The sequence below is a fragment of the Ottowia flava genome, assembly GCF_008017535.1.
Taxonomy (GTDB): domain Bacteria; phylum Pseudomonadota; class Gammaproteobacteria; order Burkholderiales; family Burkholderiaceae_C; genus Ottowia; species Ottowia flava.
Map to the genome: position 1 here is coordinate 57,081 of NZ_VRUA01000003.1, position 109,162 is coordinate 166,242.

The window sequence follows — 109,162 nt, forward strand, 5'->3', positions numbered from 1 at the left end:
CTGTCATCGATGCACGGCAGTCGGCGCGTTCCGTGGCGCTTGGGCTTCACATGGGCCGCCGTGGGGGGCGCCAGTGTTCAAAGCGACCTGTCGAATGACGGGTTCGCCGGTTCTGCACGTCGAGTCGGCTGGCGGTGGTCTGTGCTTGAAGGCGTCTGAGCCGATAGGCTTCAACCGAACCGATGGGGGTCGACGTTTTTGGTGATGGGACTACGCCAACAACGCAGATCGCCGGAGTGCCTTGCATCGCACAAAACTGCAACACGAATTTCGTGTTGCACTGAGTTCGTGTAAGATTTCGATCATGAAAAACGTCACCATCACCGTGGACGACGCCGTGCTCGAATGGGCGCGGGTGGAGGCGGCCAAGCGCGGCAGCAGCGTGTCGCGCATGGTGGGTGAAATGCTGGCCGAAAAAATGCGCCAGGAAGATGCCTACGCGCAGGCCATGCGTGGAGCCCTTCGGTTCGAGAGCTGGGGCGAGAGCGCCGGCGCTTACCTCGACCGGGACACCATGTATGAGCGCGCTCGTTTTCGTTGACACGCCGGTGCTGCTGCGCACCGTGGACGCGCGCGACATCGCCCTGCAGGCGCGCGCGCGCGAATGGGTGCGCTGGTGCTGGCAGCAGCGCACGGGGCGCATCAGCACGCAGGTGCTCAACGAGCTCTACCAGAACGCCGTGACCTGCTTTGGCCCGCCCGCCCCGCTGCAACAGGCGCGTGCCCTGGTGCGCCAGCTGCGCCAGTGGCAGCCGCCGCACCTCGACACCTACACCATCGACGGCGCATGGTCGCTGCAGGATCGGTACGCGCTGGGCTACTGGGATGCGCTGGCCGTGTCGTCCGCCCAGCAGCAGGGGTGTCGCTACCTGCTGAGCGATGAACTGCCGAATGCGCAGCGCTTCGACACCGTCCAGGTGCTCAACCCCTTCCTGATCGCGCCGGCCGAATTGCCGACCGATGCCTTGCTGATGACCGACGATGAAAGCTGATTCCACCTTCCAGTCCGATGTTTCCCTGTCTGCGCTGGCGCGCATCCGCCACGACGTGCAGGGCATGCACGCCTACGCCGTGCAGGACGCCACTGGCCTGCTCAAGCTCGATGCGATGGAGAACTCGCACCGTTTGCCGCCCCAGTTGCGGGCCGAGCTGGGCCGCCGGCTGGGCGAGGTGGCGATCAACCGCTACCCCGGTCCGAGCGTTGATGCGCTGAAAGCCGCGCTGCACGCCTACGCGGCGCCGCCCGAGGGCTGGTCGCTGATGCTGGGCAATGGTTCGGACGAGCTGATCAGCCTGCTGGCCATGGCCTGCGACATCCCGGGCGCATCGATCGTGGCGCCAGTGCCTGGCTTCGTCATGTACGCCATGAGCGCGCAACTGCAAGGCCTGGCCTTCCATGGCGTGCCCTTGAGCGCCGACTTCGAGCTGAACGAGGCCGCCATGCTGGCCGCCATCGCCCAGCACCGGCCCGCCATCGTCTACCTGGCCTACCCCAACAACCCCACCGCCAACCTGTGGGACGCCGGCGCGATTGAACGCATCATCGATGCGCAGGGCGCCCAAGGCGGTCTGGTGGTGATGGACGAGGCTTACCAGCCCTTTGCTGCCGCCAGCTGGATTGACCGCGCCCGTGCCGAGCCGGCGCGCCACGCGCACGTGCTGATCATGCGCACGCTCAGCAAGTTCGGCCTGGCCGGCGTGCGCCTGGGCTACTTGCTGGGCGATGCGCGGCTGATCGGCGAGCTGGACAAGGTGCGCCCGCCCTACAACGTCAGTGTGCTGAACGCTGAATGCGCGCTGTTCGCACTCGAGCATGAAAGCGTCTTTGCCGCGCAGGCCCAGGACATTCGTGCGGCGCGTGCTGCGCTTTTGGAAGCGCTGGCGCAAACGCCCGGGGTGCGCGCCTACCCCAGCGAAGGCAACATGATTCTCGTGCGCGTGCTGGGCCAGGGTACCCATGATGAAGGCGCCGCCGCGCGCGTGTTCGAAGGCATGAAGACCCGTGGCGTGCTGGTCAAGAACGTTTCTAAAATGCACCCATCCCTGGCCAATTGCCTGCGCCTGACGGTCGGCACCGCCGACGAGAACGCGCGCCAGCTGGCCGCCCTTCAAGCCTCGCTATGAACGCCCCCATTTCCCTCGCCGCCGCGCACGAACCGCGCACCGCCGAAGTCGCGCGCGACACCGCCGAAACCAAGATCAAGGTCCGCCTGAACCTGGACGGCAGCGGCCAGTCCCAGCTGGCCAGCGGCATCGGCTTTTTTGACCACATGCTGGAGCAGATCGCGCGGCACGGCCTGATCGATCTGGACGTGCAATGCGACGGCGACCTGCACATCGACGGCCACCACACGGTGGAAGACGTGGGCATCACCATCGGCCAGGCGGTGCGCCAGGCGGTGGGCGACAAGCGCGGCATCACGCGCTACGGCCACAGCTACGTGCCGCTCGACGAGGCGCTGTCGCGCGTGGTGATCGACTTTTCCGGCCGTCCCGGCCTGGTGCTTCAAGCTCAGTTCACCAGCGGCATGATCGGCGGCTTTGACACGCAGCTGGTGCACGAATTCTTCCAGGGCTTTGCCAACCACGCGCTGGTGTCGATGCACATCGACAACCTCAAGGGCGTGAACGCGCACCACCAGGTCGAAACCATCTTCAAGGCCTTCGGCCGCGCGCTGCGCATGGCGCTGGAGCGCGACGCGCGCGCCGCCGGGCAGATCCCGTCGACCAAGGGCTCGCTCTGATCCTTCGCGTCGGTTTTTAGATCAAATCGGGCTCTGGCCCTAGTCCCACCTGCGCAGGCAGCTATGCAATCAGGAGTAAATCAAACCGTGGCCGTGGTGGACTACGGCATGGGCAACCTGCGCTCGGTGGCGCAGGCGGTGATCCATGCCACGACCGACACGCACGTCAACGCCGTCATCACGGCCGACCCGCAGGTGGTGCGAAACGCCCACCGCGTGGTGCTGCCGGGGCAAGGCGCCATGGCCGACTGCATGCGCGAATTGCGCGAATCGGGCCTGCTCGAATCGGTGCTGGAAGCCGCCGTGACCAAGCCGCTCTTCGGTGTGTGCGTGGGCATGCAGATGCTGCTCGACCACAGCGCCGAAGGCCGCACTGCCGCCGGCACGCCGGGCCTCGGCCTGATCGCGGGCGAAGTGGTCAAGTTCGATCTGGCTGGGCAAACCGCGCCGGACGGCAGCCGCTACAAGGTGCCGCAGATGGGCTGGAACCGCGTGCACCAAGCGCGCCCGCACCCGGTGTGGGGCAGCATTGCCGACGGCGAATGGTTCTACTTCGTGCACAGCTTCTACGCCCGCCCGGCGGATGCGGCGCACAGCGTCGGGGAAACCGATTACGGCGCACGCTTCACGTCGGCCGTCGCACGCGATAATATTTTTGCGACCCAGTTCCATCCCGAGAAAAGCGCTGACCAAGGCCTCGCCATGTACCGCAATTTCCTGTACTGGAACCCCTGAGGTCCGGCTTTTCGCTTTCTTTTCAGTAGCGCTCTGCGCAGATCCACGGCCGATTTCAGGCTGATTTCTTTTCTAAACGTCATCATGCTGCTCATCCCCGCCATCGACCTCAAGGACGGCCACTGCGTGCGCCTGAAACAGGGTGACATGGACCAGGCCACCACCTTCAGCGAAGACCCTGCCGCTATGGCCGGGCGCTGGCTCGATGCCGGCGCGCGCCGCCTGCACCTGGTGGACCTGAACGGCGCCTTTGCCGGCAAGCCGCAAAACTTGACGGCGATCAAGTCCATCCTGAAGGCCGTGGGCGACGATATCCCGGTGCAACTGGGCGGCGGCATCCGTGACCTTGACACGATCGAAAAGTACATCGACGCCGGCCTGGCCTACGTCATCATCGGCACCGCCGCGGTCAAGAACCCTGGCTTCCTGAAGGACGCGTGCAGCGCCTTCGGCGGCCACATCATCGTGGGACTGGACGCCAAGGACGGCAAGGTCGCCACCGATGGCTGGAGCAAGCTCACGGGCCACGAAGTGGTGGACCTGGCCAAGAAGTTCCAGGACTGGGGCGTCGAAAGCATCATCTACACCGACATTGGCCGCGACGGCATGCTGAGCGGCATCAACATCGACGCCACGGTCAAGCTGGCGCAGTCGCTCACCATTCCTGTGATCGCGTCGGGCGGCCTGTCGAACATGACCGACATCGAGCAGCTCTGCGCCGTCGAATCGGAAGGCGTGGAAGGCGTGATCTGCGGGCGCGCCATCTACTCGGGCGACCTCGACTTCACCGCGGCGCAGGCGCGCGCGGACGACCTGGCGGCGTGACGCGCAGCGGGCGCCGCATGGCACGGCGCCTGCCGTGGGCGACGGGCTGAGCCGCATGTTGTCTGCCCTGGCGGTGGCCAACTACCGGTCCTTGCGCCGCCTCACGGTGCCGCTCGGGGCGCTCACGGTCGTCACCGGGCCCAACGGCAGCGGCAAATCCAGCCTGTACCGCGCGCTGCGCCTGCTGGCCGACGTGGCGCAGGGCGGCGTGGTGCGTTCGCTGGCGCGCGAAGGCGGGCTGCCCTCCACGCTGTGGGCGGGGCCCGAGCAGATCAGCGCGGCCATGCGGCGCGCAGAGGTGCCCGTCCAGGGCACGGTACGGCGAGAGCGCATACGTCTCAAACTGGGTTTTGCCAGCGCCGACCCCCAAGGCTTTGGCTATGCCATCGAGATCGGGCTGCCCACAGCGTCCTCGTCCGCCTTCGCGCTCGATCCGGAGATCAAGGCCGAAGCGGTCTTTCACGGCCCCGTGGCCCGTGTCGGCGCCCAACTCGTGCGGCGCACGGGGGCGGTGGTGCAAGTGCGCGCAAACGGCCGCAGTTGGGACGCGCTGGAGCGTGCCGTGCCGGCCTGGGCGAGCATGGTCACGGAACTGAGCGATCCGCAACGCACGCCGGAGTTGCTGGAAGTGCGCGAGCAGGTGCGCGCGTGGCGCTTCTACGACCATTTCCGCACCGATGCCGACAGCCCGGTGCGCCAGCCGCAATTGGGCACGCGCACGCCCGTGCTGGCGGCCGACGGCAGCGATCTGGCGGCCGCCGTTCAGACCATTCTGGAGATCGGCGATGCGGCCGCACTGCAGGCGGCGGTGGAAGACGCCTTTCCCGGCGCGCGACTCGCGGTGCAGGGCGACGCCGGGGCACGTCTGGCGCTGCACATGCACCAGCCGGGCCTGTTGCGGGCGCTGTCGGTGGCCGAGCTGTCCGACGGCACCTTGCGCTACCTGCTCTGGATCGCGGCACTGCTGTCGCCGCGCCCGCCGCCGTTGCTGGTGCTGAACGAGCCCGAAGCCAGCCTCCACCCCGACCTGCTGCCCGCCTTGGGGCGCTTGATCGCAGGCGTGGCCGAACGCGCGCAGGTGATCGTCGTCACGCATTCGACCCGGCTGGTGGCCGCCCTCGAAGCGGCGGCCGAGCCGGGTGCGCTGGTGCGCATCGAACTGGAAAAAAACCTGGGCGAGACCCTGGTGCGCGGCCTCGCCATGGACGAAATACCGCCCTGGTCGTGGCCGGGCGACTGAAGCGGCGAGAATCGCGGGCGCCGCGCCGCACACCCTGATGAATCGGAGAACCCTGCCATGCTGGCCAAACGCATCATTCCCTGCCTCGACGTGACCGGTGGCCGCGTCGTCAAAGGCGTCAACTTCGTCGAACTGCGCGACGCCGGCGACCCGGTGGAGATCGCCGCGCGCTACAACGAGCAGGGCGCGGACGAACTCACTTTCCTGGACATCACCGCGACCAGCGACGGGCGCGACGTGATCCTGCACATCATCGAAGCGGTGGCCTCGCAGGTGTTCATCCCGCTCACCGTGGGGGGCGGCGTGCGCACGGTGGACGACGTGCGCCGGCTGCTGAACGCGGGGGCGGACAAGACCAGCTTCAACTCGGCCGCCATCGCCAACCCCCAGGTGATCCGCGACGCGTCGGGCAAGTACGGCTCGCAGTGCATCGTGGTGGCCATCGACGCCAAGCGGCGCGTGGGCGACGAAGTGGCGGCGCGCGGCGAGGGCTGGGACGTCTACAGCCACGGCGGGCGCAAGAACACCGGGCTGGACGCCGTCGCCTGGGCGCGCCAGATGGCCGAGCATGGCGCGGGCGAGATCCTGCTGACCAGCATGGACAAGGACGGTACCAAGAGCGGGTTCGACCTGGCGCTCACGCGCGCCGTGGCCGATGCCGTGCCGGTGCCGGTGATCGCCTCGGGTGGCGTCGGCAATCTGGACCATCTGGCGGATGGCGTGCAGCAGGGCGGCGCCGATGCGGTGCTGGCTGCCAGCATCTTCCACTACGGAGAATTCACCGTGGCGCAGGCCAAGGCGCACATGGCAGCGCGAGGCATCACGGTGCGACAGTGATCTGGCACGAGCTGGGCCGCCCCTCGGACTTGACTCGCGCTCCTTAGGGTTGACGCGGTTGTGCGCTCGATTGGGGCTGACCGCTGGCGTGGCCGGGGGTGTATCTGGCGGGGAAAGTTCGCCGATTCAGAATGTTGTCTGCTGACGGACAGTTTGACGTCAACTCACCCCGTAAAATAAACAGGTTTGGCGTGACCAGTGGCGCGCCGTCCGCGCCGTGGTCTGCAGGGCGCTGGTGGCCGATCGGTGCGCGCGCCATGCTTGTCGATGAGGTGTTGGGTGGCGGACAGGGCGCGGGCGCGCCGCCGCCCGGACGGTAAGGCGGATTGCGCCGGCGCTCGGGCCCCACATCGCGCGCGCATCTGCCATGGCCCCCGGGCCAACCACGAAAGAGGAACAATATCTTGTCTGCTGCTGCCCCTAGTCTCGAAGATTTCCTGGCCGGCGTTGCCAAACGCGACCCGCAACAGCCCGAGTTCCTGCAGGCCGTGCGCGAGGTGATGGTCAGCCTGTGGCCGTTCCTGGAGAAGCACCCGCACTACCGCGACTACGCCCTGCTCGAGCGCATCGTCGAGCCAGACCGCGTGATCCAGTTCCGCGTGAGCTGGGTGGACGACAAGGGCCGCACCCAGGTCAACCGCGCCTTCCGCGTGCAGCACAGCATGGCCATCGGCCCGTACAAGGGCGGCATGCGATTTCACCCCAGCGTGAACCTGTCGATCCTGAAGTTCCTGGCGTTCGAGCAGTGCTTCAAGAATGCGCTGACCACGCTGCCCATGGGTGGCGGCAAGGGCGGCTCCGATTTCGACCCCAAGGGCAAGAGCGACGGCGAGGTGATGCGCTTCTGCCAGGCGCTGATGAGCGAGCTGTACCGCCACCTGGGCGCCGACACCGACGTGCCGGCCGGCGACATCGGCGTGGGCGCGCGCGAGGTCGGTTTCATGGCCGGCATGATGAAAAAACTCAGCAACAATTCGAGCAGCGTCTTCACCGGCAAGGGCATGGCCTACGGCGGCAGCCTGATGCGCCCCGAAGCCACCGGCTACGGCACGGTGTATTTCGCGCAAGAAATGCTGCGCCGCAAGCAGATGGGCTTTGAGGGCCGCTCGGTCAGCATCTCGGGTTCCGGCAACGTGGCGCAGTACGCCGCCGACAAGGCGCTGGAACTGGGCGCCAAGGTCGTGACGCTGTCCGATTCGGACGGTACGCTGGTGGTCGATGCCGGCATGTCGGCCGGCATGCTGCAGGACGTCATGGAATTCAAGAACGTCCAGCGCGGCCGCCTGAAGGACTTCGCCAAGCAGCACAAGCTGGAGTTCGAAGCCGGCAAGAACCCCTGGCACGTGCCGGCAGACATCGCCTTGCCGTGCGCCACGCAAAATGAGTTGGACGCCAATGACGCCAAGCACCTGATCGCCAACGGCGTCATCTGTGTGGCCGAAGGTGCCAACATGCCCAGCACGCTGGACGCGGTGGACGCTTTCCTGGCCGCCGGCACGCTGTACGCACCGGGCAAGGCCAGCAACGCCGGCGGCGTGGCCACCTCGGGCCTGGAGATGAGCCAGAACGCCATGCGCCTGTCCTGGTCGCACAGCGAAGTGGACCTGCGCCTGCACGAAATCATGAAGGACATCCACGGCAACTGCGTGCGCTATGGCGAGCGCTCGGACGGCAGCGTGAATTACGTCGAAGGCGCCAACATCGCCGGCTTCGTGAAGCTGGCCGACGCCATGTTGGCGCAAGGTGTGCAATAAGGCGTCTCTGACCATTCTTCAAGTCAAATGTGCCTCTGGCCCTAGAGCCATCTGCGCAGCCAGCTACTGAATAAGTAGCAAATCAGCGCCCCGGACCTGTGGTGATCGCGCCGCGGGTCCGGGGCGTTGCGCTGTCGGGGCGCATGCTGCCGGTGTGCGCCGCGTGGCCGAATGTGCTGTCACACGCAATCACGGACAATGAGCGCATGGACTGGCTGGAACAAGTGAAATGGGACGCGCAGGGCCTGGTGCCCGTGATCGCGCAGGAGCAAGGCACGGGCGACGTGCTGATGTTCGCCTGGATGAACCGCGAGGCGCTGGCCAAGACGGCCGAACTGGGCCGCGCGGTGTACTTCAGCCGCTCGCGCGCCAAGCTCTGGTTCAAGGGTGAAGAATCGGGCCACGTGCAGACCGTGCACGAAATCCGCATCGACTGCGACAACGACGTGGTGTTGCTCAAGGTCACGCAGTTGGGCCACGACCCCGGCATCGCCTGCCACACCGGGCGCCACAGCTGTTTCTACAGCGTGCTGAAGGACGGGCAGTGGCAGAGCGTCGAGCCTGTATTGAAAAACCCGGAATCGATCTACAAATAAGCACCGTATGTCCTCTGACGACACCCTGGCACGCCTGACGGCCGTGATCGAAAGCCGCCGGCCTGAAGCGGGCGGCGACCCCGAGAAAAGCTACGTCGCCCGCCTGCTGCACAAGGGGCCGGACGCCTTTCTGAAGAAGATCGGCGAAGAAGCCACCGAGGTGGTGATGGCCGCCAAGGACGCTGACCACGGCGGCCCGCGCGACAAGGTGGTGGCCGAGATGGCCGACCTGTGGTTCCACGGCATGGTGGCGCTGGCGCACTACGGCTGCAGCGCCGCCGACGTGGTGGCGGAACTTGCGCGCCGCGAGGGACTCAGTGGCATCGAAGAGAAAGCGCTGCGCAAGGTGCGCGAGCGTGAAGCCAATGGCGGTTGATCCCGCACCCGAAGAAGGAGTGCCTGCATGACCAACAAAGACATCATCGACGTGGAGCCCGTGCGCAGCGTGAGCGACGCGAAGGCCGATTCCCTTAAAACCTGGGGCTGGGTCAGCTACATCCTGCACTTGATCGTGGCCGTGGCCGCCGTGGTGCCTGGCGCGCAGGTCAGCATCGCGCTGCTGATCATTGCCCTGGTGATGGACCTGGTGAAGAAGGACGACGCTGCCGGCACCTGGCAGGAAAGCCACTTCAAGTGGCGCATCAGCACCGTCATCTGGGCTGGCGTGTTGTACGTGCTGACCTTCCCGCTGTTCCTGCTGTTGTATCTGCCGGGCGCGATCGCCTGGGCCATCATCTCGATCTGGTTCCTCTACCGCATCGTCAAAGGCATGGTGCGCATGAACGCCAACCGCCCGGTCGATGCCTGAAGCGAGCGAGGCGGCGACGCCGGACGCCGCGCGCGTCGTCAACCTGGCGCTGCAGGGCGGGGGCTCCCACGGCGCCTTCACCTGGGGCGTGCTGGACGCGCTGCTGGAGGACGGGCGCATCGACTTTGAAGGCGCCAGCGGCGCCAGCGCCGGCGCGATGAACGCCGCCGTGCTGGCCCACGGCTTGGCGCGCGCACAAGCCGACGGCCTGCGCGGGCACGACAAGAAAGAGGCGGCACGGCTCGCGTTGTCGCGCTTCTGGGGCGGTGTGGGCCTGATGGGCGGTTTCATGGCGGGCGTGCCTTTGCCGGCGGCGCAGGCCATTGGCAACTGGTTCAGCCAATGGCTGTCGCCCTACCAGACCAACCCGCTTGGCCTGAATCCTCTGCGCAACCTGCTGGAGCGCGAGATCGATTTCGAGTTGCTGGCGCGCCAGCGTCAGCTCAAGGTGTTTGTCGCCGCTACCAACGTGCGCACCGGGCGCGGCGAAGTGTTCAGCGGCAAGCGCCTGTCCTGCTCCGCGCTGATGGCGTCGGCCTGCCTGCCCACGCTGTTCCAGGCGGTCGAGATCGATGGCGAGTACTACTGGGACGGCGGCTATTCCGGCAACCCGGCGATCTACCCGCTGATCTACGAGACCGCCAGCGCCGACGTGATCCTGGTGCAGATCAACCCGATCGAGACACCTTTCAAGCCAGGCGTCAGCGCCGGCGAGATCATGGAGCGCGTCAACGAAATCACGTTCAACGCGCCTTTGCTCGCCGAGATGCGCGCCATCGAATTCGTGTCGCGCCTGCTGGCTGAAGGCAAGCTCGACGACGATCGCTACAAGGACGTGCGCTTGCACCGCGTCGACGGCGGCGCGGCCTTGGCTGAGTTTGGCGCGACCAGCAAGGCGCGCGCCGACACTTCGTTTTTGCGACGCCTGTTCGACCTGGGTCGTACCGCAGGTCAGGACTGGCTGGCGCAGCACTTCAAGGACCTGGGCGTGCGCGCCAGCGTCGAAAAAGTTGGTCATACTCAGGGCAAGCCCAAACCCGTTGCCGAACCATGAACACCGCAGTTGCCCCGGCGCACGACGCGCAGCACAACGACCCGAATTGCATCTTCTGCAAGATCATTGCGGGCCAAATCCCGTCCAAGAAGGTGTACGAAGACGACGAACTGTTCGCGTTCCACGACATCGCGCCCTGGGCGCCGGTGCATTTTCTGATCGTGCCCAAGCGGCACATCCCATCGATGGCGCAGGTTGGCCCGGAGCAGGAGCGCCTTTTGGGGCGCATCATGACGCTGGCGCCCAGACTTGCCGTCGAACAGGGTTGCAACCCGTATCCCGATGGCGGCTTCCGGATCGTGGTCAACACGGGCGCCGAAGGCGGGCAGGAAGTGCACCACCTGCATGTTCACGTCATGGGCGGCCCCCGCCCTTGGCTCAAGGGCTGATCCGGCGCGCGGTGAGGGGCGGCGAGGGAACCGCTGCGGCGCCCGGCCGTCTAAAATCAAGGTTATCGCGCCGAGCGTGGCGCAAGGAGAAGCATCATGGGTTCGTTTTCCATCTGGCATTGGCTGATCGTTCTGCTCATCGTGGTCATGATTTTTGGCACGAAGAAGCTCAAGAACATGGGCACCGACCTGGGCGGCGCCGTCAAGGGTTTCAAGGACGGCATGAAGGATGGCGCTTCTGACGCCGAGACGCCTGCTGGTCAGGTGGCCAACAACCCTTCGGCCAGCAAGGAAACCATCGACGTCCAGGCCAAGGAAAAGAGCTGAAAGACCTGCTCTTTCGACAGCGTGATCGGCGTGCTCCTGGGCGCGCCGTTGCACTTTCGTTCTGCGGCTGCGCCAAATGATTGACCTGGGTATTTCCAAGATGGCCTTGATCGGCGCCGTGGCGCTGATCGTCATCGGCCCCGAAAAGCTGCCGCGCGTGGCCCGCACAGTGGGCACCTTGCTGGGCAAGGCGCAGCGCTACGTGTCCGACGTCAAGGCCGAGGTCAACCGGGCGATGGACCTGGACGAGCTCAAGAAGATGAAGGAATCGGTGGAAGAGGCTGGCCGCGAGGTCGAAAAAGGCATCTACACCACCAAGGCCGACTTCGAGAAAGACTGGAGCGACGCCACGGCCGGGTTGGACGGGAGCGGGAGTTCTTCCGCCGACAGCGCCAACAGCATCGGCAATGGCTGGACGCCGCCCCCGCCCGAATACCGCCACCCGGCCAAGAACTGGCGCCTCAAGCGTGGCGCCACGCCCCAGTGGTACAAGGCGCGCCAGGGCGTGCGCCGGCAAGTGCAGTCGGGCGCGGCGCGTGTCGCCCGCTACCGCCCGCGCAAGCCGGGCGCGTGACGCCCTCGCGACCAGCCGCCAGTCCCCCGGACACCGGGCGGCCTGCAACTGAGGATCCGGCGCGCCCCCGTCGGCGACAATCGCACTTCCCATGACCGATCCGAATTCCAAGCCCGCCCCCGAAGACGAACTGGCCGGCACCGAGCAGCCCTTCGTCGCGCACCTCATGGAGCTGCGCGACCGCCTGATCAAGGCGCTGGTCGCCGTCGGCGTGGTGGCGGGCGTGCTGGCGCTGTACCCCGGACCGGGCCAGCTGTACGACCTGCTGGCCGCCCCGTTGGTGGCGCACCTGCCGGCAGGCGCCACGATGATCGCCACCTCGGTCATCTCGCCTTTCATGGTTCCGCTGAAGATCCTGCTGATGGCGGCGTTTCTGATCGCGCTGCCCGTCGTGCTGTACCAGGTGTGGGCCTTCGTCGCGCCGGGCCTGTATTCGCACGAAAAGAAGATGGTGCTGCCGCTGGTCGTGTCCAGCACGCTGCTGTTCTTCGCAGGGGTCGCGTTCTGCTATTTCCTGGTGTTCGGCAAGGTGTTTGCCTTCATCCAGAGCTTTGCGCCCAAGAGCATCACGGCGGCACCTGACATCGAGGCCTACCTGGGCTTCGTGATGACCATGTTCCTGGCTTTCGGCTTGGCGTTTGAGGTGCCGATCGCGGTGGTCGTGCTGGCGCGCATCGGCGTGGTCACCATCGACCAGCTCAAGCAGTTCCGCGGCTACTTCATCGTCCTGGCCTTTGTCATCGCCGCCATCGTCACCCCGCCCGACGTGGTGTCGCAACTGGCCCTGGCCATCCCGATGTGCCTGCTGTACGAGGTGGGCATCTGGGCGGCCAAACTCTTCATCAAGCACACCAAGGCGCCGGATGAAGAGGGCGAGTCCACCGAAGTGGCCAAGTCCTGAGCGGACGCGACGCGGCGCGACCGCATTGAGGGTGGTTTCTGGCGTGGGCCATACAACCACCTGCGCGATCAGCTATTAAAAATAGAGCGTTCAGGCGTCTTGGCGCGCCACACGTTTCGCGGCCGACCGTTCGAACCTGCGCGGCTTCTGCCATCCAACGCGGTTCAAGACCCACCCATCCCTCAAGAAGAATCGGCTGCCAGCCGTTAGCTCATGGGCGCTGGCTGCTCCTGAAAGCGCAGCGCGCGTGTGCCCAGCGCGCGGGTCGGGTCAGCGCTGCTGCATGCGCGGCGGCCGCGGCCGCTGGTTCGGCGTGATCTGCAGTTCCAGTTGCTCGCCACGGCGCTGGATCTGGAAGGGCGCAGCGACGCCGGGGGCCAGGCCGGCGATGCGCGTCAGCAGCTCGGACACGGTGCGCACCGGCTCGCCCTGGACCTGCGTGATGACGTCGCCCGGACGCATGCCGCCACCGGCCGCCGGGCCGCTGTTGAGCACACCGGTGACGATGACGCCTTGTTCCGTGGTGATGCCGAAAGTCTGCGCCAGCTCGGGCGTCAGCTCGTTGGGCTCCACCCCGATCCAGCCGCGCACGACCTGGCCGTTCTTGACGATGCTTTCCATCACCTGCTTGGCCGTGCTGACGGGAATGGCGAAGCCGATGCCCATGCTGCCGCCCGAGCGCGAATAGATGGCGGTGTTGATGCCCATCAGGTTGCCGGTGATGTCGGTCAGCGCGCCGCCCGAATTGCCGGGGTTGATGGCGGCGTCGGTCTGGATGAAGTTCTCGAACGTGTTGATGCCCAACTGGTTGCGCCCGAGCGCGCTGACGATGCCGCTGGTGACCGTCTGGCCGACGCCAAAGGGGTTGCCGATGGCCAGCACCTGATCGCCGACCTGCAGCGCGTCCGAGTTGCCCAGCGTCATGACCGGCAGCTTGTCCAAGTTGATCTTGAGCACGGCCAGATCGCTCTCCGGGTCGGTGCCGATCACCTTGCCGGTGGTGCGGCGCGCGTCTTGCAGCACGACTTCAATCGCATCGGCGCCTTCGACCACGTGGTTGTTGGTCAGCACGTAGCCTTCGGGGCTCATGATCACGCCGGAGCCCAGGCCGGACTGCTGCTGCTCGGCCTGATCGCCGAAGAAGAAGCGAAACCACGGGTCGTTGCTGCGCGGCCCGCGCGCGCTGGTGCTGGTGTTGATGCTGACCACCGCCGGTGCGGCCTTGCGCACCGCGCCGCTCAGGCTGCCGGGGGCGAGGGCGCCTGCCGGGGTGCTGGGCGCCTCGACGATGGACACGGTGCCGGTGGTCCCGGGCACTGCGGCGCCCTTGCTCAGCCACTGCGGCTTGAGAGTGGTGACGACGAAATAGGCGGCCAGCAGCACGGTCACCACTTGCGCGAACAAAAGCCAGAGTCTTCTCATGGAGCGAATTGTGCGGTATCCACAAAAAAGCCAGCCGCAGGGGCTGGCTTTCAGGCAGCGCCGCACGCAGCAGCGCTGGCTGGGCGATCGCGGTTTAGCGGAAGCCAGTCGTGTTGATCAACTGCTGGTCGAGCTGCACAACGCCCTTGGCGTCCACGTTCAAGCGGCGCAGGAGCATGCCTGTGCCGTGCTGCACCCAGTCGTGCTGCACCGTGCCGTCGCCGGGATAGCGCGAGAATTTGCAGGCCAGCAGGTTGCCGGCCGGCACCGCGATCGTCTCCTGGCCGACGTAGGTGTGGCGCGTACTGCCGTTCAGGATGATCGGCTTGGTCACTTCGTTCTCGGTCACCAGAGCCTTGCCGTTGATCGGCGAGTCGTACTGCTGGCCGGGCACCAGCGGCGTGTAGTCCTTGTCGACCATGGCAGGCGAGAAGTCCGCGACGAAGCGGTACTGAGGCGGCTGGTCGGCGTCTGTGCCGTATTTCTCGGAGCTGGCGGTGCCGTGGTAGCTGCGGCTGTTGTCGCTGTTCCAGTCGTAATACTCTTCCATCGCGTCGTACGAGATGTCGCCCTGCACGTTGACCGGCGCGCTGTAGGTGCTGCGGCCGGCGGCGCGCGAGCGCACCACGGTCTTGCCTTCGTACTGCGTCACTTCGTTGATCGTCAGCACCTCGTGGCGCACCGCGGCCGTGCCATTCGCCCAGTTCACCTGGTAATTGCTCGTGGCTGTGGCCAGCGTAGTCGGCGGCACGCATTCAGACGACAGCGGGACATGCGGCTTTTCATCGTCGCCGCCGCCACAGGCGACAAGGGTGGCGGCGCACAGCGCGGTCAGGGTCAGCTTGGCAAGGCTGCTGAAGTGAAGGCTCATGGAATTTTTCTCTCGAAAGTGTGTGAAAAGCTGAGAACGTCTTCGTGGCGGGCGGGTGCATTCACCCATCAGCCCGGGCCGGGCCCTCCCCGTGGCCGACCGCAGCGAAGCTGCTCGCGCTAAGCACCATAGCGCCGCTGGCAACGTTTGTCACGGCTGTTCACAGTTTGGTTGTATGGACCGGACACTTCTCACACAGTTCGCTTCGGTCAGAATCGGACGCTGGTCGGCAAGCGCCGGCGCGGTTATGGATATACAGGTAAACGTTTTTTATGACGACGCAACGCGAGGCCCTGCTGGCCGCCTTCACTACCGAAATGCAGCCCGAGCGGTTCAAGGACTACGGGCCCAACGGGCTGCAGGTGGAGGGTAAGGATGACATCGCCAAACTGGTGAGCGGCGTGACGGCCAGCCGCGCGCTGATCGATGCGGCCATTGAGACAAAAGCCGACGCCATCTTCGTGCACCACGGCTTGTTCTGGCGCGGCCAGGATGGCACGGTTACGGGCTGGATGAAGGAACGCATCAAGCGCCTGCTGGCGCACGATATCAACCTTTTCGCCTACCACCTGCCGCTGGACGCGCACCCCACGCTGGGCAACAACGCGCAATTGGGCCAACGCCTGGGCCTGACGGCGGTGCGTCGCTTCGGCGACCAGGACCTGGGCTTTCTCGGCCAGCGCATCGACGGCGAGGTGTTTGCCGACGCCGATGTGCTGCAGTGGCAGCTGGAGCACGTGCTGAACAAGCCCGTGGTGAAGGTGGGGCAAGCGCGAGCAGCTATCGAAAAGGTAGCTTGGTGCACCGGCGGTGCACAGGGCTTCTTTGAGGGCGCCATCGCGGCCGGGGCGCAGGCTTTCATCACCGGGGAGATTTCCGAGCCGCAGGCGCACCTGGCGCGCGAGTGCGGCGTGGTGTTCTACGCCTGCGGCCACCACGCGACCGAGCGCTACGGCGCGCCGGCCATGGCGGCGCATGTTGCGGACAAGCTGGGCATCGCGCACGAATTCATCGAGATTGACAACCCGGCCTAAGGTGGTCGCCGTTCACATCCCCACCCCCCAACCCACGCCATGGGCACCCAAATCCACCTGAGCGATACCGGCGCGCCGCTGCGCTGGCCCCGTGAATGCGCGCAATGCGGCGCCAAGGATGAGCGGCTGGTCGGCGTGCCGGTTGGCATTGCGCGTGAGAAGACGCACCTGAAAGACCTGGCGCTGCAACGGCTGGTCTTCGAGTCGGCGACGCTGACCTACCCCGTGTGCGAGCGCCACGCAGGCGGCGTGCGCCTGGCGAGTTGGCTGACGCGCAAGTCGCCGCTGCCAGCCTTGCTGCGTGGTGTGGCGTGGGTATTTGGGCCGCTGGCGCTGCTGACGGGCGCCATGGCGGTAGGCTTGGGCGTGCTGCGGCTGCTGGGGCGGGTGCCCGCGCCGGCTGGGGTGTCGCCCGACTTGCCGCTGTTCTTTGTTGCCTGGTCGGTTTTGGCGGCAGCGCTGCTGATTGGGGTACTGTGGGCCCGGCGCCATGTGCCGTTGCGGCTGGTGCGCTTCAAGGACGACGGGCTGACGCTGCGCTTTTCCAGCGCTGCCTACGCGCGGCGCTTTGTTCGGGCCAACCCTGACGTCGCACGCAGCGCTGAATCAGATTGCCTGGACCGGACGCGTAACGTCAGTAGGTGTTGATTGCAATGATATTGATAGCTGCTCGCGCAGATACTTATAGGGCTGGAGCCTGATTTGCCTTCAAATCCCCCTATCGCCATCACCCTGGGCGACCCGGCAGGCATCGGGCCGGAAATCATCGCCAAGGCCTTTCGCGACGCGCCGGACGTGCTGCGCGGCTGCTTCGTCGCGGGCGATGTGGCCAGCGTGCGGCGCGGCGCCCAGGCGCTGCAGGTAGACGGCCGCCCGGCGCTGCCGGTGGCCGAACTGAAAGCGCCCAATGAGGCGTGGACGGCACCCCCGCGCTGCGTGCCCGTGCTGCAGGTCGTGCCGGCGCAGGCGCTGGTGCCGGTGGGCCGGGTCAGCGCGCAGGCCGGGCGCATCGCGGGTGACTGCGTGTTGTGGGCGGCGCGCGCGGCCTTGCGCGGCGAGGTGGGCGCCCTCGTCACCGCGCCCCTGCACAAGGAAGCGCTGACGGCGGCCGGCGCGCCCTACGGCGCCTTTCCCGGTCACACCGAACTGCTGCAGGCCGAGGCGGCGGGGCAGCGCGGTGTGCCGGTGGCCGAAATGCCGGTGCGCATGATGCTGGCCAACGATGAGTTGCGCACGGTGCTGGTGAGCATCCATGTGTCGCTGCGCGGGGCGCTTGAAAGCGTGACCGCGCGCAACATCCTGCAAACCCTGCGGATCACCCACGAAAGTGTTGGTGCAGCGCTACGGAAACCGCCGCGCATCGCGGTCGCAGGGCTGAATCCGCATGCTGGCGAAGGGGGCCTGTTCGGGCGCGAGGAGATCGAGCAGATCGCTCCCGCCATTGCCGCAGCGCGCGCCGAAGGCATCGACGCGCACGGCCCGTTCGCGCCCGACACGGTCTTCATGCGCGCACGCAGTACGCCTGAGCGCCCTGGTGAATTCGACGTGGTCGTCGCGATGTACCACGACCAGGGCTTGATCCCGGTCAAGTATTTGGGGGTGGAGCAGGGCGTGAACGTGACGCTGGGCTTGCCCTTCGTGCGCACCAGCCCCGACCACGGCACCGCATTCGATATCGCGGGCTCTGGCCGCGCCAGCGCGGAAAGCCTGCTTGCAGCGGTGCGCATGGCCCGCACGCTTTCGGAATGAAAAACGCCCGCGGCGCGAACCCGGCGGGCGCAAGAAGCTACCAAATCGGTAGCTAATACGATAGGCGGTATCAGCGCTTCAGGCTATCGCGGATCTCGCGCAGCAGTTGAACTTCTTCCGGTGGCGCTTCGGGTGCGGGCGCCGGCTCTTCCTTCTTCAGGCGGTTGATCTGCTTGACCATCATGAAGATGATGAAGGCGAGCAGGATGAAGTTCACCAGGATGGTGATGAAGTTGCCGTAAGCGAAGACCGCACCTGCCTTCTTCGCCTCTTCCAGGCTCAGGCCAGCCGCCTGACCGGCCAGAGGAATGTAGTAGCTGGAGAAGTCCAAGCCACCGATCAGTTTGCCGACGATTGGCATGACCAGATCGCCGACGATCGAGTCGACGATCTTGCCGAACGCGCCGCCGATGATCACGCCGATCGCCAAGTCCATGGCATTGCCCTTGACGGCGAACTCTCGAAACTCTTGCATCATGCCCATGTGTATACCCCTCCGTGGGTGGTTGTTGACGGTCGCCAGTATTGCCATGCGTTGATCCCTGTCAACCGGCGAGCATGCCCGTCGGTACCCCTGTTTCGCTCCGCTACAATCCTTGGTTGATTCGAGCACAAGAAACACCCGCAGAGGACCGCCATGAGCGACGCAACGTCCAGCACCTTCACTCCCGCGCCCCTAGACAGCAGTAAGCGTACTTGGTTGATCGCCTCGAGTTGCGCCGGCGCTGCCGGCGCCGTGGCATTGGCCACGCCCTTCGTGAGCAGCTTCAGCCCTTCCGAGAAAGCCAAGGCCGCCGGTGCGGCCGTTGAGGTCGACATTGCCGCGCTCAAGCCCGGCGAGAAGATGACCGTCGAATGGCGGGGCAAGCCGGTGTGGATCCTGCGCCGCACGCCCGAGCAGATGGCCACGCTGAAGAAGACCGACTCCGAAGTCGCCGACCCGAATTCGGACCGCACGGCCTTCCCGACGCCGGAATACGCCAAGAACGAAGCCCGCTCGCGCACCGACCATCCCGAATTGCTGGTGGTGGTGGGGATCTGCACGCACCTGGGTTGCTCGCCGGTGGACAAGTTCCAGACCGGTGCGCAGCCCTCGCTGCCCGACAACTGGGAAGGCGGCTTCTTCTGCCCCTGCCACGGCTCCACCTTTGACCTGGCGGGCCGCGTGTTCAAGAACAAGCCGGCGCCGGACAATCTGGAAGTGCCGCCTTACATGTATCTCGCAGACACCAAGCTGCTGATCGGCGAAGACAAGAAGGCATAAGAGGCGGTCATGGCTGAATTCAAGGAAATCTCCCCGAACGCGCCGCTCGGCGCGAAGCTGCACAACTGGTTCGACAACCGGTTCCCGACGGCGTTTGCGGAATACCGCAAGCATATGTCGGAGTACTACGCACCGAAGAACTTCAACTTCTGGTACTTCTTTGGCTCGCTGGCGCTGCTCGTGCTGGTGATCCAGATCGTGACCGGCATCTTCCTGGTGATGCACTACAAGCCGGACGCCGCCAAGGCCTTCGAGTCGGTCGAGTACATCATGCGCGACGTGCCGGGCGGCTGGTTCATCCGCTACATGCACTCGACGGGCGCATCGGCGTTCTTCATCGTCGTGTACCTGCACATGTTCCGCGGGCTGTTGTACGGCAGCTACCGCAAGCCGCGCGAGCTGGTCTGGGTCTTTGGCTGCGCCATCTTCCTGTGCCTGATGGCCGAAGCCTTCATGGGCTACCTGCTGCCCTGGGGCCAGATGTCGTACTGGGGCGCCCAGGTGATCGTGAACCTGTTCTCTGCCATCCCGTTCGTGGGGCCCGATTTGGCGCTGCTGATCCGCGGCGACTACGTGGTGGGCGACGCGACGTTGAACCGCTTCTTTAGCTTCCACGTGATCGCCGTGCCGCTGGTGCTGATCGGCTTGGTGGTGGCGCACTTGCTGGCGCTGCACGATGTGGGTTCGAACAACCCCGATGGCATCGAGATCAAGAAAGGCCCGAAGGGCAACCGCTGGTCGCCCGATGCGCCGGCCGATGGCATTCCGTTCCACCCCTACTACTCGGTGCACGACATCGTGGGCGTCAGCGTCTTCCTGATGCTGTTCTTCGCAGTGGTGTTCTTCGGCCCCGAGATGGGCGGCTACTTCCTTGAGTACAACAACTTCATTCCAGCCGACCCGCTGGTGACGCCGCCGCACATCGCGCCGGTCTGGTACTTCACGCCGTTCTACTCGATGCTGCGCGCGACGACCGACACCATGGTCAACGTGCTGTGCGTGATCATCGCTGCCGCCGTGATCTTCGGCTTCCTGAAGTGCAAGTGCTCGATGGCGCTGAAGGTCGCCGCCGCCGTGGCCGGTCTGGTTGCGATTTTCCTGCTTAAGACCTTCGACGCCAAGTTCTGGGGCGTGGTCGTGATGGGTGGCGCCGTGATCATCCTGTTCTTCCTGCCCTGGCTGGACCGCAGCCCCGCGCGCTCGATCCGCTACCGTCCGGATTGGCACAAGACGCTGTACGGCATCTTCGTGGTGTGGTTCATCGTGCTGATGGTGTTGGGCATCATGGTGCCCGGCCCGATCTTCAGCCACGCCTCGCTGGCCTGGTTGACCAACGAACTGGTGGCGATGATCGGCACGCTGTTCTACTTCGGGTTCTTCCTGCTCATGCCGTGGTGGAGCCAGTTGGGTGAGCCCAAGCCGGTGCCGGACCGTGTGACGTTCAAGCCGCACTGAAGAGCCACGAGAGAACCACTATGACAATCTGGAAAAAACTGGTCCTGGGCGTTGCGCTCGGCATGGGTGTGCTGGTTGGCTCGCACGCGGCGACCGGCGGTATCGCGTGGGACAAGGCGCCCGTCAAGACCAACGACCTGAGCTCGCTGCAAAACGGTGCCAAGCTGTTCGTCAACTACTGTCTGAACTGCCATTCGGCCGCGTTCATGCGCTTCAATCGGCTGCAGGACATCGGGCTGACCGAGCAGCAGATCAAGGACAACCTGCTGTTCACCACCGAGAAGGTGGGTGACACCATGCGCTCGGCCATCGACCCGCACCAAGCCAAGGCGTGGTTTGGAGCCAATCCGCCGGACCTGACGCTGATCGCCCGTTCACGCGCGGGGGCGGGTGGCAGCGGCGCGGACTACATCTACACGCTGCTGCGCAGCTACTACCGCGATCCGTCCAAACCGACCGGCTGGAACAACCTTGCATTCCCCAACATTGGCATGCCCAACCCGTTGTGGCAGTTGCAGGGTGATCGCAAGCCGATCTTCGAGACGCGCGAGGAGCATGGCCATGAGGTGCATGCCTTTACCGGTCGTTGGGAGCAGGTGACGCCGGGCACCATGACGCCGCTGCAGTTCGACCAGAACGTCGGCGACTTGGTGAACTATCTGCAGTGGATGGGCGAGCCGGCGCAGAACAAGCGTGTCAAGATCGGCGTGTGGGTCATGCTGTTCCTGCTGGTCTTCACGTTCATCGCCTGGCGCCTGAACGCCGCCTACTGGAAAGACGTCAAGTAAGCTGACGCAAAGACGACCGGCGTTTTTTGGCCGGGTGCATACGGAGTGGGGGTTTGCCGTCGATGGCGACCTGCCCACTCCGTTGGTTTTAAGGAGTCTCCAACATGATGGTGCTGTATTCAGGAACGACTTGCCCGTTTTCGCATCGTTGCCGCTTCGTGCTGTTCGAAAAAGGCATGGATTTCGAGATCCGTGATGTCGACCTCTACAACAAGCCCGAAGACATCGCGGTGATGAACCCCTATGGTCAGGTGCCTATCCTGGTCGAGCGAGACCTCATTCTGTACGAGTCGAACATCATCAATGAATACATTGACGAGCGCTTCCCGCATCCGCAACTGATGCCTGGGGATCCAGTCGACCGCGCGCGCGTGCGCCTGTTTCTGCTCAACTTCGAAAAAGAGCTGTTCACGCACGTCAGCACGCTGGAAAACCGCGCGACCAAGTCGAACGAGAAAGCGCTGGAAAAAGCCCGCAGCAACATCCGCGATCGCCTGACCCAGATGGCTCCGGTGTTCCTGAAGAACAAGTTCATCCTGGGTGACAATTTCTCGATGCTGGACGTCGCGCTCGCTCCGTTGCTGTGGCGCCTGGACTATTACGGCATCGACCTGTCGCGCAATGCGGCGCCGCTGTTGAAGTACGCTGAGCGCATCTTCTCGCGCCCTGCCTACATCGAAGCGCTGACACCCTCTGAAAAGGTGATGCGCAAGTAAGTCTTGCCTGTTTCGCCCATGATGAATGCGTTGGAATCGACCTCGACCCGCCCCTATCTGATTCGGGCGCTGTACGAATGGTGCTCGGACAACGGTCTGACGCCCTACATTGCGGTGCGCGCCGACGATGGTGTTCAGGTGCCACGAGAGTATGTGCAGAACGGCGAGATCGTGCTGAACATCAGTCCCGATGCCACCAGCGGGTTGACGATTGGCAATGAGTTCATCGATTTCAAGGCGCGCTTTGGCGGTGTCCCGCGTGAGATCATGGTCCCGATTGACCGTGTGCTGGCCATCTACGCGCGCGAGAACGGCCAGGGCATGGCTTTTCCCGTCACCGCTGCTGGACTTTCCGAGGCGGAGGGCGACGATGTGCCGCAGGACCAGGCGGAGACCGCGGGCGCCAGCGCACCTGCTGCTCGCTCGGGTATTCAGTTGGTCAGCGAAACAACGACGGATTCGGATGACAACGATCCGCCCCCACCGAAGCGCAAGAAGCCAGCGCTCAAGCGGATCAAATAGCGTGCCGTATTGCAGGCGGCGCGCATCCGCCGTTTAGAATCTCAATCCATGCCGGTTTAGCTCAGTTGGTAGAGCACCCGCCTTGTAAGCGGTAGGTCGTCAGTTCGAATCCGACAACCGGCACCAATTCCTCATTCCGCTGTGGCTCATGGCCCGGGCTGCATCACTTTGATGCGGATGCTCTGAACAGGCTCTCCTCCATCTTCCAGCGCGCGCACCATGCGGGGAACGAGTTGGCGCAGCTTAGTCGCAGCGGCAGCATGAGGTACCAGGAGGCACCAGGCGTCTGGCTCGGGGACGCCCGGGCGAACCAGGGCTCGAAGCGTCGCTGGAAGCACGGGACGAATCAGTGCAAGCCGCTCGGACGACTGACGCGCCAGACGGCTCAGCTGCGCCAGGGTCGGTGATTCTTCCAAGGCCTGCAGCACGGGGACGGAGGTGTTTCGGGTCTTGTTCACGACATGTTGGCTGGTAGCCGCGGTGATCGGCTGAGGGCATGGCCGCGGAAGGTAAAATGCTACGTTGTCTTGAGAGTGCACGATCGGTCGATGGCGCTTGCAGTTCTGCGTGTCGGCCTCATCTGGACCCTCAGTCCATTATCAACTTCATATCGACGTCATTGCCGTCGCACTGCAAGGTGCTCGCGGGTTGACGTGCCCTCATGGCCACCAATTTCCTCACCAAGCTCTTTGGCAGTCGCAATGACCGCCTGCTCAAGCAATACCGGAAGTCCGCAGCGCGCATCAACGCGATGGAGCCGGACTTCGAGAAGCTCAGTGATGAGGCGCTGACGGCCAAGACACAGGAATTCAGGGACCGGCTGGAAAAGGGCGAGGCACTCGACCAACTGCTGCCAGAAGCGTTTGCCACCGTGCGCGAAGCCTCCAAGCGCGTGATGAAGATGCGCCATTTCGATGTGCAGTTGATGGGCGGCATGGCGCTGCATGAAGGCAAAATTGCCGAGATGCGCACGGGTGAAGGCAAGACGTTGACAGCGACTTTGCCGGTGTACCTGAATGCGCTGGCTGGGAAGGGCGTACACGTGGTCACCGTGAACGACTATCTGGCCAATCGCGACGCACAATGGATGGCGCGTCTCTACAACTTCCTTGGTTTGTCGGTAGGTGTCAACCTGCCGCAGATGGCGCGCGAGGAAAAGCAGGCGGCCTATCAGTCCGACATCACGTACGGTACCAACAACGAATTCGGCTTCGACTACCTGCGCGACAACATGGTCTACGAAACGCAGGACCGCGTACAGCGCAAGCTGAACTACGCGATCGTGGACGAGGTGGACTCGATCCTGATCGATGAGGCACGCACGCCGCTGATCATCAGCGGCCAGGCCGAGGACCACACTGCGCTGTATGTGGCGATGAACCAGGTCGTGCCACTGCTGACCCGTCAGGAAGGCGAAGCCGATCCGCGCACCGGTCTGGGTATCACCAAGCCGGGCGACTTCACCGTCGACGAAAAGGCTCACCAGATCTACCTGACCGAGCAAGGCCACGAGAACGCTGAGCGTATTCTGGCCGAGCGCGGCATGATTGCCCAAGGCGCCAGTCTCTACGACCCGGCCAACATCTCGCTGATGCACCACCTGTACGCAGCGCTGCGGGCGAATCACCTCTACCACCGCGACCAGCACTACGTGGTCCAGCAAGGCGAGCAGGGCGCCGAGATCGTCATCGTCGACGAGTTTACCGGCCGACTGATGAGCGGGCGCCGCTGGAGCGACGGTCTGCATCAGGCCGTCGAAGCCAAGGAAGGTGTGGGCATCCAAGCCGAGAACCAGACCCTCGCGTCGATCACCTTCCAGAACTATTTCCGCCTCTACAACAAGCTGGCCGGCATGACCGGAACGGCGGACACTGAGGCGTACGAATTCCAGGAGATCTATGGCCTGGAAACCGTGGTGATTCCTCCGAACAAGCCGAGCAAGCGCGACGACCAGCTGGACCGGGTCTACAAGACAACCCAGGAAAAATACGACGCAGCCATCGCGGACATTCGGGAGTGCTACACGCGCGGTCAACCCGTTCTGGTAGGTACGACATCGATTGAGAACTCCGAAATCATCGCGGAATTGCTGCAGAAGGAAAAACTGCCGCACCAAGTGCTGAACGCCAAGCAGCATGCGCGCGAAGCCGACATCGTCGCCCAGGCGGGCAGTGCCAAGATGATCACCATCGCTACCAACATGGCCGGTCGAGGCACCGACATCGTGCTCGGCGGCAACGTGGAAAAGGCGGTCCAGGCGATTGACGCGGACCCGTCGCTGGACGACGCCAGCAAACAGGCGCGCATCGCCGACCTGCGGGCCAAATGGCAGCAGGATCACGATGCCATCAAGGCGCTGGGGGGCTTGCGCATCATCGCGACCGAGCGACATGAGAGCCGTCGCATCGACAACCAGTTGCGCGGCCGCTCGGGCCGGCAGGGTGACCCGGGTTCTTCGCGTTTCTACCTGAGCCTGGACGACACGCTGATGCGCATCTTCGCGGGCGATCGCGTGCGCGCCATCATGGACCGCCTGAAGATGCCCGAAGGCGAGGCGATTGAAGCCGGCATCGTCACCCGCAGCATCGAAAGCGCGCAGCGCAAGGTCGAGGCGCGTAACTTCGACATCCGCAAGCAGTTGCTGGAGTACGACGACGTATCGAACGATCAGCGCAAGGTAATCTACCAGCAGCGCAACGACATTCTTGACGCAGAAGACCTGTCGGCCCAGATCGCCGGGCTGCGCCAAAGCAGCTTTACCGATCTGGTCCACCAGTACGTTCCGCCCGAATCGGTGGAAGAGCAGTGGGATATTCCAGGGCTGGAAAAGGTGCTTGAGGAGGAATGGCAGATTTCCTTACCACTCCAGAAGGAGGTGGAATCTTCCTCTGCCATCACGGACGAGGACATCGTCGAGAAAGTGCAGGAGCTCGCCAACCGCACCTATAACGAACGTGTGAACATGGTGGGGGCCGAGAATTTCCGTGGCTTCGAACGCGCGGTGCTGTTGCAGAACATCGACACGCATTGGCGAGAGCACCTGTCAGCGTTGGATTACCTGCGCCAGGGCATTCACCTGCGCGGCTACGCCCAGAAGCAGCCGAAGCAGGAGTACAAGCGCGAAGCCTTTGAGTTGTTTGGGCAACTGCTCGACGTGATCAAGAACGACGTCACCCGCACGTTGATGACCGTGCGCATCCAGTCGCCCGAGCAATTGGATGAAGCGGCAGAGCTGATCGAGCAACGCGGTGAGCAACTGACCAATGTGACCTACACGCAACCCAGCGAGACCGGTGAAGCAGAGACTGTGCCGGAAGCCGCGGCGCGCGCGATCACGGTCGGCGGTGCGGCAGCAGCTGCGGGTGCCGCTATCCCACGCGTAGGCCGCAACGACCCCTGCCCGTGCGGTAGTGGCAAGAAGTACAAGCAGTGTCATGGCGCATTGAGCTGATCGCCCCCGTGCTGCACGGCGTGGTTTCTGGCGACGGGCTTCGGCCCGTTTGCCTTTTGGGGCGACCAACGGCGCTTGCCGATAATCAACGTTTTTCCCCTTTGCCTGAGGACCTTTCGCATGCCGGTGAATCTGTCTGCCCCTGATCCGTCCCGCTTGTTTCCCGTGCCCGGTGTGCGCATTGGCGTCGCTGAGGCAGGTGTGCGCAAGGTCGGCCGCAAGGATCTGACCGTTTTTCTGCTGGACGAGGGGGCGAGCGTGGGCGGCGTATTCACCCGCAACCGTTTTTGCGCCGCACCGGTGCAGATCTGCCGCGATCGCCTGCAGGCGGGCGAGCCGATCCGCGCCATGGTCATCAACACCGGCAACGCCAACGCCGGGACGGGCGAAGACGGCCTGGCGCGCGCGCGTCAGGTCAGCGACGCGCTGGCCGACTTGCTGAAGCTGCAGCCGGGCCAGGTCCTCCCGTTTTCCACCGGCGTGATCATGGAGCCGCTGCCGGTTGACCGCATCGTGGCCGGCCTGCCGGCCGCGGTGGCCGACGCCCAGCCCAACCATTGGGCGCGCGCGGCCGAAGGCATCATGACCACCGACACCGTGCCCAAGGCCTTCAGCGCCAAGGCGCGTGTGGGCGGTGTGGAAGTCACCATCACCGGCATCAGCAAAGGCGCGGGCATGATCCGCCCCAACATGGCGACGATGCTCGGTTTTCTGGCCACCGACGCCTGCGTGGCGCCGGCGCTGATGAAGCCTTTGGCGCAGGCGCTGGCCGATGCGTCGTTCAACCGCGTCACCATCGACGGCGATACCTCTACCAACGATTCCTTCGTCGTCGTGGCCACCAACAAGGCAGCCAACAAGCCTGTCTCATCGCTGGACAGCGACGACGGCCGCGCGCTGCTGTCGGCCATGCAGGACGTGGCGCGCCAGCTGGCGCAGGCCATCGTTCGGGACGGAGAGGGCGCCACCAAGTTCATCGCCATCCAGGTCGATGGCGGCAAGACCGCCGACGAATGCCGTCAGGTGGCCTACGCCATCGCGCATTCGCCGCTGGTCAAGACCGCGTTCTTTGCCAGCGACCCCAACCTGGGGCGCATCCTGGCGGCGGTGGGTTACGCGGGCATCGACGACCTGGACCAGGCCAAGATCGACCTGCACCTCGACGACGTGTGCGTGGCCGTCAACGGCGGCCGCAACCCCGCCTACCGCGAGGAAGATGGCCAGCGCGTGATGAAACAGGCCGAGATCACGGTGCGTGTGAACCTGGGCCGCGGCAAGGCCAGCGAAACGGTCTGGACCTGCGATCTGAGCCACGACTACGTCAGCATCAACGCCGACTACCGTTCCTGAATATTCCTGTTTTGATAGCTGCCTGCGCAGTCTGGGCGCGGGCTAGAGGCTGAAATGACTGAAGAATTGGTGCGATTGATCGCACGGGCCGAACAGCTGATGGCCCGCATCGAATCCGCGCTGCCGCAACCGCTGGGCGCGCCCGACTGGGGCCAGGCGGTGGCGTGGCGCTACCGCAAGCGCGCGTCCGGTCACGGCGTGCTGGAACCGGTGCGCCACATCGGCGGCATCTCGCTAACCGATCTGAAAGAGATCGATGCGCAAAAGGAGAAGATCGAGCGCAACACGCGCCAGTTTGTCGAAGGGCGCCCGGCCAACAACGTGCTGCTGACCGGCGCGCGCGGCACGGGCAAGTCCTCACTGATTAAGGCCTGCCTGAACGCCTACGCGCCCCAAGGCCTGCGCCTGATCGAGGTCGACAAGGCCGACCTGACGGACCTGCCCGACATTGTGGAAGTGGTGGCCAGCCAGCCCGAGAAGTTCATCGTCTACTGCGACGACCTGAGCTTTGAAGAAGGCGAGCCGGGCTACAAGGCGCTCAAGAGCATCCTCGATGGCTCGGTCGCGGCCAGCACGCCCAACGTGCTGGTCTACGCCACCAGCAACCGGCGCCACCTGCTGCCCGAGTACATGAAGGAAAACCTCAGCTACACCCACACCGACGATGGCGAGGTGCACCCGGGCGAAGTGGTTGAGGAGAAGATCTCGCTGTCGGAGCGCTTCGGCCTGTGGGTCAGCTTCTACCCGTTCACGCAAGAGGAATACCTGACCATCACCGCGCAATGGCTGAGCGCACTGGGCGCGACGCCCGCGCAGATCGAGGCGTCACTTCCCGAAGCGCTGGTGTGGGCCCTGGAGCGCGGCTCGCGCTCGGGCCGCGTGGCCTACCAGTTCGCCCGCGATTTCATGGGGCGCGACGGCGGTGGTGAGGGCTGAGCCTCGATGACCGAGCCGCTGCTGACCGCCGACGCGCACCTGCGCCGCGAAGGCGTCACCGAGGGCGCACCTCGGCCGGTTGTGGACGTCGCGGTCGGTGTGTTGATCGGCGCGGACGGGCGCTTTCTGTTGGCGTCCCGGCCTGAAGGCAAGGTCTACGCAGGCTATTGGGAGTTTCCAGGCGGCAAGCTGGAAGCAGGCGAGAGCGTCGAAACGGCGTTGGCGCGTGAGCTGCACGAGGAGCTGGGCATCCGTGTTGACCCGGCGCAGGTCCTGCGCTGGCGCGAGCAACTGGTGGACTACCCGCACGCGCTGGTGCGGCTGCATTTCTGCAAGCTGACCCAATGGCAGGGTGAGCTGCAGACACGAGAGGGCCAGGCGCTGGCATGGGCCTCACTGCCCGTCACGGTATCGCCGGTGTTGCCGGGGGCGGTGCCGGTGCTGCGTTGGCTCGAAGAAGAGGCCGCTTTAGGCTGAGGCTGGCGATAATCGCATCCCGCTTGCTATTTAATGCATAGCTGCTTGCGCAGGTGACTGTAGGGCTAGGGGCGGATATTTCTTGATTTTGCCTACGGGTGCGGCGGCTCGGACAGTGAGCCATCGTCCTCATCGTGCGACGCTTCCACACGAAAGCTTTCGTTCGCCCATGCGCCCAAGTCGAACATCTTGCAGCGCTCGCTGCAGAACGGGCGGTAGGCGTTGTCCGGGGCGTAGCGGCTGGGACCGCCGCAGGCCGGACACCGCACGGTGCGGGCCTTGGCAAGCGGCGGCTTGGTGGAATCGCTCATGCGCACAGGGCAAGTTCAAACGGCACGTCTTCCCGCGCCGGATGCAGCTTGCCATCGGCTTCGTGCCGCACCAGACGCACCGACACCATCAGGCGGTTGCCGCTGATCTCGGGAATCAGGTGCATGGACGGATCGATGCGCAGACGCAGCAACTGGAAGGTGCGGCCCTGAGGCAGCGTCTGCTGGAAGTGACCGTTGCGCGTCATCACCTTTTGCGGCTGGCCCGAGTCGCGCAGCAGTTGCAGCAGCAAGGTCACCGCGTTCGCCATGGGCGCCAGCGAACTGGCCCACTGGTTCAGGTCGGCGCGGCGGCTGGCGGCCTGGCCTTGCTGCCAGGCGTGGTAGGCCGGGAGATCAAATTCGCAGGTGCCGCCCGGAATGACCGCACGGCTGCGGATGCTCATCAGCCACTCGTTGTCTTGAAGATCGTGACCGGGTTTGCCCATCTGCCCGCTCAGCTGGGCGAAGGCGTATTCCAGGCGCGACAGAACCGCTTCCAGCGAGGCTTCGGAGATCGCGGGGTTGCCGCGAAAGGCCGCGAAATGGGCCTTTTGTCGCTCCAAGTCTTTGAGCACGTCCGATTTCAGGTCGGCGCGGCTGGTGACATCCATCACCTCGAAGATGGCGATCAGCGCGTAGTGGTGATCAAGGGCACTGTCGCGCGGCAAGAGCTGACCGAGTCGGCCAATCAGGTGCTCGAGGCGCAGGTAGGTGCGAATGCGTTCGTTGAAAGGGTATTCGTACAGGATCACGCGGAAGAGACCTTCCCTGAGACGCCCGCATCATAGCCCGAAGCGGCTCGCCCAGATCTCCACTTGCGCGCCAAGCTGTGCCAGATCGGTGCCGGCACCGTTGTAGATGACCACGTCCGCGCAGGCCAGACGCTGGGCGCGGCTGGCTTGCGCGGCCAGGATGCCCTCGACCTGATCGCGTGGCAGTTGGTTGCGGGCGATGACGCGCTCAATCTGCGTTTCGACATCGCAGTCCACCACCATGACGCGGTCGACGCGCGCACGCCAGCGCGGGCCACTTTCCACCAGCAGAGGCACATCGAATACTATCAGCGGCGCACCCGCAGCGTGGGCTGCAGCGGCCTGACGATCTGTTTCGTCGCTGACCAGGGGGTGGATGATGGCTTCAAGGCGCTGACGTGCGCTGGGGTCGGTAAAGACCAGATCGCGCATGGCCGCGCGGTCCAGCGCACCGTCGGTGTTGATCAAATGCGCACCGAACGCCTCGGCTATGGCAGATAGAGCGCTGCCGCGGGCGGCCGTGGTGCTGCGGGATATGGCGTCCGCATCGACGATGGCGGCGCCATGCGCCTTGGCAAGAAGGCCGGCGACGGTGCTCTTGCCGCTGCCAATGCCGCCCGTCAGACCCAGCAGAAGAGGCGCGGCCACGCGCAGACCTAGAGGCCAACGGCGCGCAGAATGGCCTGCGGACCGAGGACCATGGCGGTGATACCGCCCAGGGCGAGGAACGGACCGAAGGGGACGACGCCGCCTTCACGCAAGGAGCTCATCAGCTTCATGCCAATGCCGACGATCGCGCCGATTACCGACGCCATCAGGATGATGGGTACCAGCGCTTGCCAGCCAAACCAAGCGCCCAGTGCGGCGAACAGCTTGAAGTCACCAAAGCCCATGCCCTCCTTGCCGGTCGCCAGCTTGAAACCCCAGTACACCAGCCAGAGCGACATGTAGCCGCCCACCGCGCCCCAAACCGCATCCGCCAGCGGAGCCTGGGTCCAGTGCAGCGCTGAGGCGATCAGCCCGGCCCACAGCAAGGGCAGCGTCAGGACGTCAGGCAAAAGGGTGGTGTCCCAGTCAATCAATGTCATGGCTACCAACAGGGCGGTAAAAAGGCACCAGGTAGCGGCGGTCGGCGTCAAACCCCAGCGCCAGCCACACCACGCGAAGAGCAGACCGGTGGCCAGTTCAACCATCGGGTAGCGCAGGCTGATCGGCGTACCGCAGGCTGAGCACTTGCCGCGCAGGAACACGTAGCTCAGCACCGGGATGTTTTCGTACCAGCGGATCTGGTGGCCGCATTTCTGGCAGCGGGAGCGGGGAACGAGGATGTTGAACGGTTCGGAGTCGGGGGCTTCTTGACCCATCGCCTCAGCGCATTCCGCTGCCCACTGCCGTTCCAGCATCTTGGGAAGCCGGTAAATCACGACGTTGAGGAAGCTCCCGATCAGCAAGCCCAACACGCCGGTGACCAGCACCGGCATCCACGCTTCAAGCCACATCAAACTACTTGGCCCAGCTTGAAGATAGGCAGGTACATCGAAACAACAATGCCGCCGATGACCGTCCCTAGTACCACGATGATGATGGGTTCCATCAGGCTGGAGAGGCCAGCAACCATTTCATCCACTTCGGCTTCGTAGAAGTCGGCCGCCTTGCCAAGCATATGGTCCAGTGCGCCGGACTCCTCTCCAATGGCAGTCATCTGCAGCACCATGCTCGGGAAGATGTTGGCGTTGGTCATGGCCATCGTCAGACTGGTGCCGGTCGCGACCTCCTGCTGAATCTTGTCGGTTGCCAACTTGTACATGGAATTGCCAGATGCGCCACCTACCGAATCAAGCGACTCGACCAAAGGCACGCCCGCTGCAAACATCGTCGAGAGCGTCCGGGTCCAGCGCGCAATCACGGATTTTTCAATGAGTTCACCAAAGATTGGCAGTTTGAGCAGCAGCCGATCCATGAACATCTGCATCTTCTCGTTGCGGCGCCATGCCTGCATGAAGAAGTAGACGCCTCCGAAAAGACCGCCGAAGATAAGCCACCACCATTTGACGAAGAATTCGCTCATGGCAATCACGAACAGAGTCGGTGCTGGCAAATCGGCTCCAAAGTTGGAGAACACCTCTTTAAACGCAGGAATCACGAAGATCATGATGATCGAGACCACGACAAAGGCCACGACCAAGACCGCAATCGGATACATCAAAGCGGATTTGATCTTGGACTTGATCGCCTCCGTTTTTTCCATGTACGTGGCCAAACGGTCCAGCAGGCTTTCCAGAATGCCTGCTGCCTCACCGGCCTCCACAAGGTTGCAATACAGCGAGTCGAAGTAAATCGGGTACTTTCGGAAGGCGGCTGACAGTGAGGTGCCGGTTTCGATATCGGCACGGATATCGTTGAGCAACTTGGTTACGCTGGGATTGGGGTTGCCCCGCCCCACGATGTCGAACGATTGAAGCAGGGGCACCCCAGCTTTCATCATCGTGGCCAACTGCCGCGTGAAGATCGCGATGTCCTTCGGTTTGATTTTCTTGCCTGCACGCATCCGGCGTTTTTTGACCTTCGTGGTCAGAATGCCTTGGCGGCGCAGTGTGGCCTGAACTTGGTTTTCGCCAGCAGCGCGGGTCTCACCGCGAACCGGCTTGCCATTGCGATCCTTGCCTTCCCATTCGAAGACAAACTCTTTGACCGTTCTAGTGCCTGCGACTCGGGTTGCCATTCGGGATACTCTCGTAAGGGCTCGTGTCTCCGAGCGGGTTACTGATTGGTGACGGCTAGGACTTCTTCGAGTGAAGTTACCCCAATCCTAACCTTATGCAGTGCAGATTCGCGCAGCGAACGGACGCCCTCCTCGCGCGCCTGCTCAGCAATTTCCAAAGCGCTGCCATCGGCGAGAATGATGCGTTGCATTTCTTCGCTGATCGGCATGACCTCGTAAATGCCGACACGTCCCTTGTAGCCGTTGTTACAAGCGGTGCAACCCACCGGCTTATACGGTGTCCAGCTGCCGTCCAAATCTTCTTCGCCAAATCCTGCTTCAATGAGCGTCTCGCGAGGTACGTCCATCGGGGCCTTGCATTGTGGGCACAAGCGACGTGCCAACCGTTGGGCCGTGATCAGAATCACGCTGGATGCAATATTGAACGGGGCAATGCCCATGTTGCGCATGCGTGTCAGGGTCGTCGGCGCGTCGTTGGTGTGCAGCGTTGACAGCACAAGGTGCCCGGTTTGAGCCGCCTTGATGGCGATGTCAGCCGTTTCAAGGTCGCGGATCTCGCCGACCATGATGATGTCGGGATCCTGGCGCAGAAAGGCCTTGAGTGCGACGGCGAAAGTCAGGCCAGCCTTCTCATTCACGTTGACCTGGTTGACGCCCGGCAGGTTGATTTCGGATGGGTCCTCGGCCGTCGCGATGTTCACCCCGGGTCGGTTCAACAGGTTCAGGCAGGTGTATAGCGAAACCGTTTTACCGGACCCGGTTGGACCGGTCACCAAAATCATGCCGTACGGACGCTCAATGGCAGTAAGAAGTCTGACTTTTTCCTCGGGCTCATAACCGAGGGCATCAATGCCCAATTTGGCGCTGCTCGGGTCAAGGATACGAATGACGATCTTTTCGCCAAACAATGTTGGCAACGTGCTGACACGGAAGTCGATCACACGATCAGCACCAATCTTCAGCTTCATGCGACCGTCTTGCGGGACTCGCTTTTCAGAGATGTCGAGGCGTGACAGCACCTTGATCCGTGAGGCCAACTTTTCCTTGATCAACACGGGAGGGGAAACTATCTCGCGTAACTCCCCGTCGATCCTGAAGCGGACCCGGTATTGATGTTCGTACGGCTCGAAATGCAAATCCGAAGCACGCATATTGAACGCGTCGACAAGCATCTTGTGCAAGAACTTGACGACTGGAGCATCCTCGACGTCGGTCTGAGTTTCTGCCTCTTCAGCTGGCGCCGACACGCCCAATGCAGCCTCATCAAACTCGAAGTCACCGGTAACGATGTTGTCCATCGTCTCGGTTGCCGATTTCGTGAAAATCTCCACCAGACGAGTGAGTTTGTCGAACTCGGCGATCACCCATTCAACGCCCATCTGCGTTGAGAACTTCACTCGCTCGGCAGCCTCGTGATCGGAGGGGTCGGCGGTAGCAATGATCAATCGACCATTGCGTTTGCTGAGCGCCAGGATTCGGTAGTTCAGTGAAAGTTTTGGGTCGATCAGATCCTTGGGGAGACGCAGCGGATCCAGCGCGCCAACATCCAGCAGGGGGGCTGAGAACGCTTGAGACAGCGTTTGAGCCAAATCCGCGGCAGCAATCGCGCCTGACTCAATTAGCTCTGAAACGAAATTCTTCTGACCGGACTGGGCCTTTCGGAACGTGTCTTCCGCGACCTTCTGGCTCAACTTTCCGGCGAGCACCAGCGCGCGTCCTACGCCAGGCAAGGCGGCGGAAGGGGCATCTCGGGAAGCAGACTCGGCAACAGCCATGGACATACACTCGGAAGGGCAAAATACAGCCTTCCGATCATCGCCGATCGGTGAATAGATGTAAATCTTGCACACCATGCTGTGTGTGCATCAGTTGACACATCACGCATTCAGATGGCTTGCGGGCCGCGACCTGTTGTGTGTGGACAGGCCGATTTCGTGATGGTCGGGGTGAGAGGATTCGAACCTCCGGCCTCTACGTCCCGAACGTATCGATTTTTTACATTTTTCACTGGCATATGTGTCCATGATAGCATTTGTTGGGCCATTCTTGGGCCATTGGCGACGATGTGAGGCAAATGCGACATGGGGCAAATTACAAAGCGTGGGGAGTATCAGTGGCGGGCCAAGGTGAGGCGCAAGGGCTTCCCGGAACAGTCCCGCACCTTCACGTACAAGGAAGATGCCGAGAAGTGGGTTCGCACGGTTGAGAGCGAACTGGAAACCAAGGGGTTCATTGATCGGCGGGAGGCTGAGAAGAACACGCTTGCTGCGATTCTCAAACGCTATCAGCAGGAGATAACGCCGGGGAAGAAGTCTGCTGCCATCGAGTCCGTGAAGATCGATGTGCTCTTGCGCGATGCGGCGCTGGTGGGTCTGAAGATGACGGCCATCACTAGTACGGAGGTCGCCAGGTGGCGTGACCGTCGGCTCAAGGAGGTGACTGGAGGCACCGTCAATCGGGAAATCGACGTGCTTTCCACAGTGTTCAACCATGCGCGACGAGAGTGGGGCATCCATGTCGAGAACCCGATTCCGTTGGTGAAGCGGCCGGAAAAGGCGCGAGCGCGGGATCGGCGGCTTTCGCATGAAGAGGAAAGCTACTTGTTGGCAGCGCTGACGGGCGGAGTGCGCCAACAGGATGGAACCTTCACCAAGGGGGCGCGTAATCCGTGGTTGCTGCCGCTGGTGCGGCTGGCGTTGGAAACTGCAATGCGCAGGGGCGAGTTGCTGGCCCTTCAGTGGGAGAACGTCGATCTCAAACGACGCACCGCGCACCTGCCGGACACGAAGAATGGTGATGCGCGCTCCGTGCCGCTGTCCACGACGGCGGTCAGTATTCTGAAGGGGCTGCCTTCGCGCCCGAAGACAGAACGCGGAAAGCCTGTTGAACGGGTGGCTGGGGCGGTATTTCCGACGACTGCGATGGCGTTGCGCAAGGGGTTTGCGCGGGCGATTGAGCGAGCGCAGCAGGACTACCTGGCTGACTGCAAAGCTGCCCGTAGAAAGCCGCAATCAGGCTTTCTGAGCGACGTTCATTTTCACGATACCCGCCATGAAGCGGCTTCGAGGCTGGCAGAAAAGTTGTCCAACGTGCTGGAATTGTCTGCGGTGACTGGACACCGGGATTTACGCATGCTCAAGCGTTACTACCACCCACGAGCGGAAGATTTGGCCAAGAAGCTGGGTTGACCAAATCCGGATTTCACAACTGGTGGCTGCAGGTGTTTATCTCGTTTTTGGTTTCGCAGAAACGAGTAGGGCACTGTGCAAAGCACAGTGCTATCCACCAAAAATCCTTGCGCTTGCGAGGACTTGTTCGTGCACAAGGCGACTTTCGCAAAAATTCACACGCCTGCAAGGATTGATGATGAATGCTATGAGTGGCTGGGGTGGGCTCGACACTAACACCGCAGATGTGCACCTTCACCATCGCTACAAACTGTCCAAAAACTCATCCGCCACCGCCACGCAGTGGTCGAAACTCGGCGTGTATTCCAGCGTGGCGATGGCGTCGAACGCGGCCCGCAGGCTGGGATGCGGCTGCCGAATCTGAGCCAGAAAAGCACTGCGGTGGCGCAGCAAAAACGGCTTCGCTGTCAGCAACTGCACAGGCTCGCGCTCGCTCACAAGCGCCAAGTCAAACAAATCACGCGCCGTGACACGGTCGCCACGGTGATACATCTTCTTGGCAATGATCTCGGCAGCCGTCTCCACTTTGACAGCACGGCCTTGGATATCCCAAACTTCCCAGGCGCTCTCCAGCAGGTTGGGGGCAGATACAAAGTCCACCTCGCCCTCATCAAACTGAAGCTTGACGAACATGCCCGGCTGTTCCGTGTAGTCCTCGGTCAAGTCTGCAGCCGTATCGCTCAGCCGTGGCGTGACAAAGCCCAGGTACTGTGGATCGGGCACAAAAATATCGATGTCCTTGCTCAGCCTGTGGCGGTAGCGGAACATCAACACGGTTCCACCGCCAAAAGTCCAAAACGGGTCGACTATGCCTCCGTACTTGCTGATGTCGTCGATCAACATTAACGCACGCGGGAACAAACTCTCCCAGGCTCCGCTGGGCAGCGCATCGGCCTTCATGCCCACAGCGCCCGGCGATGCACAGACAGCGCCTCTGCGAGTTTTGCGACGTTGCGCCAGACTTTCCGAGGTGGCAGCTGCGCTTGCGCAGCAGCCTCTTCCACGGCCATCACGACGGTGGGCACGGGGGCCTCGTCCAGTAAATGGGTGAGATGCGGAGCAAACGAAGGCGGCACCTCGCCGCTGGCCAGGGCCTGCTCCAACATCTCCGGCGCCAGTTCACGCGAGTAACTGACACTGGCCGTCTTGGCCGCCATCCACAAGCCGCGCTTCTTGCGCCGCGCCTGGGTATCTGGCGCGGTGCTGTCCAAGCCCAGCACCGCCAGCACCTGTCCAACGCGGTTGACACCCAGATCACTCAGGGTGCCGTTTTCCAGGCCGACCAAGGTCTGGCGCGACAGGCCACTCAGGTGCGCCAGCTGCGCCTGGGTCAGGCCCAGCTCGGCACGCCGGGCGCCAACGATGTGGCCAATATCAATCAAGTTCATGGTCGGGGTAGGGTCAAAAATGTCTTAAATATTTGACATATTAAACCTTGCCGTGCAGTCAGGCAATCGAGATTTCGAGTCGAGTCGGTCAAAAGAAATGTTCACAGCGTAAACACGCGGTGGTTCCGTGCTGATCTTTGAGTAGCGGACTCGTCGCTGACTGATACCAGGATTGTGAAAGAAGATATTCATCTATATTATAGTATGTTGTATAGCTCTACTATCTACATGCGAGAATTCTATGGCCATCAGCATCGATGATGTTTTTTCCGCTGCCGATCGGCTCTCGGAGTCCGGGCAGCAGCCAACACTGGCCGCCGTGCGCTCGGCGCTGGGAGGAGGAAGCTTCACCACCATCAGCGAGGCAATGAAGTCGTGGCGGGCAATGCAGCAGGCAGCGGCCACGCCGGTTCGTGAGGCGGCGCCCGCCGCCGTCATGGAGCGATTCCATCAGCTGGGCACCGATGTATGGGCCGTAGCGATCAGCATGGCCAATGATCGCCTAGCCAAAGAACGGGAGGTCTTCGAGAGCGCGAAGGCCGAGGCGGAGCAGGCGCAGAAGGAAGCCACCGAATGGGCTGATCAATTGGCGGCTGAGTTGGAGTCCACACGCAAGCGGCTTGAACAACAGGAGGTGTTGCTGCACACAGCACGGGCCGCCACCGATACGGCGCAGGCGGCATTGGCTGAGGCGCAAAAACGCGCCGATAGCCTGACCGAGCTTTTGGAGCGCGAGCGGGTGTTAAGCGCCGAGATGCAGTCCAAGGCCGAGAAAGCCATTGCCGACGCAGCCAGACTGTCTGGAAAGCTGGAGGTCTTGCAGGCTCAGGAGCGTCAGAGTCGATGATGTCTCCCGCCCGCGCACCAAGGCTAAGGTCTGGACGCTGCCTCCGATAGCCAGCTTTCCTTGGTGTAGCGGTAGTTTGCAAACTCCCGCTCCAGCGTGGTCTGTCCCAGCAGCAGGCGGCGAGCCAGGTCGGCCACGACCGTAAGCTCTTGTTCGTTGCGCACCTTCAGTGGCGCCACCAAATCCAGCCCGGTTGCCCAGGACAAACGCTTGCGTTTGCTGCTGGGGCGCACATCGCAGTCAATGCCTTGAGCGGAAAGCTCTTCCTCCAGAGTTTGTAGGCGCTGAAAATATTCGCGCGACGCCTGCGATGGTGGGCGGCAAGTGTAGCTGACGATTTTTTTGCGCGATCGACCTACCTTGCGGTAGTTCGGAATCGCGCCTTTCGTCAGCCAGTCATCGAACGGGAACTCGCCAGCCTGCTCGCTTGCCAGCTCTTCAAGGGCGTCGTGGTACACGCAACGTGGGTGACGCCACCAGACGATGACGCGCCTGCCGTTAAGGATGAAGCCTACGTCATCCCACCAGGACAGCGCATCCGGCTTGACCTCCGCATAGCTGTGGGGCACAAACAAACCGCCAGGCCCGAGCCGCCATGGGTGGTGACGGTGGTATTCACGCTGCAGGCGGCCAAGGCGCTCTTGACGGGGGTCTTTCATACATTCCTTTTACCGCAGGCGTCCTGCCCGCGCATAGTCAAACTTTCCGGGCCGAATGCAGCCGCCGTTCATGTCGGTCACCCCGCAAAACCCCACGCCAAAGGCCGCAAACCCCAGCCGCGCGTGATCGCGGCTGTAGTCCAGGCAGTCATGGTGGTGGCCGTGGAACGCCTTGCCAACCCGCATACTGCGCGCCAGTTCATCAACGGCATCAAAGCCATGCGGATGCGCGCTGGGTGCCTCGTGTGTCACCAGAATATCGGCACGTTGCGATACCAGGCGAAAGTAATCCTCCGGAAAGATAGAGCTGCGGTGCTTGCGCGGCAGGCCATCTCGCCAACGATTGCCCTTGCCGCAACGCGCTGTGAATTCCTTGGAGCTCTCGTACAGCCAGTCAGCCGGTGGCGCCCACACCTGCCCACGGAACACACCACCCAGCCCGGCAATGCGCACGCCATCGACCACGACCACGCGGCCGTGCAGGTTTCGATCTGCCAGCGCCGAGCCAAATAGATGGTCGTAGTCAGCATCGGAGTCGGTGTCGTGGTTGCCATGGATGAACCAGATCTCGGTCATCTCCAGGATGAATTCGAGTTCCGCTTCCAGCGGGCGCTGCGCTTGCAAATCACCCAGCAACACGATGGCGGCCGGGCGATCTCTGGCGACGACCTCCAGCACATGGTCGAAATGGCCGTGGACATCTCCAAAAAAGTAAATCATTGCGCCCCCGCAGCCTGCAATTTGCGCTCTAACCGATCGCGCAGGCGCGGCAAATTCAAAACCCAGCCGCGTCGGACAACCTCGGCTGTCTCCACTTTCGCGTCTGCATGCACCTCGAAATATCTCGTCGCAGCGTCCATCAGGCGTTTTTGTGAAACAGGAAAACCGTTGCCGATAACCATCGCCGCGACGCACATCACATTGGCCTCCTTCGCCGTGCAAGGCATGTTGCGAAGGCTGCGGGCAATCTCCAGGCACGCCATAAGCAAGGCCTCTTCGACCTCGCGTGCGCTGGCCAGAAATTCCTGCTGAGTCAATGCCCGTGGCAGCGCCTGCCCCGCCTGCAGCAGCAGGGCAGTGATTTCATCCTGGCGCGCCATTTTTTGCGCTGGCGTCCATTGGCTGGCGTAGCCCAGTTTGAGCAGCAACGCCCACTCCTGACGCAGGGCGTCGGCCTGTTTCTGGCTCATGGGCTGGTCATTGTTGGTTGTCACGCGCGTCTCCCGCAAAAGATTGTGGTCACAGGCACGGGCTTGCATGGAACGGCAATTTCATGGATATTTAGTTTAACTAGTGTTGTTAAATAATCAAGCATATGGCACGACCACGCACCGGCAGGCAGACCTCCGCCGAATACCAACGCCGCTACCGCGAGCGCAAAAAGGCCCAGGGCGCCATGGCGCAAACCAACTGGATGCTGGACGTGCGCCTGACGGACGCCATCCGGCACGAAGCCAAGGCCCGAGGCTTGCGTGAGTCCGAGCTCGCCACCGATATCCTGGGCGACTGGTACGAGGCCCGGTTTGGTGGGCGCTTGCCACCGGCGCAGCCCGAGGCACCACCGGATACCAGTGTTCCACCTCCACAGCCTGCGTCCATCAACGCTACGGTGGAGATGCTGCTGGCCAAGCTGGAAGAGCTGGGCTTCATCATTCCCCTGCAAGGCATGGCCGCGCAGTGCCTGCATGGCGACGAGCACAATGGCCTGTGGGCCACGGTCACTCTCAATGGCTTGGACACCATCGAGTTCGGTCTGGTGGAGCACACCGACGGGTTGGCGCAGAACATCTTGCACTGCGTAGTGGACACGGTGGTGCGTCGTGCCTGGCTGACCAGCGACGCCTATAGCGAGCTGAATGAGAACAGGGACATTGGCGCCAGGATCAGCTCCCGGGGCCTGCGGGCGCTTGACGACGTGTTTGAGCGGTTGCGCGAATTCATCATGGCCAAGCGCAAGCCGTTGCACTATGACGAAGCTCTGGCCGCGCTGCCGCACTACCTTGACCAGGAACCGTCACGCTCCCTGCTGGTGCTGGCGTTTCAGCGCATGGGCCTGGAGCTGGTGCATGTGCCGCCCACCGATCTGGTGATTTCTGCGGCAGAGGTGCCGCAAAACGTTGCCCTGCACGACCTGGAGGCACTGGCCCAATACGTGCGCCAAGAATTCTTGCGCACGGGCCTGACGGTCTGCACCTTGTCTTTGTGGGATGGCGGGGAGCTCATCGCCTACGCCCCAGAGGTTCGTGCTTTCGTTTATGCCGGGCTGCGGATACAGCCACTAGATGCGCCCGATACAGAGGAAGGCAAGCCATGAACACCATTGAAGCCGATGCGCTGGCAGCCGATCTGCGCAAGGCCGCGCAAGACCTGCTGCTGTGTGTCAACGCCATCATGGGGCAGGAGCAATCCGTCGCTGCCGACCTGTTGCGGAATTTTCCGAAGCGGTTGGAGTTGTTGGCCTTGCGCGTGGCGCCGCGCCCTCAGCCCGGTATGCCGCCTGACTGGCCGCCGAGGAGTGCGCCCAGCGAAACCCATTTGCAGGCTCTGTTGGAACGCCAGCAGTGGTGGTTGCAACGTCGTTCAGAAAGGAACGCATCATGAATCAGAACCTGCGCACTTTGCGTCGCTGGACTGCGTGCGGCCTGGTCGCATTCGGCATCGGCAAAGTTGGGGCGCAAATGCCAGTACCCCTGCTCGATTCCCCTGACCTGCCCCCCATCCGGGGTGCCACGTGAAGGTTAGTAGAGTCCGTTTTCCAAGGAAGAACGGACATGAAGAAGAGCAGATTCACCGACGAGCAGATCATCGGATTCCTCAAGCAGGCTGAAGCCGGCATGCCGGTCAAGGAGCTGTGCCGCCTGGGCGGCTTCAGCGATGCGACCTTCTACAAGTGGCGCGCCAAGTTTGGCGGCATGCAGGCCAGCGAGGCCACACGGCTGCGCGAAGTTGAGTCGGAGAACGCCAAGCTCAAGAAACTGCTGGCCGAGGCTCATCTGCACATCGAAGCGCTGAAGGTGGGCTTCGGGGTAAAGCGCTGACCCCGCAGGCCAGGCGCGAAGCGGTCGCCAGGATGGTCGAGCAACTGGCCATCAGCGAACGCCGCGCCTGTCGCTATGTAATAGTCCGCCGTAGGCCGTCATTGACAGCCTGCGGTTTTCAAGCGTCGACGATATGTCGAAGCAGACTGAATGCCACGCGCCAGCTCTGCCCGTCGCAATCGAGAGTGGCCGTCTGCTGATTGATGCGCACGATCAGTCCGATGCGATGCTGCAGATCGCGATCGATGAAGCTCACGCGCTGACCTACGCGGAAGTCCTCGCGCCGACCGACCTCGGGCGGCGGTGCGAGTTCGGAGGCCTCATGCGCCGTGTCGCCCGCGTTTGCCGTGGCGGCAACCTCCACCGAGATCGCCGCGTAGGGCAAGCTCACGTGGCGCCCGCTCGCTTCATCCTGCACCGTCACGCGATGGTGCTTGACCGACACCACGCGCGCCGCACGCTGCTTGCCGTCGTCCCAGTTGAAGTACTGCACCTGCTGGCCCAGATGCAAGTGGCTTCGGGCCTGCACGATGCGCCGCGGATCGGCCAGCAACTGCTCGATGACCCAACTGAGCTGGTACAGCTCGGCGCTGGTGGCCATCGGCAAGTCCTTCAGAGTCAGGTGCAGGCGCATGGACACCGATTTTGCCCGCGCGGGCGCTGTGCTGTCAGGCGGCCAATGGCAGAGCGCGCTCGGTGTTCATTCGATCGGCCACGGCCCAAGGCAGCAGTTCATCGACACGATTGATCGGATGCTCGCCGATGCGCTCAAGGACATAGCGCAGATACGCCTGCGGCTCGATCGCATTGAGCTTGGCGGTGCCGATCAGCGTGTAGAACACCGCCGCGCTCGCACCTCCCGCATCGGAGCCAAGATGCAGATAGTTCTTGCGACCGATCGCTACCGCGCGCAGCGCCCGCTCGGCGGCATTGTTGTGCGCCTCTATGCGCCCATCGCCCACGAAACGCGTGAGCGCGCGCCAGTTCGTCAGCGTGTAGCCAATCGCGCCGGCCAAGGCCGATTTGGCCGATAGCTGCGACAGCGCCTGATCGAGCCAGGCTTTGAGCGCATCGAGTTCGATGCGCGTGCGCTCTTGCCTGACGGCATATCGTTCATCGGGTGGGCGCCCCCGGATGTCGGCCTCGATCGCAAACAGCCGCCCGATGCGCTCGAGCGCCTGGTGCGCCAGTGTTCCGGGCAGTAGGTGCTGCCGCTCGTGGATGTCCCAGAACTTGCGGCGCGCGTGGCTCCAGCAGGCCGCCTCGATGATGCCGCCATCCTCGTACAGAGCGTTGTAGCCGGCGAAGGCGTCGGCCTGCAGGATGCCGCGCCAGTGGCGCAGGTGCCGCTGCGGATGCTCGCCTTTGCGGTTGGCCGAGTATTGCAGCCACACGGCTGCCCTCCTTATGCAAGTAGGCGGCGAGGTGAGCCAAGGCGTCCGCGAGCCGACCAAGCGCCGCCGGATTCCTGAGGTTGTCCTCAAGAAACTCGCCCAGCGTCGTTCCACTCGCCCAAGCCATCTTGACCACCGGGTAGGCGGCGCCATCGACTCGGATGCCTTGAGGCTGGAACTGGAAGTCTAGGAAGTACGGCGAGCGCAGGCTCGCGAGCTTCTTGGATATGGCCGCGTAGCGCCGCTCGAGACCCTTTGACTCACGATGAAAGCAGCGGACACCGTGGACAGCAGCGTCGGCCGCTCCTTGAACCTGTCAGGGTGGTCCAGCGGCCACGCGCGCACGACTTCCAGGCCCACAAGGAGCACAGCAACCGAGTCGCCGACCCCAAAGAGAACCAGGCGGTGATTGACGGTGTCGTGTTCGACAGCGAGCAACGTGGCGAAGCAGCCGCGCTCGAACGCGAGCTGTTGCGACCAGCTCATCGCGGCGAAGTCATGCTCGGCCTGATAAGCCGTCATTGCGCTCTCGACCCACGCCTGGTCGAAGCGCGGATCGTCTGCGAACTTTCTAGCGAGCAACCGCGCCCAGAAGTGAACAGCCTCGCAAGTTGAATGGTGGTGGGCGGCTTCCTGGCGTCAGACCCCTCGCGCTGCGAGCGCATCGTGGGCGTCGGCTTCGGCATCGCGGCTGCCTTTGCGCTGGTGATGGCGCTGGCCGACTTCCCGCCGGTGGTGGTGCCGGTGCTCTTCGGCGCCATGGGCTTCGCCTCCGGCATCGCGGGGCCCTCGCGCGACCTGCTGGTCAAGCGCTCGACGCCGGCCAATGCCAGCGGGCGCGTGTACGGCGTGGTCTATGCGGGCCTGGACATCGGGCAAGCGGTGGCGCCGCTGATCTTCGGCCGCCTGATGGACGCGGGCCAGTACACCAGTGTGATCGTCGGCCTGGCGCTGGTGCAGGGCGTGCTGATCGCGAGCGCCTTCAATGTGCGCCGCGCCCGGCGCGAGGCGCTGCCGGCGGTGCCGGCCTGATGCGCCGCGGCGGTCGCGACGCGCATCGCTTCCAAGCCAAAAGTGGGCCCAGCGCCCGCTGCTCCTGCGCGAGCCGCTATCTTTTTCGTAGCGTTTACGGGCGTGCGCAGCCGGACCGCTGCGCACCGGCGCGTTGACGCATGGCCGACGGCGCGTCGCTCTACCTCCTCGTGGCGCTCGGTGCCGGCGTGGCCGGCTTCGTGCAGGGACTGTCGGGCTTCGCCTTCGGGCTGGTCGCGATGTCCTTCTGGGGCTGGGGGCCGGAGCCGCAGCTCGCCGCCGTGCTTTCCACCTTCGGCGCGCTCACCGGGCAGTTGATCGCTGCCGCCACCGTGCGCCGCGGCTTCGACTGGCGGGTGCTGCGGCCCTTCGTGGCCGGCGGGCTGCTCGGCGTCCCGCTGGGCGTGTGGCTGCTGCCCCGGCTGGACATCGTGATCTTCAAGGCCTGCCTGGGCGGGCTGCTCGTGCCCTGGTGCCTGGCGATGCTGTTCGCGCGCAACCTGCCGCAGGTGCGCTGGGGCGGGCGGCTGGCCGACGCGGTGTCGGGCCTGCTGGGCGGCATCTGCGGCGGCGTGGGCGGCTTCACCGGGCCCATCCCCACGCTGTGGTGCACCCTGCGCGGCATGGCGCGCGACGCGCAGCGCTCGGTGATCCAGAACTTCAACCTGGCCATGCTGGCCGTCGCCTTCACGCTGCAGGTCAGCGCGGGCAACGTCACGGTGCGCATGCTGCCGCTGCTCGCGGTGGTCGCGGTGTGCGTGCTGGTGCCGGTGCTGCTGGGCGCGCGCCTGTACATCGGGCTGAGCGAGCTGGCCTTCCGCCGCATCGTGCTGGGGCTGCTCACGGTGTCGGGGCTGGCGCTGCTGGTGTCGTCGGTGCCCGTGCTGCTGCATCGCGGCTGAACCGGAACGCACAATCCGCCCATGACCGCGACCCAACAGTACTGGCTGATGAAGTCCGAGCCCGACGAGTGCTCGATCGACGACGCGCTGGCGGCGCCGCAGCGCACCGTGCCCTGGACCGGCGTGCGCAACTACCAGGCGAGCAACTTCATGCGCGACGCCATGCACATCGGCGACGGCGTGCTGTTCTATCACTCGAGCTGTCCCGAGCCGGGCATCGCCGGCATCGCGCGCGTCGCGTCGGGTGTGAAGCCGGATCCGACCCAGTTCGAGCCGGACTCGCCTTACTTCGACCCGAAGTCGAAAGCCGACGATCCACGCTGGCTGCTGCTCGACGTGCAGGCCCTGCGCAAGACGCGCCTGCTGGGCCTGCCCGAATTGCGCACCGTGCCCGCGCTGGCCGGCATGCGGCTGCTGCAGCGGGGCAACCGGCTGTCGATCACGCCGGTGACGGCCGAGGAATGGGCCGTGATCGAGGGCCTGCTGCGCTGATCTGGATGCGCCGCTGAAGAAGGGCCGCGGCGCACTGGTGTTTCAGCGGCCGCGGCCTGCCACCAGTTTCATCCCGGGCATCAGCTCGGCCGCCAGTTCGGGGCGTTCGAGCGCGTAGTCGAGGTTCATACGGGCGATCTCGACGTGCTCCTCGCCCAGGGCCTGTGCCCGCGAGCCCTGGCCGCGCTCGATCGCCTGCACCAGCGCGTGGTGGGTGCGGTGGGCCTGCTGCATCCATTGCTGGCCCTCGCGCATCGACGACTGCATGGGCAGCATGGCGCTGGGTGCCGCGAAGGGCTGGCTGTCGAGCATCTCCATGATGCGCCGCACCGACGCGTTGCCGCAGCCCTGGATGATGATGGCGTGGAAGCGGTCGTTCATCTCCACATAGCCGGCGTAATCGTCCAGCTCCATGGTGGGCTTGTTCACGACCTTGTCGCCCGCGTCCAGGCACTCGTGCAACTCGCGCAGCAACTGTCGGGGCGCGCCGTCCTCGGCGAGCAGGCGGGCCGCGAAGCCCTCGATGACACCCCGAACGCGGATCGCATCCGCGATTTCCTGCGAGGTGAAGCGCCGCATCTGGTAGCCACCGGCGGGGGAGGGCTCGATCAGGCCCTCGTGTTCCAGGCTGGCGAGCGCGAGGCGCACCGGCGTGCGTGAGGCGCCCAGCTTTTCGGCCAGGGGGATCTCTGCGAGCCGCTCGCCAGGGCCGAACTCACCCTTGAGGATCAGGTCGCGCAGTTGAACCAGGACACGTGACTGTTGGGAATCCATGGCTCTTGTATGGATGCCTCCCGGCAATGAGTAGTAACCCGCATCGCTGTGTGAAGAAGTCGGCTGCTGCCTTGTATCCGGCCTGTGGTATGGGTGCTGGGTTGCCCCTGCGGCCCACTGGCCCCGATGTAATCCGCTGACGAGCGCCTCATCTCCTTGACGGACTGTTGAAGTCCTGCAAGCCATTCAGGTTTGGCTCGTCCCGGTCTGACCTGTTTCACATCACTTCGCGTGTCGCTGCCTCATCGCCTTCAAAGGCTCACATACCCTTTCTTGGGTTGGGTTGATATTCAGCTACCTGCATCACGCCGCTTGCCGCCTGATGCTCTGGTAGCCCCGTTGGTAGTCCTGTTGCCGGGCCGTCACGGCCCAGATCGTTCGGGCCATCTTGGCCGCCTGCGCCACGATCACGACGTTGGCCGGCCTCCTGCCCTTGAGTTGCTCCAGCCACGGCCCAGGCTCCTTGGCATGCGTGAGCACCGAGCGCGCGCCGTGGATGAGCAAGGTGCGCAAGTAGGTGTCGCCCCGTTTGGAGATGCCCAGCAGATTGACCCGCCCGCCCGTGCCGCGCTGTTTGGGCACCAGGCCCAGCCAGGCGCAGAACTCGCGCGCCGACTTGAATGCCTTGGCCTGTCCCATCGTGGCGATCGCCGCGGTGGCCGTCAGCAGACCCACGCCCGGTATTTGCGCCACGCGCCTCATGTCCGTGTCAGTGCGCAGGACTGCGGTAAGCCGCACTTCCACGGCCTTGATGTCCGCGCCCAGTTGCTTGATGCGCTGCACCTGCTCGCGCAGGCTGTCGGCGACGTACTGCGGCATGGAATTGGCCAACGATTCCAAGGTGGCCTCGATCTCGCTGAACAGCGCATTCCTGCCTCGCGCGAACGTCGCACCAAACTCGTAGAGCAGGCCGCGCAGCGCATTGATCTGCATGACTTTCATCTTCATGAGCATCTCGCGCTGGCGGTGCAAGGTCAGCGTGGCCTGCTGCGCCAGGGTTTTCATGCCCACGAACTTGGTGCCCGGCTGCTGTACCGCCAGCCAGATGGCCCGTGCGTCGGTGGCGTCGGTCTTGTTGCCACTCACGAAGGGGCGCACGGCCTTGGCGTGGATCAGCCGCACGGTGTGGCCTTGCGCCGTCAGCTCTCGCGCCCAGTGGTGCGCGCCGCCGCAGGCTTCGATGCCGATGACACACGGCGCACGGTTGGCAAAGTGCTCCAGCACCTTGGCCCGCTTGAGCTGCAGGTTGACGATCTCGCCCGTGGCCATGTCCACGCTGTGGAGCTGGAACACGCTCTTGGCGATGTCCAGGCCGATGACTTGCAGCCCACCCATCTGGCCGATGATTTGTCCTGCGCCTTGTGCTGAATTACGATGCATGACGGAGCCTTGCTGGTGTTTGTGAAGACCTCGGTCTATCACGCCATGGGCACTTTGATGCCGTATCCAGTCGAGGCTCCACCTTGTCCTGCGGACAAACCAGCTTCCCGCAACGGCTACGCTGATCATCTCCGAGCTCCTGCTGCGATCGACTTCCCCGTGGGGAGGGAGGCATCCATTACATCTCCTTGTATGCAGTAATCGAAGCAAATTCTAGGCGGGTCGTCTGGTGTACGCATGAATCGATCTCTGGCGCGGATCATGCATGCATCAGCAAGCGAAAGACGCACCGAGCGGCGACTTTTTCCTCATTTAGTGCAGCATGTTCCGAATCAGTGCATTGATTCTCCACAAAAAATTGTTGACCCGATGCCATATTTCACGACAATGCATCCCAATGCATCCCAATGCATACAACTGAATGCATTGACTGAAAGGCTTGGAGCTTCACGATGATCAGCGCCGAACAAAACGACCTCATCACCCGCGCTGGACGCGGCACGCCCGCCGGCACCCTGCTGCGCTGCTACTGGCAGCCCGTGGCCCTGTCCGAGGAGTTGCGCGGCCCGCGCCCGCTGCGGCCGGTGCAGCTCATGGGCCAGCATTTCGTGCTGTTCCGCGACGAGTCCGGCCGGGTCGGCCTGCTCGATCGTGACTGCCCCCACCGCGGCGCCGACCTGGCCTACGGCCGGCTCGAAAACGGCGGCCTGCGCTGCGCCTTCCACGGCTGGCTGTTCGATGCCACCGGCCAATGCCTCGAGACGCCGGCCGAGCCGGCGGGCAGCAAGCTGTGCACGCGCATCCGCCAGGGCGCCTACCCGGTGGTGGAGAAGAGCGGCATCGTCTTTGCGTACATCGGCGAGGGCGAGCCCCCCGCCTTTCCCGAGTTCGACTGCTTCGTCGCGCCCGACAGCCACACTTTCGCGTTCAAGGGACTGTGGGAGTGCAATTGGCTGCAGGCGCTCGAGGTGGGCATGGACCCGGCGCATGCCTCCTTCCTGCACCGCTTCTACGAGGACGAGGACACCTCCGAGAGCTACGGCAAGCAGTTCCGCGGTGCCTCGGCCGACTCCGAACTGGCCATCACGCAGGTGCTGCGCGAATACGACCGGCCCGACATCGCCGCGGAGCCGGCGCCGTACGGCATGAAGCTGACCACGCTGCGCAAGCTCTCCGAGCAGCAGACGCACGTGCGCGTGACCAACGTCGTCTTTCCGCAGGCCTTCGTGATCCCGATGAGTTCGGAGATGACGATTTCGCAGTGGCACGTGCCGGTCGACGACACGCATTGCTACTGGTACGCGATCTTCACCAGCTTCTCCGGCCCGGTGGACAAGGAACAGATGCGCGAGCAGCGCCTGCAGACCATCGAGCTGCCGCTGTACACCTCGCGCAAGAACAAGCGCAACGAGTACGGCTACAGCGTCGAGGAGCAGCTGACCCAGACCTACACCGGCATGGGCCAGGACATCAACGTGCACGACCAGTGGGCCTGCGAATCGATGGGGCCGATCCAGGACCGCACCCGCGAGCACCTCGGCACGACCGATAAGGGCATCATGCTGTACCGCCGGATGCTGGTGAAAGCCATCGAGGCGGCGCAGGCGGGCGAAGCCGTGCCGATGCAACCCACGGCCGAGGACGCCGGCACCCTGACCGGTCCGCCGTCGATCGACGGCGTGGCGGCCGCCGACAGGGCGGCCAGCTACTGCGAAGAGGCCGACCGGGCCCGGCGGCAGGCTTCGGACTGGGCCTCGGCCCGCCTGGCGGCCTGAGATGAGCGCCTTTGCCGAACGCTTCGGTCTCTGGAGCGACGAACAACAGGCCCAGGCGAGCGAGATCGTCGGGCGCATCGACGCCGGCGAGCTCGACGTCCTTCGCTTCGCCTGGGCCGACCAGCACGGCGTGCTGCGCGGCAAGACCCTGGTGGCGGAAGCGGCGCGCGGGGCGCTGGCGCGTGGCGTGAACCTCACGACCACGCTGCTGGCCAAGGACACGTCGCACCGCTCGGTGTTCCCGGTCTTCTCGGCCGGCGGCGGCTTCGCGCTCGAAGGGCTGCAGGGCGGCGCCGACTTCACGGTCCTGGCCGACCCGTCCACCTTCCGCATGCTGCCCTGGGCGCCCCGCACGGGCTGGGTCCTGTGCGATGCGTTCATGAAGAACGGCCGGCGCTGCCCCTTCGACACCCGGCAGATCCTGCGGCGCGCGATCGACCGGCTCGCGTCGCGCGGCCTGGAATTCGTGGCAGGGCTGGAGGTCGAGTTCCACGTGTTCAAGCTCGACGATGCGCAGATGCGCCTGGCCGATGCGGGACAGCCGGGCACGCCGCCGGCCGTGTCGCTGCTCACGCACGGCCACCAGTACCTGACCGAGCTGCGCTACGACCGCGTGGATGGGCTCATGGAGCTGCTGCGCACCCAACTGCAGGCGCTGGGCCTGCCGCTGCACTCGCTGGAGATCGAGTTCGGCCCCAGCCAGTTCGAGCTGGTGTTCGGCCCCACGGTGGGCATGGCGCCTGCCGACACGATGGTGCTGCTGCGCAGCGCGATCAAGCAAATCTGCCAGCGCCACGGCTACCACGCCACCTTCATGTGCCGTCCACGCATTCCCAGCGTCATGTCCAGCGGCTGGCACCTGCACCAGTCGCTGCGCCATGCGAAGGGCGGCGACAACGCGTTCATGCCCGACGCGAACGGTGACGCTGCACTCCCGCTGAGTCCGCTCGGCATGCAGTACCTCGCGGGCCTGAAGGCCCATGCTCGCGGTGCCGCGGCGCTGGCGAGCCCGACGTTGAACGGCTATCGCCGCTACCGGCCGTTCTCGCTCGCGCCCGATCGCGCCATCTGGGCGCAGGACAACCGTGGCGCCATGCTGCGCGTGCTCGGCGCGCCGGGCGACAGCGCTTCGCGCATCGAGAACCGCATCGGCGAGCCGACCGCCAATCCCTACCTGTACCTCGCCTCGCAGATCTTCTCGGGGCTGGATGGCGTCGAGCGCGGGCTGGACCCCGGGCCGTCGGCCGACGCGCCCTACGAAACCCCGGCGGAGGAGCTTCCACGGACGCTCGACGCCGCGCTGGCGGCCTTGCAGGCGGATGCCGAACTGGTGGAGGGGCTGGGACGGCACTTCGTCGACTACTACTGCCACATCAAGCAGGCCGAGATCGCGCGCTTCAACCTCGAAGTCACCGAGTGGGAGCACCGCGAGTACTTCGACATGTTCTGAGTGAATGATGAATCCCCCAGTCTCCGCGCTGCGCGCTCCGCCAACCCCCTTCCGCTGCGCGAAGGGGGCGCACCCAGCGGCCTGGCAGAGCCAGTTCCGCGGGTGCCCTGGCATGGCCTGCTCCGCGGCCTTCGGCACCGCGCCATGCGAGGCGACGCCGAGCCTGCGCAAGCGACATCCCTCAACATAAATGCCCACGATCCACTACATCCTCAAGGACGGCAGCACGCGCAGCGTCGAGGCCAAGCTCGGCGCCAGCGTGATGGAGACCGCCATCCAGCACAACATCCGCGGCATCGACGCCGAGTGCGGCGGCAGTTGCTCGTGCGCGACCTGCCACGTCTATGTCGACGAGGCCTTCGTCGACCGGCTGACGCCGCCGGACGAGATGGAAGACGAACTGCTGGACGGCACGGCCAGCGAGCGCGCGCCCAACAGCAGGCTCAGCTGCCAGATCCCGTTGACAGCGGAACTCGACGGCCTCACCGTGCGCGTGCCGGAGACGCAGGTCTGATGGCCGATGCGCTGGTCATCGTCGGTGCGTCCTATGCCGGGGTGCAGCTCGCGGCCTCTGCGCGAGAGCTGGGCTTCGAGGCGCCGATCGTGCTGCTCGGCGACGAGCGCCACGCGCCGTACCAGCGGCCGCCGCTGTCCAAGGGCCTGCTCGCCGGCAAGACCGCCGCCGACCAGCTCGCACTGCGCGGCCCGGACTTCTATGCCCAGCAGGCGATCGAGCTGCGCCTGGGCACAAGGGCCACGGGCGTCGATCTCTCGTCGCAGCGTGTGCACCTGGCCGACGGCAGCGAACTGGACTACGGCTGGCTCGCCTTCGCCACCGGTGCGCGTTGCCGGCCGCTGGCCGTGCCCGGCGCCGATCTCCAGGGCGTGCACGAGTTGCGAACGCTGGACGACGCCATCGCCGTGCAGGCTGCGCTGGGCCGCAGCCGGCGGGCCTGCGTGATCGGCGGCGGATTCATCGGGCTGGAAGTTGCGGCGGCGCTGACGGCGGCGGGCGCGAGCGTCACCGTGGTCGAGGGTCAGCCGCGCCTCCTCGCACGCAGCTTAGAGGCAGCGCCTCAAGCGCAAATCAACGCTGGGGAGCGGAAGAAGAAACATGGAACTGATTGACAACATCACCCGTTTGCTGGGTGACGACATCAAAGCGACGCTGAAGCCCAAGTCACGGCTCAAGATCGCCGCCTCGTGCTTCTCGATGTACGCCTTCGAGGCCTTGAAGGCCGAGCTGGAGAAGATCGACGAACTCAGCTTCATCTTCACCTCGCCCACTTTTACGGTCAGCGAGGTCACCGACAAGATTCGCAAAGAGCGCAAGGAATTCCACATCCCCAAGCTCGACCGCGAGCGCAGCCTGTACGGCAGCGAATTCGAGATTCAACTGCGCAATAAGCTGACCCAACGCGCCATCGCCAAGGAGTGCGCTGACTGGATGCGCCGCAAGGCCCGATTCAAGAGCAACCGCATCAAGGCCCCCATGCAGCCTTTCGCCGTTGTGCAGGCCAACGGGACAGATACCGCCTACATGCCGCTCCACGGCTTCACGGCAGTGGACTTGGGCTATCAGCAAGGCAACGCGGTGTCCAACCTCGTCAACAAGATGGACGAGCCCGCCTTTGCCGCCACCTACCTCAGCCTGTTCGACCAGATTTGGAACGACCCCGAGAAGCTAGAGGACGTGACTGCGCAGATTTGCGAACACATCGCCTCGGTGTACCAGGAGAACTCGCCCGAGAGCATCTACTTCTTGATGCTCTACAACATCTTCAACGAGTTCCTGGACGAGATCGACGAAGACGTACTACCCAACGACTGCACCGGCTACCAAGACACGCTGAGCTGGAACAAGCTCTTCAACTGTAGGCGGCCCCCTTATGGGGAGGCGACATAAAGAGCTTGCATGGCGGATGCAGCTCCAGTCTGGGTATCGGCGCGCGGCTCCCGGCGTATTGCTCCGCACTGGGGCGGGTACGGCTAGTCCGGTTGGTCCGGCGCCTCTTCGTCCGCAGACTTTCGCAGGGGGGACGCCAACCGTCGCACCGGCGTCTTTGCACGGTCGTCGAACACCACACTGAACGGCTTTGGCCAGTAGTGCCCCGTCGACTCATGGATGAAGTACTTGGGAATTGCCGCGGCCAGGTCGATGTCCGCGTACACGATGCCTTCCTCGTCCCAGGCCAGCGGTTCCGTCAACAGTTTTCCGCTACCCGCTTCGATGATCGCCGTCCAGGCGTTCACCGGCTGCTGCTCGCGCGTCAGCCCCAGCCGATCCAGCACGTCCTGCCCAACCACCAGTTGGCTGCAAAGAACGTAGCTGTTGTGAGCGATGGCGTGATAACGGGAGCAGATCTCGGCGAGCGAGCGGTCCGCCAGCGTGAACCCCAGCCACGCGGCCACATGGACCTGTTCACCCATGGCGGCCAAGGTGTATGCGGGCAGCGACATCGTATGTTCGCCGCAGATCAGCCCGCCGAGCTTGCCGACGGCAGTGTCATACACCTCGTGGGTGCTCCCGTCGCCGTCACCCCAGACCAGTTTTTCGGGCCCGGTCGGTCTGAACTTGCGGTGCTTGCCGAGAAGCTCCCCGCCGGGACTGAAATACAGCAGCGTGTTGTAGAGCGTCTTGCCTTCACGCTCATTGACACCGATGACCACATAGGCCTCGGCCTCGCGAGCTGCTTGTCCGAGCATGGCGACCACGGGTCCAGGCACCTCCACCGCGTTGCGGAACAACTCGGCCGAGAAGGCACCGCCCCGGCCCATGGGAAGGTGCCATGCCCAGTACGGCCCACCGGCAAGGAAGACCTCGGGCAACGCGATCAGCTTCGCGCCCTGCGATGCAGCTTGGCGGATGAGGGCGCAGGCCTTGTCCACGCTGGCGTCGAGGTCCAGGAACACCGGGGCGGCCTGGACGGCTGCTGCCTTGTACTTGGGGGGAATGTCCAGTTTCAGCATCTCTTGATTCCTTACTTTGCTAGGCCGAGCTTCTTGCCGATGTCATTCACCACGGCGGTCTCCTCGCGCATCATGGTGATCACACGCGCGGGCGGCTGGTAGTCGTTCAGGATCCCCAGCGGCAGGATGCGCGCGTTCACCGCCGGATCCCGGAGTGACCTGGCGAATGCCTCCTCGAGCGTCTTGCGCGTGCTCTCCGGCACGCCCGCCGGCACGACGAAGGCCGTCCAGACGCCGATCAGGTCCTGTGGGTATCCAAGTTCCTTCAACGTGGGAACCGACTCGTAGCCGGGAAACTTGTCGGACAGCGCGATGGCTTTCGCCGCGCCTGCCTTCAGCGTGCCGCTGACCGACCCGAGCGAGACGATCACGCCCTCCACATGCCCGCCGCGCATGGCGGTGATGGCGGGCCCCGAGCCCTTGAAGGGCACCGAGAGGATGCCGGCCTTCGTCAGGCCGTTCAGGATTTCGACGTCGAAGTCGCCGATGGAACCCTGGCCGGCGGTGCCGAGCCGCACCTTGCCCGGATTGTTCCTGGCGAATTCGACCAGGCCCTTGAGGTCAGTGAACGGAAGTCCGTTCACGATCACGAGCACACTGGGCGTGCGCTCGGCCAGGCTGACGGGCTGCAAGTCCTTGAACGGATCGTAGTTCGTGCTGGCTGCCTGCAGCACGGGCCTGAAGGTGAGCGATGCGTTGATGGCCATCAGCACCTTCTGCCCATCCCTTGGCCCGCGGAGCAATTCGGCCACCGACAGGGCTCCGCCGGCACCGGGCCGGTTGTCGACCAGGACCGGGGTGCGCAGGTGCGTCGCCAGGTTCTCCGCCAGGATACGGGCGGCGGAGTCGAAGCCGTCACCTGCGGCAACGGGAACGATGATGGTGATCGGGCCGGTTGGAAACTCCGGCGTCCGGGCGGCGGCCGGGCCGGCGAGCAGCGGAGTGAGGGCAACCATCACGGAGAGCAGAAGATTCTTCATCGTATTTCCAGGGTGAGAACGCCGGAGTTCACGCGTGCAGCGCGGGATGCGGCGAAATTCTGTGGGCGGCGGGTGCGCCGGCAAAGCCAAAATGGCGCTATGCGCCAAATCCCTCCTGCCCCGTTGGCCGCCAGCGTCCATCCGCACGACAGGAACATCGTGGTCGCCCTCAAAAAGGGCCTGGAGATCCTCACGTGCTTCGGGCGTGAAGCAAGCAGGCTCACCCCCTCGGAAGTGGCCCGTCGCACGGGGAGCACGCCGGCATCGGCACGCCGGGCGCTGCACACCCTGCTCGCATCGGGGTTCCTGGAATCGGACGGGAAGCGCTACTGGATGGCCCCGCGCACGCTTCTGATCGCGCATGCCTATTTCACCTCCCGGCCCACGGCGCAGCTTGCCCAGCCTGTCATGGAGGCCCTGGCGGAGCGTACGAAGGAGTCCTCTTCCCTGGGCAAGCTGCTGGACGACGATGTCATCATCCTCTCGCGCTCGATCACCCGAAGCACCCTCGCGACCGGGCTGGGCATCGGCGCGCGCCTGCCCGCGTACTGCTCCGCGCTCGGGCGAGTGCTGCTGGCGGGTATGCCGCGCGACGAAGCAGCACGCAAGCTGCAGAGCATGGAGCGCATCCCGCTGACGGCCCGAACGACGTACGACCTGGACGAACTCCTCGTGTTGCTGGAGAAGTGCCGCGAGCAGGGCTGGGCTTCCAGCGACGAAGAGCTGGAGCTGGGCGTGCGTTCCATTGCCGTGCCCGTCACCGACCGGAGCGGAAAGACCATCGCCGGATTGAGCATTTCCGTTCGAGCGGACCGGATGCGCTTCTCGGAATTCCGGGCCCAGATGCTGCCGCACCTTCACCGGGCGGGTGCAAGCCTGTCCGCTCGCCTCCCCCCGGAATAGTCTCCTTCCATGCGGACCTGGCACCCGCGCGGAGCGCCGCAATGGCGGTCGCTTGCGCGGGCCGCGCTCAGAGCAGCGAGGCGAAGTTGCGCCGTGCGGTTTCCATCTCCGGGAGCAGTTCCTCGACCACCTGCTCGCGCGTCATGCGGCTGGTCGCCACCGAGAGGCTCATCGCCGCGATCAGTTCGCCGCGGCCGTTGCGTATGGGCACGGCGATCGAGCGCAGTCCGATTTCCAGCTCCTGGTCGCTCAGCGCGTAACCGTTGGCGCGCACCAGGGCCACCTGTTTCATGATCTCGCGCACGTCCGTGCAGGTGTGCGGCGTGAAGGCGGGACGCGCCATCCGGTTCAACATGAACTCGACATCCGCGGGCGGCAGTTCCGACAGCAGCACGCGTCCTGTCGCACTGCAGTAGGCGGGCAGCCGGGCGCCGACGCCCAGGCCGCTGGACAGGCTGCGCCTGTGGGTGGAGCGGGCCACGAACACCGCATCCTGCGAGTCCAGCACCGCCATGGATGCCGACTCGCGCGTGAGTTCGCTTGTCATCTCGAGGATGGGCTGGGCGACCTTCGTCAGGGGGTCGGACGCGACGTACGCATGCCCGAGGCGCAGCGAGCGCGGCGCCAGCCTGAAATGCCGGCCGTCCTGCTGCGCATATCCCAGCTTGCACAGCGTCAACAGGCTGCGCCGCACTGCGGCCTTCGTGTGTCCGGTGATCTCTGCCGCGTGCGTCAGGGTCAGCGGACCCTTGCTGATGCCGAAGGCCTCAATGATGGCCAGGCCCTTCTCGAGCCCCATCACGTATTCCTTTTCTTCCTTCTTTTCTTCCAGCGTTGCGCCGAGAACCGCCGCCATTTTCCGCTCCAAAGGTTCGATATGCGAACAATATAGCCGAAATCATTGACTCTGATCAAAGCTGGAACGAGACTTCACTACGCCTTTCGCCAACCAGGGTGTTGCTGATGAGACAAGGAATAAACGAATGACCAGCGCTCAGACGCTCGAACGCCGCGAGGTGAATGCCCCCGTCACCGACTTCGATCCCTACTCGGACGCAGTCCTCGACAACCCCTATCCGCACTACGAGATGCTGCGCGAGCTGGGGCCGGTGTTCTACCTGAGCCGCTACGACGCCTACGGCATCGCGCGTCATTCCGAGATCGATGCGGTGCTGCGCGATCCGGTGACGTTCTGCTCGAGCGCAGGCGTCGGCCTGGCCAACTTCCACACCACGGAGCCGTGGCGCAAGCCGAGCATCATCCTGGAGGTCGATCCTCCCATGCACGCGCGCACCCGCAAGGTCGTGGGCGGCCTGCTGGCGCCGGCCAACATCAACAAGCTGCGCCCCACCTTCGAGCGCCAGGCCGAACTGCTGGTGGACCAGATCCTGGAGAAGGGGCGCTTCGACGCCGTCGAGGACCTGTGCGAAGCCTATCCTCTCAAGGTGTTCGCCGACGCGGTCGGCATCCCCACCGAAGGACGCGAGCAGTACCTGCTGCCGTACGGCGACATGGTGTTCAACGCGTTCGGCCCGGTGAACGAGCGCTTCGAGGCGTGCTTCGCCAGGCTGCAGGGCGGCGCATCGGACTGGATCGCCGAGGTCTGCAAGCGCGAGAACCTCACTCCGGACGGCTTCGGCGCGCAGCTGTACAAGGCCGCCGACGAAGGCCTGCTGGCGCCGGAAGAAGCACCGATGCTGGTGCGCACCTTGCTCTCCGCCGGCCTCGACACGACGGTGTTCACGCTGTGCAACGCCATCCTGTCCTTCTCGCGCCATCCCGATCAATGGGCGCTGGTCCACGCGAACCCCGCCCTGGCGCGGCAGGCGCTCGAGGAAGTGCTGCGCTACGAAAGTACCTTCCACTCCTTCTACCGCACCACCACCCGGGCCGTCGAAGTGGCCGGCGTGCCCATGGGGAACGAGCAGAAGATCTGCGTCTTCATCGGCTCCGCGAACCGCGATCCGCGCCGCTGGGGCGAGACCGCTGACCGGTTCGACGTGAGCCGCCGGGCGGCCGGCAACCTCGCCTTCGGCACCGGCATCCATGGCTGCGCCGGCCAGATGATCGCGCGCCTGGAGGGCGAGATCGTCCTGACCGCGCTGGCCAGGCGGGTCAGGCAGATCCACCTCGAGGGCCCGCCGGTCATCCACTACAACAACTCGGTCCGCGGCTACACCAGCATGCCCGTCAGCGTCACCGCCGCCTGAGCCGGCGGCAGCGCCAGGCTGTCCGGCCCTTTCCCCTTCCACCCATCGTCAAGAGGCGTCCATGCCCCAGATCACGTACGTCCAGCCGGACGGCGCCCGCCGCTCCATTGCCGCCGCTCCCGGCGCCACGGTCATGCTGACCGCCGTTTCCAACAACATCCCGGGCATCGTCGCCGAGTGCGGCGGCGCCGCGATGTGCGCGACCTGCCACGTGTACCTCGACGAGGCCAGCCAAGCCGTCGTGGCGCCCGTCAGCGAGGTCGAGAACGAGATGCTGGACAGCGCCGCCAGCGGCCGCCGCGAAAACAGCCGCCTGAGCTGCCAGCTGGTGCTGGAGCCCGGGGTGGAAGAGATCGTGGTCCACATCCCCTCGCACCAGGTCTGAACGGCATGGTCCAGGCAGGCGTCATCGTGGTCGGCGGCGGACAGGGCGGCTTCCAGGTCGCCGCCTCGCTGCGCGAGGAAGGGTACCAGGGCAGCATCACGCTCATTGGCGATGAGCCGGGCCTGCCGTACCAGCGCCCGCCGCTGTCCAAGGGCTTCCTGGCTGGAAAAGCGCAAGCGCAACAGATCGAACTGCGCCCGCCGGCCTTCTACGCGGAGCAAGGCATTGCCTTGCTGGCGCCGGAGCGCGTCACCAGCGTCGATCGCGCGGCGCGCCGTGTCGGCCTGGCCTCCGGTGCCTCGCTCGCCTATGAGCACCTGGTGCTGGCCACCGGAGCGCGGGCGCGCATTCCCACCGTACCGGGCGCAGATCTTCCCGGCATCCTGCCCCTGCGCAGTCGCGCCGACGCCGAAGCCATGCTGGCCCTGCTGCCGCAGGTGCGTCGCCTGGTGGTCGTGGGCGGCGGCTTCATCGGGCTGGAAGTGGCCGCCGTGGGCACGGACATGGGCCTGGACGTGCGCGTGATCGAATTCGCTGACCGCGTCCTCAAGCGCTGCGTATCGGCCGGCGTCTCCGCCTACCTCGCCGACGCCCAGGCCAAGCGCGGGGTGCAATTCAGCTTCGAAACCGGCGTCATCGCGTTCAGCGGCAGTGAAGGCAGGGTCGCCCGCGTGCAGACCAGCCGCGACGACGACTTCGAGGCCGACCTGGTGGTGGTCGGCGTCGGCGTCGAGCCCAATGTGGAACTGGCACGCCAGGCCGGCCTGCCGGTCCAGGACGGGATCGTGGTCGACGCGCACCTGCTGACCGCTGACCCCGCCATCTCCGCCATCGGAGACTGTGCCCGCTACCCCACTACGTGGCTCGCGGCGCCGGTGCGGCTGGAATCCGTGCAGAACGCGGTCGACCAGGCCCGTTGCGTCGCCGCCCGCCTTGCCGGCCGGGGCACGCCCTACTCAAAGGTGCCCTGGTTCTGGAGTGACCAGGGCGACAACCGCCTGCAGATCGCGGGAGTGTCCGAGGCCGGCGACAGCGCGGTGCTGCGGGGTGACCGCGCCTGCGGCAAGTTCTCCGTCTTCCGTTTCCGCGCCGGGCGGCTCGCCGCCGTGGAATCGATCAACAGCCCCGCGGACCACATGGCCGCTCGCAAGCTCCTGGCCGCCGGCACCCCTGTCACTCCCGAGCAGGCCGCGGACGCCAGCCTGAAGCTGGCCACCCTGCTCGCCCCCTGAACCGAACGAGGACTTCCATGATCTCCGAACAGCCCAAGACCATTGTCATCACCGGCGGCGCGAGCGGCATCGGCTATGCCTTCAGCGAGCACCTCGCGCAGCTGGGCCACCGCATCGTGATCGCCGACCTGCGCGGTGCCGACGAGGCGGCTGGCCGCCTCCGCGAGGCCGGGTACAAGGCCATCGGCACCCAGGCCGACGTGACCAGCGAGCGGGACGTCGCCGGGATGGCCGCTGCCGCACACGCCGAATTCGGCGGGATCGACTGCCTCGTCAACAACGCGGGACTGTTCACCACGCTGGCGCTCAAACCCTTCGACCAGATCAGCAACCAGGAATGGATGCGGGTGATGGAGGTGAACACCCTCGGGCCCTTCAACTGCGCCAAGGCGGTGCTGCCGGCGCTGCGGGCCAGCGGCCGGGGCCGACTGGTGAACATCGCCTCCACCGTGCCGATCAAGGGGCCGCCCAACATGGCCCACTACGTCGCCAGCAAGGGCGCGGTGATCGCCTTCACCCGTTCGCTGGCGCGCGAACTGGCCAAGGACCACATCACGGTGAATGCCATCGCCCCCGGCTTCACGCTGAGCGACGGCGTGCTGCAGTCGGACCTGCAGAACCGGATCGGGGACAACGCCCGCACCACCGGCCGCTGCATACAGCGCGACCAGATACCGGCGGACCTCGTGGGTGCCCTGGCCTACCTCGTCAGCGACGGCGCCAGCTTCGTCACCGGCCAGACCCTCGCCGTCGACGGCGGCGGCGTGTTTCTCTGATCGCGAGGGTTTCCATGGACGCCCACAGTCCCACCACGCCGGCCTACGAGCAGCTGGCCCTCTACATCGACGGCGAGTTCATCGAGGCCGCCGGCCGCCGCGGGCAGGACGTCGTCAATCCGGCCACGGGGGTCGCCTTTGCGCGACTGCCGCATGCCACCACGGAGGACCTGGACCGCGCCCTGGCTGCCGCCAGCAAGGCCTTCCAGGGCTGGCGTTTCAGCTCGCCCCTGGAACGTTCGAAGATCCTGCGCCGCGTGGCAGAACTGATCCGCGAGCGCGCTCCGGCGATCGCCCGCAACATCACCCTGGACCAGGGCAAGCCGCTGGCGGAGGCGTTGCAGGAAGTGACCACGTGCGCCGAGCACGCCGAGTGGCACGCCGAGGAATGCCGCCGCATCTACGGCCGCGTGATTCCGCCCCGGGCCGAAGCCGTGCGCCAGCTCGTGATCCGCGAGCCGGTCGGAGTCTGCGCCGCCTTCACGCCGTGGAACTTCCCGTTCAACCAGGCGCTGCGCAAGGCGGTGGCGGCTCTCGGCGCGGGATGCACGCTGGTCCTGAAGGGTCCGGAGGATTCGCCCAGCGCGGTGGTGGCGCTGGCCCGCATCTTCCACGACGCCGGCCTGCCCGCCGGCTGCTTCAACGTGGTCTGGGGCGTCCCGGCGGAAATCTCGCGCCACCTGATCGCCTCGCCCATCGTGCGCAAGATCTCCTTCACCGGCTCCACGGCGGTCGGCAAGAGCCTGGCCGCGCTGGCCGGCGCCCAGATGAAGCGCATGACCCTGGAGCTGGGCGGCCACTCGCCGGTGCTGGTCTTCGAGGACGCCGAGGTCGAAGCTGCTGCGCGCTTCCTGGCCCGGACCAAGACCCGCAACGCCGGCCAGGTGTGCATGGCGCCCAGCCGGTTCTTCGTGCACGAGAAGGCCTACGACCGTTTCATCGATGCCTTCGCCGGCATCTATGCCGGACTAACGGTGGGCGACGGACTGGCGCAGGACACGCAGATGGGCCCGCTGGCGCACCTGCGCCGCGTGGACGCGATGGAATCGCTGGTGGCCGATGCGCGCGCGCGCGGCGCCGCGGTCCTGTGCGGCGGCGAACGGCTGGCGAGCGGGGGCTATTTCTTCCCGCCGACCATCGTCACCGGGATGCCCGACGACGCCCGCCTGATGACGGAAGAGCCCTTCGGCCCCGTGGTGCCGGTCACCCGGTTCAGGAGCACGGAGGAAGCGCTGGCCCGGGCCAATGCGCTGCCCTATGGCCTGGCTTCCTACGTGTTCACGAACTCGCTGGCCACGGCCCATCACGTGAGCAATCGGCTCGAGGCCGGCATGGTCAGCATCAATCACTTCGGCCTGGCGCTGGCTGAAACACCGCTGGGCGGCGTGAAGGAAAGCGGCATGGGCAGCGAAGGCGGCACCGAGACCTTCGACGGCTACCTCGCCACCAAGTTCGTTTCGCAATCCACGCTCGTTCCCTGAGTCGGCTTTCCCGGGAAGTGCCCCCTTGGCACTGCTTGCTTTTCGCCAATGAAATCAAAGGAGACATCGATGTCCACACGCTTTTCTTCCACCACCTGGACGCGCGTCGCCGCGGCACTGACGCTGGTCGCCGCGGGCGCGGCTGCTCATGCGGCCGAACCCGTCAAGGTCGGCCTGATGCTGCCCAGCTCCGGCACGTTTGCCGACCTGGGCAAGTGGACCGTCGATGGCTTCAAGCTGTACGTGCAGCAACAGGGTGGAAAGCTGGGCGGACGCCCAGTGCAGTACATCACCCTGGATGACGAGTCCGACCCGTCCAAGGCCAACGAGAACGCCAACAAACTCGTCAAGCGCGACAAGGTCGACGTGCTGGTCGGCACCATCCACTCGGGCGTGGCCCTGACCATGGCCAAGGTGGCACGCGAAACCAGGACCATCCTGATCGTGCCGAACGCCGGCGCCGGGGAGATCACCGGCGCCATGTGCTCGCCCTACGTGTTCCGCACCTCGTTCAGCAACTGGCAGCCAGGGTACGCCACGGGGCTGCTCGCGGCCAAGAAGCACAAGACGGCCGTGACCATCAGCTGGAAGTACGCCGCGGGCGACGAGTCGGTCCAGGGCTTCCGCCAGGGCTTCGAGAAGGGCGGCGGCAAGGTGCTCAAGGACCTGAGCCTGCCCTTCCCCGGCGTGGAGTTCCAGCCGCTGCTGACCGAGCTTGCGACCATCAAGCCGGAAGCCGCCTACGTCTTCGTCGCCGGCGCCGGCCAGGTCAAATTCGTCAAGGACTACGCTGCTGCCGGCCTGAAGGACCGCATCCCCCTGTACGGCGCCTTCATCACCGAAGGCACTCTGGCTGCGCAAGGGGACGCCGCACAGGGCCTCGCGACGGCGCTGCACTACGCGGACGGCCTGAAGATCCCCAGGAACGAAGCCTTCATCGCAGCACACGTCAAGGCCTACGGCACGACGCCGAACCTGTTCGCGGTGCAGGGCTACGACTCCGCGCAGCTGTACGACGTCGGCCTGAAGGCCGTGAACGGCGACACGAAGAAGAAGGCCGAATTGATCAAGGCCATGCAGAACGCGAAGCTGGACAGCCCGCGCGGCCCGCTGACCTTCTCCAAGTCGCACAACCCGGTGCAGAACTTCTACGCGCGCGTGGCCCGCGGCACCGAGAACGTCGTGACGGACGTGGTCGCGCAGAACCTGGCCGATCCCGCCCCGGATTGCAAGCCGTAAGGCCCCGCCCCGGCAACTCCTGAACGCACGATGGACCCCGCCCTCATCCTGATCCAGACCCTGAATGCCGCGCAGTACGGCCTCCTGCTGTTCCTGGTGGCCAGCGGACTCACCCTGATCTTCGGGGTGATGGGCGTGATCAACCTGGCGCACGGCAGTTTCTACATGATGGGCGCCTATCTCGCGTTCAGCCTGTCCGCGCTCACCGGGAACCTGCTCCTCACCATCCTGATCGGCGTCGCCCTGAGCGTCGTGCTCGGGGCGGTGCTGGAGTGGGCGCTGATCTCGCACCTGTACCGCCGCAATCACCTGCAACAGGTGCTGCTGACGTACGGCCTCATCCTGGTGTTCGACGACCTGCGCAGCATGCTGGTGGGCGACGAGGTGTACTCCGTGCCGGTCCCGGCCTGGCTCGATTTCCCCGTGCCCCTGGGCGACGTGATGACCTACCCGGCCTATCGCCTGTTCATGTCCGGAGTCTGCCTGCTGATCGCAGTGGGCCTCTACCTGCTGATCCAGCGCACGCTGGTCGGCGCCCGCATCCGCGCGGGCGCATCCAATCGAGACATGGTGCAGTTGCTGGGCATCAACATCAACTTGCTGTACCGGCTGGTGTTCGCCGTGGGAGTCGGCTTGGCGTCCTTCGCCGGAATGATCAACGCGCCGGCGTCCACCGTGTCGCCCGGGATGGGATCCCAGGTGCTGATCGTGAGCTTCGTTGTCGTCATCGTCGGCGGCATCGGTTCGGTCTGGGGTGCGTTGCTCGCGTCACTGCTGATCGCCTTCGCCGACACGTTCGGCAAGGTCTTCATCCCCGATTACGCGGGCATCTCCATCTATGTCGTCATGGCCGCCATCCTGCTGTGGCGCCCCGAAGGGCTGTTCAAGGCATGAGATCGCTGATCACCTCCCCCACGCGCGCCGTCATCGCCACCTTGTTCCTGCTGGTGCTGGCCGCCTTCCCGTTCTTCGAGGAGGAGTTCTACACGGAGATGGTCACGCGCGTGATGATCCTGTCGATCTTCGCCGTCAGCCTCGACCTGCTGCTGGGCTATACGGGCTTGATCAGCTTCGGCCATGCCGCCTGGTTCGGCCTCGGCGGCTACGTCCTCGCCCTGCTGGGAACCAAATACCGCCTGACCGAAAGCCTCTGGCTCACCATGCCGGCCGCCATGGCCGTCACGGCGGCGGCTTCGTTCCTGGTCGGCCTGCTCGTGCTGCGCACGCGGGGCATGTTCTTCATCATGGTCACGCTGGCCTTCGCCCAGATCTTCTATTTCTTCTTCCATGACGTCGAGGCGCTGGGCGGCAGCTCCGACGGCCTCCACCTGCGCGGGAAGCCGTCGGCCAGCATCGGCGAGTGGGTGCCGTTCGACCTGAGCGACACCAACACGCTGTACTACTTCGTGCTGGTGGTGCTGGTGGCGCTGCTGTTGTTCATGGTGTTGCTGCTGCGCTCCCCGCTGGGCCGGGCGCTCCAGGGCATCCGCGAGAACGAGCACCGCATGGAGGCGATCGGCTTTCCCGTGTTCCGCTACAAGCTGGCTGCCTTCACCATTTCGGGGGCGTTCGCCGGCCTGGCGGGCTATCTGTTCGCCGTGTTGAACGGCAGCGTCAACCCCGAGATGCTGTCCTGGCACCAGTCCGCCGACGGGCTGCTGATCCTGATCCTGGGCGGGATGGGCCAGTTGTGGGGCGGCGTGATCGGAGCTTTCACCTTCGTGCTGCTCCAGCAAGTGCTCTCCGGCGTCGCCGACAAGTGGCACCTGTGGATGGGGATCATCATCATCCTGCTGGTGCTGTTCCTGCCCGGGGGAATGATCTCGTTGCTGGACCGGCTCAAGGGCCTGTGGCAAGGGAGGGCCGCATGAGCGAGGTCCTGCTCAAGACCGCGAACCTGCGCCGTACCTTCGGCGGCCTGGCTGCCAACGACAACATTTCGCTGGAGCTGCGGCGGGGCGAGGTGCACGCCGTGCTGGGACCCAACGGCGCCGGCAAATCGACGCTGATCAACCTGCTGTCGGGCGACATCGCGGCCACTTCGGGCGAAATCTTCTACCGGGATCGCGACATCACCCGACTGACGCCGCACGAGCGCTCGTTGATCGGCATCGGCCGCAGCTACCAGAAGACCAACATCTTCCCGGGATTCACGGTGCGGGAAAACTGCCGGCTCGCCGCGCAGTCGCGCGAACCGCGTGGCGCCCGCATCTTCAGCGACGCCGCTGCCTGGGGACCGTACCGCACGGTGGTGGATGCGGCCCTGCGCGACGCCGGCCTGGTCGACGTGGCCGAACGTCGCGCCAGCGACCTGAGCCACGGCCAGCAGCGCCAGCTGGAACTGGCGATCGTGCTGGCCACCCGGCCGGAGGTGTTGCTGCTGGACGAGCCCCTGGCTGGCATGGGACACGAGGAGTCGCTGCGCATGATCCAGCTGCTGCGCGGCCTGGTGGCCTCGCACGCGATCCTGCTCGTGGAGCACGACATGGAGGCGGTGTTCTCGATCGCCGACGTGCTCACGGTGATGGTCAACGGCGTGATCCTGATGACGGGTGCACCCGAACAGATCCGCTCCAGCGCCGAAGTGCAGCAGGCCTACCTGGGTTCCGAGGAGGCAGACCATGCCTGAGATCGCACTGCAGGCGCGAGGCCTGCATTCCTACTACGGCAGCAGCCACATCCTGCACGGCATCGATTTCACGCTGAACCGCGGCGAGGCGGTGGGCCTGATGGGCCGCAACGGCATGGGAAAGTCGACGTTGCTGAAGTCCCTGATCGGGCTGGTGAGCCCGCGCGAGGGCGCAGTCGAGGTGTTCGGCCGCCCCGCCCGCGGCATGCGGATCCACGACATCGCGAGAATGGGCGTTGCCTACGTGCCCGAAGGCCGCGGCATCTTCGGCAACCTGAGCGTGCGGGAGAACCTGCTGTTGGCGGCGCGGCCCGGTGTCGACGGCCGCCGCGAGTGGCACTACGACCGCGTGCTGCAGACCTTTCCAAGGGTGGGCGAACGCCTGGCGCACGGCGGCCAGCAACTCTCCGGCGGAGAGCAGCAGATGCTGACGATAGGCCGGGCGTTGATGACCAACCCCCAGGTGCTGATTCTCGACGAGGCCACCGAAGGCCTGGCGCCGCTGATCGCCCGCGAGATCTGGCATACCATCCGCGTGATCCGCGAATCCGGCATCGCCACCATCCTGGTCGACAAGAACTGGAAGGCCGTCACCGACCTCACCGACCGCAACGTGATCCTGGTGAAGGGGCGCGTGGCCTTCGAGGGGACGGGGGAGGCGCTGCGCGCCCAGCCGGAACTGTTGGCCGAATACCTGGGGGTGTGAGGCAAGCAGGATTGCTCCAGCGGCGCCGCCCATTCATCCACTCCTCCACTTTGCAGAAAACCCATCGCATGTCCCCACCCATCACGAGGCGCCTCGCCCTGACCCTGGCTGCTGCCACCTTCGCCGGCGCCGGCACCCTTGCGTGCGCGCAGCAACCGTCCAGCACCGTCAAGCTGATCGTGCCGTTCCCGGCCGGCGGCACCGCAGACGTGCTGCCGCGCATCTTGGTGGAGAAGGTGCGTTCAGCCTACCCGGCCGGCATTGTGGTGGAGAACAAGTCCGGTGCCGGCGGCAACATCGGCGCGGAGTCCGTCTCCCGTGCCGATCCCGACGGCACGACCTTCCTGGTCTCGCCTCCCGGCCCCATCGCAATCAACCACCACCTGTACAAGTCGCTGCCCTTCGACGCCACGAAGTGGGTGCCCGTGACCGTCCTGGCCACCGTACCCAACGTGCTGGCCGTCAGCAACAAGCTGCCAGTGAAGAACGTCGAGGAGTTTGTGGCCTACCTGAAGGCCAACCCCCGCAAGGTCAGCTACGCCTCGCAGGGCAACGGCTCCACTTCGCACCTGACGGCCGCCATGTTCATGCAGCTGACCGGCACCGAGATGATCCACATCCCGTACAAGGGCACGGCGCCGGCCCTGGTCGATATCGTCGGCGCCAACGTGGACGTGTTCTTCGACAACATCAGCTCCTCGGCCCAGTTTCACACGGGCGGCAAGCTCAAGATCCTGGCCGTGTCCGACGAGAAGCGCTCGCAGTTGTTGCCGCAGGTGCCCACTTTCGTGGAATCCGGTATCCCCGGCATGGTCGCCGTGACCTTCTTCAGCATGGTCGCGCCGCCCGGCACGCCGAAGGCGGCCGTCGACTACGCGCACAAGCAGTTTTCCGCCGAGCTGCTGACGCCGGACGTGCAGCAGAAATTCGCTCTCCAGGGGGCCACGCCGGCCGGCTGGACGCCGGCGCGCAGCGGTGAATTCATTCGTGCCGAGTCCGCGAAGTGGAGCCGCGTGATCAAGTCAGCAAACGTCACATTGGAGTAAGCCATGCAGGAACAGACCATTCACTGGCGCGGCCCGAGCTTGACCCGGGTGCCCTACGACCTCTACACCGACCCCGCCACCTCGCAGCGGGAGCAGGAACGCATCTATCGCGGCGCGACATGGAACTACCTCTGCCTGGAGGCCGAACTGCCTGAAGCTGGCAGCTACCGGACCACCCACGTGGGCGACACGCCGGTGGTGGTGGTGAAGGACGCGGACGGCGAGATCTACGCCTTCGAAAACCGCTGCGCACACCGCGGCGCGCTGATCGCGCTGGAGAAAGCCGGCACGGCGCAGAACTTCCAGTGCGTGTACCACGCCTGGAGTTACAACCTGCAGGGCAGCCTGACGGGCGTGGCTTTCGAGAAGGGCGTCAAGGGCAAGGGCGGCATGCCCGAAGGTTTCTGCAAGGAAGACCACGGGCCGCGCAAGCTGCGCGTCGCGGTCTACTGCGGCCTGGTGTTCGGCAGCTTCAGCGAGGACGTCCCGTCCATCGAGGAGTACCTGGGCGACGAGATCTGTGCGCGCATCGAGCGCGTGCTGCACAAGCCGGTGGAGGTGATAGGCCGCTTCACCCAGGCCCTGCCGAACAACTGGAAGCTGTACTTCGAGAACGTCAAGGACAGCTACCACGCCAGCCTGCTGCACCTGTTCTTCACCACCTTCGAGCTGAACCGCCTGTCGCAGAAGGGCGGCGTGATCGTCGACGAATCGGGCGGCCACCACGTGAGCTATTCAATGATCGACCCGGCGGCGGCCGACTCCTCGTACAAGGAACAGGGTCTGCGCTCGGACCATTCCAGGTACCGGCTCAAGGACACCACGGTGCTACAGGGATTCCATGAGTGGGACGACGGCATCACGCTGCAGATCCTGTCGGTGTTCCCGGGCTTCGTACTGCAGCAGATCCAGAACTGCCTCGCGGTGCGCCAGGTGCTGCCCAAGGGCCAGCATCACTCCGAACTGAACTGGACGTACATCGGCTTCACCGACGACACGCCGGAGCAGCGCAGGGTGCGCTTGAAGCAGCTGAACCTGGTGGGACCCGCCGGTTTCATTTCGATGGAAGACGGCGCCGTGGGGGGCTTCGTGCAGCGCGGCATCGCCGGCGCGCAGGGGCTCGAGGCGGTGGTGGAGATGGGCGGCGAGACCACCGGCTCCAGCGACGGCCGAGCCACCGAAACCTCGGTGCGCGGCTTCTGGAAAGCCTATCGCCAGCACATGGAAGCCTGACCGTGATCGACCTTCTCTCCCTGTGCGCGTTCAACGCGGCCTACGCGCAGGCCATCGACTCAGACAAGCTGGAGGAGTGGCCGGCCTTCTTCACGGAAGACTGCCACTACCGCATCACCAATGTCGACAACGAGCGCGAGGGCCTGCCCGCCGGCATCGTCTTCGCCGATTCGCGGGCCATGCTGGAAGACCGCATCGCCGCGCTGCGCGAAGCCAACATCTACGAGCGACACCGCTACCGCCATCTGCTGAGCGTTCCGATGCTGGAGTCGGCCGACGACACCGTCACGGTGGCCCGCACCACCTTCATGGTGGCGCGCATCATGCACACCGGCGAAACCATGCTGTACGCCACTGGTGAATATCGCGACCGTTTCGTGCGGGCCGGTGGCAAGCTGCTGCTGGCCGAGCGGATGGCGGTGTGCGACAGCACGGTCATCGATACGCTGCTGGCCCTGCCGTTGTGAGCTCCCCCACGCGTCGCATTGCGCTCTCCGTCGGCGACCCGAACGGGATCGGGCCCGAGATCGTGCTCAAGGCGCTGGATGAACTGGCCGGCGAGCAGCGCCTGCACGTGGCCGTGTTCGGCCCGCCGGCGGTGCTGGAGCGCGCGGCCACCGTCACCGGCTTGCATCGGTTGCTTGCTTCGCTCGACTTGCGCGCGGCGGGCGAGCTGCCGGCCGCAGCGGCGCGGCCCGGCCAGGTGAATGCGGAGGCCGGTGCCAGCGCCGTGGCCTGCGCCACCGCGGCCATCCAAGCGTGCCGCGCCGGCGAGTTCGACGCGGTCGTGGCCGGCCCGCACCACGAGACCGCGATCGCCCAGGCCGGCATCCCCTTCAGCGGCTATCCCTCGCTGCTGGCGCGCGCCTGCGGCCAGCCGGAGGACCAGGTGTTCCTGCTGCTCATGGGCGGCGGCCTGCGCATCGTGCACGTGACGCTGCACGAGAGCGTGGCCACGGCCCTGGGCCGTATCACGCCCGACCTGGTGGTCGCCGCCACGCGGGCCGGCGTGCGGGCCTGCCGCATGCTGGGGCTGGCGCAGCCGCGGGTGGCGCTGTTCGGCATCAATCCGCACGCGTCCGAGGGCACCCTGTTCGGGCGCGAGGACGCCGAGCGCGTCGCGCCGGCGGCGCGGCAGCTGCTCGCCGAGGGCCTGGACCTCACCGGACCGCATGGAGCCGATGTGCTGCTGGCGGACCGCGATCACGACCTGTACGTGGCCATGTTCCACGACCAGGGCCACATCCCCGTCAAGCTGCTGGCGCCGCAGGCGGCCAGCGCCATCTCCATAGGTGCCGACGTGCTGCTGGCCAGCACCGGGCACGGCAGCGCGATGGACATCGCCGGCCAGGGCATCGCCCGGCCCGACGCCCTGCTGCGCAGCCTGCGCCTGCTCGGCGGCCTTTCCTGAAAAGCGCACCCCATGGCCCACCACATCCGCATTTCCGGAACCGACCTGCATTTCGCCTGCGAGCACGGCGAAAACATCCTGGACGCCGCGCTCAAGGCGGGGATCGAGATGCCCTATTCCTGCCGCAAGGGGGTGTGCGGCAATTGCGCCGGCGGGGTGGTGGCCGGAGAAGTCCTGAGCCCACCCAGCGAAGCCAAGCCGGCCGGCAAGCACTTGTACTGCCAGTGCCAGCCGCTGTCGGACGTGGAACTGGCACCGACCGCGTGGCACCGCATCGACCCGTCCGCGCGCAAGACCTTCACAGTCAAGGTGTTCCGCAACGCGCTGGCCAGCGAAGATGTCAGCGTGCTTCAGCTGCGGTTGCCGGCGGGGCAGCGGGCCAGGTTCAAGGCCGGCCAGTACCTGCAGGTGACGCTGCCCGATGGAAGCCGCCGATCGTATTCCATGGCAAATCCGCCGCACGAGAGCGACGCGCTCCAGCTGCATATTCGGCACGTTCCGGGTGGGCAGTTCACGCAGATCGTGCCGAACCTGAAGGTCGGCGACACTCTGCAGGTGGAACTGCCCTTTGGCAACTTCGAACTCCGCGAGGACTCCACCGCTCCCATGTTGTGCGTTGTGGGGGGCACGGGCTTTGCACCCGTCAAGTCGCTTCTTGACGATATTGTGAAGAAGCGCGTGCAGCGACCGGTGATGCTGTTGTGGGGCGGCCGCAACCGCAGGGGACTCTACCTGCTGCCCGCCGTGGAACGGTGGCGGAAGCTGCTGCCCGGGTTCACCTTTCTGCCGGTGATTGAAGAGGGACTTGACGCGGAAGCGCTTGGCGCATTCCATGGCAGGGTAGACGATGCTGTGCGTGCACAGTGCCCCGACCTCACCGCCTATGAAGTTTATTGTTGCGGCGCACCGCCGATGGTAAGCGCCGTGCGTAAGGCAGCGGAGGAACGAGGCCTTGATTCGCAGCACTTCTTCAGTGACGTCTTCGTGCCGGGGCCCGCAGCAGAGCTTTAGGTGCCTGGTCCGCACGAAGGCATTGTCAACCCGTGGTCCACCTATGAACCTGCTCGTGCTGACAACCCCGGACTTCCTACCTTTGACTGGTACGGAGGAAGGATGCAGGTCACTCCAGCCAAGTGAGAGCTGGCGCGAAGTCGTTATAGAAAACTCGGTAGTTCGCCTCTCCTGCGTGTCCGAACGCGATGCGTGCTAGGTACGCGATGCGGGTGTTGGAGCCCAGGATGGCGGTGCGCAAGGACGCGGAGCCGAGACCTGGGGCCGCCAGCTCGGCGGCGGCGGTGAGCCGGTCAGGAATCCGGGGCGGCTGCTGGGCACCGAAACCGAGGCCTTTGAGAGAGCGCTGTCCGCCGCGCGCTGCCCTGCAGGAGCGCCGCACGTTAGTCACGTGGCTGCAAGCGGCGCGATGCCGCCGGCACACAACCGTGTATATGTCGAAGGGGCCTTCCTCACCGTGGGCTCGGCCGGGACCCGCCTCCGATGCGGATGGGTCGGAGTAGGAGGCCGCCGCATCACACAGCTAACTCCAAGCAGGCACTCGGCTTCAGCAATTACGCTGCAAGCAGGACCCGAAAAGTACCCTCTTCGAGCCGCGCCTGCTCGTGTCTTCCGGAGCCGTTGGCGGGCTAGCGTACAGATCAGTTGGGGCGGCGCCCTTGGCATGGGATTGCGACTCCGACTTCGTCATGTTCTGGGAGGCGCATCAACTCGGGATTGAGAGGTCGTTCTTGAAGAAGTGCAAGGCAAGCTTTGCGCAATCTTCAGGAGCTCTGAGGCCGCGCGCACAGACGGGTACGCTAGCGGCCAACGCGTCGCGCATTTCCTTCCGCATACCGTACGGCATGGGCGTGCCGAAAATGCCCGTTGCTCATGCTGCGACGCCCGCTGCGCGCCAGTTTGCGCGCGATCGTTCGTCGAACACGGCAACGTCCTGGAGGCACTCATCCCGTGCGACCTGCCATGCGGGCCAGCCATCCGTCAGTCGCAGTTGCCGCCGGCCGATGGCAATACCGTTCCAAGCGCTCGCCGATACAGGGTTGAAGGGTAGTCCCGCCTTCGCCGCTGCCGCGGCGAGCGCCTCCCCGGCAGCACCCGCACCATGGATTTCCGTCCTGGCGTCTGTGCTCGGACGAGCGTACTCCTGGCACTTCAAGGCTGGGACGCCGGCGGGATAGGTGTAAAAAAGCCCCTCCCGGACTTGCACCCGAACAGACCGCCGTCCACAAGTTCGCGCTGCACCAGGCTCGGCGTGAAGCGCCGGGGGAGGTTCAGCGGACAGGTGGCACCGTCGATCCTGTCGGCCAGCTCCGGCGCCTGCAGGGGATAGATGTCTGCCTCCATGGACACGGTGAACACATCCTCTGGCCGGGGCACCGCGCCCAGGATGGACTGGCTGCCGACGATGACGAACTCGTACTGGTCGGTGATGTCACCGCTGGCACGGATGATGTGCTCCAGCTCCTCCCGCGTCACGGCTGTCCCTCAGGTGCATCGTCCAGCTCGCCGCCCATTGCAACGCCCTTCTTGAGTTCGCCCACCTGCTGCAAGATGGCCTGCCGGGTCTCGGGCGGCAGGATCGTGACCAGCGGCGATGCCTGGCGCAGCTGCTGCGCACGACGGGTGCGGGCCAGCACCTTGCGCCAGGCGCCCGCCTTCAGAATGTCCTCCCACTCACGCCACAAGGCGGCAGAGCGAATATCTCCGGTGGCCAGCCAGCGCTGGAGCGTGTCCTGCGCCTGCTGCACCTGAGCAGGGTCGGTCTTGGCCAGGCGCACGGCTTCTTCGTGCAGAGCCAGGCTTTGCAAATCCTGCAACTGATGCCTGGTTGGATCGGCACGCACGTGCACTTGTACGACGGGCGCCAGATGCCTGGAGCGCGCAGCCGCAGAGCCGGCAGGCGCCGGTTGCAAGACATCGCCCGCCAGCAATGCCAGATCACCACCCACGCCGAGGATGGACATGACGCGCAGGTAGGTTCCGATGGACGGCGCGGGGTCGCCCGACTCGACCGCGCGCAGGGTGTTGCGCGTCATGCCTGCGCGTGCTGCAAGCTCTACCGTGCCCAGACGCTGCGCCTTTCGCAGGCGCTTGAGGCGGTCGCCGAGTTGCAGCAACAGCTGGCGCTCAAGGAGAAGGCTTGATCTCTCAATCGTCATTTGGTCATTATTTTAACCAAACAACGAATTTTGGTCATAACAGGAGCCATTCTTCAGTGTCATGGAGCGTGCTCATGGGACACCAAAAAACCAAGGGTGTCAGCCCAATGCCGGCGACGGCTCCCCGCGCGGAGGTTTCGGGCGCACAGCAACCGTGCTGCGAACAGCCCAGATTGACTCAGGAGCGGGGCGCATAGTCCTTCCTGAATAACCAGCGATTTTCTTACCATAGTGTCTACGGGCTGTGTTGGTACTGCTATGCCCAAATAGGGCAGCGATTTCTTTCTCAGTAAGTCCATCGGCGCGGGCATTGGCAACTGCTTGATGGCGAGTACTGTATAGCGTCGGTTTTTGCCCTTGCCACCCAGCCTTAATCAATACTCTACGGATAGTGCGCTGCATGCTGCCGTATATCTTCTTGTAAATTTCTTCTTCGGATAATGACATCAGACGATCAGTTTTCAATTTGCTGATCAAACCAATCCATTGCTGGATATATCGAATGCCTTCGTCATCAATGCTATCAAGAAGTATGATCCGCATATGACCATTGCCACGTACAGTGGAGTGCTTGGCGTTCAGGACTTCAAGAGCAGGCGAAATTTTTGCTGATCCATCGGGCTGAAATATGTGCTCGCCCAACGCATTTCTGTGCTGATAATTTATGATCCGAGCATTCAACCATTCGACGGGGCGAAGTCCCAAAAATAGATTTACCCGAATAAATATCAGAGAATCAAGAAGGGATTCGGATCCTGAAGTGAAGGCTTCGTTCATCAGCATATCAAATGCTTCATCGGGAAATGCCTTCGCTTTTTTTGATGATGTATTTTTTGAATTTACCGATAATTCACCAATAGGTGTTGAAATAATATCATTGTATGCGCATTCAAACCGCCAAAGCTCGCTGGAATTTGAGTCATAAGCTGATCGACCTTCCGCAGCAATCCAAAACAAGGCCACCGCCTTTTCCAGGCGCGCTGTCGCCTGCGTAATTGCCTTTGATTCAACGCGTTTAGTAAAATCACGCACAATTATTTCTGGTGTCAACTTCCAATATCCGCCGATAGATGGTCTCTTTGCAATTTGCTCCAATTTTCTCAGGTATAAATTTACAGTACTTTTAGCCAGCGATTCTCCTACCATCTCCTCCTCAAGAATGCGATTTGCAAATGCTTTTGCGCGAAAGGCGCCATCAGATGATTTTTCGTCCATATATGCCCAGCCAATAATTAACACAGAATGACTCAGAGCTGAATTCAGGACGCCAAGTGGGCGCAAAAAAATCAAGCTCTGAAATCAAAAATATCAGTGGATCGGGGCCAAAAATTCTTGGCGACGCCACCATCAACACTGAAAATTATGGCGGCAAGGGAAGGTTTCAGGCGTAAGTGTTTCGGTGGCAAGTGTGTCGTAGCCAGTTTGCAGGTGATGTTTTCTTGGTCACAGTGCAGCATTACTCCCCCAAAAGGTGTACGTATCGCCGCCAAAAAAGATACGTATCACAGCCGCAAAACAAGGATGAACAGGGGTTTCACGGCTATTTTGTGCTCAAATCCAGCCCAAATGTGCACATATCACAGCATCTGTTGCCATGGCGGGATTGCAATTGACGCTTGGCGGCGAAATTTCGGGGAAGTAATGCTGCACGGGGCTGCCTGTGACCAAAAAATATTTTTGCGCAAACGAGACAAATTACATTTACGTGCCATCAAGGAGACGTCAGCGTGCTGTGTTGGTGCTTTGTAGGTGCTGCGATGGTGCAATAGATGAAATCAACACGCTGCTCATTGGGTGGCATATTACTGCTCTATGAGCGCACCAACAGAGCACCTTCAGAGCACCTTCAGAGCACCTTCAGAGCACCTTCAGAGCACCGATGCAGCACATATTGCAACGATCATGAAAGTGCCCAAGAATTGAAAAGAATTCAGATATTGATCAATTATCAGTTGGATCTTTGGTCGTTGGTTTTGATTCAGCTTCTTGCTGTTGAAGCTGTTCATGGGTTTGACGGAAAACCTGCTGAGCGATAGGAAGGTACTTCTGAATCAACGGTTAATTTCCAGGGAAGCGATTTGCCTTCACATATTCCACAGACTGCAACTTGGCCGCTTCGTCCCCATACTCGTAGTAAATTTGACCGCGTTCTTTCAGAGGGAGCTTTGCAACCGCCTTCATAGCGGGGCGCGCGATGGCACGACACCCAGGAAGGCCTTGAACATCGCCTCGTACTCTGCGCGCAGGGCTTGTGCCTGCTCTTGTTGCAACTGTAATTGCTGCTTCAACTGCTCGTTCTCTTCCCTCAGTATCTCGTTCTCTGGAATCAGTTGCCTATTCTCTGCACCCAGTCGCTCGTTCGCACCGTACAGCCGGTCGATGAGCTGGTTGCGCTCATCAATCACGCCATTGGCGTGTATGGTGTCTTCATTCCATCCCTGGGTGTAGCCATGCTCACGCCCAACGGCCACGCCATCAGCCATGCCATTGGCGTGGCCGTTGTTGTAGCCGACGGATTCCGCAAGATAGCTATTCTCAAAGCGGGACATGTGAATAATCTCCTCAATGCTTGATTATTTTGATACCCAAAGCATTTTTTTGCTCGTCGTATTTTCCAAATCAACATCATCGGTTGGATCAATGAATAATTCGGTTCCGAACTCACAACCCCACGCCTTGGTATCTGGATAATTTTGATCCCTGCATTCAAAGATGGCTGTACATCGTTTGGTTTTAGGCGCTGGTGAGGATGGGCTCAATGGTGGAATCACCACAAAGACCGCCACCTCTTCAAAGTTATTCTGATTCAAAATTTCTGCAGCAATCCCAACCTTTGTCACCATCAGATGGGTACGCCTCTTGTACACATGGCCGTCGGGCTCCTGGATTGGCTGCGTTCCGATGATGTGCAGAACAAGATGACCGGCAACTACTTCGGCAATTGGATAATGTCGAATGGGTCGATTTTTCTCTCCGAAGTTAATCATCTGCCGCTCAAAGCGTTGCTCAACCTGAAACATGGACGTCCTTGATGGTTCTGGGGTAAATACTTTTCCCGCCAATTTTCAAATGCGGTTTGTCATCTAAATATGCGATGTTCGCATATTCAATGTTCGCATGCAACCTCATGGGCCGAGTTGCCCATGTACAAGACCCTCTACACCCGTGAATACCAGCAGATGCGTAAGCACGCGGCGAACCCATATTGACGCCGACCGGTGTTGATGGCTTCGATCAGGCGCTCTGTTCTGGCCGCCAGCGATGCGGCAGCAACTCGCCGACGCGACTGGCCTTGTGCGTTGGAAGACGTGTCAGCACGTCCTTGAGGTACTGATAGGGGTCGTGCCCATTCATGCGCGCCGACTGAACGAGACTCATGACAGCCGCTGCACGCTGACCCGCACGCAAGCTTCCAGCGAACAGCCAGTTGTTGCGCCCAATGGCAATCGGCCGGATCTGATTCTCGATCCAGTTGTTATCCACGGGAAGCTGTCCGTCATCGACGAAGCGCGTCAGCGCCTGCCACCTGCGCAAGCTGTAATCGAGCGCCTTGGCTGTCGCCGAATTGCCCGGCACCTTCTGTCGCTGCAATGTCATCCACTGGTGCAACGCATCGATGATGGGTCTGGTTCTTTGCTGCCGGATGGCTTTGCGTTCATCTGCAGTGGCATCCTTGATCTCTCGCTCGATGTCATAAACCTTGCCAAACTGCGCCAACGCTGTCTCGGCAATCTGGCTTTTGCCAGCGGCATGCAGATCAAAGAACTTGCGCCGCGCGTGCGCCAGGCAGCCTGCCTCGGTAACGCCTGTCGTCATCAGCGCCTTGTATCCACTGAAGTCATCGCAGACCAGGCTGCCCGTCCAGTCGCCCAGGAACTGGCGCGCATGCTCGCCCGATCTGGACTCGCAGAAGTCGTAGACCACTGCTTTCATGTTCTCAAACGCTCCCGGTGCGTAAGCCCACAGGTACGCCCGATGTGTCTTGCCGTTGCCAGGCTTGAGCATGGCCACCGGGGTTTCATCAGCGTGCAGCACCCGGTGAGTGAGCAGTTCCGCACGCAGAGCGTCCACCAGCGGTTGTAGCCGAACGCCGCAAGTTCCCACCCACTGCGCCAGCGTTGATCGTGGAATGGCCAGACCAGCCCGGGCGAAGACCGCCTCCTGCCGGTACAAAGGAAGGTGATCGGCGTACTTGGCTACCAGCACCTGCGCCAGCAGGCCTGTGGTCGGTATGCCCTTGTCGATGATGTGTGGGGCGACAGGCGCCTGGGTGATGGTCTCGCACTGGGCACAGGCCCATTTGCCGCGGATGTGTCGCTCCACGCTGAAGACACCGGGTTCGTAGTCCAGCTTCTCGGCCACGTCCTCACCGATGCGCAACATCCGGCAGCCGCAGCGGCAGGTGATGGAGTCCGGCTCGTGGCGAATCTCGCGCCGTGGGAGGTTCGCAGGCAAAGGCAAGCGTTTCGGTTGCTTCTTGCCTTCCCGTTGCCGGGGCGCCAGTTGCTCGATCTCCAGCGCCACGGCGGCTAGGTCGGCTTCGATCTCATCTTCGAGCAAGCTGCGTTGCTTGGGTGTGTAGCGCTCCGACTGGGCCGCGAACTTCAGGCGCTTCAAGAGCGCGTTCTCGTGCGTGAGCTTGTCGATCAGCGCCTGCTTGAACTGCACCTGCTGCGCCAGTTGCCGCACGGCCTGACGCAGTTGCTCGGCGTCGAGTGTTTCGAGGTCTGGCAGATCGATCACAGGCAGGCATCTTGCCTGCCCGGTGGTCAGCACGCCATCGGGAGATGCCGCAATTGATCTACAGCACGGTGATCACGCCAGCTTCGCCGATACGCTGCCAGGGTAGGCCCAGCGCCAGGGCGTCGAGTTGCTCGCGTTGCAGAGTCAGGGCGCCGCTCAACTCTCGCGGCCAGGCAAACTTGCCGCTGTTCAGCCGGCGTGCGGCCAGCCACACGCCGATGCCATCGTGCACCAGCACCTTCATGCGGTTGGCCCGCTTGTTGGCAAACAGATACGCATGGTGCGGACGGGCGGCGCCAAAGACCTGGACCACGCGCGCCAGTGCCGTGTCGGTGCCGGCGCGCATGTCCAAGGGCTCGACCGACAGCCAGATGGCGTCGATGCGGATCACCGCAGCAGCTCGCGCAACCAGGCGGCAAGGCCAGCCGTGTCAGTCATAGGCCAGTTCAGCTTGAGCGTCAACGGGCCACGGCGCAGCTCCAGGTCGATCTGCCGCTCTGGTGCGGGCGGATAACTCTCTGCGGCCACGGTTACCGGCACGAACGAAGGTGCGGGCAGCACCAGCGCATTTGTCTCGCGCGCGAGTTTGCGCCAACCGTGCACGATGTTGGCGTTGATGCCGTGGGCCATCGCAACCTTGGCCACCGATGCGCCCGGCTGTGCGCATTCGAGCAGGATCTGCTCTTTCAACTCGGCGCTGTAGTGCCTCCTGCGCCTTCTGACCATCTCCGTTGCCATCGTGTCCAGCATCTCCTAACTGGACAGCATCGTTACCGCCTACAGCCGCAGACTCAAGATGGGTTCGCCGCGCGCTTACGCAGATGCTTGCCCTGCTGCGTGCCAAACGCACAGATGCCCAAGTCAGCCAGGTGGAGCTGGCGCGCCGCCTAGAGTGGACGCAGGCGGACGTGAGCAAGTGCGAGACGGGGGTTCGTAGGCTGGACGTGATCGAGCTGCGCATCTGGCTCAAGGCGCTGGGCTATGAGCTGGCGGACTTTGTGCAGGCTCTGGACAACAGCGTACCCCTACTACCAGATCAGGCCCGGAACTCGCCCGCTGCCGCTCAGTAAGTCACCTGCGCATAGCCCACGACATCGAGAACAGCAGAGAGCACCCCGACAGGTTGTTGCAGGCTTGTCGGAGCCCGCTTGTGACTCAAACGTCCGGATGCGTCGCCAGCCGCCGACGCCCGAGGGCCGTCAGTCGGTATCGCTGCAGACGGCTGCGAGGCTTGACGAACAATTCGATGGCAGTGGATGGAAAGGGGTGGATTCGTTCGTACTGAGGTACGAATACGCTATTGCTCATGGTTGCGTGATTGGCGCCGCATGTTTTCAACTGCGGCAGCCAGATCGACCTCCGCTTTGGGTTGGGCCCAGCGCGCCCAGAACGGAATCGTCGCGCTGCGTGGCTCGTATTTGGGCTTCGACATCTTTATTCGAGTGGGCAGCAAGGTGGCGTCGCCAACCACTACGGCTTCGCCAACATCAAGCGTGGGCAACACTTCCATCAGCCCTTCAAGGCTTTCCGGCAAGAGCTGCTTCACAACCGACTGATCGGTCTTGTTGGCAAGACGCAAGCTGATGATGTTGCTGCACTGGCTGAGAATGGTTGTGCTGACGTCCGAGGGGCGCTGGCTGACCACCATCAGGCCCACACCGTACTTTCGCCCTTCTTTGGCGATGCGTTCGTAGTTCTCCAAGGCCCGCTTTTCCAGCGGGCCGGTCGATGCCGCACTGCTGGGCAAGTACAAATGAGCTTCGTCGCAAACGATCACGATGGGATGCCGCGCATCGCCGTCTTCACCCGGACTGCTCCAGAACTGAATCTGGTAGATCAAACGCCCGACCAAGCCCACCACGACCGGAAGAATGTCGGAAGGCACCTCGGAAAAGTCAATGATCTTGATGCCGGAGTTAATACCGCCCTGTACGTTACCCGTGCCGAGCAGCTTGTTCGCCAGTACGTGCAATGCCTCATAAGCCTCGTATTCCTCTGGCGCTTGATACATGAACGCATAGCGACGGTCGTTCATCTTGGTCTTCAAGCGAATGAGGAAACGCGAGAGCTTGCCGTTCAACGGCCCTTTTTCCGTTTTCGGCTGTCCCTTACGAGGGCCGCTCGCATACGTTTCCCCGGTGTCGATCGCTTCGTCGTTCTTATCGTCTAGCGATTTAACAAGGTCGTCAAGTCGATAGGGTACGGGCGTATCGACCGTAAATCCTTCCAGCAATTCTGGCTTGCCAAGCGTGGAAATAGCGGCGCGCTTCATCTCAATGACCGAATCCATCAGCGCAAGCGATTGATTTGGCGCGTTGTCTCCCGATCGATCCACAAACACTGACTGCATCTCATCGTAGGTTAGCAGCCAGAAGGGCAAAAAGATCGCGCTGTCGTTCTTGGCCTTGATGTCACCAATACCTGCAATATGGTAATGCGAAGCGAATTTCATGCTCGAATATTCACCATGCAGATCATGCACGACGATGTTCGCGTGTGGCAACTGCGCGGACTGCTCCAGGATGGAGGCCACCGTGAAGGATTTTCCAGACCCTGTGCTACCCAGCAGAGCTGCGTGCTTCTGGAACAGCTTATCTCCGTCGATGTAGGCGCTGGCCTTCCCGTCCAGCGTATAGGTTCCAACTTTAAGTGGAACTACTGCATCTGTCTTGGAAGATGCGCTCAAGATACCCATGAAATCTTCGAGGGACTTCTCCTCGATTGGGAACACTAGCCGATTGATTTCTGGCAGGCTGAAAACGGCACGAGTGAAGGTGTTCTTACGCTGCCCGTCACGAGCGCGGTATGTACCGACCAGACTGATCGATACGCCGTTTTCTTCTTGTGGTAAGCCAGACAGATCGGCGGGTTCATCTCCTACTGCGAACGACGGCAATTCGACAGGATGTCGCCAAACCCGATCGATGATGCCAATCAGCCATTCGTCTCCCATCGACTGGATGGCGACCAAGCGACCAACGCGCGCCTTTTGCAAGCGCTGCCCGTCAGTTACTCGCACGGTGATTCGAGAGGTTTCGACGCTGCGAACTTCGCCTAGTGACTGTTCTTCAGTGAAATTGAAAATACTCATCGTTGTCTCATTCCAAGAATTTTTTCAAGAAGTCATCGAGCTGCCAGAGCGGCTCCGGTGATTGCAGGGTATTTCCGTTCCAGTGACATACCGCCCCATCTCCAGACTTGAACACTGCAATCACATGCGCGTGGTCGCGGAGTAGTTGGTCGATGTTTGGAGTCGCATCGCGGGTCACGATGATGACGGGCATTCCTGCCGCTAAGCGGCGCTTGATGACCCCCTGCAAGTGATCATCATTGAAACCGAAGCCGAGGCACAACAAGGCTTCAGCCTTCAAGAGCACATCATTCATCTCGCTGCGCATCGCGTCGAACAACGTGTTGACCATTGCATCCTGATACTTGGATGGGCCGGGTACAACAATGGCTCGCCCGACCGCAGAAACGTCATTGAGGACTTCCACTGGCCCATCGTTGGTTGTCAGCCAACTGATTGATCCATGTGGCTTGTACAGGCGTACGGTTTTGCAGAGACGGTGGTCGAGTTGCTGCTGGCGTTTTTCAGCCACCAGGACACGGCTGTATTGCGCCTGGAATAGCGGATGGGGACGCGGCTTGCGCCGACGGAACCCCGTGAACCCCGTGTCCAGGGGGAGCTCTGCCAGATCGCAGAACAACTCCAACAAGGTGTCGTAATTAGTCGTAATGACGTGGATACTTTCTGCGTTTTGAGGCGACCCACTGAACAAGCGATGTAGAAGGCGCGATGGCGCGTGGCCGCCTGTGGCTCCCGCGCCAAGAATTTTTGCCTCAGCAGCAATGACGCTCTCAAGTATCAGCTTCGCCGTGGTTGCACGTATCGCCGACACGATTTCTTCCGATTCTGGTATGCCAAGCGGAATGCGACTCAGACCCGCCTCCAGGTTTTTCTTTACCGCTTCGACCGACTGTGCCCAAACATTCCGTGCGCCATGGGACGTCAAAGCATCATGCACGGCGGTGGCCAAGTGCTCAGCCAAGATGCCCATGCCGGGCAGGCCATAGCCACAGGAAAAGCCTGACCCAACGAGCAGCACCGGCGTTTTACGGAAAATTTCTTGGATGTCTGCGAGGAAATCGTCTGGCAATTCGGCGGCTGTCATAACGGTTCAGTCGCCTCCAGCAAACACCCGCTCCAACGTCGCGGGCAGCAGGGCTGCGTTGGCAGCGCGAAGTTCGGCGTGTTGGACTCTGAGGGCTGCGACTTCGGCTTGCAGGCGGTCGAAGGATTGCTGGACGGGTAGTGGAGGCACGGGGACTCTAATCGCCTCCAGATTGGTGGCAACCAGAGTGCGGTTGCGCGCGGCGGTACCGGGAGAGGCCGCATAGACTTTGGCAAACCCTTCTTCCGTCCTGAAGTAGTAGGCCAGAAACCCTGGAACAGCCTTCGTCCGGTCTGCGACACAGGTCAGCATTCTGTGGTTGCCGACACAGCCTTGATCTTCCGATTTGGCGAGAGCAATGGCCTGTTCCCAGGCCATGATGTTGCTGAAGATCAGATCACCTTCTTCCACGCGAAACATCTTTTGCCATGTGAACTCCGAGCCTGCGACCGTGCGGCGATGGAACGTGCCTTTGTAGAAGCTCCGCACACCCAGTTCGGTGTAGCTGGCTTCCAGATCGATGGCCACGTCACGCCGTATCAGTGGCGCCACTTCTGCCATGGCACGCAGCGGAGCGTTAGCAATGGCATCGCGAAAGCGCAGTGCCAGCAAGTGCTCGGCGTCGCGCTCGGCGGCATCCAGATGCGCTTCGACCTGCCGGGTTTTCTCGGCCAGTGCGTCGATACGGGCGACGATGGATTGCTGTTCGGCGAGGGGCGGGAGTGGGATTTCGATTACCCCCAACTTCTCCACGCCCAAGGTTCGATTGCGCCCTGCGCCACCGGGTGATGCTTTCAACACCTGCTCACGACCTTCTGGAGCTGTGGTCAGGTACAGCTTCAGGAAAGTGGCATTTGCTCTTGTCGGATCGACTACACAGGTCATGAACCGGTGCGATCCAAAGCGCCCAGTGTCAATGGATGAAGCGACGGCAATGGCCCCCTCCCAAGCGAATACATTGGAGAAAACCAAATCACCGGGCTCAATTCGGAACAATCGTTTGTTTCCGGCATCCGCCCCTGACAGCGCCAGCTTGTGGAAAGTCCCTCGGCCGAATGACCGAATACCAAGCTCTGGGTATGCCTGATCATGGTGAATTTCCACTGGTCTCCGAACAAGCGGCGCAATGTCTGCCAAGGCAACTTTAGGCCACGTCTTCATACGCCGCCCTCGTCACCACGCGCAATCCGCCGTGCCTCCAGCTCTCGCCGCGTTTTCTCCAATTCCTCGGCCAGCAGTTTTTCATCCGGCAGCGCCGTCCGGTATTCAGCCGTCAGCACCTTGTTGGACAAGCCTTCCAGTGCGTAATGCGCTTCGTTGCTGCCCTTGCCTGCGCACAGGATTAGCCCGATGGGCGGGTTCTCGCCCGGCTTCATCCAGTGCTGGCGGGCATAGTTGAGGTACATGTGCATCTGCCCCGCGTCGGCGTAACTGAATTGGCCGACTTTGAGGTCGATGACCAGCAGACACTTCAAGCTGCGGTGAAAGAACAGGAGGTCGATACGAAACCAGCTGTCGTCCAACCGCAAGCGGCGCTGACGGCCCACGAAGGCGAAGTCGTCACCCAGCTCCAGCAGAAAATCGGCCAGGTGTTGGATGAGTGCGTCTTCCAGGTTGGATTCAGAATACTCATCCTTGAGACCCAGGAACTCCAGCACGAAGGGGTCTTTGATGGCCTGCTCGGGCGTGAGGGCGTCGCCGGGCTCGGCCACCTCGGCCTTTCCCAGCATGGCGGCCTTGTTGCGCGACAGGGCGATACGCTCGTAGAACTGACTGTTCACCTGCCGGTCGAGCTGGCGCACAGACCAGCCGCAGCGCAGCGTTTCGGTTTCGTAGAAGGCACGGGCCTGCGGGTTTTTGACCGAGAGCAGGCGCACATAGGCTGACCAAGGCAGCGGGAAGACTTGGGCCAGTGCAGATAGATCCGGGGATTGCCCAGACACCGTCTGGAGAGTTCCCGCCTGTGAAGATTCTCCAGACAGTGTCTGGAGAATGGGAGCAACGGGCGATTTGGCAGACAGCGTCTGCGCAATTTGGCGTGCGGGCCATGCCAAGTGGAAGGCACGCATCTGCCAAAGATTCTGCTTACTGAAGCCACGACCAAACAGGGCCGACAGGTCAGCCGAGAGGCGTTCGATCAATGCTTCGCCGTAGGCGGCTCGTTCCTGCCCACCTTGCTCGAATGTCACGATGCGCTGGCCAACCGCCCAGTAGCTGGCCGTCATCACTGCGTTAACGCTACGTGCAGCGGCGCGGCGGGCGGCCTCCAACAGCGCGACGATATCGCCATGAACGGCAGCGTAGTCTTCCTGATCCAGAATGGCTGGCGTGCTGCGATCGGTCATGCCTGTACCTCGGCCACCAAGGCTTCGATCTCGCCCAAGAGACGCATCACCTCGGTTTCGTGCCCGCGCATCGAGGCGATCAGGTCTTTCGGGTCGGCGTATTCCAGCCCGGCCTTGGCGTTGGGGTTCTTGCGGTCGAGGTTGTAGTTGCTGGCCGCAATATCGGCAGCGTTGACCTGCCAGGCCTGCGGGCCTTCCTCGCGCTGAGTCCACCACGCCAGTACGGGCGCGAATTCGTCGAACTGCAAGGGTGCGGTCTTGCTGTATTTCTTGCGGCCTTCGGGCAGGGGCAGCTCGTAGTACCAGATGTTTTGCGTTGGCCCGCCGCGCTCGAAGAACAGCAGGTTGGCCGGGATGTCGGTGTAGGGCGCGAACACGCCTTGCGGCAGGCGCACGATGGTGTGCAGGTTGAATTCCTTGAGCAACTCGGCCTTGATGACGGCGGCCACGCCATCGCCGAACAGGGTTCCGTTGGGCACGACGACGGCTGCACGGCCACCACGCTTGGCGGCTTTCTTGCTCGCTGAACCGTGAAAAGTCGGAGCACCGGCCACGCGCAGCTTGCGCATGATGTATTGCAGGAACAGCAGCGCGGTTTCCGCCGTCTGCATGGTCGGCGGGAAGTTGGCCTTGATGCCTGCCTCTTCCTCGCCGCCGAAGGGAGGGTTGGTCAGGATCACGTCCACGCGCTCGGCGTGGCCGATCTCGTTGATGCGCCGCTCCAGCGTGTTGCCGTAGGCGATCTGCGGAGCTTCCAGCCCGTGCAGCAGCAGGTTCATCTGGGCCAGCATGTAGGGCAGCGGCTTGGCTTCCTGACCGCTGAGCGTGCCCTGCTGCAGCGTGCGGCGCTGCTCGGTGGTCTTGACCTGGGCGTGGAGGTGGTCGAAGGCTTCCACCAGAAAGCCGCCGGTGCCGCAGGCGGGGTCGAGCACGGTGTCGCCCAACTGCGGGTCGATCACCTGCACCATGAAGCGCACGACGGGACGCGGGGTGTAGAACTCACCGCTGTCGCCCGCCGCGTCGCGCATTTCGCGCAGCATGGATTCGTACAGGTGCGAGAGGGTGTGGATTTCTTCGCTGGCGTTGAAGTGAATGCCGTTGATCTTGTTGACGATGTCGCGCAGCAGGTAGCCGCTGACCATGCGGTTTTGCACGCCCTTGAACACGTTGGCGATGACTTCGCGCTGGCTGCCTTTTTCGCCTTCGCCCGCCAACGCGCGCAGGTAGGCGAACAGGCCTTGCCCAAAGCTGCCGTCGGCGCGGTGCGTGTGCTCCTGCCCGATGAAGGCCAGCAGTTCGTCGCCGGTGATGCCGTCTTCGCGCGCGGCCCAGTCGCGCCAGCGGTAGGGCGCTTCGATGATGGGTTGGTAGCGCTTGCCGTCGAGCTCGGCTTCCTGCGCGTGCTTGAACTCAAGGTCGTCGAGGAACTTGAGGAACATCACCCAGGTGAGGAGAGGCAGGCGATCCACGTCGCCGTTGAGGCCCTTGTCCTTGCGCAGAATCTTGCGTGCACTGCCGATCAGTGCGGAGAGGTTGTCGCGGGTGGTGAGCGGAGTTTTTCTTTTGGCGGTGGCCATCGGGTGGGGGCTTCTTATGGGTGTCGTTATTGATACAGCGCCGTTTGTAGCCGGGTGACAGCCTCGCGCATCGCGGGCACGCCGCCGAAGTGGCGGGTGGCGATCTCGAAGGGCGAGCCGTAGCGGTCGAAGGGCTGCACCTTCATCAGCTCGGACAGCGCGTTGAATTGGATGATGCCGCGCTCGATGTAGCGGTCGAGCAGCAGCGTGAGGATTTCGCGTGCGGTGTCGCTGTACTGCGCGAACAGGTCTTGGGTTTGGCGCTTGGCGGCTTCGGCACGTTGGCGGCGTGTGCGCAGCGGCGCGTTCCACGCCAGGTGGCACAGCAGGTCGAAGGGATCGGCGTCGGGCTGGTCGCTGCTGGAGGCCAGTTCCTCAAAGCTGATGCCGCGCTCGGTCAGCTCGCGCAGCACCTCAGCGCGCGTGTCCGGGTCGGCCCATTTGGATTGCAGCGCCTCGCGCGTGGGGTACAAGGTGCGCAGCGCCCGGCCGGAATAGTCGGTGTATTTGACGACCTGGAGCTTCTTGCCGTCGGTGTCAAGGTCATAGACCAGGTGGCCGATGACTTCGACTTCGCCGCCATCGATGTAGAACTTGCGCGGTTCTGGCGGCGGCTCGCCGATCAGGTGGCCGACGCCGGGGCCGATCTGTTCCTCTTGCTCCGGGTATTTCGTTTCTTCCTGTACGTCTGTCTGCGCTTGCGGCTCGGTGGCGGTTGCGCCAATCTGCTCGCCCGCTTCATCAACCGTCACTACCTCGATGCGCGCCGGATCGCCATCGAAATCCGGGTCGGCGAAGTGCTGCGTGGCGGTGCCGGTGAAGTCGATGATGTTGAAGTATTCCTTGCCGTAGTCCACCTTGAGCCGAGTACCGCGCCCGATGATCTGCTTGAACTCTGAACGAGAACCCACCACACGGGCCAGCACTACGTTTTTGACCATCTCGGCATCGACGCCGGTGGTCAGCAACTGCGAGGTGGTGAGGATGACGGGCGTGGTCTTGTCCACGTCCTGAAAATCGGCCAGGTGCGCGAGGCCGATGTCGCCCTCATCGGCGGTGACGCGGCAGACGTAATTGGGATACTGCTGCACCAAGTCGCTGTTGAGGTTGATGAGCTCCTGCCGCATCTCGGCGGCGTGCTCTTGATCGACGCAGAACACCAGCGTTTTGGCGAAGCGGTCGGTGCCTTTGAGCAGGTCGGTCAGGTGGCGGGCCATAGCTCGCGTGCGGGCGCGCAGTGCGACGACGCGCTCGAAGTCCTTGGTCTGGTATTCGTCGTCGGGCACCTCGCGGCCAAAGCGGTCGAGCTCGTCCTTGCTGGGCCGCCAGCCTGCGGCATCCACGGTGGTGATGACGCGGTGCACGCGGTAGGGTGCAAGAAAGCCGTCCTCTATGCCCTGACGCAGGCTGTAGGTATAGACGGGGTTGCCGAAATATTCGTAGCTGTCGCGCGATTCTTCGCGCAGCGGGGTGGCCGTCATGCCGAACTGCACGGCGGGCGAGAAATAGTCGAGCACCGCGCGCCACGCACTTTCATCGCGGCTGGAGCCGCGATGGCATTCGTCGATGATGATGAGATCGAAGAAATCCGGGCGGTATTGGCGGAACACGTCGGCGTTGGCAGTGGCAAGCGCCTGATAGATGCCGAAGTACATATCCCGGCTTTGGCTGGTGTCGCCGCCACTGATCTTGTGCCGGGCATCGCCGAAGGGCGCGAACATCTTGGCCATGGGGTCATCGACTAGGATGTTGCGATCAGCGAGGAACAGGATTTTGGGGCGGCGGTATTCACCTGTGCGGTTCCATTTGCTGTTCCACAGCTTCCAGCAAACCTGGAAGGCCACATTGGTCTTGCCCGTGCCGGTGGCCAGCGTGGCGAGGATGCGTTTCTGGCCCAGCAGGATCGCCTCGATCACACGCTGGATGGCAATTTGCTGGTAGTAACGCGGCACCTTTCCAGAAGTCAGATTGAAGGGCTCCAGCAGGTGCTTTGCTCCCTCCGGCGGCAGGCGTGCGGCACTGGTCAGGCGGGCGAACAGCTCATCCGGTGTGGCGTAACGATCTACCTCCCGCTCGGTGCCGGTGGTGTAGTCGATTTCGATGATGCGGTGGCCGTTGGTGGCGTAGGCGAATTGGAGGCCAAGGATTTCAGCGTACTCGCGGGCTTGTTGCACGCCGGTTTCAGCGGGCACCCCGATCTCTTTGGCTTCCACCACGGCCAGCGGGTAGTCGCGACGGTAGTACAGCAGGTAGTCGGCACGTTTTTGCTGGCCGCGCCGCACCTTGCCGCCCGCGACGATGATGCGGCCGTTGGTGAAGCTGCGCTGCTCACCGATGGTGCAGGGAGCAGTGCCCCAACCTGCCTCGACCAGCTTGGGCGTGACGAACTCGCGGCAGGTGTCAGCTTCGGTCATCACTCCGTCTCGCATCGTCATCTCTCCCTCAGTCAATCAATCAAGATTTTGAAACTGGTGGCGAGCGCCACCGGCGCAATTTCGCGTGCGCTTTTCTTCAGTGTCACCAAACCGTAGCTCTCCATCATCCTGAGCGTGCGCGATAGGTTGGGTACCTGCCGCCCAGTGAGTTCGGCCAACGCCGTCAGAGATGGTGGGCGCTGGTCGTGGATGAGTCGCAGTAGTGCCCGGTTGTCCTCGGACAGCACCGCCGCCAGCGTGGGCATGGACGGAAACCACACCGTTGGTTCGTCGCGACCAGTGGCGACAGGCTTGGGTGTTTCGGGTCGGCGAATACCGACAACGCAACGTTTCATCCCGGTTGTCCTGGCGGAAGTAGTGAAAACTGAATCTTATCAGTGTGGCACAGGTAACGTGAAATGGAATTCAGGTAGAGCCATGCCCGTCTCAGCAATCAGGCGGCGCGTGGAGCCGATACCGAGCCCACTGCCTTCGCCTTGGGTACAAGTCGTAGAGCGCGAAACCTGCTGTGAACAGCGCGGCCACGAGCCTTCGCACATACAATCGACTATGGATTGAATTCACTTTAAACAATACAATTACAACTCAATTTAATATTAAAACCAGTTGAAATACACATGATCATCACCATTGGGAACACCAAAGGCGGGGTAGGCAAGACGACACTGGCTGTGAACCTGGCCATCGCCCGTGCTCTTGCGGAACGTGACGTGTGGCTGATTGACGGCGACCGCCAGGGCACCGCCCAAACAGCCATCAGCATTCGCGCGGCAGCGGGACACACGCCAGGCATAGCCTGCGCTACCTACCCGGATGGCCCCACCTTGCGTGCCCAGGTGCAGCAGCAGGCCGCCAAATTTGATGACGTGGTGATTGACGCTGGCGGACGGGACTCAACCGCATTGCGTGCGGCGCTGGTCTTGTCAGACGTGCTGCTGGTGCCGTTTCAGCCACGCAGCTATGACGTATGGGCGCTGGGTGACATCGCAGCCCTGGTTGATGAGGCGCGCAGCGTGCGCGACGGCCTGCGTGCCTTTGCCGTACTCAACTGCGCCGACCCTGGCGAGCATTCCAGCGACAACGCCGAAGCGGCGGCTGCCGTGGCCGAAGTGCCGCAGTTTGAGTACCTGCTGACCCCACTGCGCCGCCGCAAGGCCTTTGCCAACGCAGCAGGCGCTGGCCTGTGCGTGCTGGAGGCCAAGCCCAGAGACGACAAGGCGATCGCAGAGCTGAATTCACTGCTGGGCGCATTGTTTTAATATTAAAAACATTGCATTTCAATCTTTGATTGCTGTATGGCCATTACAAGAAAACCAACCAAAACTACGGGTGCTGCCGCCTCCGAAGCGGCTGACGTTTTCATTGCCGGTGCGCCGGATGCTGGCGTAGATACACCCCCGGCACTACGCAGGGTGCGCAAGGGGCGCAAAGTGCAAATCACACTCACCATCACCGAGCCCTTACTGGAGCGGGTTGATGAGCTCGCTGGGCAGCTGGGGCAGAGCCGGGCAGCGGTGATCAACCTGGCTGTGGTGCAGATGCTGGAGCGGGGGTTGCGGCTTGGAGGGGGGGGAGTGAGCTGGCCGGTGTCGGGCCGGGGCATCTGGAAATCTACAGGTGCCCCGGCCTGTGGATAAAAAAGTTATCCACGTGCAATCAGCCCCCCCCCACCCCCCGTTTTGTCGGGAAATCGGCCCCCCCTTCGTTCGGGAAATCAGACCCCCCCTAAATCCTGTAATTTCTCCCTGTAATGTTTTACCTGTAATTGAGGCGCCATCTTTGGGGAAAACTTCGCTCTTGACCGGTGCTGCCAGGCCTTCAGTCGCGCCCCCGCAGGGGGCGAGTCGTACTCCCAAAGGCTTCCAGCCCGCCGCCTAGGGCGGCTCCTCGGCGTGGGGCGTGCCACCCCCCGGCCCCCTGTGGCCTGCGGCCCCCTTGCGCGGCCTGAACGGCTACTCAGGCACCCCCGCAAAGGCTCGGCAATTGAGAAGAAAGGTGAGAAGGCGCCTGCAAGGCCCGAAATGCGACCGCAGAGCGGTTTTCGTGGCTGGGCAAGGGATGGGCGAAAAATGCGCTGCAGGCTCGCAAAAAAGGCCCGTCAGGGCCTTGGTATTTGTCAGGCTACTTCGTCGGCCCGCCTTTGAGAGGAATCGGCGGAGGGGAGCCATTTAGCAGTACCCCGCCCCTGACTTGCTGTACCTTGGCCTGTGGATAAGCTGCGAGCACTTTTCGCAGCGCGGGAAGAAATTTCTTTTTGAAATCCTTGCCGGCATCCTTGCCTGTGTACTCTTGTGCGAACTGCTCTCGCAGTGAATGCCAGTGCAAGATGATGCCCTTGCCCTCGATACGATGCAGACGATGGGCCAGCCATGCATATACGTCGAGTGCCAGCGCGGAGCCTTTGAGGGCCATCAATGCGCGGTTGTCGAGCGGCACTGCGCTTTCGATCAATGAACCGAAGTAGCTTTCAGAAAGCCGCATCACTCCCGGCCAAAGCGAACGCTGCGTCGTGTCCTTGTTGCTCTGCCATGCGTCGAACTGCTCTACTGGCTGCCCGTTGTAGGTGCGGCCTTTGAAGCCAAGCTGCAAGCGACAGGCGGCAAGGGCGTGCATCTGCTTGCGCAAAGTTGCATAGCGTTTGCCGTCGTCACCCATGCCCATGAGCCGCAGGAACTCGGCGGCGCTGTCTCCGATGCGGATTTCCTGTTCTCCGGTGCGTAACGCATAGGTGGAAATCCACGCCAGCGCTAGGCGGGGCATCGGGCCGTAGGGCACAGGCTGCACCACAGGCCCTTTGCCTTCATCCAGAAGGCCCGCTTGCACGTTTACCCATGCGGCCCCGGACTGGCGCATGAACTCCCGACCCTCGACCTTGGCGCGTGGCAGCCCGACTTGGCAAAGCACGGCATGAGTGAACGCCATGTCCTGCCCTTCGGGCATTGTCGCCGCAATTTTTCCTCCTGCCAGAATCAGCGCGGATTCGGCGCGTGTGAGCGCACGGCCAGTACCAACCTTATCTTTGGGTTGGATCTTCGGGATAGTTCTCGTGGCTGTTTGTTCGATGCTGACGGAAAGAGGGCTGCCGGGCAGGTGAGCTGTCGCTGCCGCGGCGTGAGCCGTCACTTCAGCGTTCTTCCGATAGAGCCAATTCAGTGCATCGTCAAACGGGGAAGCCGAGCGCGGGTTGGACGCGCTGGTGATTGCGGCCCCCACTGCTCAAGTGTTTGGCTGGGTGAAAGTCGTCGCGGCCCAGCGTTGGCGGGCTATCTGCTCTGCTTTGGTGGGGCGCCCGCGTGGTCGCCGTGGGGGTGGTGGTTCCGCAGGCTTGGTGGACTCGATCCAGGCGAGCACATCGCGTTCGTACCAGCACAGCCTGCGGCTGCCTGGCATCTTGAACGGGCGGGGGATCAGGTGGCTGTACTTGGAACTGGTGGCGAAGGTGCGGATCGTGGTGACGCTCTTGCCCAGCATCCGGGACAAGTCCTCGGTGAAGAGCACCCGCACGGGGGCGGATGGGGAGTCAAGGGTCGCGCGGACGATGGGAGTGCCAGCTTGCGCTTCTGGCAGCAGGGGAAGTTGCATGGCTCGAAAACTCGTCGTGAGCCGACAGGCGGCTCGTGGCGCGATTGATAGTTTTCGAGACCAAAGCCCTGCCGAGATCGAAGAGCACGGTTGGAGGAAGCTCAACCTAACTTCAGCATCTCGTCGCGCCTTTTCGCGCTGCGACAGTCCACCGGGAAGATGGCCCAGGAATTTCGGGCGCAATGATTGGCGTGTCGGGTTATCGCTGAATCCCCCGAGGAACGTGCAGGCGCTTCCTGAGCGAGGGCGGAGGACGCCTATCCACTCCGCCAACCTGCCACACTGGTTTGTCGTGAATGGCAGTATAGAGCCGGGTTGCTACAAGCAGCAAGAGCACCCAAGGTTCTGGGCCATTGTTGGGCCATCGAATAGGGTGATTTACTCTGAATTGCTATGCACAAAGAAAAAGAGTCAAACCAGCTAAATGCTTGATTTGACTCTTGATTCCTGGTCGGGGTGAGAGGATTCGAACCTCCGGCCTCTACGTCCCGAACGTAGCGCTCTACCAGGCTAAGCTACACCCCGAAGCTTGTGCTGCAACCTGCGGCTAAGAGCGCCGCTGCAAAAGCTGAGCCGCTAATTCTAGCAAACTGTTGGTGTAAGGATTGGCATCGAAGCTGCAAATTGCGTCGATGGCCTGTTGCGCCTGCGCTGCAGCGGCATTCTTGGTGCGTTCGAGTGCGCCACAGCCGCGAACGATCGCGACGATCTTGTCCAGGTCCTGCGTGTTGCCCGATTCTATGGCTTCCCGCACGGTGGAGGCGTCAGGAGCGGGAGCGAGTTGCATTGCCAGGATCAACGGCAGCGTGGCCTTGCCTTCTCGCAGGTCGTCGCCCAGGTTCTTCCCCATTTCGATCGCATCGCCCTCATAGTCAAGAACGTCGTCGATCACCTGGAAGGCGGTCCCGAGGGACAGGCCATATTCGGCGCATGCGGCTTCGACGGCCGGCTTGGCGTCGGCCAGTACAGCCGCCAAACGGCAGCTTGCCTCAAACAATTTGGCAGTTTTGGAGCGGATCACGCGCAGATAGCCGGCCTCGTCCAGCGATGCGTCGTGCATGTTCATCAGCTGCAGCACTTCGCCTTCCGCGATCACGTTGGTGGCATCGGCGAGGATCTGCATGATTCGCATGCTTCCTGCTTCCACCATCATCTGGAAGGCACGCGAATAGAGGAAGTCTCCAACGAGCACGCTGGCCGGATTGCCGAACACCTCGTTGGCGGTGGCGCGCCCCCGCCGCAGCGTCGATTCGTCCACGACATCGTCGTGCAGCAGTGTGGCGGTGTGGATGAACTCCACGACCGCTGCCAAGTTGAAGCGCTGCGGATGCTTGCATCCCAGCGCTCCAGACATTAAAAGCAGCAAGACCGGGCGAAGCCGCTTGCCACCCGCGGCGATGATGTAACGCGCCACTTCGCCGACGAGAGGCACATCCGACGTGAGCCGTTGAGCGATGGTCGCGTCGACTTCGCGCAGTTCCTGGGCTGCAAGTGCCGCGAACTGGCTGCTGGGTTTAGAAGGGGAATCCAAGGGTAACGACGCCCCGCGCGGGCGAGGCCAACAAGAGGCGAGCGAACGTCGGCTTGAAAGGGCGCCGACCAAACCAGAAATTATAGGAGCGACGCAGCGCTTGCTCCGTACGCGTGCGGATGCCTTGCGCGCTCGCGAGCGCCTGGCTATAATGCGCAGTTCCGCGGAAATCCGTTCGCGGTATCCTTTTCAAGAGGTTTTTTATATGTACGCGGTCATAAAAACCGGTGGCAAGCAGTATCGTGTTGCCTCTGGCGAGAAGATCAAAGTAGAACAGATTGCTGCGGACGTAGGCCAGGAAATCACCTTCGATGAAGTGCTCGCCGTTGGCGGTGAGGGCGATCTGCAGATTGGTGCTCCCGCGGTCTCCGGCGCCTCCGTGGTGGCCAAGGTGGTTGCTCACGGCAAGCACGACAAGGTGCGCATCTTCAAGATGCGTCGCCGCAAGCACTACCAGAAGCGCCAAGGCCATCGCCAAGGCTATACCGAGCTCGAAATTGGCGCCATCAACGGCGGCAAGTAAGGAGTAACACACCATGGCACAGAAAAAAGGCGGCGGTTCCACACGGAACGGCCGCGATTCCAAGCCCAAGATGCTGGGCGTCAAAGTGTTCGGCGGCCAGACCATCAGCGCCGGCTCGATCATCGTGCGCCAGCGCGGCACCAAGTTCCACCCCGGCACCAACGTCGGAGTGGGCAAGGACCACACCCTGTTTGCTTTGGTCGACGGCCAAGTGTCGTTCGCCGTCAAAGGCGCGCAGAACAAGCACACCGTGGTGGTGACGCCCGTCGCCTGACGCGGCGGACTAACCCCCGATGCTTGCGGCCCCGCCTTGGCGGGGCTTTGCTGTTTTTGGCGCCCCGTGTTGGAATGAGACCCCATGAAATTCGTTGACGAAGCCTTCATCGACATCTCCGCCGGCGATGGCGGCAACGGCTGTGCGTCGTTCCGGCACGAGAAGTACAAGGAATTCGGCGGCCCGGACGGCGGCGACGGCGGCCGTGGCGGCCACGTGTTCGCCGTGGTCGACCCCAACCTGAACACCTTGGTCGACTACCGCTATTCGCGCCGCCACGAGGCCAAGCGCGGTCAGCACGGCATGGGCTCCGACATGTTTGGTGTGGCCGGAGACGACATCACGCTGAAGATGCCCGTGGGCACGATCATCAGCGATGCCGACACGGGTGAAGTGCTGTACGAGCTGCTCACGCCGGGCGAGAAAATCATGATCGCCAAGGGCGGCGATGGCGGCTTTGGCAACCTACGCTTCAAGAGTTCCATCAACCGCGCGCCGCGCCAAAAGACCCCCGGTTGGCCGGGTGAGCGCAAGAAGCTCAAGCTCGAACTGAAGGTGTTGGCCGACGTCGGCCTGCTGGGCATGCCCAACGCGGGCAAGTCGACTTTCATCGCCGCCGTGTCCAACGCGCGGCCCAAGATCGCCGACTACCCCTTCACCACGCTGCATCCCAACCTGGGTGTGGTGCGCGTCGGGCCGGAGCAAAGCTTTGTCGTGGCCGACATTCCTGGCCTGATCGAAGGTGCCAGCGAAGGCGCAGGCCTAGGCCACCAGTTCCTGCGCCACCTGCAGCGCACGCGCCTGCTGCTGCACTTTGTCGACATTGCGCCGTTTGACGATGGCGTGGACCCGGTCGCGCAAGCCAAGGCCATCGTGCAAGAGCTCAAGAAGTACGACGAGACGCTGTACGAAAAGCCGCGCTGGCTGGTGTTGAACAAGCTGGATATGGTGCCGGAGGCCGAGCGCGAAGCCACGGTGAAGGACTTCGTCAAACGCCTGCGCTGGCGCGGGCCGGTGTACGGCATCTCGGCCCTGACGCGCGAAGGCTGCGAGCCGCTGGTGCGCGCCATCTACACGTACCTGCACAAAGAGCGGCAGGCCGAGCTGGCCGAGCCTGAGCGCGACCCGCGTTTCGATGCCTGATTGGCCTTGAGTGCTATTGATTGCGTAGCTGCCTGCGCAGATTCAGCAAGGGCTCCGACTCGATTTGATCCAAAAAATGACCCACCATCATCTGGCCGACCCGTTGGCTTCCGCACGCCGCATCGTCGTCAAGGTCGGCTCCAGCCTGGTCACCAACGAAGGCCGCGGCCTGGACGAAGCGGCGATCGGTGAGTGGTGCCGGCAACTGGCCGTGCTCTCGCGCGGTGATGCGGCGACGGGCTTGGGCGAGCGCCGCGAAGTCATCATGGTGTCCAGCGGCGCCATTGCCGAAGGCATGAAACGCCTGGGTTGGGCCAAGCGCCCGCACGAGGTCAACGAGTTGCAGGCTGCGGCGGCCGTCGGCCAGATGGGCCTGGCACAGATGTACGAAACCAAGCTGCGCGAGCAGGGCCTGCGCAGCGCCCAGGTGCTGCTGACGCACGCCGACTTGGCCGACCGCGAGCGCTACCTGAACGCGCGCTCGACCCTGCTGACGCTGCTGCAGTATCAAGTGCTGCCGGTCATCAACGAGAACGACACGGTCGTCACCGATGAAATCAAGGTCGGCGATAACGACACGCTGGGTGCGCTGGTCGCCAACCTGGTGGAGGCGGACCTGCTCGTCATCCTGACCGACCAGCGCGGCCTGTACACCGCCGATCCGCGCAAGGACCCGGCGGCCGAGTTGGTCGGCGAAGCGCGCGCGGGCGACCTGGCGCTGGAGCGCATGGCCGGCGGCGCGGGCAGCAGCATCGGCAAGGGCGGCATGCTGACCAAGATCGTTGCGGCCAAGCGCGCGGCGGGCTCGGGCGCGTCCACCGTCATCGCATGGGGGCGCGAGCCCGACGCGCTGCTGCGCCTGGCGCGCGGCGAGCGCATCGGCACCCTGCTGGTGGCGCCCACGCAAAAGACGCAGGCGCGCAAGCAATGGATGATGGACCACCTGCAACTGCGGGGCGCCGTGGTGGTCGATGAGGGCGCGGCCAGCAAGCTGCGCGGCGCGGGCAAGAGCCTGCTGCCGATCGGCATGACGCAGGTGCAGGGCGTGTTCTCGCGCGGCGACGTGATCGCCGTGCGCGACATCACGGGCTCAGAGATCGGCCGAGGCCTGGCCAACTATTCGAGCGCCGAGGCACGCCTGCTGTGCCGCAAGCCGTCCAACGAAATTGCGCAGTTGCTGGGCTACAGCGCCGAACCCGAGATGGTGCACCGGGACAATCTGGTGCTGACGCGCTGATGCATATGAAATGGGCCTTTGGCCCTGGCCCCATCTGCGCAGGCAGCTATCAATAGTAGAGCGATTGGTTGCCAGACTTCAGCTCTCGCACGATGTCCTTGGCGTCTTGGCGCAACGTTGACCCCATGCACATGCCGCCGCGCGCCAACTGCAACGGGTGCTTGACCATGATGTTGTTCTGGCCCTGCATGGCCTTCCAGTCGGTCTCGCTGTTCATCGTCCACTCGCCACCCTGCACCTGACGTGCGTAGATGCGGAACTCGCCCGTGGCGCACCGGATGCCCTCGTACGTTGCGTTGACGGCTGATGGCCCGCGAGCAACCGCGACGTAGCGCACGATGCCTGTGTCGTGGTTCAGCGCAATCGTGTTCGGGTCAACGCCCATCCGTACCGAGGAGCCCCGTGGCATCTCGATGTCGACCAGGCCTGAAAGGCTGTAGGCTGGCGGGGGTGGCACCGTGCCTTCCTTCCAGTCGGCGAGGTCGGCATTCGCGTACTGCGCGCCGGCAGGGATGCTCGCGGCGAGCAGTGTGGCTGCCAGCAGGCATCGCATGCGTCGGTACGCGCGTTGGGTTCGGGTAGCGGTGATCACGAATCGATTTCCAGTCCCGGCGGTCCGCCCGCATTTGAGCGAGCGGTACGCGTCGTATCCACAGGCTGCGCCGATTCGACGGACGGGCAGTCAGGCGAATGCCGCTCGCGCCGATCGGAGGTCTGGATTGGTTGTAAGCCGCCATGCTCGCGCGGCCGCACACCGCCACGCAGGTAGCGGTTGCGGTGTTCAGCGCGCGGCAGGAAGCGCGCCAGTTCGGTCAGCGCCATTTCGTACACACCTCGCTTGAACTCCACCACCACGTCAAGTGGAACCCAATAGTCGTTCCAGCGCCAAGCGTCAAATTCCGGGTGGTTGGTGGCGCGAAGGTTCAAATTCCAGTCGTTGGCGACCAGTTGCAGCAAATACCAGATTTGCTTCTGGCCCTTGTAATGACCGCGCGCGTCGCGGCGGATAAACCGGTCTGGCACCTCGTAGCGCAACCAGTCACGGGTTCGGGCGACGATGCGTACATGCTCCGCATGGAGCCCGACTTCCTCGTGCAGTTCACGGTACATGGCCTGCTCGGGCGACTCGCCCCGATCAATGCCGCCCTGCGGGAACTGCCAGGAATGGGTGCGGATACGCTTACCCCAAAAAACCTGATTCTTCTGGTTGAGCAGGATGATGCCGACGTTCGGGCGAAAGCCTTCCCGGTCAAGCATAATCGAACCCCAAATTCAATAAGTTATGACCATTATGCACGGTGCATTGACACCGGCAAGTGGGCACAAACCCCATCCAAGGCGTGGACTTACGCCCGATCCCGATGAAAGCCAGCCAGTTCTATATCAGCACCCTCAAGGAAGCGCCTGCAGATGCGGAGGTGGTCAGCCACCAGCTCATGACGCGGGCCGGGATGATCAAGAAGCTGGGCGCAGGCGTGTACACCTACATGCCAATGGGCCTGCGCGTGATCCGCAAGGTCGAGGCCATCGTGCGCGAGGAGATGAACCGCGCCGGCGCCGTCGAATGCGTGATGCCGGTGGTCCAGCCGGGCGAGCTGTGGAGCGAGAGCGGGCGCTTTCAGACCATGGGCCCCGAATTGCTGCGTGTTCAGGACCGGCATGAGCGCGATTTCGTCATTCAGCCGACCAGCGAAGAGGCGGTGACCGACATCGCGCGCCAGGACCTGCGCAGCTACAAGCAGCTGCCCAAGAACCTCTACCAGATCCAGACCAAATTCCGGGACGAGCGCCGTCCGCGCTTCGGCCTGATGCGCGGGCGCGAATTCATCATGAAGGATGCCTACAGCTTCGACCGCGACGAGGCCAGCGCGAAAGTTAGCTACCAGGTCATGGCCAAAGCCTACCGCGCGATCTTTGACCGCTTCGGCCTGACCTACCGCGCTGTGGCGGCGGATTCAGGCGCCATCGGCGGCGATTTGAGCGAAGAATTCCAGGTGATCGCCTCCACCGGTGAAGACGCCATCGTCTACAGCACCGGCAGCGATTACGCCGCCAACATGGAAAAGGCCGAGGCGCTCAAGCCCACGGGCCCGCGCGGCGCGGCCACGCAAGCCATGACCAAGACGCTGACGCCCGGCAAGTCGACCTGCGCCGACGTGGCCGAGCTGCTGCAGCTGCCGTTGAAGCAGACCGTGAAATCCCTGGTGCTGGCCACCGACCAGACCGACGAAGACGGCAAGGTCGTCAAAAGCCAGGTCTGGCTGCTGCTCCTGCGCGGCGACCACGACATGAACGAGATCAAGGTCAGCAAGGTGCCGGGGCTGGACCAAGGCTTTCGCTTTGCGACCGTGCCTGAAATTCTTGAGCACTTCGGCACCAAGCCCGGCTACCTGGGCCCGATCGGGCTGAAACAGCCGGTGAAGCTGGTGGCCGACCGCGAGGTCGCGCTGATGGCCGACTGGGTTTGCGGCGCGAACGAAGAAGACTTTCACCTCACCGGCGTGAACTGGGGCCGCGACCTGCCCGAGCCCGATGCCGTGGCCGACATCCGCAATGTGGTGCCCGGCGACGCTGCGCCCGACGGCAAGGGTACGCTGGCGATCGAGCGCGGCATCGAGATCGGCCACATCTTCTACCTGGGCACCAAGTACAGCACCGCCATGGACGCCACGTTCCTGGCGGAAGACGGCAAGCCGCGCCATTTTGAAATGGGTTGCTACGGCATCGGCATCACGCGCCTGCCGGCCGCCGCCATCGAACAGAACCACGACGCGCGCGGCATCATCTGGCCCGACGCGCTGGCGCCCTTCACCGTGGTGATCTGCCCCGTCGGCATGGACCGCAGCGAGGCTGTGAAGGCCGCGGCCGAGGCGCTGTACGCCGAGCTGATGGCGGCCGGGGTCGACGTGATCCTGGACGACCGCGGCGAGCGCCCGGGCGCCATGTTCGCCGACTGGGAACTGATCGGCGTGCCGCACCGCGTGACCATCGGCGACAAGAGCCTGACGGACGGTGTGGTCGAGTACCAGCGCCGCCGCGACACGGCCGCCACCAAGGTGCCGGCAGCAGAGATCGCGGCCTTTGTGAAGGGCTGGCTGGCGGCATGAGGGTGCTGCCTGGGCGCGGGCCAGTGGCAGCCGGGCTGTCGCGGCGCGCCTGTCTGACTGCGTCGGTCGGCGCGGCCAGCTTGAGTCTGGTGCCGCACGTTGCTCGTGCGGGCGGGCAACTGGAGGAGCCGATGATCGACTCGGTCCGCACCGCGCTCAGTTCGGCCATCGCCAACAGCGCCCCGCCTGTGCCGAGCTTCGCCACCACCGAGGCGCGCCTGTCCTACCTGCGCTGGCTGGCGGAAATGAGCGACCGGCTTTACAGCCGCAAGAAGGATTTCGATACGCGCATCGAGTTCCTGCAGACCGTGTGGTACGAGACCCGCCGCGCAGGGCTCGATACTTCGTTGGTGATGGGTCTGATCCAGGTCGAAAGCGCGTTCCGCAAGTACGCCGTGTCCAGCGTGGGGGCGCGCGGCTACACCCAGGTCATGCCGTTCTGGACGCGCGTGATCGGCGATGGCGACCCGGGCAAGCTGTTCCACATGCAGACCAACCTGCGCTTCGGTTGCGTGATCCTGCGCCACTATCTGGATCGGGAGCGCGGCGACCTGTTTCTGGCGCTCGGGCGCTACAACGGTTCGCGCGGCCGGGCGCCGTATCCGAATGCCGTGCTCGGCGCTCAAAAAAGATGGATTTTCAAGGGCTAGCCCTCGCCAGGCGGGCGCAGGCAGCTATCAAATAAGGAGTTTCAGGGCGGCGCCAGCGCGACCGGCGCGGCCGTCGTGCTGCCGCCGCGGGTGACCAGCACCTGATCGATGCGGTAGTTGTCCACGTCCATCACCTCGAAGCGAAAGCCGCCCCAGACCACGCAGTCGGTACGGCGCGGCACCCGGCGGAGCATGGCCATGAGAAAGCCCGACAGCGTGTCGTACTGGTCTGAGCTGGGAAGGTCGTAAAGATCGAGCGCACGTTCCACGTCGGTGATGGGTGTGTGTCCGTCGATCAGCCAAGAGCCGTCGTCGCGCCGCACGATCATTTCTTCGTCTTCGGGCGTGACGAGCTCGCCCATCACCGTGCTCATCACGTCGTTTAGCGTCACCACGCCCACCACTGTGCTGTATTCGTTGACGATGATGGCGAAGTCTTCATGCTGCTGGCGGAACTGGTGCAGCACCTCCGACAGGCTGAGCTGGTCGGGCACCACCACCACCTTGTGCAGCAGGCCTTCTTCGGTCAGGTGAATGGGCTGTGCGTTCAGCACGCGCTGGAACAGGTCTTTGGCGTCCACGTAGCCCAGCACGCGATCCAATTCTCCGTCGCACACGGGGTAGGTCGAGAAGGGCTCTGCCGCGATGCGCGCACGCACAACCTCGTCGGGGTCGTCCTGCCGCAGCCATGCGATGCGGTCGCGCGGTGTCATGGCGCTGGTCACCGTGCGCGTATCCAGTTCAAACACGTTTTCGATGACCAACTGTTCGGGGCGGTCGATCACCCCCGCCTGGGTGCCGGCTTCCGCCAGCGCCAGGATGTCGTCGGGGGTGATGCGGTCGTCCCGCTGCGTAGGCAGACCGAACAGCCCAAGGATGAGGTCGGTGCACTTGTTGTACAGCCAGACGATGGGCTTGAAGATCCACAGGACCTTGTCCATCGGCCCCGCGACCCACATCGCGATGCGTTCCGGCTCGGCCATACCCAGCCGTTTGGGCACCAAGTCGGCAAACACGACAAACAGCGAGGTCACCAGTGTCACGGAGGCGGCGAAGGCCAGTGGCCCCGCCGTTCTCGGCGACATCCACGGCAGGAGCCAAGCCTCGAACGTCGGGCTGAACAGGCCTTCGCCCACGATGCCGCCCAGAATGGCGATCGCATTCACGCCGATCTGGACCGTGGTGAAGTAAAAGCCGGGTTGCTCCTGCACGCGCAGCACTCGCAAGGCACGTTCATCCCCCTCATCGGCAAACTGGCGCAGTCGCAGGCGGCGCGATGCCGCCAGCGACATCTCAGCCACCGAGAAGAAGGCGCTGGCCGCAATCAGCGCCAGGATGATCAGCAAGTTCTGTAAAAAGCCCATGAACGGGTAAGTGATGCGGGCGCGTTGCGCCGCGGGGCCTCGCTGCGTTGCGCAGTGGCGGTATTTTCAGGCAGTTTACACAGGGGCGTCGGCTTGCACGCCTGTAGGACTGGGACGACATGGGGCCGTCATGCGCCTTCCTATAATTTTCACAAGGGTTGTCCTTCGTCGGCGCGGCCTTTTTCTAGGGGCCTGTCCTGACAACCTTCCTGCTACACAAGAAAGGAATTCTTATGTTTGACGTCTTGATCCGGGAGGTGGCCGCGCGGTTTGGCCTGGGAGATAAAGCGCTTCCGCTGGTGCAAATGCTGCTGGCCTACATGACCAACAAGGACACGGGCGGTCTTGCCGGTTTTCTTGAAAAATTCAAGTCGGCCAACCTTGGGCCAATCATCCAGTCCTGGCTGGGTGGTGGCCCGAGCGCGCAACCCATTACGAACACCCAGCTGGAGACCGTGCTCGGCTCCAGCGGCGGTTTGCTGTCGGAACTGACTTCGCGTCTGGGGGTTGGCCGCGACAACGTGACTTCTTCACTAGGCTATCTGCTGCCCGCCATCGTTGGCCGCCTGACGCCCGGCGGCAGCATCCCCACGACATACCCGCCCGAGGTTGTCAGCATGGCGGCAGCCGGCCAGAGCTTGCTGGGGGCGGCGCCTGCCGGTGTCACGGCCGGCACCGCTGCTGGCAATGGTGGCGGCATGATGAAATGGCTGCCGTGGATCGTCGTCGCGCTGGCGGCGATTTTCGGCCTGAGCTACTGCGGCAAGAACCGTACGGCCGACGCCCCTGTGACCGGCGCGTCCGAACCCGCGGTGGTGGCGCCTGCTTCCGAGCCGACACCGATGGCCAGCGAGCCGGCGCCGGCCGCGGTGGAGCCCGCATCTGCCCCGGATACGTCGGCTTCGGCCGGCGCAGCATCCACACCTGCTGCCTCGGCCGACGCGGGCGCCGCCGCACCCGCCGACGAGCCTGCGGGCTCTGCCGTGGTCAGCCTGATGGGCGAAAACAGCCTGCCGGCGCTGAAGGTGTACTTCGACTCTGCCAAGACCGAAGTGCATGGCGACTTCGCCACCAAGGCGACCGATCTGGTCAACTACCTGAAGGCCAATCCGGATGCGAAGGCGGTGATTTCCGGCTTCAACGATCCGACAGGAGACGCAGCGAAGAACGCCGAGTTGTCGAAGAACCGCGCCCAGGCCGTTCAGGCGGCGCTGGTGGCCCAAGGCGTGACGGAAGACCGTACGGTTCTCGAGAAGCCGGCCGAGACCAGCGGTACGGCAGCGACCAACGCGGCGTCCCGCCGGGTCGAAGTGGTGGTGCGCAAGTAAGCGCGTTGCCCGCCAGCGCTTCAGCGCTGGCGCCTAAACAAAAAAGGACGCGCAGGCGTCCTTTTTTATGCCATCGCTTGGATGGCAAAGAGTGCGGAATCAGGCTTCGGCGGCGATCAATTGCTGCAGTTCGCCCGATTCGTACATCTCCATCATGATGTCCGAGCCGCCAACAAACTCACCCTTGACGTAGAGCTGCGGAATCGTCGGCCACTGGCTGTATTCCTTGATGCCCTGGCGAATGGCTTCATCCTCGAGCACGTTCACCGTGGTCAGCGAACCGGACTCGACGCCGCTGGCCTTGAGGATCTGCACAGCCCGACCGGAAAAACCGCACATCGGAAAGCTGGCATTGCCTTTCATGAACAGCACAACGGCGTTGTTCTTGACCAGATCATCAATGCGTTGCTGCGTGGTTGAATCCATGACCGTTCCTTCAATGTAATAAAGGTGGATTATTCCACCTTCGTATTGGCCTCGCAGATGGCAGGTTGCACGGCCATCAAGACGCAGGCACAGGCTTGCTTCTCAAAGGGGTTGTCGCGGTAAGGGCGCCGACCGCGCAGCCACAGCCAGGCGCTGGCGGCGAGATAGGCGGGCACGAAAAAGGGCCCCCAGCGTTCGTATTGCCGCAGATGCACCTGCTCATGGGCCCGCACGGCTGCGAGCGTGGCTGCGTTCTTTCCGAGGATCACGTGGCCGATTGTGATGGCGTCGAAGCGCATGGATGCTGGCAGGCGGCCGCACAGCGCCGCGACGCGACCCCCGTGTGCCTCGATGGCACCCTCGCGGCACTGCCAACATCCACCCAGCGCGCGCACGCAACCCGCGGCCAGCAGACCCAGCAGAGTCCATGGCATCGGCCATAGGTAACGACAGATCAGAAGCATGGGGCTTGGAGTGGACCGCCTCGACAATGTTCCGAGGAGCGGGCGCGTTACGACCGGAAGTCAAAAAAAAAGCGCAGATGCCCCAGAGCACCTGCGCATTGCAATGGCGGCTGATGGGGCCGCGAATCTCTGTCAGATCAGGAATTGACTGCGGTCTCGCCCCTCGATCCACTTGGGCGCCTTGCCGCGACCCGTCCACGTCTGGCCGGTGGCCGGATCGCGGTATTTCGGAGCCACCTTGATGCCTGTGGACGATTTGCCGGACTTGCGGCCTGAGGGGAATACGTCCTGTTGCGTCAAACCATAATCGCTGACCAGGGTGCGCACTTGCGCTACCGCATCGGCAATTTCCTTCTTGCGCGCCTCTTCGATTTGCTGGGTCAGTGCTTCCTGCTGTTTCAGAAGTTCTTTGTAGGTGGCCATGGTGTGAACGCTCCAGTCATTTCATGTAAACGCGGCGAATATACCACCGGAGCGAACTGCTCACCACATAATGATCAGGAATTTATCGACTGAATATCGTTTCTGGCCGTGGGTCTGGCCAGCACACGTTCAATGCGCCGGCCTTCCATTTCCACGACCTGAAATACCCAGTCTTCGATCTCGACTTCATCGCCTACCGAGGGCAAATGCCCAGAGATCGACAGAAGAAGGCCTGCGACGGTGTTGTACCGGCCTTTGTCCTCTAGGGGCAGGGCATCTATATCGAGGCGCGATTTGAGCTCGGACACCGGCATCATGCCGTCCAATATCCACGCCCCATCGCCCTGAGGGGTGGCCCATGCGTCCATATGCGCGCCGGGTTTGAGCTCGCCCGTAATCGCTTCCAGCAGGTCGCGCGGCGTCATCATGCCCTGCACCACACCATATTCGTCCACAATGAACATCATGCGGCCGGCGCGGGTGCGCAATTGCTCGAGCATTTCCAGGCCGCTCAAGGTTTCAGGCACAAAGGCCGCCGGCGCCACATGCTTGTCCAGCACGACCCCAGCGCGGGACAATTCAAGCAGCCGCGCCACCGAGATAATGCCAATCACCTCATCCAGACTGCCGCGGCAAACGGGATACCACGAATGCGCCCCATTGTCTCCATGACGGGCAACATAATCCAGCGCCTCCACCGCGGTTTGATCCGCATCCAGCCATTCGATATCGCCGCGCGGGACCATCATCGACGTCAAAGGGCGGTCATCCAAATGGAACACGTTGCGAACCATCTGGTGTTCGTGCTCTTCAATCAGGCCCGCGTCTCGACCTTCTTCCAGACTGGCTGAAATTTCTTCTGCGGTGACGGCGCGACCACTGGATTCGTCGATGCGCAGCAGCTTGAGCATCGCCTGCGTGCAGATCGACAGCAGCCAGACGAAGGGCTTGGCGACCACCGCCAGCCAGGTCATCGGCTTGGCGATCCAGCGCGCGACCGTTTCCGGGAACATCTGGCCGATCCGCTTGGGCACCAGCTCGCCGAAGACGATGGTGGTGAAGGTAATCACGATCACCACCGTGGCCGTGGCCGCGACCGAGGCGGCGCCTTCGCCCAATCCCTGGGTCTGCAGCCAGGCAGCCAGCGGGCCGCTGAAAGCCGCCTCGCCAAAGATGCCGTTGAGCATGCCGATGGAGGTGATACCTACCTGCACCGTCGACAGGAACTGCGTGGGCTGCTCCATCAGCCGCAGCGCGGCGGTCGCGCCGGTATCGCCGCCTTCCTCCATCGCTGCCAGCCGTGCCTTGCGGCTGGATGCCACAGCCAGTTCGGACATGGCGAACAGACCGTTGAGCAGGGTGAGAAAGACGATGATCAGCAGGTCCATTCAGATCGGGCATCCAGCCCGTGGAAAATCAAGACCATGTCACTCTACATGATTGGCGACGTGCAAGGCTGTGACAGCGCACTTGCCCGTTTGCTCGACGAAATCGCGTTCTCTCCCAGCCGCGACCGCCTGGTGCTGCTGGGCGATCTCGTGAACCGCGGGCCCGAATCGCTGGCGGTGATTCGGCGCGTGCGCGCACTGGGTGCTTCTGCCGAAGCGCTGCTGGGCAACCACGACCTGCACCTGCTGGCGGTGGCCGAGGGCGTGCGCCAGCCGCACCGGCTGGACACGGTGACCGACGTCCTCGCCGCGCCGGAGCGCGAGGCGCTGCTGGACTGGCTGCGCCAGCGCCCGCTGGCCCTGCGCGAGCAAGGCGTGCTGATGGTCCACGCCGGCGTGCTGCCGCGGTGGACGGCCGATCAGGTCTTGGCGCTGGCGGGTGAAGTGCAGGACGTGCTGCGCGGGCCGGACTGGTCCGCTTTTCTGCACCAGATGTACGGCAACCAGCCCGACCGTTGGGACGACGCGCTCGCAGGCCCTGCGCGTTGGCGCGTGATCGTCAACGCGCTGACGCGTTTGCGCCTGTGCACCGCCGACGGTCGCATGGAGTTCGACACCAAGGACAGCCAGGGCGCCGACGGTGCGCCGCCCGACTTCATGCCGTGGTTTGACGTGCCGGGGCGGGCGACCGCGGAGGACACCGTCGCGTTCGGCCATTGGTCGACCTTGGGCTGGCTGCCCGACCGTCCGGACCTCATCTCGCTGGACACCGGCTGCGTCTGGGGTGGTTGCCTCAGCGCCGTGCGCCTGGGGGCCACGCCGTCCGAGCGCGAACTGATCCAGGTCCATTGCGACCAGGCGCAGGTGCCCGGCCGATGAGCGTCGCTGCCCATCGTCCGCGCGCCCGCGATGCTGCGGGCATGAAGCGTCTGGCGCTCGGCCTGCTGGTGGCCGCGGCGGTGTTGTATGGGCTGGCCACGGTGCTCACGCCGCGCCACCCGGCGTGGGGCTACGTGGCGGCGTTCGCCGAAGCGGCCATGGTCGGCGCGATCGCCGACTGGTTTGCCGTGGTCGCGCTGTTTCGCCACCCGCTGGGCCTGCCGATCCCGCACACCGCCATCATTCCGGAGAACAAGGACCGCATCGGCGAGAACCTGGCCAACTTCATCGCCACGCATTTCTTGGCGACCGATCAGGTGCTGGCCAAGGTCAAGGATTTCGATGCCGCTGGGCGCGTGGCGCAATGGTTGGCGCAGCCAGAGAACGCCGATCGCGTGGGCGCTCGGCTGGTCGACGTCGGCCGCTGGGCCGTGGGCGCGCTGAACGACGAGCGCGTGCGCCTGTTCGTCGCCGATCTGGCGCGGCGTGGTTTGAAGCAGGTCGACATCACGCGCCTCACCGGCCAGGTGCTGGAAGCCATGACGCACGAAGGCCGCCACCAGGAGCTGCTCGACGGTGTGCTGGTGCAGTTGGCCAGGCTGCTGGGCGAAGACGTGGTGCAGGACACCATTGCCGAAGCCATTGCGCGCGAGGTCAAGGCGCTGAAGTACGTGGGGCTGGACCAGGTCGCCGCGCGCCTGGCCACGCGCAAGGTGGTGGTCATCATCGCCAAGACCATCATCGACATGGCCGAAGACCCGCAGCACGATTTGCGCCTGCGCTTTGACGAGGTGGTGACGCAGTTTGTCGGCCGCTTGAAGACCGACGACGCGCTGCGCGAGCGCGTGGAAAAAGCCAAGGCCGAGATGCTGGACAACCCGGCGCTGGGCGACTACGTCAACCAGCTGTGGTCCGAACTGCTCAGCTGGCTGCAGGACGACATGGCGCGCAGCGATTCGACCCTGCGCCGCAGCATCGCCCAGGCCGCGCGCACGTTGGGCGAACGCCTGGCGCACGACGAGGAAGTGCGCGGCTGGATCAACGGCGAGCTGCAATCCGCCGCGCCGCGCCTGATCGAGCGTTACCGCGACGACATCCGTGGCTACATCGTCGCGCGCGTGCAGGCCTGGGACGCGCGCGAGATGACCGATGAGCTGGAGCGCCACATCGGGCGCGACCTGCAGTTCATCCGCATCAACGGCACGCTGGTGGGCGGGCTGGTCGGCCTGGTCATCCACACCGTGACCGAGTGGTTGCATTGATGTGCTATCAATGAAGTAGCTGCTAGCGCAGATGGCTGTAGGGCTGCGGGCTGATTTCTTTAAAAATCGCCATGAGAGGGGTTTTGCAGACCGACCCGGTGCCGGCGCGCCACCCGCATGCCCTGCCGGCGGCGGGCGCCCGCGCACTGCGCTGAACCAAAAAAAACAAGGCCCGACAGGGCCATTGTTTTTTCGGGACGCGGTTGGCGCCGGCGGGCGCGCTTACGGCGTGGCCTGCGGCGCCTTGAACAGCGCCGCCACCTTCACCTTGGGCTTGATGTTGGCCGACACGCCGCTGCGCGTGGTCGGGCGCGCCTGGCGTTCCCACGCGGGCGGGGTCGCGTCCTCGGCCGGCGCAGCGGCCTCGTAGGGCTGGTTGAAGAACGGGTCGGCCGGTGCGGCGGTCGGGCGTGGGCGGTCGCTGCCGTGGCGGCGGTCGCTGCGCTCGCGGCGGGCGTCGTCGCGCGCGTCGCCGGTTTCCTCGTCGCGGTAGCGGCGGCGGCCATCGTTCTGGCGGCCGCGCGGGCGCTCTTCTTCAAATTCGAGGTGCTCGACTTCGATCTTGGTCTTCAGCAGCTTTTCCAGCTCGCCCATCAGGCGCTGGTCGCCCTTGGTGACCAGCGTCACCGCCAGGCCCGACGCGCCGGCGCGGCCGGTGCGGCCGATGCGGTGCACGTAGTCTTCGGGGTTGAAGGGCACGTCGTAGTTGAAGACGGCGGGCACGTCCTTGATGTCCAGCCCGCGCGCGGCCACGTCGGTGGCCACCAGCAGGTCGACTTCGCCCTTCTTGAAGGCTTCGAGCGACTTCAGGCGCTCGTCCTGGCTCTTGTCGCCGTGCAGCGCCGTGGTCTTCAGGCCATCACGCTCCAGCGCGCGGGCCAGGCGCGCGGTGCCCAGCTTGCTGTTGCAGAAGACGAAAGCCTGGCGCAGTTCCTTGTCTTTCAGCACCTGGCGGATGGCGCGGCGCTTGTCGTCGTCGTCCAGCAGGTAGAAATGCTGCTCGACCGTAGAC

At 63.7% G+C, this 109,162-nt stretch carries 115 protein-coding genes, 2 tRNA genes and 3 pseudogenes (1 of these 120 running past the window's edge); 72 read left to right on the plus strand and 48 right to left on the minus strand.

What is annotated here, in order from left to right; genetic code table 11:
• Positions 1–304: 304 nt before the first annotated feature.
• The 17 genes from FVQ98_RS04365 (at position 305) to tatC (ending at position 12,784) form a co-directional block, all read left to right on the plus strand.
• On the plus strand, positions 305–541 hold the full coding sequence (locus tag FVQ98_RS04365) for a CopG family transcriptional regulator (protein ID WP_147912221.1): 237 nt from the start codon (positions 305–307) through the stop codon (positions 539–541).
• Complete coding sequence (locus tag FVQ98_RS04370) at positions 519–992, plus strand: PIN domain-containing protein (protein ID WP_147912222.1); 474 nt, start codon at positions 519–521, stop codon at positions 990–992. Before FVQ98_RS04365 ends, FVQ98_RS04370 begins: the two co-directional genes overlap by 23 nt.
• Complete coding sequence (hisC, locus tag FVQ98_RS04375; protein WP_147912223.1) at positions 982–2,124, plus strand: histidinol-phosphate transaminase; 1,143 nt, start codon at positions 982–984, stop codon at positions 2,122–2,124. Before FVQ98_RS04370 ends, hisC begins: the two co-directional genes overlap by 11 nt.
• Positions 2,121–2,744 (plus strand): imidazoleglycerol-phosphate dehydratase HisB, encoded by a 624-nt coding sequence (hisB, locus tag FVQ98_RS04380; RefSeq protein WP_147912224.1) that lies wholly within the window; start codon positions 2,121–2,123, stop codon positions 2,742–2,744. The genes hisC and hisB overlap by 4 nt, the downstream gene beginning before the upstream one ends.
• Before the next feature lie 63 nt (positions 2,745–2,807).
• Positions 2,808–3,479: an imidazole glycerol phosphate synthase subunit HisH gene (hisH, locus tag FVQ98_RS04385; RefSeq protein ID WP_147912225.1), complete on the plus strand. Its 672-nt coding sequence runs from the start codon at positions 2,808–2,810 to the stop codon at positions 3,477–3,479.
• Between the two features lie 84 nt (positions 3,480–3,563).
• Positions 3,564–4,304 carry a 1-(5-phosphoribosyl)-5-[(5-phosphoribosylamino)methylideneamino]imidazole-4-carboxamide isomerase gene (hisA, locus tag FVQ98_RS04390; protein WP_147912226.1) on the plus strand — a complete coding sequence of 247 codons (741 nt, stop codon included), beginning with the start codon at positions 3,564–3,566 and terminating at the stop codon, positions 4,302–4,304.
• A 55-nt stretch (positions 4,305–4,359) separates the two neighbouring features.
• Positions 4,360–5,544, plus strand: a complete 1,185-nt coding sequence (locus tag FVQ98_RS04395) for an AAA family ATPase (protein WP_147912227.1) — start codon at positions 4,360–4,362, stop codon at positions 5,542–5,544.
• 57 nt (positions 5,545–5,601) lie between these two features.
• Entirely contained in the window at positions 5,602–6,381 is a 780-nt protein-coding gene (gene hisF / locus FVQ98_RS04400) for an imidazole glycerol phosphate synthase subunit HisF (protein WP_147912228.1), read from the plus strand.
• A 404-nt stretch (positions 6,382–6,785) separates the two neighbouring features.
• The gene (gene gdhA / locus FVQ98_RS04405; protein ID WP_147912229.1) at positions 6,786–8,135 is read left to right on the plus strand and encodes an NADP-specific glutamate dehydrogenase; all 1,350 of its coding nucleotides are present in this window, start codon (positions 6,786–6,788) and stop codon (positions 8,133–8,135) included.
• A 206-nt stretch (positions 8,136–8,341) separates the two neighbouring features.
• The gene (gene hisI, locus FVQ98_RS04410; protein ID WP_147912230.1) at positions 8,342–8,731 is read left to right on the plus strand and encodes a phosphoribosyl-AMP cyclohydrolase; all 390 of its coding nucleotides are present in this window, start codon (positions 8,342–8,344) and stop codon (positions 8,729–8,731) included.
• Positions 8,732–8,738: 7 nt separating this feature from the next.
• Positions 8,739–9,107, plus strand: coding sequence for a phosphoribosyl-ATP diphosphatase (locus FVQ98_RS04415; protein ID WP_147912231.1), 369 nt, complete (start codon positions 8,739–8,741; stop codon positions 9,105–9,107).
• Positions 9,108–9,134: 27 nt separating this feature from the next.
• A complete protein-coding gene (locus tag FVQ98_RS04420; protein ID WP_147912232.1) occupies positions 9,135–9,539 on the plus strand; it encodes a DUF4870 family protein in 405 nt (134 codons plus the stop codon).
• Positions 9,532–10,593, plus strand: a complete 1,062-nt coding sequence (locus FVQ98_RS04425; protein ID WP_147912233.1) for a patatin-like phospholipase family protein — start codon at positions 9,532–9,534, stop codon at positions 10,591–10,593. The genes FVQ98_RS04420 and FVQ98_RS04425 overlap by 8 nt, the downstream gene beginning before the upstream one ends.
• Entirely contained in the window at positions 10,590–10,982 is a 393-nt protein-coding gene (locus FVQ98_RS04430) for a histidine triad nucleotide-binding protein (protein ID WP_147912234.1), read from the plus strand. Before FVQ98_RS04425 ends, FVQ98_RS04430 begins: the two co-directional genes overlap by 4 nt.
• A 96-nt stretch (positions 10,983–11,078) precedes the next feature.
• Entirely contained in the window at positions 11,079–11,309 is a 231-nt protein-coding gene (gene tatA, locus FVQ98_RS04435) for a Sec-independent protein translocase subunit TatA (protein WP_147912235.1), read from the plus strand.
• Between the two features lie 76 nt (positions 11,310–11,385).
• On the plus strand, positions 11,386–11,883 hold the full coding sequence (gene tatB, locus FVQ98_RS04440; protein WP_147912236.1) for a Sec-independent protein translocase protein TatB: 498 nt from the start codon (positions 11,386–11,388) through the stop codon (positions 11,881–11,883).
• A 91-nt stretch (positions 11,884–11,974) separates the two neighbouring features.
• A complete protein-coding gene (tatC, locus tag FVQ98_RS04445; RefSeq protein ID WP_147912237.1) occupies positions 11,975–12,784 on the plus strand; it encodes a twin-arginine translocase subunit TatC in 810 nt (269 codons plus the stop codon).
• A 270-nt stretch (positions 12,785–13,054) separates the two neighbouring features.
• Here tatC and FVQ98_RS04450 read toward each other — a convergent pair whose 3' ends face one another.
• Positions 13,055–14,206, minus strand: coding sequence for a trypsin-like peptidase domain-containing protein (locus tag FVQ98_RS04450; protein ID WP_147912238.1), 1,152 nt, complete (start codon positions 14,204–14,206; stop codon positions 13,055–13,057).
• A 94-nt stretch (positions 14,207–14,300) separates the two neighbouring features.
• Positions 14,301–15,077: a hypothetical protein gene (locus tag FVQ98_RS04455; RefSeq protein WP_147912239.1), complete on the minus strand. Its 777-nt coding sequence runs from the start codon at positions 15,075–15,077 to the stop codon at positions 14,301–14,303.
• 272 nt (positions 15,078–15,349) lie between these two features.
• Between FVQ98_RS04455 and FVQ98_RS04460 the strand changes: the two genes are divergently transcribed.
• The 3 genes from FVQ98_RS04460 to pdxA are packed head-to-tail and all read left to right on the plus strand — an operon-like array spanning position 15,350 to position 17,860.
• Positions 15,350–16,111 (plus strand): Nif3-like dinuclear metal center hexameric protein, encoded by a 762-nt coding sequence (locus FVQ98_RS04460; protein WP_147912240.1) that lies wholly within the window; start codon positions 15,350–15,352, stop codon positions 16,109–16,111.
• Between the two features lie 39 nt (positions 16,112–16,150).
• Positions 16,151–16,759 carry a hypothetical protein gene (locus FVQ98_RS04465; RefSeq protein ID WP_147912241.1) on the plus strand — a complete coding sequence of 203 codons (609 nt, stop codon included), beginning with the start codon at positions 16,151–16,153 and terminating at the stop codon, positions 16,757–16,759.
• Between the two features lie 54 nt (positions 16,760–16,813).
• Complete coding sequence (pdxA, locus tag FVQ98_RS04470; RefSeq protein WP_147912242.1) at positions 16,814–17,860, plus strand: 4-hydroxythreonine-4-phosphate dehydrogenase PdxA; 1,047 nt, start codon at positions 16,814–16,816, stop codon at positions 17,858–17,860.
• Positions 17,861–17,930: 70 nt separating this feature from the next.
• On the opposite strand, the gene mscL is transcribed toward pdxA, so the two are convergent.
• The gene (gene mscL / locus FVQ98_RS04475; protein WP_147912243.1) at positions 17,931–18,344 is read right to left on the minus strand and encodes a large conductance mechanosensitive channel protein MscL; all 414 of its coding nucleotides are present in this window, start codon (positions 18,342–18,344) and stop codon (positions 17,931–17,933) included.
• Positions 18,345–18,497: 153 nt separating this feature from the next.
• Here mscL and petA point away from each other — a divergent pair, with 153 nt between their 5' ends.
• The 10 genes from petA to FVQ98_RS04530 all read left to right on the plus strand — a co-directional run bounded on the left by petA (position 18,498) and on the right by FVQ98_RS04530 (position 28,819).
• Complete coding sequence (gene petA, locus FVQ98_RS04480; RefSeq protein WP_147912244.1) at positions 18,498–19,124, plus strand: ubiquinol-cytochrome c reductase iron-sulfur subunit; 627 nt, start codon at positions 18,498–18,500, stop codon at positions 19,122–19,124.
• A gap of 9 nt (positions 19,125–19,133) precedes the next feature.
• The gene (locus tag FVQ98_RS04485) at positions 19,134–20,579 is read left to right on the plus strand and encodes a cytochrome b (protein WP_147912245.1); all 1,446 of its coding nucleotides are present in this window, start codon (positions 19,134–19,136) and stop codon (positions 20,577–20,579) included.
• Positions 20,580–20,599: 20 nt separating this feature from the next.
• Complete coding sequence (locus tag FVQ98_RS04490; protein WP_147912246.1) at positions 20,600–21,367, plus strand: cytochrome c1; 768 nt, start codon at positions 20,600–20,602, stop codon at positions 21,365–21,367.
• Between the two features lie 104 nt (positions 21,368–21,471).
• Positions 21,472–22,083: a glutathione S-transferase N-terminal domain-containing protein gene (locus tag FVQ98_RS04495; protein WP_147912247.1), complete on the plus strand. Its 612-nt coding sequence runs from the start codon at positions 21,472–21,474 to the stop codon at positions 22,081–22,083.
• Between the two features lie 21 nt (positions 22,084–22,104).
• Positions 22,105–22,605: a ClpXP protease specificity-enhancing factor gene (locus FVQ98_RS04500; RefSeq protein WP_147912248.1), complete on the plus strand. Its 501-nt coding sequence runs from the start codon at positions 22,105–22,107 to the stop codon at positions 22,603–22,605.
• 50 nt (positions 22,606–22,655) lie between these two features.
• Positions 22,656–22,731: transfer RNA gene (locus FVQ98_RS04505), tRNA-Thr, on the plus strand.
• A 535-nt stretch (positions 22,732–23,266) separates the two neighbouring features.
• Positions 23,267–26,056, plus strand: a complete 2,790-nt coding sequence (secA, locus tag FVQ98_RS04515; protein WP_147912250.1) for a preprotein translocase subunit SecA — start codon at positions 23,267–23,269, stop codon at positions 26,054–26,056.
• A 120-nt stretch (positions 26,057–26,176) separates the two neighbouring features.
• Positions 26,177–27,406: a bifunctional glutamate N-acetyltransferase/amino-acid acetyltransferase ArgJ gene (argJ, locus tag FVQ98_RS04520; protein WP_147912251.1), complete on the plus strand. Its 1,230-nt coding sequence runs from the start codon at positions 26,177–26,179 to the stop codon at positions 27,404–27,406.
• Positions 27,407–27,460: 54 nt separating this feature from the next.
• Positions 27,461–28,342, plus strand: a complete 882-nt coding sequence (locus FVQ98_RS04525; RefSeq protein ID WP_147912252.1) for an ATP-binding protein — start codon at positions 27,461–27,463, stop codon at positions 28,340–28,342.
• A gap of 6 nt (positions 28,343–28,348) precedes the next feature.
• Positions 28,349–28,819: an NUDIX domain-containing protein gene (locus FVQ98_RS04530; RefSeq protein WP_147912253.1), complete on the plus strand. Its 471-nt coding sequence runs from the start codon at positions 28,349–28,351 to the stop codon at positions 28,817–28,819.
• A gap of 92 nt (positions 28,820–28,911) precedes the next feature.
• Here FVQ98_RS04530 and FVQ98_RS04535 read toward each other — a convergent pair whose 3' ends face one another.
• The 6 genes from FVQ98_RS04535 to pilB are packed head-to-tail and all read right to left on the minus strand — an operon-like array spanning position 28,912 to position 34,379.
• On the minus strand, positions 28,912–29,130 hold the full coding sequence (locus tag FVQ98_RS04535; protein WP_147912254.1) for a DNA gyrase inhibitor YacG: 219 nt from the start codon (positions 29,128–29,130) through the stop codon (positions 28,912–28,914).
• Positions 29,127–29,882 (minus strand): cell division protein ZapD, encoded by a 756-nt coding sequence (zapD, locus tag FVQ98_RS04540; RefSeq protein ID WP_147912255.1) that lies wholly within the window; start codon positions 29,880–29,882, stop codon positions 29,127–29,129. The genes FVQ98_RS04535 and zapD overlap by 4 nt, the downstream gene beginning before the upstream one ends.
• 30 nt (positions 29,883–29,912) lie before the next feature.
• A complete protein-coding gene (coaE, locus tag FVQ98_RS04545) occupies positions 29,913–30,536 on the minus strand; it encodes a dephospho-CoA kinase (protein WP_147912256.1) in 624 nt (207 codons plus the stop codon).
• 2 nt (positions 30,537–30,538) lie between these two features.
• Complete coding sequence (locus FVQ98_RS04550; RefSeq protein WP_147912257.1) at positions 30,539–31,381, minus strand: prepilin peptidase; 843 nt, start codon at positions 31,379–31,381, stop codon at positions 30,539–30,541.
• Positions 31,381–32,604: a type II secretion system F family protein gene (locus FVQ98_RS04555; RefSeq protein ID WP_147912258.1), complete on the minus strand. Its 1,224-nt coding sequence runs from the start codon at positions 32,602–32,604 to the stop codon at positions 31,381–31,383. Before FVQ98_RS04555 ends, FVQ98_RS04550 begins: the two co-directional genes overlap by 1 nt.
• 38 nt (positions 32,605–32,642) lie before the next feature.
• The gene (gene pilB, locus FVQ98_RS04560) at positions 32,643–34,379 is read right to left on the minus strand and encodes a type IV-A pilus assembly ATPase PilB (RefSeq protein WP_147912259.1); all 1,737 of its coding nucleotides are present in this window, start codon (positions 34,377–34,379) and stop codon (positions 32,643–32,645) included.
• Positions 34,380–34,685: 306 nt separating this feature from the next.
• Between pilB and FVQ98_RS04565 the strand changes: the two genes are divergently transcribed.
• On the plus strand, positions 34,686–35,792 hold the full coding sequence (locus FVQ98_RS04565) for a site-specific integrase (protein ID WP_147912260.1): 1,107 nt from the start codon (positions 34,686–34,688) through the stop codon (positions 35,790–35,792).
• Positions 35,793–36,035: 243 nt separating this feature from the next.
• Here the strand turns inward: FVQ98_RS04565 and FVQ98_RS04570 are convergent, their stop codons facing one another.
• The gene (locus tag FVQ98_RS04570; protein WP_147912261.1) at positions 36,036–36,692 is read right to left on the minus strand and encodes a nucleotidyl transferase AbiEii/AbiGii toxin family protein; all 657 of its coding nucleotides are present in this window, start codon (positions 36,690–36,692) and stop codon (positions 36,036–36,038) included.
• Positions 36,689–37,180: a helix-turn-helix domain-containing protein gene (locus FVQ98_RS04575; protein ID WP_147912262.1), complete on the minus strand. Its 492-nt coding sequence runs from the start codon at positions 37,178–37,180 to the stop codon at positions 36,689–36,691. Before FVQ98_RS04575 ends, FVQ98_RS04570 begins: the two co-directional genes overlap by 4 nt.
• A gap of 241 nt (positions 37,181–37,421) precedes the next feature.
• On the opposite strand from FVQ98_RS04575, the gene FVQ98_RS04580 reads away from it, so the two are divergent.
• Positions 37,422–38,027 (plus strand): DNA-binding protein, encoded by a 606-nt coding sequence (locus FVQ98_RS04580; protein ID WP_147912263.1) that lies wholly within the window; start codon positions 37,422–37,424, stop codon positions 38,025–38,027.
• Positions 38,028–38,050: 23 nt separating this feature from the next.
• Here the strand turns inward: FVQ98_RS04580 and FVQ98_RS04585 are convergent, their stop codons facing one another.
• The 3 genes from FVQ98_RS04585 to FVQ98_RS19995 are packed head-to-tail and all read right to left on the minus strand — an operon-like array spanning position 38,051 to position 39,900.
• On the minus strand, positions 38,051–38,686 hold the full coding sequence (locus tag FVQ98_RS04585; RefSeq protein ID WP_147912264.1) for a hypothetical protein: 636 nt from the start codon (positions 38,684–38,686) through the stop codon (positions 38,051–38,053).
• 9 nt (positions 38,687–38,695) lie between these two features.
• Positions 38,696–39,406, minus strand: coding sequence for a metallophosphoesterase family protein (locus FVQ98_RS04590; protein WP_147912265.1), 711 nt, complete (start codon positions 39,404–39,406; stop codon positions 38,696–38,698).
• Positions 39,403–39,900: a hypothetical protein gene (locus FVQ98_RS19995; protein ID WP_255507626.1), complete on the minus strand. Its 498-nt coding sequence runs from the start codon at positions 39,898–39,900 to the stop codon at positions 39,403–39,405. Before FVQ98_RS19995 ends, FVQ98_RS04590 begins: the two co-directional genes overlap by 4 nt.
• Positions 39,901–40,001: 101 nt before the next feature.
• Here FVQ98_RS19995 and FVQ98_RS04605 point away from each other — a divergent pair, with 101 nt between their 5' ends.
• The 3 genes and pseudogenes from FVQ98_RS04605 to FVQ98_RS04615 all read left to right on the plus strand — a co-directional run.
• Positions 40,002–41,000 (plus strand): hypothetical protein, encoded by a 999-nt coding sequence (locus FVQ98_RS04605; RefSeq protein WP_147912266.1) that lies wholly within the window; start codon positions 40,002–40,004, stop codon positions 40,998–41,000.
• Positions 40,997–41,287, plus strand: coding sequence for a hypothetical protein (locus FVQ98_RS04610; RefSeq protein ID WP_147912267.1), 291 nt, complete (start codon positions 40,997–40,999; stop codon positions 41,285–41,287). Before FVQ98_RS04605 ends, FVQ98_RS04610 begins: the two co-directional genes overlap by 4 nt.
• Positions 41,288–41,457: 170 nt before the next feature.
• Positions 41,458–41,816 (plus strand): annotated as a pseudogene (locus tag FVQ98_RS04615) (transposase); the annotation flags it as partial.
• 26 nt (positions 41,817–41,842) lie between these two features.
• On the opposite strand, the gene FVQ98_RS04620 reads toward FVQ98_RS04615, so the two are convergent.
• The gene (locus FVQ98_RS04620; protein ID WP_255507627.1) at positions 41,843–42,325 is read right to left on the minus strand and encodes a hypothetical protein; all 483 of its coding nucleotides are present in this window, start codon (positions 42,323–42,325) and stop codon (positions 41,843–41,845) included.
• A gap of 67 nt (positions 42,326–42,392) precedes the next feature.
• Positions 42,393–43,181 (minus strand): annotated as a pseudogene (tnpC, locus tag FVQ98_RS04625) (IS66 family transposase); the annotation flags it as partial.
• A 192-nt stretch (positions 43,182–43,373) separates the two neighbouring features.
• Here tnpC (FVQ98_RS04625) and FVQ98_RS19590 point away from each other — a divergent pair.
• From FVQ98_RS19590 to FVQ98_RS04645, 4 genes and pseudogenes are all read left to right on the plus strand, one after another.
• Positions 43,374–43,733: a hypothetical protein gene (locus tag FVQ98_RS19590; RefSeq protein ID WP_187265646.1), complete on the plus strand. Its 360-nt coding sequence runs from the start codon at positions 43,374–43,376 to the stop codon at positions 43,731–43,733.
• Positions 43,734–44,150 (plus strand): annotated as a pseudogene (locus tag FVQ98_RS04635) (MFS transporter); the annotation flags it as partial.
• A 140-nt stretch (positions 44,151–44,290) separates the two neighbouring features.
• Positions 44,291–45,052, plus strand: coding sequence for a sulfite exporter TauE/SafE family protein (locus tag FVQ98_RS04640; RefSeq protein WP_147912269.1), 762 nt, complete (start codon positions 44,291–44,293; stop codon positions 45,050–45,052).
• Between the two features lie 21 nt (positions 45,053–45,073).
• Positions 45,074–45,544, plus strand: a complete 471-nt coding sequence (locus tag FVQ98_RS04645) for an EVE domain-containing protein (protein WP_147912270.1) — start codon at positions 45,074–45,076, stop codon at positions 45,542–45,544.
• 42 nt (positions 45,545–45,586) lie between these two features.
• Here the strand turns inward: FVQ98_RS04645 and FVQ98_RS04650 are convergent, their stop codons facing one another.
• On the minus strand, positions 45,587–46,318 hold the full coding sequence (locus FVQ98_RS04650) for a GntR family transcriptional regulator (RefSeq protein ID WP_137949519.1): 732 nt from the start codon (positions 46,316–46,318) through the stop codon (positions 45,587–45,589).
• Positions 46,319–46,621: 303 nt separating this feature from the next.
• Entirely contained in the window at positions 46,622–47,653 is a 1,032-nt protein-coding gene (locus tag FVQ98_RS04655) for an IS110 family RNA-guided transposase (RefSeq protein ID WP_059896278.1), read from the minus strand.
• A 497-nt stretch (positions 47,654–48,150) separates the two neighbouring features.
• On the opposite strand from FVQ98_RS04655, the gene FVQ98_RS04660 reads away from it, so the two are divergent.
• The 5 genes from FVQ98_RS04660 (at position 48,151) to FVQ98_RS04680 (ending at position 52,829) form a co-directional block, all read left to right on the plus strand.
• Positions 48,151–49,473 (plus strand): aromatic ring-hydroxylating dioxygenase subunit alpha, encoded by a 1,323-nt coding sequence (locus tag FVQ98_RS04660; protein ID WP_147912271.1) that lies wholly within the window; start codon positions 48,151–48,153, stop codon positions 49,471–49,473.
• Position 49,474: 1 nt separating this feature from the next.
• On the plus strand, positions 49,475–50,923 hold the full coding sequence (locus FVQ98_RS04665; protein WP_147912272.1) for a glutamine synthetase family protein: 1,449 nt from the start codon (positions 49,475–49,477) through the stop codon (positions 50,921–50,923).
• A gap of 190 nt (positions 50,924–51,113) precedes the next feature.
• Entirely contained in the window at positions 51,114–51,437 is a 324-nt protein-coding gene (locus FVQ98_RS04670) for a 2Fe-2S iron-sulfur cluster-binding protein (RefSeq protein WP_147912273.1), read from the plus strand.
• Entirely contained in the window at positions 51,437–52,051 is a 615-nt protein-coding gene (locus tag FVQ98_RS04675) for an NAD(P)/FAD-dependent oxidoreductase (protein ID WP_147912274.1), read from the plus strand. Before FVQ98_RS04670 ends, FVQ98_RS04675 begins: the two co-directional genes overlap by 1 nt.
• On the plus strand, positions 52,038–52,829 hold the full coding sequence (locus FVQ98_RS04680; protein ID WP_147912275.1) for a phospholipase D-like domain-containing protein: 792 nt from the start codon (positions 52,038–52,040) through the stop codon (positions 52,827–52,829). The genes FVQ98_RS04675 and FVQ98_RS04680 overlap by 14 nt, the downstream gene beginning before the upstream one ends.
• Before the next feature lie 83 nt (positions 52,830–52,912).
• Here the strand turns inward: FVQ98_RS04680 and FVQ98_RS04685 are convergent, their stop codons facing one another.
• Entirely contained in the window at positions 52,913–53,893 is a 981-nt protein-coding gene (locus FVQ98_RS04685; protein WP_147912276.1) for a carbon-nitrogen hydrolase family protein, read from the minus strand.
• An 11-nt stretch (positions 53,894–53,904) separates the two neighbouring features.
• Positions 53,905–54,873, minus strand: coding sequence for a Bug family tripartite tricarboxylate transporter substrate binding protein (locus FVQ98_RS04690; protein WP_187265629.1), 969 nt, complete (start codon positions 54,871–54,873; stop codon positions 53,905–53,907).
• Positions 54,874–54,996: 123 nt separating this feature from the next.
• On the opposite strand from FVQ98_RS04690, the gene FVQ98_RS04695 reads away from it, so the two are divergent.
• Positions 54,997–55,776 (plus strand): IclR family transcriptional regulator domain-containing protein, encoded by a 780-nt coding sequence (locus FVQ98_RS04695; RefSeq protein WP_255507628.1) that lies wholly within the window; start codon positions 54,997–54,999, stop codon positions 55,774–55,776.
• A 67-nt stretch (positions 55,777–55,843) separates the two neighbouring features.
• Here FVQ98_RS04695 and FVQ98_RS04700 read toward each other — a convergent pair whose 3' ends face one another.
• Positions 55,844–56,632 carry an IclR family transcriptional regulator domain-containing protein gene (locus FVQ98_RS04700; protein WP_255507629.1) on the minus strand — a complete coding sequence of 263 codons (789 nt, stop codon included), beginning with the start codon at positions 56,630–56,632 and terminating at the stop codon, positions 55,844–55,846.
• Positions 56,633–56,759: 127 nt separating this feature from the next.
• On the opposite strand from FVQ98_RS04700, the gene FVQ98_RS04705 reads away from it, so the two are divergent.
• From FVQ98_RS04705 to FVQ98_RS04775, 15 genes are all read left to right on the plus strand, one after another.
• Complete coding sequence (locus FVQ98_RS04705) at positions 56,760–57,986, plus strand: cytochrome P450 (protein WP_147912279.1); 1,227 nt, start codon at positions 56,760–56,762, stop codon at positions 57,984–57,986.
• Positions 57,987–58,047: 61 nt separating this feature from the next.
• Positions 58,048–58,371, plus strand: a complete 324-nt coding sequence (locus tag FVQ98_RS04710; protein WP_147912280.1) for a 2Fe-2S iron-sulfur cluster-binding protein — start codon at positions 58,048–58,050, stop codon at positions 58,369–58,371.
• A 5-nt stretch (positions 58,372–58,376) separates the two neighbouring features.
• Positions 58,377–59,603: an NAD(P)/FAD-dependent oxidoreductase gene (locus FVQ98_RS04715; RefSeq protein WP_147912281.1), complete on the plus strand. Its 1,227-nt coding sequence runs from the start codon at positions 58,377–58,379 to the stop codon at positions 59,601–59,603.
• A gap of 17 nt (positions 59,604–59,620) precedes the next feature.
• Positions 59,621–60,379: an SDR family NAD(P)-dependent oxidoreductase gene (locus FVQ98_RS04720; RefSeq protein WP_147912282.1), complete on the plus strand. Its 759-nt coding sequence runs from the start codon at positions 59,621–59,623 to the stop codon at positions 60,377–60,379.
• 14 nt (positions 60,380–60,393) lie between these two features.
• Positions 60,394–61,860: an NAD-dependent succinate-semialdehyde dehydrogenase gene (locus FVQ98_RS04725; RefSeq protein WP_147912283.1), complete on the plus strand. Its 1,467-nt coding sequence runs from the start codon at positions 60,394–60,396 to the stop codon at positions 61,858–61,860.
• A gap of 69 nt (positions 61,861–61,929) precedes the next feature.
• Positions 61,930–63,099 (plus strand): ABC transporter substrate-binding protein, encoded by a 1,170-nt coding sequence (locus FVQ98_RS04730; RefSeq protein WP_147912284.1) that lies wholly within the window; start codon positions 61,930–61,932, stop codon positions 63,097–63,099.
• Between the two features lie 30 nt (positions 63,100–63,129).
• Positions 63,130–63,993 carry a branched-chain amino acid ABC transporter permease gene (locus FVQ98_RS04735; protein ID WP_147912285.1) on the plus strand — a complete coding sequence of 288 codons (864 nt, stop codon included), beginning with the start codon at positions 63,130–63,132 and terminating at the stop codon, positions 63,991–63,993.
• Entirely contained in the window at positions 63,990–64,970 is a 981-nt protein-coding gene (locus tag FVQ98_RS04740) for a branched-chain amino acid ABC transporter permease (RefSeq protein ID WP_147912286.1), read from the plus strand. The genes FVQ98_RS04735 and FVQ98_RS04740 overlap by 4 nt, the downstream gene beginning before the upstream one ends.
• The gene (locus FVQ98_RS04745) at positions 64,967–65,728 is read left to right on the plus strand and encodes an ABC transporter ATP-binding protein (RefSeq protein ID WP_147912287.1); all 762 of its coding nucleotides are present in this window, start codon (positions 64,967–64,969) and stop codon (positions 65,726–65,728) included. The genes FVQ98_RS04740 and FVQ98_RS04745 overlap by 4 nt, the downstream gene beginning before the upstream one ends.
• Positions 65,721–66,434: an ABC transporter ATP-binding protein gene (locus tag FVQ98_RS04750; RefSeq protein ID WP_147912288.1), complete on the plus strand. Its 714-nt coding sequence runs from the start codon at positions 65,721–65,723 to the stop codon at positions 66,432–66,434. Before FVQ98_RS04745 ends, FVQ98_RS04750 begins: the two co-directional genes overlap by 8 nt.
• Positions 66,435–66,502: 68 nt before the next feature.
• Positions 66,503–67,480 (plus strand): Bug family tripartite tricarboxylate transporter substrate binding protein, encoded by a 978-nt coding sequence (locus FVQ98_RS04755; protein WP_147912289.1) that lies wholly within the window; start codon positions 66,503–66,505, stop codon positions 67,478–67,480.
• 3 nt (positions 67,481–67,483) lie between these two features.
• On the plus strand, positions 67,484–68,713 hold the full coding sequence (locus tag FVQ98_RS04760; protein WP_147912290.1) for an aromatic ring-hydroxylating dioxygenase subunit alpha: 1,230 nt from the start codon (positions 67,484–67,486) through the stop codon (positions 68,711–68,713).
• 2 nt (positions 68,714–68,715) lie between these two features.
• Positions 68,716–69,180, plus strand: a complete 465-nt coding sequence (locus FVQ98_RS04765) for an aromatic-ring-hydroxylating dioxygenase subunit beta (RefSeq protein ID WP_147912291.1) — start codon at positions 68,716–68,718, stop codon at positions 69,178–69,180.
• Positions 69,177–70,124 carry a PdxA family dehydrogenase gene (locus FVQ98_RS04770; protein WP_147912292.1) on the plus strand — a complete coding sequence of 316 codons (948 nt, stop codon included), beginning with the start codon at positions 69,177–69,179 and terminating at the stop codon, positions 70,122–70,124. The genes FVQ98_RS04765 and FVQ98_RS04770 overlap by 4 nt, the downstream gene beginning before the upstream one ends.
• A gap of 12 nt (positions 70,125–70,136) precedes the next feature.
• Positions 70,137–71,135, plus strand: a complete 999-nt coding sequence (locus FVQ98_RS04775) for an FAD-binding oxidoreductase (RefSeq protein ID WP_147912293.1) — start codon at positions 70,137–70,139, stop codon at positions 71,133–71,135.
• Positions 71,136–72,287: 1,152 nt separating this feature from the next.
• On the opposite strand, the gene FVQ98_RS20005 is transcribed toward FVQ98_RS04775, so the two are convergent.
• The 8 genes from FVQ98_RS20005 to tnpA all read right to left on the minus strand — a co-directional run bounded on the left by FVQ98_RS20005 (position 72,288) and on the right by tnpA (position 78,787).
• Positions 72,288–72,611, minus strand: a complete 324-nt coding sequence (locus tag FVQ98_RS20005; protein ID WP_255507630.1) for a hypothetical protein — start codon at positions 72,609–72,611, stop codon at positions 72,288–72,290.
• Complete coding sequence (locus FVQ98_RS04785; protein WP_147912294.1) at positions 72,608–73,294, minus strand: helix-turn-helix transcriptional regulator; 687 nt, start codon at positions 73,292–73,294, stop codon at positions 72,608–72,610. The genes FVQ98_RS20005 and FVQ98_RS04785 overlap by 4 nt, the downstream gene beginning before the upstream one ends.
• A 99-nt stretch (positions 73,295–73,393) precedes the next feature.
• Positions 73,394–74,584: a site-specific integrase gene (locus tag FVQ98_RS04790; RefSeq protein WP_147912295.1), complete on the minus strand. Its 1,191-nt coding sequence runs from the start codon at positions 74,582–74,584 to the stop codon at positions 73,394–73,396.
• A gap of 887 nt (positions 74,585–75,471) precedes the next feature.
• Complete coding sequence (locus FVQ98_RS04795) at positions 75,472–75,843, minus strand: hypothetical protein (protein WP_147912296.1); 372 nt, start codon at positions 75,841–75,843, stop codon at positions 75,472–75,474.
• Between the two features lie 24 nt (positions 75,844–75,867).
• Positions 75,868–76,314, minus strand: coding sequence for a hypothetical protein (locus FVQ98_RS04800; protein ID WP_147912297.1), 447 nt, complete (start codon positions 76,312–76,314; stop codon positions 75,868–75,870).
• A 214-nt stretch (positions 76,315–76,528) separates the two neighbouring features.
• Positions 76,529–78,037: an IS66 family transposase gene (tnpC, locus tag FVQ98_RS04805; protein ID WP_147912298.1), complete on the minus strand. Its 1,509-nt coding sequence runs from the start codon at positions 78,035–78,037 to the stop codon at positions 76,529–76,531.
• 58 nt (positions 78,038–78,095) lie between these two features.
• Entirely contained in the window at positions 78,096–78,428 is a 333-nt protein-coding gene (gene tnpB / locus FVQ98_RS04810; RefSeq protein ID WP_147912299.1) for an IS66 family insertion sequence element accessory protein TnpB, read from the minus strand.
• Positions 78,425–78,787 carry an IS66-like element accessory protein TnpA gene (tnpA, locus tag FVQ98_RS04815; RefSeq protein ID WP_147912300.1) on the minus strand — a complete coding sequence of 121 codons (363 nt, stop codon included), beginning with the start codon at positions 78,785–78,787 and terminating at the stop codon, positions 78,425–78,427. The genes tnpB and tnpA overlap by 4 nt, the downstream gene beginning before the upstream one ends.
• 71 nt (positions 78,788–78,858) lie before the next feature.
• On the opposite strand from tnpA, the gene FVQ98_RS04820 reads away from it, so the two are divergent.
• Positions 78,859–79,107: a helix-turn-helix domain-containing protein gene (locus tag FVQ98_RS04820; RefSeq protein ID WP_147912301.1), complete on the plus strand. Its 249-nt coding sequence runs from the start codon at positions 78,859–78,861 to the stop codon at positions 79,105–79,107.
• Between the two features lie 227 nt (positions 79,108–79,334).
• Here the strand turns inward: FVQ98_RS04820 and FVQ98_RS04825 are convergent, their stop codons facing one another.
• The 7 genes from FVQ98_RS04825 to FVQ98_RS04855 are packed head-to-tail and all read right to left on the minus strand — an operon-like array spanning position 79,335 to position 88,904.
• The gene (locus FVQ98_RS04825) at positions 79,335–81,128 is read right to left on the minus strand and encodes an ATP-binding protein (protein WP_147912302.1); all 1,794 of its coding nucleotides are present in this window, start codon (positions 81,126–81,128) and stop codon (positions 79,335–79,337) included.
• A 7-nt stretch (positions 81,129–81,135) separates the two neighbouring features.
• On the minus strand, positions 81,136–82,212 hold the full coding sequence (locus FVQ98_RS04830) for an SIR2 family protein (protein WP_147912303.1): 1,077 nt from the start codon (positions 82,210–82,212) through the stop codon (positions 81,136–81,138).
• Positions 82,213–82,218: 6 nt separating this feature from the next.
• Positions 82,219–83,373 carry a restriction endonuclease subunit S gene (locus tag FVQ98_RS04835; RefSeq protein ID WP_147912304.1) on the minus strand — a complete coding sequence of 385 codons (1,155 nt, stop codon included), beginning with the start codon at positions 83,371–83,373 and terminating at the stop codon, positions 82,219–82,221.
• Positions 83,370–84,557: a PDDEXK nuclease domain-containing protein gene (locus FVQ98_RS04840; protein WP_147912305.1), complete on the minus strand. Its 1,188-nt coding sequence runs from the start codon at positions 84,555–84,557 to the stop codon at positions 83,370–83,372. The genes FVQ98_RS04835 and FVQ98_RS04840 overlap by 4 nt, the downstream gene beginning before the upstream one ends.
• Positions 84,554–86,134, minus strand: a complete 1,581-nt coding sequence (locus FVQ98_RS04845; protein ID WP_147912306.1) for a class I SAM-dependent DNA methyltransferase — start codon at positions 86,132–86,134, stop codon at positions 84,554–84,556. Before FVQ98_RS04845 ends, FVQ98_RS04840 begins: the two co-directional genes overlap by 4 nt.
• A gap of 26 nt (positions 86,135–86,160) precedes the next feature.
• Positions 86,161–88,569, minus strand: coding sequence for an EcoAI/FtnUII family type I restriction enzme subunit R (hsdR, locus tag FVQ98_RS04850; RefSeq protein WP_147912307.1), 2,409 nt, complete (start codon positions 88,567–88,569; stop codon positions 86,161–86,163).
• An 11-nt stretch (positions 88,570–88,580) separates the two neighbouring features.
• Entirely contained in the window at positions 88,581–88,904 is a 324-nt protein-coding gene (locus tag FVQ98_RS04855) for an HVO_A0114 family putative DNA-binding protein (RefSeq protein ID WP_147912308.1), read from the minus strand.
• Between the two features lie 282 nt (positions 88,905–89,186).
• On the opposite strand from FVQ98_RS04855, the gene FVQ98_RS04860 reads away from it, so the two are divergent.
• Positions 89,187–89,828, plus strand: coding sequence for an AAA family ATPase (locus FVQ98_RS04860; RefSeq protein WP_147912309.1), 642 nt, complete (start codon positions 89,187–89,189; stop codon positions 89,826–89,828).
• Between the two features lie 36 nt (positions 89,829–89,864).
• Positions 89,865–90,206 (plus strand): ribbon-helix-helix domain-containing protein, encoded by a 342-nt coding sequence (locus FVQ98_RS20220; RefSeq protein ID WP_147912310.1) that lies wholly within the window; start codon positions 89,865–89,867, stop codon positions 90,204–90,206.
• A 484-nt stretch (positions 90,207–90,690) separates the two neighbouring features.
• Here FVQ98_RS20220 and FVQ98_RS04870 read toward each other — a convergent pair whose 3' ends face one another.
• The 4 genes from FVQ98_RS04870 to FVQ98_RS04885 form a co-directional block, all read right to left on the minus strand.
• The gene (locus FVQ98_RS04870) at positions 90,691–91,692 is read right to left on the minus strand and encodes a replication protein RepA (RefSeq protein ID WP_370512918.1); all 1,002 of its coding nucleotides are present in this window, start codon (positions 91,690–91,692) and stop codon (positions 90,691–90,693) included.
• A 93-nt stretch (positions 91,693–91,785) separates the two neighbouring features.
• A complete protein-coding gene (locus tag FVQ98_RS04875; protein WP_147912311.1) occupies positions 91,786–92,151 on the minus strand; it encodes a helix-turn-helix transcriptional regulator in 366 nt (121 codons plus the stop codon).
• A 448-nt stretch (positions 92,152–92,599) separates the two neighbouring features.
• Positions 92,600–92,676 (minus strand) — tRNA-Pro (locus FVQ98_RS04880).
• 22 nt (positions 92,677–92,698) lie between these two features.
• The gene (locus FVQ98_RS04885) at positions 92,699–93,682 is read right to left on the minus strand and encodes a polyprenyl synthetase family protein (protein ID WP_255507631.1); all 984 of its coding nucleotides are present in this window, start codon (positions 93,680–93,682) and stop codon (positions 92,699–92,701) included.
• A gap of 205 nt (positions 93,683–93,887) precedes the next feature.
• Between FVQ98_RS04885 and rplU the strand changes: the two genes are divergently transcribed.
• The 4 genes from rplU to proB all read left to right on the plus strand — a co-directional run bounded on the left by rplU (position 93,888) and on the right by proB (position 96,859).
• Positions 93,888–94,205, plus strand: coding sequence for a 50S ribosomal protein L21 (gene rplU / locus FVQ98_RS04890; protein ID WP_147912526.1), 318 nt, complete (start codon positions 93,888–93,890; stop codon positions 94,203–94,205).
• 13 nt (positions 94,206–94,218) lie between these two features.
• On the plus strand, positions 94,219–94,479 hold the full coding sequence (gene rpmA / locus FVQ98_RS04895; RefSeq protein ID WP_147912312.1) for a 50S ribosomal protein L27: 261 nt from the start codon (positions 94,219–94,221) through the stop codon (positions 94,477–94,479).
• An 84-nt stretch (positions 94,480–94,563) separates the two neighbouring features.
• Positions 94,564–95,622 carry an Obg family GTPase CgtA gene (gene cgtA / locus FVQ98_RS04900; RefSeq protein WP_147912313.1) on the plus strand — a complete coding sequence of 353 codons (1,059 nt, stop codon included), beginning with the start codon at positions 94,564–94,566 and terminating at the stop codon, positions 95,620–95,622.
• 76 nt (positions 95,623–95,698) lie between these two features.
• Positions 95,699–96,859 carry a glutamate 5-kinase gene (gene proB, locus FVQ98_RS04905; protein ID WP_147912314.1) on the plus strand — a complete coding sequence of 387 codons (1,161 nt, stop codon included), beginning with the start codon at positions 95,699–95,701 and terminating at the stop codon, positions 96,857–96,859.
• Between the two features lie 49 nt (positions 96,860–96,908).
• On the opposite strand, the gene FVQ98_RS04910 is transcribed toward proB, so the two are convergent.
• Both FVQ98_RS04910 and FVQ98_RS04915 read right to left on the minus strand, forming a co-directional pair.
• A complete protein-coding gene (locus tag FVQ98_RS04910) occupies positions 96,909–97,451 on the minus strand; it encodes a CNP1-like family protein (protein ID WP_147912315.1) in 543 nt (180 codons plus the stop codon).
• A complete protein-coding gene (locus tag FVQ98_RS04915) occupies positions 97,448–98,116 on the minus strand; it encodes an RNA pyrophosphohydrolase (protein ID WP_370512919.1) in 669 nt (222 codons plus the stop codon). The genes FVQ98_RS04910 and FVQ98_RS04915 overlap by 4 nt, the downstream gene beginning before the upstream one ends.
• A gap of 104 nt (positions 98,117–98,220) precedes the next feature.
• On the opposite strand from FVQ98_RS04915, the gene FVQ98_RS04920 reads away from it, so the two are divergent.
• Both FVQ98_RS04920 and FVQ98_RS04925 read left to right on the plus strand, forming a co-directional pair.
• On the plus strand, positions 98,221–99,966 hold the full coding sequence (locus tag FVQ98_RS04920; protein WP_147912527.1) for a proline--tRNA ligase: 1,746 nt from the start codon (positions 98,221–98,223) through the stop codon (positions 99,964–99,966).
• Positions 99,963–100,616 (plus strand): lytic transglycosylase domain-containing protein, encoded by a 654-nt coding sequence (locus FVQ98_RS04925; protein WP_147912316.1) that lies wholly within the window; start codon positions 99,963–99,965, stop codon positions 100,614–100,616. The genes FVQ98_RS04920 and FVQ98_RS04925 overlap by 4 nt, the downstream gene beginning before the upstream one ends.
• Before the next feature lie 41 nt (positions 100,617–100,657).
• On the opposite strand, the gene FVQ98_RS04930 is transcribed toward FVQ98_RS04925, so the two are convergent.
• Positions 100,658–101,980: a polyamine export protein PaeA gene (locus FVQ98_RS04930; RefSeq protein ID WP_147912317.1), complete on the minus strand. Its 1,323-nt coding sequence runs from the start codon at positions 101,978–101,980 to the stop codon at positions 100,658–100,660.
• 233 nt (positions 101,981–102,213) lie between these two features.
• Between FVQ98_RS04930 and FVQ98_RS04935 the strand changes: the two genes are divergently transcribed.
• A complete protein-coding gene (locus FVQ98_RS04935) occupies positions 102,214–103,308 on the plus strand; it encodes a YidB family protein (protein ID WP_147912318.1) in 1,095 nt (364 codons plus the stop codon).
• Positions 103,309–103,407: 99 nt separating this feature from the next.
• On the opposite strand, the gene grxD is transcribed toward FVQ98_RS04935, so the two are convergent.
• The 4 genes from grxD to FVQ98_RS04955 form a co-directional block, all read right to left on the minus strand.
• Complete coding sequence (gene grxD, locus FVQ98_RS04940; protein ID WP_147912319.1) at positions 103,408–103,734, minus strand: Grx4 family monothiol glutaredoxin; 327 nt, start codon at positions 103,732–103,734, stop codon at positions 103,408–103,410.
• Positions 103,735–103,763: 29 nt separating this feature from the next.
• The gene (locus FVQ98_RS04945; RefSeq protein WP_147912320.1) at positions 103,764–104,198 is read right to left on the minus strand and encodes a hypothetical protein; all 435 of its coding nucleotides are present in this window, start codon (positions 104,196–104,198) and stop codon (positions 103,764–103,766) included.
• Positions 104,199–104,330: 132 nt separating this feature from the next.
• Complete coding sequence (locus FVQ98_RS04950) at positions 104,331–104,621, minus strand: H-NS histone family protein (protein ID WP_147912321.1); 291 nt, start codon at positions 104,619–104,621, stop codon at positions 104,331–104,333.
• A gap of 74 nt (positions 104,622–104,695) precedes the next feature.
• The gene (locus FVQ98_RS04955) at positions 104,696–106,009 is read right to left on the minus strand and encodes a hemolysin family protein (protein ID WP_147912322.1); all 1,314 of its coding nucleotides are present in this window, start codon (positions 106,007–106,009) and stop codon (positions 104,696–104,698) included.
• 36 nt (positions 106,010–106,045) lie between these two features.
• Between FVQ98_RS04955 and FVQ98_RS04960 the strand changes: the two genes are divergently transcribed.
• Both FVQ98_RS04960 and FVQ98_RS04965 read left to right on the plus strand, forming a co-directional pair.
• The gene (locus tag FVQ98_RS04960) at positions 106,046–106,888 is read left to right on the plus strand and encodes a symmetrical bis(5'-nucleosyl)-tetraphosphatase (protein WP_147912323.1); all 843 of its coding nucleotides are present in this window, start codon (positions 106,046–106,048) and stop codon (positions 106,886–106,888) included.
• Positions 106,885–108,150 carry a DUF445 domain-containing protein gene (locus tag FVQ98_RS04965; protein WP_255507632.1) on the plus strand — a complete coding sequence of 422 codons (1,266 nt, stop codon included), beginning with the start codon at positions 106,885–106,887 and terminating at the stop codon, positions 108,148–108,150. The genes FVQ98_RS04960 and FVQ98_RS04965 overlap by 4 nt, the downstream gene beginning before the upstream one ends.
• Positions 108,151–108,372: 222 nt before the next feature.
• Here the strand turns inward: FVQ98_RS04965 and FVQ98_RS04970 are convergent, their stop codons facing one another.
• Positions 108,373–109,162: the 3' portion of a DEAD/DEAH box helicase gene (locus FVQ98_RS04970; RefSeq protein ID WP_147912324.1), read on the minus strand. The gene runs 662 nt beyond the window's last position; 790 of the gene's 1,452 nt are visible here — the last part of the coding sequence; its start codon lies off the right edge, out of view — the gene reads right to left on this strand; it ends in the stop codon at positions 108,373–108,375.

What these genes read in the sequence shown, in the direction of transcription:
- FVQ98_RS04365 (WP_147912221.1), top strand. Translation starts at nt 305, where the DNA reads ATGAAAAACGTCACCATCACCGTGGACGACGCCGTGCTCGAATGGGCG.
- FVQ98_RS04370 (WP_147912222.1), top strand. Translation starts at nt 519, where the DNA reads ATGAGCGCGCTCGTTTTCGTTGACACGCCGGTGCTGCTGCGCACCGTG.
- hisC (WP_147912223.1), top strand. Translation starts at nt 982, where the DNA reads ATGAAAGCTGATTCCACCTTCCAGTCCGATGTTTCCCTGTCTGCGCTG.
- hisB (WP_147912224.1), top strand. Translation starts at nt 2,121, where the DNA reads ATGAACGCCCCCATTTCCCTCGCCGCCGCGCACGAACCGCGCACCGCC.
- hisH (WP_147912225.1), top strand. Translation starts at nt 2,808, where the DNA reads ATGCAATCAGGAGTAAATCAAACCGTGGCCGTGGTGGACTACGGCATG.
- hisA (WP_147912226.1), top strand. Translation starts at nt 3,564, where the DNA reads ATGCTGCTCATCCCCGCCATCGACCTCAAGGACGGCCACTGCGTGCGC.
- FVQ98_RS04395 (WP_147912227.1), top strand. Translation starts at nt 4,360, where the DNA reads ATGTTGTCTGCCCTGGCGGTGGCCAACTACCGGTCCTTGCGCCGCCTC.
- hisF (WP_147912228.1), top strand. Translation starts at nt 5,602, where the DNA reads ATGCTGGCCAAACGCATCATTCCCTGCCTCGACGTGACCGGTGGCCGC.
- hisI (WP_147912230.1), top strand. Translation starts at nt 8,342, where the DNA reads ATGGACTGGCTGGAACAAGTGAAATGGGACGCGCAGGGCCTGGTGCCC.
- FVQ98_RS04415 (WP_147912231.1), top strand. Translation starts at nt 8,739, where the DNA reads ATGTCCTCTGACGACACCCTGGCACGCCTGACGGCCGTGATCGAAAGC.
- FVQ98_RS04420 (WP_147912232.1), top strand. Translation starts at nt 9,135, where the DNA reads ATGACCAACAAAGACATCATCGACGTGGAGCCCGTGCGCAGCGTGAGC.
- FVQ98_RS04425 (WP_147912233.1), top strand. Translation starts at nt 9,532, where the DNA reads ATGCCTGAAGCGAGCGAGGCGGCGACGCCGGACGCCGCGCGCGTCGTC.
- FVQ98_RS04430 (WP_147912234.1), top strand. Translation starts at nt 10,590, where the DNA reads ATGAACACCGCAGTTGCCCCGGCGCACGACGCGCAGCACAACGACCCG.
- tatA (WP_147912235.1), top strand. Translation starts at nt 11,079, where the DNA reads ATGGGTTCGTTTTCCATCTGGCATTGGCTGATCGTTCTGCTCATCGTG.
- tatB (WP_147912236.1), top strand. Translation starts at nt 11,386, where the DNA reads ATGATTGACCTGGGTATTTCCAAGATGGCCTTGATCGGCGCCGTGGCG.
- tatC (WP_147912237.1), top strand. Translation starts at nt 11,975, where the DNA reads ATGACCGATCCGAATTCCAAGCCCGCCCCCGAAGACGAACTGGCCGGC.
- FVQ98_RS04450 (WP_147912238.1), bottom strand. Translation starts at nt 14,206, where the DNA reads ATGAGAAGACTCTGGCTTTTGTTCGCGCAAGTGGTGACCGTGCTGCTG.
- FVQ98_RS04455 (WP_147912239.1), bottom strand. Translation starts at nt 15,077, where the DNA reads ATGAGCCTTCACTTCAGCAGCCTTGCCAAGCTGACCCTGACCGCGCTG.
- FVQ98_RS04460 (WP_147912240.1), top strand. Translation starts at nt 15,350, where the DNA reads ATGACGACGCAACGCGAGGCCCTGCTGGCCGCCTTCACTACCGAAATG.
- FVQ98_RS04465 (WP_147912241.1), top strand. Translation starts at nt 16,151, where the DNA reads ATGGGCACCCAAATCCACCTGAGCGATACCGGCGCGCCGCTGCGCTGG.
- mscL (WP_147912243.1), bottom strand. Translation starts at nt 18,344, where the DNA reads ATGGGCATGATGCAAGAGTTTCGAGAGTTCGCCGTCAAGGGCAATGCC.
- petA (WP_147912244.1), top strand. Translation starts at nt 18,498, where the DNA reads ATGAGCGACGCAACGTCCAGCACCTTCACTCCCGCGCCCCTAGACAGC.
- FVQ98_RS04485 (WP_147912245.1), top strand. Translation starts at nt 19,134, where the DNA reads ATGGCTGAATTCAAGGAAATCTCCCCGAACGCGCCGCTCGGCGCGAAG.
- FVQ98_RS04490 (WP_147912246.1), top strand. Translation starts at nt 20,600, where the DNA reads ATGACAATCTGGAAAAAACTGGTCCTGGGCGTTGCGCTCGGCATGGGT.
- FVQ98_RS04495 (WP_147912247.1), top strand. Translation starts at nt 21,472, where the DNA reads ATGATGGTGCTGTATTCAGGAACGACTTGCCCGTTTTCGCATCGTTGC.
- FVQ98_RS04500 (WP_147912248.1), top strand. Translation starts at nt 22,105, where the DNA reads ATGAATGCGTTGGAATCGACCTCGACCCGCCCCTATCTGATTCGGGCG.
- secA (WP_147912250.1), top strand. Translation starts at nt 23,267, where the DNA reads ATGGCCACCAATTTCCTCACCAAGCTCTTTGGCAGTCGCAATGACCGC.
- argJ (WP_147912251.1), top strand. Translation starts at nt 26,177, where the DNA reads ATGCCGGTGAATCTGTCTGCCCCTGATCCGTCCCGCTTGTTTCCCGTG.
- FVQ98_RS04525 (WP_147912252.1), top strand. Translation starts at nt 27,461, where the DNA reads ATGACTGAAGAATTGGTGCGATTGATCGCACGGGCCGAACAGCTGATG.
- FVQ98_RS04530 (WP_147912253.1), top strand. Translation starts at nt 28,349, where the DNA reads ATGACCGAGCCGCTGCTGACCGCCGACGCGCACCTGCGCCGCGAAGGC.
- FVQ98_RS04535 (WP_147912254.1), bottom strand. Translation starts at nt 29,130, where the DNA reads ATGAGCGATTCCACCAAGCCGCCGCTTGCCAAGGCCCGCACCGTGCGG.
- FVQ98_RS04550 (WP_147912257.1), bottom strand. Translation starts at nt 31,381, where the DNA reads ATGTGGCTTGAAGCGTGGATGCCGGTGCTGGTCACCGGCGTGTTGGGC.
- FVQ98_RS04555 (WP_147912258.1), bottom strand. Translation starts at nt 32,604, where the DNA reads ATGGCAACCCGAGTCGCAGGCACTAGAACGGTCAAAGAGTTTGTCTTC.
- pilB (WP_147912259.1), bottom strand. Translation starts at nt 34,379, where the DNA reads ATGGCTGTTGCCGAGTCTGCTTCCCGAGATGCCCCTTCCGCCGCCTTG.
- FVQ98_RS04565 (WP_147912260.1), top strand. Translation starts at nt 34,686, where the DNA reads ATGGGGCAAATTACAAAGCGTGGGGAGTATCAGTGGCGGGCCAAGGTG.
- FVQ98_RS04570 (WP_147912261.1), bottom strand. Translation starts at nt 36,692, where the DNA reads ATGAAGGCCGATGCGCTGCCCAGCGGAGCCTGGGAGAGTTTGTTCCCG.
- FVQ98_RS04575 (WP_147912262.1), bottom strand. Translation starts at nt 37,180, where the DNA reads ATGAACTTGATTGATATTGGCCACATCGTTGGCGCCCGGCGTGCCGAG.
- FVQ98_RS04580 (WP_147912263.1), top strand. Translation starts at nt 37,422, where the DNA reads ATGGCCATCAGCATCGATGATGTTTTTTCCGCTGCCGATCGGCTCTCG.
- FVQ98_RS04585 (WP_147912264.1), bottom strand. Translation starts at nt 38,686, where the DNA reads ATGAAAGACCCCCGTCAAGAGCGCCTTGGCCGCCTGCAGCGTGAATAC.
- FVQ98_RS04590 (WP_147912265.1), bottom strand. Translation starts at nt 39,406, where the DNA reads ATGATTTACTTTTTTGGAGATGTCCACGGCCATTTCGACCATGTGCTG.
- FVQ98_RS04605 (WP_147912266.1), top strand. Translation starts at nt 40,002, where the DNA reads ATGGCACGACCACGCACCGGCAGGCAGACCTCCGCCGAATACCAACGC.
- FVQ98_RS04610 (WP_147912267.1), top strand. Translation starts at nt 40,997, where the DNA reads ATGAACACCATTGAAGCCGATGCGCTGGCAGCCGATCTGCGCAAGGCC.
- FVQ98_RS04620 (WP_255507627.1), bottom strand. Translation starts at nt 42,325, where the DNA reads ATGGCCACCAGCGCCGAGCTGTACCAGCTCAGTTGGGTCATCGAGCAG.
- FVQ98_RS04640 (WP_147912269.1), top strand. Translation starts at nt 44,291, where the DNA reads ATGGCCGACGGCGCGTCGCTCTACCTCCTCGTGGCGCTCGGTGCCGGC.
- FVQ98_RS04645 (WP_147912270.1), top strand. Translation starts at nt 45,074, where the DNA reads ATGACCGCGACCCAACAGTACTGGCTGATGAAGTCCGAGCCCGACGAG.
- FVQ98_RS04650 (WP_137949519.1), bottom strand. Translation starts at nt 46,318, where the DNA reads ATGGATTCCCAACAGTCACGTGTCCTGGTTCAACTGCGCGACCTGATC.
- FVQ98_RS04655 (WP_059896278.1), bottom strand. Translation starts at nt 47,653, where the DNA reads ATGGGTGGGCTGCAAGTCATCGGCCTGGACATCGCCAAGAGCGTGTTC.
- FVQ98_RS04660 (WP_147912271.1), top strand. Translation starts at nt 48,151, where the DNA reads ATGATCAGCGCCGAACAAAACGACCTCATCACCCGCGCTGGACGCGGC.
- FVQ98_RS04665 (WP_147912272.1), top strand. Translation starts at nt 49,475, where the DNA reads ATGAGCGCCTTTGCCGAACGCTTCGGTCTCTGGAGCGACGAACAACAG.
- FVQ98_RS04670 (WP_147912273.1), top strand. Translation starts at nt 51,114, where the DNA reads ATGCCCACGATCCACTACATCCTCAAGGACGGCAGCACGCGCAGCGTC.
- FVQ98_RS04675 (WP_147912274.1), top strand. Translation starts at nt 51,437, where the DNA reads ATGGCCGATGCGCTGGTCATCGTCGGTGCGTCCTATGCCGGGGTGCAG.
- FVQ98_RS04680 (WP_147912275.1), top strand. Translation starts at nt 52,038, where the DNA reads ATGGAACTGATTGACAACATCACCCGTTTGCTGGGTGACGACATCAAA.
- FVQ98_RS04685 (WP_147912276.1), bottom strand. Translation starts at nt 53,893, where the DNA reads ATGCTGAAACTGGACATTCCCCCCAAGTACAAGGCAGCAGCCGTCCAG.
- FVQ98_RS04690 (WP_187265629.1), bottom strand. Translation starts at nt 54,873, where the DNA reads ATGAAGAATCTTCTGCTCTCCGTGATGGTTGCCCTCACTCCGCTGCTC.
- FVQ98_RS04700 (WP_255507629.1), bottom strand. Translation starts at nt 56,632, where the DNA reads ATGGCGGCGGTTCTCGGCGCAACGCTGGAAGAAAAGAAGGAAGAAAAG.
- FVQ98_RS04705 (WP_147912279.1), top strand. Translation starts at nt 56,760, where the DNA reads ATGACCAGCGCTCAGACGCTCGAACGCCGCGAGGTGAATGCCCCCGTC.
- FVQ98_RS04710 (WP_147912280.1), top strand. Translation starts at nt 58,048, where the DNA reads ATGCCCCAGATCACGTACGTCCAGCCGGACGGCGCCCGCCGCTCCATT.
- FVQ98_RS04715 (WP_147912281.1), top strand. Translation starts at nt 58,377, where the DNA reads ATGGTCCAGGCAGGCGTCATCGTGGTCGGCGGCGGACAGGGCGGCTTC.
- FVQ98_RS04720 (WP_147912282.1), top strand. Translation starts at nt 59,621, where the DNA reads ATGATCTCCGAACAGCCCAAGACCATTGTCATCACCGGCGGCGCGAGC.
- FVQ98_RS04725 (WP_147912283.1), top strand. Translation starts at nt 60,394, where the DNA reads ATGGACGCCCACAGTCCCACCACGCCGGCCTACGAGCAGCTGGCCCTC.
- FVQ98_RS04730 (WP_147912284.1), top strand. Translation starts at nt 61,930, where the DNA reads ATGTCCACACGCTTTTCTTCCACCACCTGGACGCGCGTCGCCGCGGCA.
- FVQ98_RS04735 (WP_147912285.1), top strand. Translation starts at nt 63,130, where the DNA reads ATGGACCCCGCCCTCATCCTGATCCAGACCCTGAATGCCGCGCAGTAC.
- FVQ98_RS04740 (WP_147912286.1), top strand. Translation starts at nt 63,990, where the DNA reads ATGAGATCGCTGATCACCTCCCCCACGCGCGCCGTCATCGCCACCTTG.
- FVQ98_RS04745 (WP_147912287.1), top strand. Translation starts at nt 64,967, where the DNA reads ATGAGCGAGGTCCTGCTCAAGACCGCGAACCTGCGCCGTACCTTCGGC.
- FVQ98_RS04750 (WP_147912288.1), top strand. Translation starts at nt 65,721, where the DNA reads ATGCCTGAGATCGCACTGCAGGCGCGAGGCCTGCATTCCTACTACGGC.
- FVQ98_RS04755 (WP_147912289.1), top strand. Translation starts at nt 66,503, where the DNA reads ATGTCCCCACCCATCACGAGGCGCCTCGCCCTGACCCTGGCTGCTGCC.
- FVQ98_RS04760 (WP_147912290.1), top strand. Translation starts at nt 67,484, where the DNA reads ATGCAGGAACAGACCATTCACTGGCGCGGCCCGAGCTTGACCCGGGTG.
- FVQ98_RS04775 (WP_147912293.1), top strand. Translation starts at nt 70,137, where the DNA reads ATGGCCCACCACATCCGCATTTCCGGAACCGACCTGCATTTCGCCTGC.
- FVQ98_RS04785 (WP_147912294.1), bottom strand. Translation starts at nt 73,294, where the DNA reads ATGACGATTGAGAGATCAAGCCTTCTCCTTGAGCGCCAGCTGTTGCTG.
- FVQ98_RS04795 (WP_147912296.1), bottom strand. Translation starts at nt 75,843, where the DNA reads ATGTCCCGCTTTGAGAATAGCTATCTTGCGGAATCCGTCGGCTACAAC.
- FVQ98_RS04800 (WP_147912297.1), bottom strand. Translation starts at nt 76,314, where the DNA reads ATGTTTCAGGTTGAGCAACGCTTTGAGCGGCAGATGATTAACTTCGGA.
- tnpA (WP_147912300.1), bottom strand. Translation starts at nt 78,787, where the DNA reads ATGCTGGACACGATGGCAACGGAGATGGTCAGAAGGCGCAGGAGGCAC.
- FVQ98_RS04820 (WP_147912301.1), top strand. Translation starts at nt 78,859, where the DNA reads ATGCTTGCCCTGCTGCGTGCCAAACGCACAGATGCCCAAGTCAGCCAG.
- FVQ98_RS04825 (WP_147912302.1), bottom strand. Translation starts at nt 81,128, where the DNA reads ATGAGTATTTTCAATTTCACTGAAGAACAGTCACTAGGCGAAGTTCGC.
- FVQ98_RS04830 (WP_147912303.1), bottom strand. Translation starts at nt 82,212, where the DNA reads ATGACAGCCGCCGAATTGCCAGACGATTTCCTCGCAGACATCCAAGAA.
- FVQ98_RS04835 (WP_147912304.1), bottom strand. Translation starts at nt 83,373, where the DNA reads ATGAAGACGTGGCCTAAAGTTGCCTTGGCAGACATTGCGCCGCTTGTT.
- FVQ98_RS04840 (WP_147912305.1), bottom strand. Translation starts at nt 84,557, where the DNA reads ATGACCGATCGCAGCACGCCAGCCATTCTGGATCAGGAAGACTACGCT.
- FVQ98_RS04845 (WP_147912306.1), bottom strand. Translation starts at nt 86,134, where the DNA reads ATGGCCACCGCCAAAAGAAAAACTCCGCTCACCACCCGCGACAACCTC.
- hsdR (WP_147912307.1), bottom strand. Translation starts at nt 88,569, where the DNA reads ATGACGATGCGAGACGGAGTGATGACCGAAGCTGACACCTGCCGCGAG.
- FVQ98_RS04855 (WP_147912308.1), bottom strand. Translation starts at nt 88,904, where the DNA reads ATGAAACGTTGCGTTGTCGGTATTCGCCGACCCGAAACACCCAAGCCT.
- FVQ98_RS04860 (WP_147912309.1), top strand. Translation starts at nt 89,187, where the DNA reads ATGATCATCACCATTGGGAACACCAAAGGCGGGGTAGGCAAGACGACA.
- FVQ98_RS20220 (WP_147912310.1), top strand. Translation starts at nt 89,865, where the DNA reads ATGGCCATTACAAGAAAACCAACCAAAACTACGGGTGCTGCCGCCTCC.
- FVQ98_RS04875 (WP_147912311.1), bottom strand. Translation starts at nt 92,151, where the DNA reads ATGCAACTTCCCCTGCTGCCAGAAGCGCAAGCTGGCACTCCCATCGTC.
- rplU (WP_147912526.1), top strand. Translation starts at nt 93,888, where the DNA reads ATGTACGCGGTCATAAAAACCGGTGGCAAGCAGTATCGTGTTGCCTCT.
- rpmA (WP_147912312.1), top strand. Translation starts at nt 94,219, where the DNA reads ATGGCACAGAAAAAAGGCGGCGGTTCCACACGGAACGGCCGCGATTCC.
- cgtA (WP_147912313.1), top strand. Translation starts at nt 94,564, where the DNA reads ATGAAATTCGTTGACGAAGCCTTCATCGACATCTCCGCCGGCGATGGC.
- proB (WP_147912314.1), top strand. Translation starts at nt 95,699, where the DNA reads ATGACCCACCATCATCTGGCCGACCCGTTGGCTTCCGCACGCCGCATC.
- FVQ98_RS04915 (WP_370512919.1), bottom strand. Translation starts at nt 98,116, where the DNA reads ATGCTTGACCGGGAAGGCTTTCGCCCGAACGTCGGCATCATCCTGCTC.
- FVQ98_RS04920 (WP_147912527.1), top strand. Translation starts at nt 98,221, where the DNA reads ATGAAAGCCAGCCAGTTCTATATCAGCACCCTCAAGGAAGCGCCTGCA.
- FVQ98_RS04925 (WP_147912316.1), top strand. Translation starts at nt 99,963, where the DNA reads ATGAGGGTGCTGCCTGGGCGCGGGCCAGTGGCAGCCGGGCTGTCGCGG.
- FVQ98_RS04930 (WP_147912317.1), bottom strand. Translation starts at nt 101,980, where the DNA reads ATGGGCTTTTTACAGAACTTGCTGATCATCCTGGCGCTGATTGCGGCC.
- FVQ98_RS04935 (WP_147912318.1), top strand. Translation starts at nt 102,214, where the DNA reads ATGTTTGACGTCTTGATCCGGGAGGTGGCCGCGCGGTTTGGCCTGGGA.
- grxD (WP_147912319.1), bottom strand. Translation starts at nt 103,734, where the DNA reads ATGGATTCAACCACGCAGCAACGCATTGATGATCTGGTCAAGAACAAC.
- FVQ98_RS04945 (WP_147912320.1), bottom strand. Translation starts at nt 104,198, where the DNA reads ATGCTTCTGATCTGTCGTTACCTATGGCCGATGCCATGGACTCTGCTG.
- FVQ98_RS04950 (WP_147912321.1), bottom strand. Translation starts at nt 104,621, where the DNA reads ATGGCCACCTACAAAGAACTTCTGAAACAGCAGGAAGCACTGACCCAG.
- FVQ98_RS04955 (WP_147912322.1), bottom strand. Translation starts at nt 106,009, where the DNA reads ATGGACCTGCTGATCATCGTCTTTCTCACCCTGCTCAACGGTCTGTTC.
- FVQ98_RS04960 (WP_147912323.1), top strand. Translation starts at nt 106,046, where the DNA reads ATGTCACTCTACATGATTGGCGACGTGCAAGGCTGTGACAGCGCACTT.
- FVQ98_RS04965 (WP_255507632.1), top strand. Translation starts at nt 106,885, where the DNA reads ATGAGCGTCGCTGCCCATCGTCCGCGCGCCCGCGATGCTGCGGGCATG.